The organism is Flavobacterium sp. YO64 (assembly GCF_004119505.1).
Taxonomy (GTDB): domain Bacteria; phylum Bacteroidota; class Bacteroidia; order Flavobacteriales; family Flavobacteriaceae; genus Flavobacterium; species Flavobacterium oncorhynchi.
In genome coordinates this window covers 57672-160392 of sequence record NZ_NRQV01000012.1, presented here as the reverse complement: position 1 = coordinate 160392, position 102721 = coordinate 57672, and the positions used below count along the sequence as shown (strand labels likewise).

General features: G+C 32.9%; 103 protein-coding genes and 1 pseudogene (1 of these 104 running past the window's edge). 73 read left to right on the top strand and 31 right to left on the bottom strand.

The features are described from left to right. Positions 1-46: 46 nt before the first annotated feature. The 3 genes from BOW57_RS10950 to BOW57_RS10940 form a co-directional block, all read right to left on the bottom strand. Complete coding sequence (locus BOW57_RS10950; RefSeq protein ID WP_129054211.1) at positions 47-952, bottom strand: energy transducer TonB; 906 nt, start codon at positions 950-952, stop codon at positions 47-49. 336 nt (positions 953-1288) lie between these two features. Beyond that, a complete protein-coding gene (locus BOW57_RS10945; protein ID WP_089055377.1) occupies positions 1289-2515 on the bottom strand; it encodes a Glu/Leu/Phe/Val dehydrogenase dimerization domain-containing protein in 1227 nt (408 codons plus the stop codon). Between the two features lie 142 nt (positions 2516-2657). Beyond that, positions 2658-3233 (bottom strand): chalcone isomerase family protein, encoded by a 576-nt coding sequence (locus BOW57_RS10940; protein ID WP_129054209.1) that lies wholly within the window; start codon positions 3231-3233, stop codon positions 2658-2660. A 473-nt stretch (positions 3234-3706) separates the two neighbouring features. On the opposite strand from BOW57_RS10940, the gene BOW57_RS10935 reads away from it, so the two are divergent. The 5 genes from BOW57_RS10935 to BOW57_RS10915 all read left to right on the top strand — a co-directional run bounded on the left by BOW57_RS10935 (position 3707) and on the right by BOW57_RS10915 (position 8128). Further along, a complete protein-coding gene (locus tag BOW57_RS10935) occupies positions 3707-4849 on the top strand; it encodes an acyl-CoA dehydrogenase (RefSeq protein ID WP_129054203.1) in 1143 nt (380 codons plus the stop codon). A 97-nt stretch (positions 4850-4946) separates the two neighbouring features. Then, positions 4947-5624, top strand: a complete 678-nt coding sequence (locus tag BOW57_RS10930) for a Crp/Fnr family transcriptional regulator (protein WP_129054200.1) — start codon at positions 4947-4949, stop codon at positions 5622-5624. Positions 5625-5764: 140 nt separating this feature from the next. Continuing rightward, entirely contained in the window at positions 5765-6742 is a 978-nt protein-coding gene (locus BOW57_RS10925; protein ID WP_129054198.1) for a M20/M25/M40 family metallo-hydrolase, read from the top strand. 35 nt (positions 6743-6777) lie between these two features. Next, entirely contained in the window at positions 6778-7455 is a 678-nt protein-coding gene (locus BOW57_RS10920) for an SDR family oxidoreductase (protein WP_129054196.1), read from the top strand. A gap of 76 nt (positions 7456-7531) precedes the next feature. Next, positions 7532-8128, top strand: a complete 597-nt coding sequence (locus BOW57_RS10915; RefSeq protein ID WP_089055365.1) for a SprT-like domain-containing protein — start codon at positions 7532-7534, stop codon at positions 8126-8128. A gap of 118 nt (positions 8129-8246) precedes the next feature. Here BOW57_RS10915 and BOW57_RS10910 read toward each other — a convergent pair whose 3' ends face one another. The 6 genes from BOW57_RS10910 to gcvP all read right to left on the bottom strand — a co-directional run bounded on the left by BOW57_RS10910 (position 8247) and on the right by gcvP (position 15649). Next, the gene (locus tag BOW57_RS10910) at positions 8247-9008 is read right to left on the bottom strand and encodes an ABC transporter ATP-binding protein (protein ID WP_129054193.1); all 762 of its coding nucleotides are present in this window, start codon (positions 9006-9008) and stop codon (positions 8247-8249) included. Further along, a complete protein-coding gene (locus tag BOW57_RS10905; protein WP_055091648.1) occupies positions 9008-9754 on the bottom strand; it encodes an ABC transporter permease in 747 nt (248 codons plus the stop codon). The genes BOW57_RS10910 and BOW57_RS10905 overlap by 1 nt, the downstream gene beginning before the upstream one ends. A gap of 80 nt (positions 9755-9834) precedes the next feature. Next, a complete protein-coding gene (locus tag BOW57_RS10900; protein WP_129054191.1) occupies positions 9835-10683 on the bottom strand; it encodes a glycosyltransferase family 2 protein in 849 nt (282 codons plus the stop codon). A gap of 88 nt (positions 10684-10771) precedes the next feature. Then, on the bottom strand, positions 10772-11296 hold the full coding sequence (locus BOW57_RS10895; RefSeq protein ID WP_089055362.1) for a methyltransferase: 525 nt from the start codon (positions 11294-11296) through the stop codon (positions 10772-10774). A gap of 135 nt (positions 11297-11431) precedes the next feature. Next, positions 11432-12490, bottom strand: a complete 1059-nt coding sequence (locus BOW57_RS10890) for a 3-oxoacyl-ACP synthase III family protein (protein WP_129054189.1) — start codon at positions 12488-12490, stop codon at positions 11432-11434. Positions 12491-12799: 309 nt separating this feature from the next. Beyond that, positions 12800-15649 carry an aminomethyl-transferring glycine dehydrogenase gene (gcvP, locus tag BOW57_RS10885; RefSeq protein ID WP_129054187.1) on the bottom strand — a complete coding sequence of 950 codons (2850 nt, stop codon included), beginning with the start codon at positions 15647-15649 and terminating at the stop codon, positions 12800-12802. A gap of 195 nt (positions 15650-15844) precedes the next feature. Between gcvP and BOW57_RS10880 the strand changes: the two genes are divergently transcribed. Then, positions 15845-16657 (top strand): hypothetical protein, encoded by an 813-nt coding sequence (locus BOW57_RS10880; protein ID WP_129054185.1) that lies wholly within the window; start codon positions 15845-15847, stop codon positions 16655-16657. Positions 16658-16694: 37 nt separating this feature from the next. On the opposite strand, the gene BOW57_RS10875 is transcribed toward BOW57_RS10880, so the two are convergent. The 8 genes from BOW57_RS10875 to BOW57_RS10840 all read right to left on the bottom strand — a co-directional run bounded on the left by BOW57_RS10875 (position 16695) and on the right by BOW57_RS10840 (position 21200). Then, a complete protein-coding gene (locus BOW57_RS10875) occupies positions 16695-17090 on the bottom strand; it encodes a DUF1090 family protein (RefSeq protein WP_129054183.1) in 396 nt (131 codons plus the stop codon). A gap of 57 nt (positions 17091-17147) precedes the next feature. Further along, positions 17148-17603, bottom strand: a complete 456-nt coding sequence (locus BOW57_RS10870) for an SRPBCC family protein (protein ID WP_129054181.1) — start codon at positions 17601-17603, stop codon at positions 17148-17150. Between the two features lie 158 nt (positions 17604-17761). Next, entirely contained in the window at positions 17762-18670 is a 909-nt protein-coding gene (locus tag BOW57_RS10865; protein WP_129054179.1) for a TIGR01777 family oxidoreductase, read from the bottom strand. Between the two features lie 113 nt (positions 18671-18783). Then, positions 18784-19170 (bottom strand): hypothetical protein, encoded by a 387-nt coding sequence (locus tag BOW57_RS10860; RefSeq protein ID WP_089055356.1) that lies wholly within the window; start codon positions 19168-19170, stop codon positions 18784-18786. Between the two features lie 18 nt (positions 19171-19188). Then, positions 19189-19536: a hypothetical protein gene (locus BOW57_RS10855; protein WP_129054177.1), complete on the bottom strand. Its 348-nt coding sequence runs from the start codon at positions 19534-19536 to the stop codon at positions 19189-19191. Positions 19537-19571: 35 nt separating this feature from the next. After that, positions 19572-20309 carry a YqjF family protein gene (locus BOW57_RS10850; RefSeq protein ID WP_129054175.1) on the bottom strand — a complete coding sequence of 246 codons (738 nt, stop codon included), beginning with the start codon at positions 20307-20309 and terminating at the stop codon, positions 19572-19574. Further along, the gene (locus tag BOW57_RS10845; RefSeq protein ID WP_129054173.1) at positions 20306-20641 is read right to left on the bottom strand and encodes a hypothetical protein; all 336 of its coding nucleotides are present in this window, start codon (positions 20639-20641) and stop codon (positions 20306-20308) included. The genes BOW57_RS10850 and BOW57_RS10845 overlap by 4 nt, the downstream gene beginning before the upstream one ends. A gap of 55 nt (positions 20642-20696) precedes the next feature. Continuing rightward, positions 20697-21200: a GbsR/MarR family transcriptional regulator gene (locus tag BOW57_RS10840; RefSeq protein WP_129054171.1), complete on the bottom strand. Its 504-nt coding sequence runs from the start codon at positions 21198-21200 to the stop codon at positions 20697-20699. A gap of 137 nt (positions 21201-21337) precedes the next feature. Between BOW57_RS10840 and BOW57_RS10835 the strand changes: the two genes are divergently transcribed. Continuing rightward, positions 21338-22600 (top strand): sodium:proton antiporter, encoded by a 1263-nt coding sequence (locus tag BOW57_RS10835; RefSeq protein ID WP_129054169.1) that lies wholly within the window; start codon positions 21338-21340, stop codon positions 22598-22600. 100 nt (positions 22601-22700) lie between these two features. Here the strand turns inward: BOW57_RS10835 and BOW57_RS10830 are convergent, their stop codons facing one another. The 5 genes from BOW57_RS10830 to BOW57_RS10810 form a co-directional block, all read right to left on the bottom strand. After that, complete coding sequence (locus BOW57_RS10830) at positions 22701-23360, bottom strand: vancomycin high temperature exclusion protein (RefSeq protein WP_129054167.1); 660 nt, start codon at positions 23358-23360, stop codon at positions 22701-22703. A gap of 112 nt (positions 23361-23472) precedes the next feature. Beyond that, complete coding sequence (locus tag BOW57_RS10825) at positions 23473-25500, bottom strand: M3 family metallopeptidase (protein WP_129054165.1); 2028 nt, start codon at positions 25498-25500, stop codon at positions 23473-23475. A 101-nt stretch (positions 25501-25601) separates the two neighbouring features. After that, positions 25602-26087, bottom strand: a complete 486-nt coding sequence (purE, locus tag BOW57_RS10820; protein ID WP_068843754.1) for a 5-(carboxyamino)imidazole ribonucleotide mutase — start codon at positions 26085-26087, stop codon at positions 25602-25604. A gap of 80 nt (positions 26088-26167) precedes the next feature. Continuing rightward, positions 26168-27322 (bottom strand): 5-(carboxyamino)imidazole ribonucleotide synthase, encoded by a 1155-nt coding sequence (locus BOW57_RS10815; RefSeq protein ID WP_129054163.1) that lies wholly within the window; start codon positions 27320-27322, stop codon positions 26168-26170. 188 nt (positions 27323-27510) lie between these two features. Beyond that, positions 27511-28062 (bottom strand): hypothetical protein, encoded by a 552-nt coding sequence (locus BOW57_RS10810; RefSeq protein ID WP_089055346.1) that lies wholly within the window; start codon positions 28060-28062, stop codon positions 27511-27513. 97 nt (positions 28063-28159) lie between these two features. Between BOW57_RS10810 and hpt the strand changes: the two genes are divergently transcribed. The 5 genes from hpt to BOW57_RS10785 all read left to right on the top strand — a co-directional run bounded on the left by hpt (position 28160) and on the right by BOW57_RS10785 (position 34259). Beyond that, positions 28160-28690, top strand: coding sequence for a hypoxanthine phosphoribosyltransferase (gene hpt / locus BOW57_RS10805; RefSeq protein WP_089055345.1), 531 nt, complete (start codon positions 28160-28162; stop codon positions 28688-28690). A 74-nt stretch (positions 28691-28764) separates the two neighbouring features. Next, positions 28765-29337 carry an adenylate kinase gene (locus tag BOW57_RS10800; RefSeq protein ID WP_089055344.1) on the top strand — a complete coding sequence of 191 codons (573 nt, stop codon included), beginning with the start codon at positions 28765-28767 and terminating at the stop codon, positions 29335-29337. Between the two features lie 219 nt (positions 29338-29556). After that, positions 29557-30831 (top strand): hemolysin family protein, encoded by a 1275-nt coding sequence (locus BOW57_RS10795; RefSeq protein WP_089055343.1) that lies wholly within the window; start codon positions 29557-29559, stop codon positions 30829-30831. 106 nt (positions 30832-30937) lie between these two features. Next, positions 30938-31939, top strand: coding sequence for a GTPase ObgE (gene obgE, locus BOW57_RS10790; RefSeq protein WP_089055342.1), 1002 nt, complete (start codon positions 30938-30940; stop codon positions 31937-31939). A 175-nt stretch (positions 31940-32114) separates the two neighbouring features. Continuing rightward, entirely contained in the window at positions 32115-34259 is a 2145-nt protein-coding gene (locus tag BOW57_RS10785) for a S46 family peptidase (RefSeq protein ID WP_089055341.1), read from the top strand. Between the two features lie 154 nt (positions 34260-34413). Here BOW57_RS10785 and BOW57_RS10780 read toward each other — a convergent pair whose 3' ends face one another. After that, positions 34414-40899, bottom strand: a complete 6486-nt coding sequence (locus tag BOW57_RS10780) for an MG2 domain-containing protein (RefSeq protein WP_129054161.1) — start codon at positions 40897-40899, stop codon at positions 34414-34416. A 214-nt stretch (positions 40900-41113) separates the two neighbouring features. Here BOW57_RS10780 and murC point away from each other — a divergent pair, with 214 nt between their 5' ends. After that, the gene (gene murC / locus BOW57_RS10775; RefSeq protein WP_129054159.1) at positions 41114-42469 is read left to right on the top strand and encodes a UDP-N-acetylmuramate--L-alanine ligase; all 1356 of its coding nucleotides are present in this window, start codon (positions 41114-41116) and stop codon (positions 42467-42469) included. Between the two features lie 80 nt (positions 42470-42549). Here murC and BOW57_RS10770 read toward each other — a convergent pair whose 3' ends face one another. After that, positions 42550-43182 (bottom strand): DUF1287 domain-containing protein, encoded by a 633-nt coding sequence (locus BOW57_RS10770; RefSeq protein ID WP_129054157.1) that lies wholly within the window; start codon positions 43180-43182, stop codon positions 42550-42552. A gap of 155 nt (positions 43183-43337) precedes the next feature. On the opposite strand from BOW57_RS10770, the gene radC reads away from it, so the two are divergent. From radC to BOW57_RS10755, 3 genes are read left to right on the top strand one after another with little or no spacing between them, the layout of a single operon-like run. Beyond that, positions 43338-44027, top strand: a complete 690-nt coding sequence (gene radC, locus BOW57_RS10765) for a DNA repair protein RadC (protein ID WP_129054155.1) — start codon at positions 43338-43340, stop codon at positions 44025-44027. 3 nt (positions 44028-44030) lie between these two features. Next, positions 44031-44717: a YjjG family noncanonical pyrimidine nucleotidase gene (locus BOW57_RS10760; protein ID WP_129054153.1), complete on the top strand. Its 687-nt coding sequence runs from the start codon at positions 44031-44033 to the stop codon at positions 44715-44717. Between the two features lie 2 nt (positions 44718-44719). Continuing rightward, positions 44720-45466 (top strand): hypothetical protein, encoded by a 747-nt coding sequence (locus tag BOW57_RS10755; protein ID WP_129054150.1) that lies wholly within the window; start codon positions 44720-44722, stop codon positions 45464-45466. 13 nt (positions 45467-45479) lie between these two features. On the opposite strand, the gene BOW57_RS10750 is transcribed toward BOW57_RS10755, so the two are convergent. Continuing rightward, positions 45480-46757 (bottom strand): replication-associated recombination protein A, encoded by a 1278-nt coding sequence (locus BOW57_RS10750; protein ID WP_129054148.1) that lies wholly within the window; start codon positions 46755-46757, stop codon positions 45480-45482. A 160-nt stretch (positions 46758-46917) separates the two neighbouring features. On the opposite strand from BOW57_RS10750, the gene BOW57_RS10745 reads away from it, so the two are divergent. Both BOW57_RS10745 and BOW57_RS10740 read left to right on the top strand, forming a co-directional pair. Beyond that, complete coding sequence (locus tag BOW57_RS10745) at positions 46918-47694, top strand: rhomboid family intramembrane serine protease (protein WP_129054146.1); 777 nt, start codon at positions 46918-46920, stop codon at positions 47692-47694. A gap of 51 nt (positions 47695-47745) precedes the next feature. Continuing rightward, the gene (locus BOW57_RS10740; protein ID WP_129054144.1) at positions 47746-48249 is read left to right on the top strand and encodes a hypothetical protein; all 504 of its coding nucleotides are present in this window, start codon (positions 47746-47748) and stop codon (positions 48247-48249) included. Between the two features lie 2 nt (positions 48250-48251). Here the strand turns inward: BOW57_RS10740 and BOW57_RS10735 are convergent, their stop codons facing one another. The 5 genes from BOW57_RS10735 to BOW57_RS10715 form a co-directional block, all read right to left on the bottom strand. After that, positions 48252-49052 (bottom strand): DUF2490 domain-containing protein, encoded by an 801-nt coding sequence (locus tag BOW57_RS10735; protein WP_129054142.1) that lies wholly within the window; start codon positions 49050-49052, stop codon positions 48252-48254. A 41-nt stretch (positions 49053-49093) separates the two neighbouring features. Beyond that, positions 49094-49828, bottom strand: a complete 735-nt coding sequence (rlmB, locus tag BOW57_RS10730) for a 23S rRNA (guanosine(2251)-2'-O)-methyltransferase RlmB (RefSeq protein WP_129054140.1) — start codon at positions 49826-49828, stop codon at positions 49094-49096. Between the two features lie 84 nt (positions 49829-49912). Further along, positions 49913-51286, bottom strand: a complete 1374-nt coding sequence (locus tag BOW57_RS10725; RefSeq protein WP_129054138.1) for a SusD/RagB family nutrient-binding outer membrane lipoprotein — start codon at positions 51284-51286, stop codon at positions 49913-49915. Between the two features lie 17 nt (positions 51287-51303). Next, complete coding sequence (locus BOW57_RS10720; protein ID WP_129054136.1) at positions 51304-54369, bottom strand: SusC/RagA family TonB-linked outer membrane protein; 3066 nt, start codon at positions 54367-54369, stop codon at positions 51304-51306. Positions 54370-54812: 443 nt separating this feature from the next. After that, positions 54813-56513 carry a ShlB/FhaC/HecB family hemolysin secretion/activation protein gene (locus BOW57_RS10715; RefSeq protein ID WP_241687433.1) on the bottom strand — a complete coding sequence of 567 codons (1701 nt, stop codon included), beginning with the start codon at positions 56511-56513 and terminating at the stop codon, positions 54813-54815. Positions 56514-56695: 182 nt separating this feature from the next. On the opposite strand from BOW57_RS10715, the gene rpsL reads away from it, so the two are divergent. The 37 genes from rpsL (at position 56696) to ctlX (ending at position 80301) form a co-directional block, all read left to right on the top strand. Then, entirely contained in the window at positions 56696-57079 is a 384-nt protein-coding gene (gene rpsL, locus BOW57_RS10710) for a 30S ribosomal protein S12 (RefSeq protein WP_007136570.1), read from the top strand. Positions 57080-57103: 24 nt separating this feature from the next. Further along, a complete protein-coding gene (gene rpsG / locus BOW57_RS10705; RefSeq protein ID WP_017495022.1) occupies positions 57104-57580 on the top strand; it encodes a 30S ribosomal protein S7 in 477 nt (158 codons plus the stop codon). A gap of 10 nt (positions 57581-57590) precedes the next feature. Beyond that, a complete protein-coding gene (gene fusA / locus BOW57_RS10700; protein WP_089055328.1) occupies positions 57591-59747 on the top strand; it encodes an elongation factor G in 2157 nt (718 codons plus the stop codon). Between the two features lie 10 nt (positions 59748-59757). Next, on the top strand, positions 59758-60063 hold the full coding sequence (gene rpsJ / locus BOW57_RS10695; protein WP_007803605.1) for a 30S ribosomal protein S10: 306 nt from the start codon (positions 59758-59760) through the stop codon (positions 60061-60063). 406 nt (positions 60064-60469) lie between these two features. Further along, complete coding sequence (gene rplC, locus BOW57_RS10690; RefSeq protein WP_057124294.1) at positions 60470-61087, top strand: 50S ribosomal protein L3; 618 nt, start codon at positions 60470-60472, stop codon at positions 61085-61087. Further along, positions 61087-61716 (top strand): 50S ribosomal protein L4, encoded by a 630-nt coding sequence (gene rplD, locus BOW57_RS10685; RefSeq protein ID WP_089055327.1) that lies wholly within the window; start codon positions 61087-61089, stop codon positions 61714-61716. Before rplC ends, rplD begins: the two co-directional genes overlap by 1 nt. A 7-nt stretch (positions 61717-61723) precedes the next feature. Further along, on the top strand, positions 61724-62014 hold the full coding sequence (gene rplW / locus BOW57_RS10680; protein ID WP_012022489.1) for a 50S ribosomal protein L23: 291 nt from the start codon (positions 61724-61726) through the stop codon (positions 62012-62014). Between the two features lie 9 nt (positions 62015-62023). After that, a complete protein-coding gene (gene rplB / locus BOW57_RS10675; protein WP_035650459.1) occupies positions 62024-62848 on the top strand; it encodes a 50S ribosomal protein L2 in 825 nt (274 codons plus the stop codon). A gap of 6 nt (positions 62849-62854) precedes the next feature. Further along, complete coding sequence (rpsS, locus tag BOW57_RS10670) at positions 62855-63133, top strand: 30S ribosomal protein S19 (protein ID WP_008464288.1); 279 nt, start codon at positions 62855-62857, stop codon at positions 63131-63133. Positions 63134-63139: 6 nt separating this feature from the next. Further along, the gene (gene rplV / locus BOW57_RS10665; protein WP_007803631.1) at positions 63140-63553 is read left to right on the top strand and encodes a 50S ribosomal protein L22; all 414 of its coding nucleotides are present in this window, start codon (positions 63140-63142) and stop codon (positions 63551-63553) included. 5 nt (positions 63554-63558) lie between these two features. Next, positions 63559-64320 (top strand): 30S ribosomal protein S3, encoded by a 762-nt coding sequence (rpsC, locus tag BOW57_RS10660; RefSeq protein WP_007803635.1) that lies wholly within the window; start codon positions 63559-63561, stop codon positions 64318-64320. A gap of 19 nt (positions 64321-64339) precedes the next feature. After that, the gene (gene rplP, locus BOW57_RS10655) at positions 64340-64765 is read left to right on the top strand and encodes a 50S ribosomal protein L16 (protein WP_017495016.1); all 426 of its coding nucleotides are present in this window, start codon (positions 64340-64342) and stop codon (positions 64763-64765) included. A gap of 12 nt (positions 64766-64777) precedes the next feature. Further along, positions 64778-64969, top strand: a complete 192-nt coding sequence (gene rpmC, locus BOW57_RS10650; RefSeq protein WP_008464297.1) for a 50S ribosomal protein L29 — start codon at positions 64778-64780, stop codon at positions 64967-64969. 17 nt (positions 64970-64986) lie between these two features. Next, complete coding sequence (gene rpsQ, locus BOW57_RS10645; protein ID WP_089055326.1) at positions 64987-65247, top strand: 30S ribosomal protein S17; 261 nt, start codon at positions 64987-64989, stop codon at positions 65245-65247. A 2-nt stretch (positions 65248-65249) separates the two neighbouring features. Further along, positions 65250-65618: a 50S ribosomal protein L14 gene (gene rplN, locus BOW57_RS10640; RefSeq protein WP_007803649.1), complete on the top strand. Its 369-nt coding sequence runs from the start codon at positions 65250-65252 to the stop codon at positions 65616-65618. An 11-nt stretch (positions 65619-65629) separates the two neighbouring features. Continuing rightward, entirely contained in the window at positions 65630-65944 is a 315-nt protein-coding gene (gene rplX, locus BOW57_RS10635) for a 50S ribosomal protein L24 (RefSeq protein ID WP_007803650.1), read from the top strand. Between the two features lie 2 nt (positions 65945-65946). Then, complete coding sequence (gene rplE / locus BOW57_RS10630) at positions 65947-66498, top strand: 50S ribosomal protein L5 (protein WP_017495015.1); 552 nt, start codon at positions 65947-65949, stop codon at positions 66496-66498. A 3-nt stretch (positions 66499-66501) separates the two neighbouring features. After that, on the top strand, positions 66502-66771 hold the full coding sequence (rpsN, locus tag BOW57_RS10625; RefSeq protein ID WP_031456037.1) for a 30S ribosomal protein S14: 270 nt from the start codon (positions 66502-66504) through the stop codon (positions 66769-66771). A 104-nt stretch (positions 66772-66875) separates the two neighbouring features. After that, positions 66876-67274, top strand: a complete 399-nt coding sequence (gene rpsH / locus BOW57_RS10620) for a 30S ribosomal protein S8 (protein WP_029272051.1) — start codon at positions 66876-66878, stop codon at positions 67272-67274. A gap of 18 nt (positions 67275-67292) precedes the next feature. Next, entirely contained in the window at positions 67293-67835 is a 543-nt protein-coding gene (gene rplF, locus BOW57_RS10615) for a 50S ribosomal protein L6 (RefSeq protein WP_129023596.1), read from the top strand. Positions 67836-67846: 11 nt separating this feature from the next. Then, positions 67847-68197 carry a 50S ribosomal protein L18 gene (gene rplR, locus BOW57_RS10610; protein WP_068843789.1) on the top strand — a complete coding sequence of 117 codons (351 nt, stop codon included), beginning with the start codon at positions 67847-67849 and terminating at the stop codon, positions 68195-68197. A gap of 3 nt (positions 68198-68200) precedes the next feature. Beyond that, positions 68201-68725, top strand: coding sequence for a 30S ribosomal protein S5 (gene rpsE, locus BOW57_RS10605; RefSeq protein WP_085950926.1), 525 nt, complete (start codon positions 68201-68203; stop codon positions 68723-68725). Positions 68726-68736: 11 nt separating this feature from the next. After that, complete coding sequence (gene rpmD, locus BOW57_RS10600; RefSeq protein ID WP_056068811.1) at positions 68737-68919, top strand: 50S ribosomal protein L30; 183 nt, start codon at positions 68737-68739, stop codon at positions 68917-68919. Positions 68920-68930: 11 nt separating this feature from the next. Beyond that, a complete protein-coding gene (rplO, locus tag BOW57_RS10595; protein WP_026982954.1) occupies positions 68931-69383 on the top strand; it encodes a 50S ribosomal protein L15 in 453 nt (150 codons plus the stop codon). A 13-nt stretch (positions 69384-69396) separates the two neighbouring features. Beyond that, a complete protein-coding gene (gene secY, locus BOW57_RS10590; RefSeq protein ID WP_089055323.1) occupies positions 69397-70743 on the top strand; it encodes a preprotein translocase subunit SecY in 1347 nt (448 codons plus the stop codon). A gap of 7 nt (positions 70744-70750) precedes the next feature. Continuing rightward, positions 70751-70966: a translation initiation factor IF-1 gene (gene infA, locus BOW57_RS10585; protein ID WP_007136545.1), complete on the top strand. Its 216-nt coding sequence runs from the start codon at positions 70751-70753 to the stop codon at positions 70964-70966. Positions 70967-70978: 12 nt separating this feature from the next. Further along, complete coding sequence (ykgO, locus tag BOW57_RS10580; protein WP_002987490.1) at positions 70979-71095, top strand: type B 50S ribosomal protein L36; 117 nt, start codon at positions 70979-70981, stop codon at positions 71093-71095. A gap of 2 nt (positions 71096-71097) precedes the next feature. Beyond that, a complete protein-coding gene (gene rpsM / locus BOW57_RS10575; protein WP_089055322.1) occupies positions 71098-71472 on the top strand; it encodes a 30S ribosomal protein S13 in 375 nt (124 codons plus the stop codon). Positions 71473-71480: 8 nt separating this feature from the next. Next, positions 71481-71864 (top strand): 30S ribosomal protein S11, encoded by a 384-nt coding sequence (rpsK, locus tag BOW57_RS10570; RefSeq protein WP_053470832.1) that lies wholly within the window; start codon positions 71481-71483, stop codon positions 71862-71864. Positions 71865-71953: 89 nt separating this feature from the next. Further along, positions 71954-72559 carry a 30S ribosomal protein S4 gene (rpsD, locus tag BOW57_RS10565; protein ID WP_029272055.1) on the top strand — a complete coding sequence of 202 codons (606 nt, stop codon included), beginning with the start codon at positions 71954-71956 and terminating at the stop codon, positions 72557-72559. Positions 72560-72580: 21 nt separating this feature from the next. Continuing rightward, entirely contained in the window at positions 72581-73573 is a 993-nt protein-coding gene (locus tag BOW57_RS10560; RefSeq protein ID WP_008464329.1) for a DNA-directed RNA polymerase subunit alpha, read from the top strand. A 62-nt stretch (positions 73574-73635) separates the two neighbouring features. Next, a complete protein-coding gene (gene rplQ, locus BOW57_RS10555) occupies positions 73636-74127 on the top strand; it encodes a 50S ribosomal protein L17 (protein ID WP_031456031.1) in 492 nt (163 codons plus the stop codon). Between the two features lie 243 nt (positions 74128-74370). Continuing rightward, positions 74371-75489 carry a glutamine-hydrolyzing carbamoyl-phosphate synthase small subunit gene (gene carA / locus BOW57_RS10550; RefSeq protein WP_129054134.1) on the top strand — a complete coding sequence of 373 codons (1119 nt, stop codon included), beginning with the start codon at positions 74371-74373 and terminating at the stop codon, positions 75487-75489. 102 nt (positions 75490-75591) lie between these two features. Beyond that, entirely contained in the window at positions 75592-76884 is a 1293-nt protein-coding gene (gene eno / locus BOW57_RS10545) for a phosphopyruvate hydratase (protein ID WP_089055320.1), read from the top strand. A gap of 156 nt (positions 76885-77040) precedes the next feature. Further along, entirely contained in the window at positions 77041-78318 is a 1278-nt protein-coding gene (locus tag BOW57_RS10540; protein WP_089055319.1) for a citrate synthase, read from the top strand. A 63-nt stretch (positions 78319-78381) separates the two neighbouring features. Beyond that, complete coding sequence (locus tag BOW57_RS10535; protein WP_129054132.1) at positions 78382-79296, top strand: dimethylarginine dimethylaminohydrolase family protein; 915 nt, start codon at positions 78382-78384, stop codon at positions 79294-79296. A gap of 69 nt (positions 79297-79365) precedes the next feature. After that, positions 79366-80301, top strand: a complete 936-nt coding sequence (ctlX, locus tag BOW57_RS10530) for a citrulline utilization hydrolase CtlX (RefSeq protein WP_129054129.1) — start codon at positions 79366-79368, stop codon at positions 80299-80301. Between the two features lie 78 nt (positions 80302-80379). Here the strand turns inward: ctlX and BOW57_RS10525 are convergent, their stop codons facing one another. Then, positions 80380-81009 carry a MarC family NAAT transporter gene (locus BOW57_RS10525; RefSeq protein WP_089055316.1) on the bottom strand — a complete coding sequence of 210 codons (630 nt, stop codon included), beginning with the start codon at positions 81007-81009 and terminating at the stop codon, positions 80380-80382. A 153-nt stretch (positions 81010-81162) separates the two neighbouring features. Here BOW57_RS10525 and BOW57_RS10520 point away from each other — a divergent pair, with 153 nt between their 5' ends. The 18 genes and pseudogenes from BOW57_RS10520 to BOW57_RS10435 form a co-directional block, all read left to right on the top strand. Next, on the top strand, positions 81163-81528 hold the full coding sequence (locus tag BOW57_RS10520; RefSeq protein WP_089055315.1) for a CoA-binding protein: 366 nt from the start codon (positions 81163-81165) through the stop codon (positions 81526-81528). Positions 81529-81687: 159 nt separating this feature from the next. Further along, positions 81688-82308: a recombination mediator RecR gene (gene recR, locus BOW57_RS10515; RefSeq protein WP_129054127.1), complete on the top strand. Its 621-nt coding sequence runs from the start codon at positions 81688-81690 to the stop codon at positions 82306-82308. A gap of 65 nt (positions 82309-82373) precedes the next feature. After that, entirely contained in the window at positions 82374-83165 is a 792-nt protein-coding gene (locus BOW57_RS10510) for a polysaccharide biosynthesis/export family protein (RefSeq protein ID WP_129054126.1), read from the top strand. A 15-nt stretch (positions 83166-83180) separates the two neighbouring features. Further along, positions 83181-85631: a polysaccharide biosynthesis tyrosine autokinase gene (locus BOW57_RS10505; protein ID WP_129054124.1), complete on the top strand. Its 2451-nt coding sequence runs from the start codon at positions 83181-83183 to the stop codon at positions 85629-85631. Between the two features lie 8 nt (positions 85632-85639). Then, a pseudogene (locus tag BOW57_RS10500) lies at positions 85640-86604 on the top strand (NAD-dependent epimerase/dehydratase family protein). A 22-nt stretch (positions 86605-86626) separates the two neighbouring features. Beyond that, positions 86627-88018 (top strand): nucleotide sugar dehydrogenase, encoded by a 1392-nt coding sequence (locus tag BOW57_RS10495; RefSeq protein ID WP_129054121.1) that lies wholly within the window; start codon positions 86627-86629, stop codon positions 88016-88018. Positions 88019-88103: 85 nt separating this feature from the next. Next, on the top strand, positions 88104-88568 hold the full coding sequence (locus BOW57_RS10490) for a UpxY family transcription antiterminator (protein ID WP_129054118.1): 465 nt from the start codon (positions 88104-88106) through the stop codon (positions 88566-88568). Positions 88569-88837: 269 nt separating this feature from the next. Further along, positions 88838-90151: a nucleotide sugar dehydrogenase gene (locus tag BOW57_RS10485; protein WP_164973692.1), complete on the top strand. Its 1314-nt coding sequence runs from the start codon at positions 88838-88840 to the stop codon at positions 90149-90151. Between the two features lie 30 nt (positions 90152-90181). Then, the gene (locus tag BOW57_RS10480) at positions 90182-91189 is read left to right on the top strand and encodes a mannose-1-phosphate guanylyltransferase (RefSeq protein ID WP_129054116.1); all 1008 of its coding nucleotides are present in this window, start codon (positions 90182-90184) and stop codon (positions 91187-91189) included. Positions 91190-91200: 11 nt separating this feature from the next. After that, positions 91201-92247 carry a dTDP-glucose 4,6-dehydratase gene (gene rfbB / locus BOW57_RS10475; RefSeq protein ID WP_129054114.1) on the top strand — a complete coding sequence of 349 codons (1047 nt, stop codon included), beginning with the start codon at positions 91201-91203 and terminating at the stop codon, positions 92245-92247. A gap of 51 nt (positions 92248-92298) precedes the next feature. Beyond that, positions 92299-94737 carry an SLBB domain-containing protein gene (locus BOW57_RS10470; RefSeq protein WP_129054112.1) on the top strand — a complete coding sequence of 813 codons (2439 nt, stop codon included), beginning with the start codon at positions 92299-92301 and terminating at the stop codon, positions 94735-94737. 8 nt (positions 94738-94745) lie between these two features. Next, positions 94746-95819 carry a Wzz/FepE/Etk N-terminal domain-containing protein gene (locus BOW57_RS10465; protein ID WP_129054109.1) on the top strand — a complete coding sequence of 358 codons (1074 nt, stop codon included), beginning with the start codon at positions 94746-94748 and terminating at the stop codon, positions 95817-95819. Between the two features lie 125 nt (positions 95820-95944). Beyond that, positions 95945-97240, top strand: coding sequence for a nucleotide sugar dehydrogenase (locus tag BOW57_RS10460; RefSeq protein ID WP_129054107.1), 1296 nt, complete (start codon positions 95945-95947; stop codon positions 97238-97240). Positions 97241-97382: 142 nt separating this feature from the next. Next, positions 97383-97952, top strand: a complete 570-nt coding sequence (locus BOW57_RS10455) for a DapH/DapD/GlmU-related protein (protein WP_129054105.1) — start codon at positions 97383-97385, stop codon at positions 97950-97952. Further along, the gene (locus tag BOW57_RS10450; RefSeq protein WP_129054103.1) at positions 97949-99256 is read left to right on the top strand and encodes a flippase; all 1308 of its coding nucleotides are present in this window, start codon (positions 97949-97951) and stop codon (positions 99254-99256) included. The genes BOW57_RS10455 and BOW57_RS10450 overlap by 4 nt, the downstream gene beginning before the upstream one ends. A 1-nt stretch (position 99257) precedes the next feature. Further along, a complete protein-coding gene (gene asnB, locus BOW57_RS10445) occupies positions 99258-101084 on the top strand; it encodes an asparagine synthase (glutamine-hydrolyzing) (RefSeq protein WP_129054101.1) in 1827 nt (608 codons plus the stop codon). A 2-nt stretch (positions 101085-101086) separates the two neighbouring features. After that, entirely contained in the window at positions 101087-102358 is a 1272-nt protein-coding gene (locus tag BOW57_RS10440) for a glycosyltransferase (RefSeq protein WP_129054099.1), read from the top strand. Between the two features lie 143 nt (positions 102359-102501). Further along, positions 102502-102721: the 5' portion of an acyltransferase gene (locus BOW57_RS10435; protein ID WP_241687432.1), read on the top strand. Its footprint extends 164 nt past the window's final position; the window shows 220 of its 384 coding nt (coding positions 1-220); it begins with the start codon at positions 102502-102504; its stop codon lies beyond the right edge, outside the window.

The following is a 102721-nucleotide window of genomic DNA, read 5'->3' as shown; positions in this document are numbered from 1 at the left end:
TTTTTTTATATAAAAGTTTCGTGTAAATTAGTGCAATTTGTGTTTTTTAATTCAAACTGAAATTATAAATAATTTTTCCAACCTGCTTTACAGGTGCATCATTATCAGATTCCCATTTGGTATTCATTGCAGCAATTCGTGCTTGATCAAGTAAACATTTCGCTGTGTTCGTTGTACCCTTAATTCCTGCAGTTGCGCTTATTGTTTTTCCGTTTTGATCCACACTTACTTCAACAACAACTTTTCCTTCTTCGTTGCAAGTATATTTTGGTGCAGGTTTAGATAAAGCTTTTCTGTTTCCAAGAGAATAACCTGATCCTCCTCCAGAGCCGCCGCCGCTTCCTGCTCCGTAACCGCTTCCGGTACCAATACCATTTCCGGTTCCGTTTCCTCCGCCTGTTCCTCCACCAGAACCACCAGTTCCGTAATATCCATTAGAACCCAAACTTCCGCCTGCTTTTCCTTTGTTTCCTGCAACTTTATCATCACCGTCACCACCTTTATTAGATCCTTTTAAAATACTTGATAAAGCATCATTTGTAGAATTTGAAACTTTTGGTTTTTCAGGTGCTGGTTTTTGTATTGGTTTTTCAACAGGAACAGGTTTCTTAGGTTTTTCTTTTGTCGGAATAATAACATCTGCTTTGTCAGATACCGAGTTTTCCTGAGTAATAATAGCTTCTTCTTCTGGAGTTGCTTTTACAGGCGCCTGCTTTACATTGTTTTTTACCTCAAGAACTTCACTTTTGTAATTAGCGCCAGAACCCAAATCGCTGTCGCCAAAATTTACAGTAACACCGCCTCCGCCACCTCCGCTGGCAAGAGCAACATTGTTATCTGGATTGTAAGGAGGCCAAAAACGTATGAAAAACAGTAATATTAATATTACCGCATATATAGCTGTCGTGAAGAGTAAGGATTTCTTTTGATCTGAAGAAATAGTGAAACTCATTTTAATTCTGAATTTTGAAATGTATAATTTTAAAAACGTTTAAAAGTAGTAAAAATTGTTTAGAATGAAATGTTGAAATGATTTTACTAATTAATGTTTTTTGCACGCAGATCTTGCAGATTTAAGCAGATTTTTTCTTCTGATTTTTTGAATCAAATAATTACAAAATTTAGATCTGTTCGAATTTGCTTAAATCTGTATAAAATCTGCGTGAAACTTTATTCTCAATTTTAAAAGAATCTTTTTTAGTCAAATTATCTGATCGTTATCGAGAGTGTCAAAAAAAAAGCGAGCTAAGTAATTTAGCCCGCTTTAGAAATAAAGTATAAAATGAGATTATACTAATTGTTTCAATGCAATTTCAAAAGCAGTTGCACTAATATTTGTTTTAGATGAATTTAAAGCGTGAGCTTTTACAATCGCATTTTTTATAGTTTCAGAAGTATCGTTAAAGATAGCTTCATCTGTCATTTGAACTTTTTTCTCCATGAAATAAGCAAAAACTCTTGCCATTCCGCAGTTTGAGATAAAGTCAGGGATCAAACTTACTTTATGATCCACTTGTTCCATAATTGATCCGAAGAAAATTTCTTTGTCGGCAAAAGGAACGTTTGCACCGCATGAAATAACTTCAAGTCCGTTTGAAATTAAACTGTCAATTTGATTTTGAGTAACCAATCTTGAAGCCGCACAAGGTGTAAAAATTTCAGCACCAATTGTCCATATTTTAGAGTTGATTTCCTCAAACGGAATCATATTGTCGGCAACTAATTTATTCCCGTCTTTATTTAAAAATAAAGTTCTGATTTCTTCAAAAGAAAAACCATCTTCTTTGATTAGTCCGCCGTCGCGATCAATAATTCCAATTACTTTAGCACCCATTTCGGCTAAATAAAAAGCAGCTGCAGAACCAACATTTCCAAAACCTTGTACAATTGCTTTTTTACCTTTTATTTCTCCGCCATAAGTTGCATAAAAATGACGAACAGCTTCAGCAACGCCAAAACCAGTAATCATATCGGCAACAGTATATTTTCTAGTTACGTCTGGCGAGAATTTTGGGTTTTCGATAACCTTGATAACACCTTGACGTAATTGCCCGATTCTATTAATTTTATCTGCTTCTGTTGGTTTAAAATGACCATTGAAAACACCTTCTTGTGGATGCCAAACACCACATTCTTCTGTCATCGGAATTACTTCATGAATTTCATCAACATTTAAATCGCCTCCAGTTCCATAATAACTTTTTAATAAAGGAGAAACCGCTTTATACCAGCGTTGTAAAACTCCTTTTTTGCGAGGATCATTTGGATCAAAATTTATTCCAGATTTTGCACCTCCAATAGCAGGGCCAGAAACAGAGAATTTTACTTCCATTGTTTTAGCCAATGACAAAACTTCGTTCATATCTAAGCCTTTTCTCATTCTAGTTCCTCCGCCGGCAGCTCCGCCTCGCAGTGAGTTAATCACGGTCCATCCTTCAGCTTCTGTTTCAGAATCTTTCCAGTTAAAAACAATTTCAGGTGCTTTATTTTCAAATTGCTGTAATAAATCTTTCATTTTGTTGAGATATGTTTAGTTTGCGTAAAAGTATAAAATAGAATAATGCGAATAATGTATTTTGCTTCAAATTTATTAAAACAAAAAAGAAAGCCGAAAACTATAAGGTTTTCGGCTTTCGAATATGGTAAAGAATTAAGAATTATATTCCTAATAAGTGCTTTTTTAAAGTTTCGTCAACCGGCTTGTCTGAAAGCCAAATGCCAAATAATGCTTTTTTGAAATCAAATCCTTGAACTTTTCCTTTTAAAACTTCATTTTTATAAACATTGACAGTTTGGTCAAGCGGATTATAAAACAAAATGAATACATCTTTCTCTGTAATTGCATCGCTTAAGTATGTTTTAAACTGCTCAATTCGCGGACGCAGCTGCTCAAGATTGCTTCCTGCAGATTTTTCAAATCCAGTATTCATTGCTTTTGTTAATTTATTAGAAGAAACCATCGATGAGGTAATTTCAATTCTAATAGCCATTTCAGTATCACTGTCAATAATAAATTGTGGATCTTGGCTTAATTGCGATAAGTACAAAGCCTGCACATAAACTTCCAACCACATTTTTGATCTTCCGCCGGCACCATTAAGCTGCAAAGATTTGCTTTGAAATTCTATTTTTCTTGGAACAGTAACACCATTTACCTCTAATTGAGTTTGTGCAGAAACTGTAGAAAATTGCAGACTTAAAAGGAGTGTAAGCAATAGTAAAATCTTTTTCATATTCTATCAATTATATATTTTTTGAGCAAAAATAATGTTAATTTATCAAAATTTTACGTTCTGTTAAGATCTTTTTTTCTTAGATTTTTTGCGTATTGTTTTAGAAATCAAATTAGTAGGACTAATTTTACGTGAGTTTGCATCTTTTATAAGTAATAGGTCTTTTTTAGAGTAAGAATTGTGCTTAGAATTTAAATTTGCTTATTTTTTATCTGCATTTTTAATCTTAAAATTTAGAAAAAAAGCTGCATGATTATTGTTACTTGGTCGAAAAAGCTAAATATTAACGAAAACGTTATCGTAAATATTGCTGATCTCTCAATTTTATATGCGCGCATTGTAAATTTCACATTTAAAATTTATCTTTGAAAGCCTTTTTGTGTAAAAAATAAGGACTTCAAGAAAAACAAAAAAAACAAACCAGCCACAATGCATTGTCATTTGATGGTAAAAAAACAATAATTAAAAAAACTATGGATTTTAATCTTACCGAAGAACATTTAATGATTCAGCAAGCAGCAAGAGATTTCGCTCAGAATGAATTGTTACCAGGAGTTATTGAACGTGATGAAAAACAAATTTTTCCAACTGAACAAGTTAAGAAAATGGGTGAACTTGGATTCATGGGAATGATGGTTGATCCTAAATACGGCGGAAGCGGACTTGATGCGATTTCGTACGTACTTGCAATGGAAGAAATTTCGAAAGTTGATGCTTCAGCTTCTGTAGTAATGTCGGTAAATAATTCTTTAGTTTGCTGGGGATTACAAGAATTTGGAACAGAAGAACAAAAACAAAAATATTTACCAGGTTTAGCTTCAGGTCAAATTCACGGTGCTTTTTGTTTAAGTGAACCAGAAGCTGGAAGTGATGCAACTTCGCAAAAAACTACAGCTGTTGATATGGGCGACCATTATTTGGTAAACGGAACAAAAAACTGGATTACAAACGGAAATACTGCATCTGTATATTTAGTTATTGCTCAAACACATCCAGAATTAAAGCATAAAGGAATTAATGCTTTAATTATGACTAAAGATATGCCAGGTTTTTCAATTGGACCAAAAGAACAAAAAATGGGAATTCGTGGTTCAGATACACACTCTTTAATGTTTAGTGATGTAAAAGTTCCAAAAGAAAATAGAATTGGTGAAGATGGTTTTGGATTTAAATTTGCAATGAAAACACTTGCTGGAGGACGTATTGGTATTGCTTCGCAAGCATTAGGTATTGCTTCTGGAGCTTACGAATTGGCTTTGAAATATTCTAAAGAGCGTAAAGCTTTTGGAACAGAAATTTGCAATCATCAGGCAATTGCTTTCAAATTGGCAGATATGGTAGTTAATATCGAAGCAGCGCGTCATTTATGTATGAAAGCAGCTTGGGATAAAGATCAGCATAAAAATTATGATGTAAGCGGTGCAATGGCAAAATTATTTGCTTCGCAGGTTGCAATGGATACTGCGGTTGAAGCTGTTCAAATTCACGGTGGAAATGGTTATGTAAAAGAATACCATGTTGAACGTTTTATGCGTGATGCAAAAATCACTCAAATCTATGAAGGAACTTCTGAAATTCAGAAAATTGTAATTTCAAGATCAGTTATTGCAGGATAAGAGATTTATAATATTTTCAGTAAAACCCTTTCAGGCTTCTTGGTCTGAAAGGGTTTTCTTTTTTTAATTGGTTATCTTTACTAAAAGAAAGTTTTTTATGTACGAAGATTTAAAATATTGGTATTTGCGAGATCATAAACTGTTTCGAACTTTGAGTTATGCTCAAATCAAACAGTTGTGCATTATTACTGGTTTTAAAAAAGCATCAAAAGGGGAAATTATTTATTTCTCGACTTCAGATCTGCCGCGTATATTTTTACTTAAAAAAGGCAATATTAAAATTGTTGCTGTTGATGATGAAGGTAATGAAACCATAAAAGATATTATCCAGAAAGGTGATTTGTTTGGCGAATTGACTTTGGAATCGGATGATAAAAATGAAGAATATGCAAAAGTTCTTTCAGATGATGTGACGATTTGCAGTTTTTTAATGTCTGACTTTGAGGACTTATTACTTAAAAATCCCACGCTGGCACTTTCGTATACAAAATTCGTAGGCTTGAAAATGAAACGGATAAAAAACAGCTACGCCAATTTAATTTCTAAAGATGCTAAAACAAGATTGTATCAGTTTCTAAAAAACTGGGCAGAACAAGAAGGCCGTAAAAACGGGAATGTTGTTACAATCGAAAATTATCTGACACAAAATGATATTGCTCAAATTATTTGTACTTCTAGGCAGACCGCTACACATTTATTGAATGAAATGGAGTCTAATAATTTATTAAGTTATAACAGAAAAGAAATTGTCATACAGGATATTACTAAAATATAATTGTTTAAGACCTTTTTTTATTGCCAATTCAATTGAAGCAGCAGATAGTAGATTGCAATAGAAAAAAGTTAAAATAGTATTATATTGCAGAAACAAAAATGTATTTTAACCAGCTGTTTATAAAAATCTAAATCATTATTATGAAAAAACTATACTTTCTTTTGCCATTTATTTTTTTTGCCTGTAAAACAAACCCTACTGCAGTAAGCGAAAAAAAATCAAAATCAAATTCTAGACCTATTGAAGTTACTTATAAAGTCAACCAAAACGAAGTTTCGAATTTTTTAGAATATCTTTCTTCAGATGAAATGGAAGGGCGAGAAACTGGGACAAAAGGAATCGAAAAAGCGGCTGTTTTTTTAGAAGATTTTCTTAAAAAGAACAATGTCAAACCGTATTTTAAAACATATCGAGATACATTAACAAATTTTAAATCTCCAGCTTTTAATATTGTCGGCGTTCTTGAAGGAACAGATCCAGCGTTAAAAAATGAATATGTTGTTCTAAGTGCACATTACGATCATATTGGGATCGAGAAAAAACAACAAGCAGACGTTATAAATAATGGTGCAAATGATGATGCTTCTGGTGTAACTGCTGTTGCTCAAATGGCTAAATATTTTGCCGAAACAAAATCGAATAAACGAAGTATTTTAATTGTGTTTTTTGCCGGCGAAGAAAAGGGATTGCTTGGTTCAAAAAGTTTAGTTCAAAAACTGAAAAAGCAAAATTTTAATCTCTACACACAATTAAATATAGAAATGATCGGAGTTCCTATGAAACGGGATTATTTGGCTTATGTTACAGGTTTTGATAAATCGAATATGGCGGAGAAAATCAATCAATATACTGGTAAAAAAACAATTGGATTTCTGCCAAAAGAAGCGGAATACGAATTATTCTATAGATCAGATAACTATTCGTTTTATGAAGTGTTCAAGAAACCATGTCAATCTATAAGTACTTTTGATTTTGAAAATTTTGAGTTTTATCACCATGTTTCTGATGAGTTCAAAGTAATGGATGTTCCTCATATTACTTCATTTATTCAAGAGTTTTTACCTGCTGTAACAAAAATTGCAGTAACTCCAACTGAAGAAATTACAATGAATAAATAGTCTTTCTTTCTATTGTATTTGTTTATTTTTGCTTTATGAAAAATATTATTGTTACAGGAACGAGTAGAGGAATTGGTTATGAACTGGCTTTGCAGTTTGCAAACGCTGGAAATCAGGTTTTAGCTATTTCTAGAAAAACACCAAAAACACTTTTAGAACATAAAAATGTAACCTGCTTATCAATCGACTTAGCAGATGAAACCGCTTTGCAGGAAGTAGAGCATTTTATTGCTTCGACATGGAAAAAAGTCGACGCTTTAGTTCATAATGCAGGAGCTTTATTATTGAAGCCTTTTGCAGAAACTACTCAAGCCGATTTTGAAAGTATTTATAAAGTAAATGTTTTTGCAGTTGCAAACCTTACGAGAGTTTGTCTGCCTTATTTACAAAAAGGAAGTCATGTTGTAACCATCAGTTCAATTGGCGGCGTTAGAGGAAGTCTTAAGTTTGCCGGTTTGGCAGCTTATAGTTCCAGTAAAGGTGCCGTAATTACTTTAAGCGAATTGCTGGCTGAAGAATATAAAGAACGCGGTATTTCATTCAATGTGCTGGCTTTAGGTTCTGTTCAAACAGAAATGCTGAACGAGGCTTTTCCAGGTTATCAAGCGCCAATTTCTGCCGAAGGAATGGCGACATACATTTATGATTTTACACTCAACGGAAATAAGTATTTTAACGGAAAGGTATTGGAGGTTTCTTCAACTAATCCATAAGAAAATTACAATAGTTAAATTCCAGATTCAAATAGAAATGAACTTTTGACGTTTAACAAATAACATTTAACCTAAATTGAGCGAAACTTTAGCAAAATATATTCCAGAACATGCTGTAAAGCCTGTTTTTGATTTGATTGTATCCAATCAGGTTCATTTGAAAATTGTAAATGAACGTCAAACGCGGCATGGAGATTACAGGCGCGGACCAAGTGGTAAACATGAAATTACGGTTAATGCAAGCTTAAACAAATACAGGTTTTTGATTACCTTAATTCATGAGATTTCACATTTGGTTGCATTCGAAAAATTTGGGCGAAATATAAAACCGCACGGCAACGAATGGAAATACACCTTTCAAAGAACGATGGTTCCATTTATCAGACCAGAGATATTTCCAAGTCAATTGCTGCCGTTATTAGCCAGACATTTTAAAAATCCATCGGCAAGCAGTGATACAGATACGACTTTGTCTTTGGCTTTAAAGCAATATGATTCTGCAAGTGATAAAAATTATGTTTTCGAAATACCGTACGGAAGCGTTTTTCGAATAAAAAATGGTAAAATCTTTAAGAAACTTGCCGTTAGAACCAAACGATTCGAATGCATAGAAATAAGCTCTGGAAAGACTTATCTTTTTAATCCAAATGCCGAAGTAGAGCTGATAGATTAAGAATTTAGATGAATAAAGAAATCCCAAATTCCAATTTTAAATAGTTAGGAATTTGGGATCTTTTATTTAGTCTTCCAGCAAAATTGGAATTTGGATTTTTTTTATTGGAATTTAAAAGTTAGCCTTTCAAATAAGCTTCTCTTACTTTTTTAAATAGGTTAGAAGAGTACACAAATTTGACAATATCTTTATTGTCTGTTCTAAAAATCTCTTCTTTAGTTCCCTGCCACGCTTTTAATCCTTTTTTTAAGAAAACAATATTCTCGCCAATTTCCATTACCGAGTTCATGTCGTGCGTATTAATTACAGTTGTAATATTATACTCTTCTGTAATTTCCTTAATCAAATTATCAATCAAGGTTGAGGTATTTGGATCTAAACCTGAATTGGGTTCATCACAAAATAAATATTTCGGATTGTTTACAATAGCGCGTGCAATAGCTACACGTTTCTGCATTCCTCCAGAAATCTCAGAAGGTAATTTTTTATGAGCATCGACTAAGTTTACCCTTTCCAAAACAAAATCAACACGTTCTTGTATTTGCGTTTTGTTGTTGTTAGTGAACATTTTTAGCGGGAAAGCAACGTTTTCCTCAACAGTCATCGAGTCAAATAAGGCACTTCCTTGAAAAACCATTCCTATTTCAGTTCTTAGTTCTCTTTTTTCATCTGGATTTAATTCAGAATAAACACGTCCATCAAACTCAATTGCGCCTGAATCTGGGGTATGAATTCCTAGTAAAGTTTTTAATAAAACCGTTTTTCCAGAACCACTTTGTCCGATAATCAAGTTTGTCTTTCCAGTTTCAAAAACCGTCGAAACGCCTTTTAAAACTTTACTGTCACCAAATGATTTTTCTATGTTTTTTACTTCGATCATTATCCTAATAATAATTGAGTTAATATATAATTAAAAAGAATAATACAAACAGATGTCCAAACAAATGATACTGTACTTGCTTTACCAACTTCTAATGCGCCGCCTTTCATATAATATCCATGAAAAGATGGAATTGTAGCCAATAGCATTGCGAAAATTAAAGTTTTAATAAAAGCATATGTGATATGAAACGGAATAAATTCCATTTGAGCTCCTTGAATAAAGTCTTGACTTGTTGAAAAACCGCCGTATGCGCAAGCAAGCCATCCGCCAAAAATCCCTAAAAACATACTAATTCCAATTACAAAAGGGTACATTAATAAAGCTACTATTTTTGGAAAAACGAGATAGTTTAATGAATTAACTCCCATAACTTCTAATGCATCAATTTGTTCTGTAACGCGCATTGTTCCAATACTTGAAGTAATGTAAGATCCCATTTTTCCAGCCATAATTACCGAGATAAAAGTTGGTGCAAACTCCAAAATCACAGATTGACGAGTTGCAAAACCAATTAAATATTTTGGAATTAAAGGATTAGTTAAGTTTAATGCCGTTTGAATGGCAACAACTCCACCGATAAAAAATGAGATAAAGCAAACGATACCTAGAGAGTCTATTATTAAATCATCGATTTCTTTGAAAATTAATTTTTTCATAACAGGCCATTTGGTCTGTTTATTAAAAATTTCTTTCAGCATTAAAAAATATCTTCCTATTTGAGATATATAACGAATTAGCATCATAAGTTTTACAAATATTGGCTAAATTAAGGATTAGTTTACAGTTTACCGTTTCAGTTTGCAGTTTTTAATTTTTTTTAAGATTAAAAAAGCTTCTGTTTCATTTTTTGAAAACGATAATTTCTAATAAATTTAGCTTGTTCAGGGGTAACTAATAAAGGAGTTTTGGCACTTTTGGCTTTCCAGAATCCTCTGATATAATCTAAAAAAAGAAATGGCTTTTTCTTCATCATAGCCAATTTTGCTGATGCGATTGCTGTGATCCAAAAACCATAACCTAAAGTATAAAAAGCTTCTCCTTGTTTATAGCGAGCAGTTTTGTTGTAGTTTGCGCCAGTTGGTTTTAAGTGTTTTACATGTAAAGATTCGTCGGTAACAATTTTCCAATCGTAATATTTACACAATAATTCGTCAACCGTGTCCCAGCCCATTGCAGGTTTTAAACCTCCAATTTGCTGATAAGTTTCCTTGCGATAGGCTTTTAGTGCACCGCGAATATGATCTTTATCGGTTAAGTTTTCTAAAACCCATTCGCCATTTTTATCGATATAGCAAAATCCGCCCGCCATTCCTATTTTAGGATCAGATTCGAAATGTTTGATTACAGTTTCAAAATAATTGGGAGGAAAGATTAAATCGCCGTCTATTTTTACAATAATATCATAATTAGAATCCAAAGTTTCAAAACCTTTTTGAAACGCCTGAATTACTTTACTTCCGGGCAAATGAATTGCATCTGAAGTTTTATTTACAACAGAAATATACGGGTTTTCTTTTGCAAAACTCAATACAACTTCTTCTGTTTTATCTGTAGAATTGTCGTTTACAACCACAACTTTTGAAGGCAGAACGGTTTGAGAAGCCAAAGACTGTAAAGTTAAGCCAATTAAGTCTTGCTCGTTGTGCGCGGGAATGACGATGTAGTATTTCATAAATTTTCAATTTTAAATGCCAATTCATTAAATTTCAAATTCCAATCAAAGCGGGTTCAATTGGAATTTGGAATTTTAGTTTTGGAATTTATTTAATTTTTTCCGCTGCAACAATATAATATCTTGGAGTGAAATATCTTAATAATGGTCTAAATCCAAACTTTTTTACCGGATGTGTAAATTGCAGACGATCTGTTATTTTCCATCCCGTTTTTTCTAAAAGCCAGTCTAACTGCCAATCTTCAAATTCGTGATAATGTCTGTCCCACATATCAGTTTTAGAACGATATGCTGGAGAAAACCATAAACGCAGCGGAATTGAAATTAACAATTTGTCGCATTTTACATTTTCTAGAATTGTGTATGGATTTAGTAAATGTTCGAAAATTTCAAAAGCAGTAAAAACAGTGTATTCTTCAGTTTGTAACGCCGTTTGATCGTTGTCTAAATCTTCGCCTTTTGTATTTTTTACAGTATAACCATTCTCTTCCATTATTTTAGAAAACGGATTTGGTACACCAAAATCAAAAATGGTTTCTGATGTGTTAACGTGTTTTTGTAAAAACTCTAAGGTAAGTTTGAATCTTTTATTCGGAAATGTTTTTTCGTACATTATATATGTTTTAAACAACAAAGGCGCAAATATACTAAAAAAGTCCGCATCTTATAGTGCGGACTTTTTTAGTTTTGCAGTGTTCAGTTATAGTTTTGAGTCTAAAAACTAATTACTGCGAGTGTAAACGAAATACTAATATCTGTATACAAAAGCATTTACGTTCATTCCTGCTCCAACTGAAGCAAAAATTACAACATCGCCTTTATTAATAGTATGATTTTCGATTTTACCTTGAAGGATTAAATCGTATAAAGTAGGAACAGTTGCAACACTGCTGTTTCCTAAATCGTGAATACTCATTGGCATAATGTCTTTAGGAGCGGTTTTGTCGTATAGTTTATAAAAACGTTCGATAATTGCCTCGTCCATTTTTTCATTTGCTTGATGAATCAGGATTTTTTTTACTTCATCAATTGAAATGCCGCTCTTGTCTAAACAGCTTTTCATTGCACAAGGAACGTTGCTTAAAGCAAATTCGTAAATTTTGCGGCCGTACATTTTAATGTACTTAATATCTGGATCTAAATCAGGATTATATGATTTTCCGAAAAAAAGGAAATTAGCTTCATCATTAGCAAAAGTGGCGCTTTCGTAAGATAAAAGCCCGGCTTCGTCTGTTGAAGCTTCTAAGATTGAAGCACCAGCTCCATCAGAATAAATCATCGAATCACGATCATGATCATCGACAACTCTTGAAAGCGTTTCGGCACCAATTACTAAAACTCTTTTTGCCATTCCAGATTTGATAAAAGCATTCGCTTGAAGAACTCCTTCAATCCAGCCAGGACATCCAAAAAGAATATCGTAAGCAACACATTTAGGGTTTTTAATGCCTAATTTATGTTTAACACGTGTTGCTAAACTTGGTAAAATATCAGATTGTGAAGTACCTGATTTTACATCACCAAAATTATGGGCGAAAATGATATAGTCTAAAGTTTCAGCATCGATTCCTGCATTTGCAATTGCTTTTTCAGCTGCGAAAAAGGCTAAGTCTGAAGCAGTATGGTTTTTTTCGGCATAACGGCGATTTTCGATTCCGGTAATACCTTTAAATTTTTTAATAACGACTTCATTCGGGTAACCAAAAGGAGTTCCATCTTCATTTAAAAAAATATGCTTGTCAAAGTCCGTGTTTTTTACTTCTAAATTAGGAATATAACTCCCGATGCCAATTATTTTTATTTTCATTTTTCCTTTAATTATCCGATAAATTTATTGCTAAAGTATAAATAAAATCATGATAACTATCATAAAAAATACTATGCATGCATATAATTATGGAATAATTGTTTTTTGAGTGATATATTGATTATTTTTTAATGATTTTTTAATTTTACAGAGATTTCAAACGTTTGAGATCGCTTTTGGAATCTATTTTTATTTTATCTCAATATTTTAAAGTGTTATAAAAAGCAACAAACTTTTTAAGAATGTTATAAAAAAATAAAACCCGATAACTGTAATGTTATCGGGTTTGTTTTATGAAATAATCTATGATTAGTTTTCCATATAAGCTTCAATAGGAGCACAGCTGCAAACTAAATTTCTATCACCGTAAGCGTCATCTACACGACGAACTGATGGCCAGAATTTATTATCAGCAATATACTCTAATGGGTAAGCTGCTTTTTCTCTAGTATAAGGAAAATCCCAATTGTCTGTAGTTAACATTGCCAATGTGTGCGGTGCATTTTTCAATACATTGTTTTTGTCATCAGCACTTGATGCTTCAATTTCTTTTCTAATTGAAATAAGAGCATCACAAAAACGATCTAACTCAGCTAAATCTTCAGATTCAGTTGGTTCAATCATTAAAGTTCCAGCTACTGGGAAAGAAACCGTTGGAGCGTGGAAACCGTAATCCATTAAACGTTTTGCGATATCACCAACTTCGATTCCGTTTTCTTTAAATGAACGGCAATCTAAAATCATTTCGTGAGCCGCTCTTCCGCATTCTCCTGTGTAAAGAATTGGGTAGTGACCTTCGAAACGAGCTTTCATATAGTTAGCATTCAAGATTGCATGTTCAGTAGCGCTTTTTAATCCGTCAGCGCCCATCATTGTGATGTAACCGTAAGAGATTAAACATACTAAAGCTGATCCGTAAGGTGCAGATGAAATTGCTGTAATAGCTTGTTCACCGCCTACTTTTAAGATTGGGTTTGTTGGTAAAAATGGAACCAGTTTTTCATTTACACAAATTGGTCCAACTCCAGGTCCACCGCCGCCGTGAGGAATAGCGAATGTTTTGTGTAAGTTTAAGTGACAAACGTCAGCACCAATTGTAGCAGGATTTGTTAATCCAACTTGCGCGTTCATATTTGCACCATCCATATAAACTAATCCGCCGTTTTCGTGGATTAATTTTGTGATTTCAATAATTGAAGATTCGTAAACTCCGTGAGTAGAAGGATACGTTACCATTAAACAAGATAAATCATCTTTGTGTTCAATAGCTTTTTCTCTTAAATCTTCTACGTCGATATTTCCTTCTGGAGTCGTTTTCGTAACAATAATTTTCATTCCGGCCATCGCTGCAGAAGCAGGATTTGTTCCGTGAGCTGATGAAGGAATCAAACATACATTACGGTGACCTTCGTTTCTTGATAAATGGTAAGCACGAATCGCCATTAAACCTGCATATTCTCCTTGCGCTCCAGAGTTTGGTTGCAATGTTGTTCCAGCAAATCCAGTAATTACATTTAATTGCTGCTCTAATTTTTTAAGCATTGTGATGTAACCTTCCGCTTGTTCAACTGGTGCAAACGGGTGAATGCTGTTCCAGTTTGGCATTGATAAAGGCAGCATTTCTGAAGCTGCGTTTAATTTCATCGTACAAGAACCTAATGAAATCATTGAGTGATTCAATGATAAATCTTTACGCTCTAATTTTTTGATGTAACGCATTAACTGACTTTCTGAATGATGATTGTTGAACACATCATGCGTTAAGAAAGAAGATGTTCTTTCTAATGAAGCTGGTAATTGACTAGCTTCTGTTAATTCAGAAACTGTAACAGTTTCTTTTCCTAAAGCTTCAGCAAAAATTGCAATAATTTGGTTGATGTCCGCAATTGACGTCGTTTCGTTGAACGAGATAGAAATTGTATCGGCATCAGGATAGAAGAAGTTTACTTCGTTTTTCTCAGCAATAGCTTTTACTTTTTGAGCGTCTGCTTTTACCAAAATAGTGTCAAAGTAAGCAGTGTTAGTTTGGTAAACTCCTAATTTATTTAAAGCTTCAGCAGTAGTAACCGCAGAGGCGTGAACTTTGTTTGCAATATATTGTAATCCTTTTGGTCCGTGGTAAACGGCATACATTCCAGCCATAACTGCCAATAAAACCTGAGCAGTACAGATGTTAGAAGTAGCTTTTTCACGTTTAATGTGCTGCTCGCGAGTTCCTAAAGCCATACGTAAAGCACGGTTTCCATTTGTATCAACAGAAACTCCAATGATACGACCCGGCATAGAACGTTTGTATTCGTCTTTAGTTGCAAAAAATGCAGCGTGAGGACCACCGTAACCCATTGGAACACCAAAACGCTGAGTTGTTCCAACAACTACTGCAGCTCCCATTTCTCCTGGAGAAGTTAAGGCAGCAAGTGATAAAATATCAGCAGCAAAGGCAACTTTAATTTCATTTTCTTTTGCTTTAGCAACAAAAGCGCTGTAATCATTTACTTGACCATATTTTCCTGGGTACTGTAAAATAGCTCCAAAGAATTCATTTGAAAAATCAAAAGTTTCGTGGTTTCCAACAACTAATTCAATTCCAATTGGAGTTGAACGTGTTTGTAATACTGATAAAGTTTGTGGTAAAATTTCTTCAGAAACGAAGAATTTATTTGTATTGTTTTTCTTTTGATCACGAGTACGAACGTCAAATAATAACGCCATAGCTTCAGCGGCAGCAGTTCCTTCATCAAGTAAAGAAGCGTTTGCAATTTCCATTCCTGTTAATTCGATTACAGTAGTTTGGAAATTTAAAATTGCTTCAAGACGACCTTGTGCAATTTCTGCCTGATAAGGTGTATAGGCAGTATACCATCCCGGATTTTCGAAAATATTTCTCTGAATCGGTGCTGGAACAATAGTTGGGTGATAACCCAAACCGATATACGATTTGAATACTTTATTTTTCTTTCCTAATTCCTGAATATGATTTGCAAATTCATATTCTGTCATTGCAGGATCTAAATTCAAAGGTGCTTTTAAACGAATATCATCCGGAAGGGTTTCGTAAATAAGTTGCTCAATTGAGTCAACTCCAATTGTTTTCAGCATATGCTGAAGATCGGTTTCTCTTGGACCAATGTGTCTTAAAGCAAAAGCATCTGTTTTCATGTAGCTATCTAATGTTTTTAATTGATGTGTTCGTGCACCATTTTGCTGTACGAATCACATTTAAAAGTAAATGTGTTGTTTTTTTGTCGCGCAAAATTAAGTATTATTAATAATTTAATAGGTATTTTTAACTTCATTTTTTATCAAATTTCTAATCAAAGACTTGGTTTGTTAATAAAATATTAGATTTGAGGTATGATAGTATCAAAACGCTTCTTAGATTTTTACCTGAATAGCAGTATTCATGTGGCTTTGTCATGTTATGCACTTGTACGAATAACGTTTCATGTGTTTCATATTCAATACGATGAGCCGATGGCGCTTTTTGTTTTTTTTGGAACAATTGTAGGATATAATTTCGTAAAATATGATGCGCTGGTTCGAGTAAAGAAAAATCCAATTGGAAATCAATTAAAGATTATTGCTTTTTTGAGTCTCGTTTCGGTAGTTTTAGTAGGCTATTATTTTTTCCATTTACAGCGAATTACACAAATTGTTTCGGTAGGAATTTTTGCGATAACGGCCCTTTATACCTTGCCTTTTTTTCCAAATAGAAAAAATGCCCGAAATTGGGCAGGAGTAAAAATTTATATTGTGGCACTTTGCTGGGTTGGCGCGACTTTGGTTTTACCGCTAATTAATGCCGGAATTCCGTTTACAACAGATTTCTTTATAAAATGCATACAGCGTTTTATTTTAGTTTTTGTTTTGATTTTGGTTTTCGAAATAATTGATCTGGCAAATGACGATCCGCATCTTCAAACTGTACCGCAGACTATTGGAGTGAAATGGACAAAATATTTAGGATTACTTCTTTTAGTGCCATTTTGTTCTTTGGAGTTTCTTATTTCAACATTTAATGTTCATGATCTTTTCATTAGTTTGGTAATGGTAATTACCTTGATGTTGTTTATTGTTTTTGCTAATCCAAATCGATCTAAATATTATACCTCTTTTTGGGTCGAAAGCGTGCCGATTTTCTGGTGGCTGATGGTGATTTTTCTATAAAAAAAAACCGAAGCAGCAGCATCGGTTTAGATTGAATTTATTTTGTTTTCTGTTCCGCTAAGGCCTTGTTTAATTCGGCTTTTGCTTCATTTAATTTTTTTCTTTTCTTGTCGATCTTTTCTTTGCTTTCTTTGTCTTTTATGGCTTCATTTAAATCAGCAGTTCTTTCATTAACTTTTTGCTGTTTTTCCTTTACTTTTTTGTCAAGATCATTATTGACTGTTTTGGTGGTGCAATTTTTCTTGGTTTGAGAGATTGCATCTTGAACGCCTTTGATTTGATTTTGATTTCCAGCTTTTTTAGCTGCAGCTAATTTTATGTTCAATTCGCATAATTTTCTTTCACATCCTTTTAAATCTTTACAATTGCTTTGCGCAAATCCTATAAAAGAAAAAGTAAATAGGAGGGTTGATAGTATAATTTTTAATTTCATATTTTAATTTTTTAGTTCTCTTTAAGATTTATTTTATTTAAAAGTAGGAAATTTATTTTAAATAGATTTTTCTGAAACTTCTTTTAAAACTTTATTTCGTTCCAAAAGAAAATTAGTAAGATGCTTTTTGAGAAGTAAAACATCGAATAGGTTTCCCAGAATTCCAAACGGCGTTTCATACTGTAATTTATCTTTCATGATTGTAATGCCGTTTTCTTCCTCAAAAAAATGTTCGTGTTTAAAAAACTTGAAATTACCTTCTTCCATTTCATTTACAAAATAATCGTAGAGATTCATTGCCGTAATTCGGCTTTTGTGTGTAAGATAAAAACCAAAATGTCTGCCTCGCCAAGTTACCGTTTCATTTAGGTTTATTAATCCTGATGTTAGGCCGGCAATTGCTTTTTCTTTTGATGCACTTGCCGATTGCTGATGAATATCGATATTTCGTGAAGCATCAAAAACGATTTGTTTTGGCGCTTTTATTTTAGTTGTTAGGTTTATTGTTGTCATTATTTGGGAATGTTTTTTACACAATCTTGTCATTTCGACAAAGGAGAAATCTTCGTAAGAAGCTCGACAAAGATTAGCTTATTGGAACGGAGTTACTTGTGAAGATTTCTCCTTTGTGGAAATGACAATATCATGAGGATTGTGTTTTGTCAAAGTTGTTAGCTTAGTAAATCTTGAAACGCATTATCAATATCTCCAAACTTAAATCGAAATCCATTTTCTAAAAGACGTTTCGGAATTACGTTTCTACTTTTCAAAATGAACTCGGGTTCTGTTCGAATAAAAAATGCTCCAATTTCAAGAAAGAATTTATTCAATGGAATTCCAAAAGGAAAACGAACTGCCTTTCTCAATTTTTGCATAAATAGTGCATTTCGAATTGGCTCTGGAGAAACGATATTTATAATTCCAGAAATTTCTTTTTCAATAATAAAATCAATTGCATTGGCAAAATCGTCTTCGTGAATCCAGCTTACAAATTGATTGCCGCTTCCTTGTTTCCCTCCAAAACCAGTTTTAGCCAAATTCTTTAACGGAATAAAAGCTCCGCTATTTTTTCCTAAAACGATAGAAGTTCTTAAAGCTGTTTTCATCGTCTTTGGTGTTTCAGTTTTAAAGAAGGCTTTTTCCCAAGAAAGCGCCACATTTATAGAAAAATCATTTCCAATTTCACTGTCAACTTCATCCATTTGTTTGTCAAGAGAAAAACGATAAATAGTTGCCGTTGATGAATTAAGCCAATGTTTCGGCGGATTTTTACAATTTAAAACAGCTTCATTAAGTATTTTAGTGCTTTCTATTCTAGATAATAGAATCTCTTTTTTATTTTCCTTAGTATAACGACAATCAACCGATTTTCCGGCAAGATTAATTAAAACTACCGCATTTTCTAATTCGCTTTCCCAACTTGAAAAAGTTCTGGCATTCCAGTTTACATATTTTATTCCGTCAAGTGTCTGAGATTTTCCTCGAGTTAGAATTACAATTTCTTCAAATTTATTTTTGAAATGATTGACTAAAACTTGTCCAAGAAAACCTGTTCCAGCTGCAATTATGAGTTTTTTCATTTGAGTTTTTTTTTTATAGCCACGAATCACACGAATTTTTACGAATTTAAAAATGAATAAAGGCATTTTGAGAATTAATTCTTGAAAATTCGTGTGATTCGTGGCAAACTATTTTAAGCTTTAAAAACCAATCTTTCTTCTCTTTGAGCTTCTTTTGCTTTTCTTTTTCCTCTAAAAAAGAAATATAAATTGAAGAATAACATGATGCCAAGGTAAATAGAAAATCCGCCGATTTTATAACTTAAATTTTCAATTAATTCTTGATAACTGTTGCTGTACAATTGCAATTTTAAAATCATTAATGCAAAACCAATGTTTAAAAGATAAAAACCAGTTTCAAAAAGCTTGTTGGTTGCCTGTGCAATATCTTCACGACCTTTAAATATATCCAGCATAAAGATTTTTCCGTTTTTGAAAAGAGTTTTAGAAACATAATAGGTAAGAAATAAAGCAACTGGTAAATAAATTCCGTAACCGATTAAGATTTTTGTAGTTTCCATGATATTTGAATTTAGTTGTTATTTGATTAATTTATGAATGTACTTCGTTAGAATTATAATGTTGAGATAATGTAAAGCCGATATGATAAATATGATAACGGCTGTTTTTATGCCAATAATTTCTATTAATTGAGTTGATGATGTAATTTTAATCCAGGAAATTAATGTCATGGCACAATAACCAATATTTAAAAGGTAATATCCTAAAAGTAAAATCTGATTGATTTTTTGACAAATGGCTGCATGGTTTGGAATTAGCTCTAAAACAAAAACATTTCCGTTTTTGTAGCAGATTTTTCCCACTTTTAGAATAATGAAAATCGTAATGCTGAGATAAATAAAATATCCTGTAATATTAAAGTTCATAATTGCCGATTTAAAAATTATTAGTCGAGAAACTATTATGTCATTTTTTCTAAAACATCTACTGATTCTAATTTTCTTTTATTCATAACAGTAATTTTTGATCCTTTAGCTAAGAAAATTGATGATGGTTTTATGTTTTGAAGAAATCCAAAATCACTTCCATAAGTTTTTTTAAAATCAATTTCAATGTTATAATCTAAAACTTCAAATTGTTCCCATCTTGGATGTTGAACCTCATATTCAAAAGTGGTTTTAGTATTGATTTTTGTGTAACCGAAATAATGTTCTGTAATGAATTCTCCTTCAGAATCAATCTCAATTTCTATTGGATTCTTTTTAGTTTCTATTTGAATTGTATTCCATTTTTTGGCGTTTTTCCATTGATAAATAAAAGTATTGGTGTTTTTATTTTCAATAACTTTATGTCTCATTTTTTGAGTTTCATAATGTTCTTGATACAATGTATTGGCAATAAAAGTGATCGCTTTTTTAGGAACAATTTCTTTAATAAAAACTACGCCGCGTTTCCATTCGCCATTTTCAAATCGTTTTACATAGAATCTCAAATTCACTTCTTCGAAATTGATGTGAAAGGGAATTTTAAATCCTAGAACTTTCGTGTTTTTAAACATAAACCCCACTAAGCTTACATAACATTTGTTGTTCCAAATATCAATCTCAGTTCCTGCGGGAAGATATTTTTCTAGTATTTGAGCATCAACTTCATAATTGAAAAGAGCTAGGTTTTTCCATTCTGCTTTTAAGAAGTTCATTTGTTTGCTTTTTTATAGATTAATATTGAAAGATAAAATGCCAGTATAATTGGTATTCCGATTCCAAAATAAGTTTTGAAATCATCAGATGAAAAGGGATCGATGTAAATCATAACAAAATAGAAAACGACTCCTGCGATGTACAATTGAAGATATTTGTTTTGAGGTTCGTGAAATAATAAATAACCACTAATAATAATTTGAAATAATCCCAAAAGTATAATGGACAATAAACCGAACACTGTTAAATCTATAATTTTTAAGAAAGCCAATAGAAAAAGGATTGTAGGTATTCCAAGAAGAAAAGAATTGATGTAGTTTATTGTTTTCATACTTATTGATTTTTTTAAACTTTCAGAAAAAAATGAAAGTTATGGTTAAATTTTTTTACTTCATCATTTTTATAACCAATTTACCCAACCAGTTATCATTAAACTCAGTCATTTTGTCTAACATATTGTCTGCTTTTAAAACGAAATCGTACAATTTGGTAGTCTGATCTACAAAATGTTTTTCTTCTGCCGAATCTTTAGCTTCGATTGTCGAAACTTCTTTTAAGATTTTCAGCGTTGGCTTAATTTCTCTTTTGCTTCTTTCTCTGGAAATTTTTACTGCTAATTCGTCTAAATCTTTTTCTGCAGTGAAAAATTCTTTTCTTTCGCCGGCTTTGTATTCTTTATAGACAATTCCCCAATCCATTAAACCTCTAAGGTTCATGCTGGCATTTCCTCTAGAAATTTGCAATTCTTCCATAATGTCTTCCATAGAAACTGGTTCGTTCGAAACCATTAATAAAGCGTGGATTTGTGCCATCGTTTTATTAATTCCCCATTGAGAACCTAATGCTCCCCAGGTTTGTACAAACTTATTTTTTGCTTCTTTGAATTCCATAGATCAAATGTAAGTAAAAGTTTTTAAACTTTCAAAAATAATTGAAAGATATTTAACGAATTATAAAGTTATGTTAATTCAAGCCTCGAAATTTTCGATTAAATAATGATGCAGCTATTTTTGTAAAAATCATATTTATGGAATTATACTACACTTTTTCAGTACTTATTGTACTAGCTTCTTTCTTCGCCTATTTAAATTTAAGATTTTTAAAGCTTCCGGGAACGATCGGAATCATGATTATTGCTATGTTAGTTTCGGTAGGAATTCGTCTTTTAGGAGATTCTTATTTTCCTGCTACGACAAAGCATTTTTTTGAGTTAATAAAGGAATTTGATTTCAACGAAATCCTAATGGGAGCGATGTTGAATTTTCTGTTGTTTGCGGGTGCACTTCACGTAAACATGTCAGATCTGAAAGAGCAAAAAGTTCCTATTATGATTTATTCTACCGTAAGTGTAGTATTGTCTGCACTAATTATTTCTACGCTTCTTTATTACATAGCGCCATTTTTAGGAATAAATATTCCGTATATATTTTGTTTAGTTTTTGGAACATTAATCTCTCCTACAGATCCAATCGTAGTTTTAGGAGTTTTAAAAGAGGCTAAAGTTCCTAAAAGGATCGAGACTAAGATTGTTGGAGAGTCATTGTTTAACGATGGTGTTGCGGTGGTAATGTTTGCTGTTGTTTTAAAAATGGCAACTGATCCTACATTTGATGCTACTTTTGGCTCAATTTCATGGTTATTTATTAAAGAAGGAATAGGCGGACTTTTATTAGGAGCAGTTTTCGGATTTACCGCATCTAAGGTTATGAAGAGGATTGATGATTATAAAGTTTCGGTTTTGATTACACTTTCTATCGTAATGGGAGGTTTTTTGATTGCGCAAAGTTTACACGTTTCAAGTCCTTTGGCAATGGTAGTTGCGGGATTAATTATTGGTAATTACGGAAAAAAAGTCGCAATGAGTGAAGAAACCAAAGATTATTTGGAGAAGTTTTGGGAGCTTATTGATGAAATCCTGAATGCTATTTTGTTTTTATTTATTGGTTTTGAATTGTTATTACTGCCAGATTTAAACAAACAATTGCTGACTGGTTTTGTGGCTATTTTTATAGTGCTTTTTTCAAGATTAACAGCGATAGTTCTGCCTTGGAAATTCTTTGATATATTTAAGTTCTTCGGAATTAAGTCAGCTTACAACAAAGGCTCTTTAATGGTTTTGGTTTGGGGAGGAATTCGTGGAGGAGTTTCAATCGCGCTGGTACTTTCTATGCCTGAAGGCGAATATAAAAACCTGCTTTTGGAAGTAACTTATATTGTAGTATTATTTTCTATTGTTGTTCAAGGGCTGACTGTTGGAAAATTAGCAAAGAGAGTTTTGGAGAAAGAGTAGAGATTTAGAAATAGATAAAGAGTAAAGAAATAAGATTTGTGCTCTTTGTCTTTAAAATTTATAACTAAAAACCCGAAATAGAAATATTTCGGGTTTTTCGCTATCGTTTATCTTCTTTAGAATAATTAGATTCTCCGTTAATATTAATTTCTCCGCCTAAAAAACGAGGTTCTCTATTTCTGAAAACATCAAAAAAGGATTTAAAAATTGAACCATATTCTCTAAAGCAAACATATTTATACCCAAGATATTCTCCTTTATTTGCAGAATATCCAACTGATTTAATTCCTAGTTTTTCTCCGATGTAAATCGCACGATTTAAATGATATTCCTGAGAAATTAAAGTAGCTTTTTTGATTTTGAAAATGTGTTTGGCGCGATACATTGTAGAATACGTATCGAAACCGGCATAATCAATAAATATTTTTGTTGTGTCAACTCCGTGATTAAAACAGTAGTTTTTCATTACCGTTAATTCGTCATATTCGTCACGGCCATTGTCTCCAGAAAGTAAAATTTTATTAATACGCTTGGCTTTCCAAAGCATAATTCCCGCATCCAAACGATCTTTTAAATATTTGCTTGGCTGATCTCCATTAATTCCTGCTCCAAAAATAATTCCAACATCATTTTTAGGAAACCTTTTAATCGAATAATAAATATTTTTTTTGGTTGAAGATTTTACATAATAATTTACAGAGATAATTGCTATTAGTCCGATAACTGCAAGATAAAGTGCTATTTTAAAATATTTTTTCACGGCTTGTATTTGTAAGATTAAGATTTAAAAATACGAAGATACTTAAAGTAAAACCAAATAAAAAACCGAAGTATTTCTACTTCGGTTTCAAAATTTAATTTTCTAACAAGCTTTATAACAATCCTGCTCTTTTTAGTAAAGCTTCAGGTTTTGGTTCTTGTCCTCTAAAGCGTTTGTATAAAATCATCGGATGTTCTGTTCCTCCTTTTGAAAGAACATTGTCTTTAAATTTCTTTGCAATTTCTTCGTTGAAGATTCCATTTTCATGGAAATATTCAAAAGCATCAGCATCTAAAACTTCTGCCCACTTGTAGCTGTAATATCCAGAAGAATATCCGCCTTGAAAAATATGAGAAAAAGCTGTACTCATTGCATTTTCTTTTACATCAGGATACAATTGTGTATTTGCAAATTGTTCCGTTTCGAAAGCTTTTAAGTCAGTAATATTAGTTGGATCTTGTCCGTGCCAAGCCATATCTAATAATCCAAAACTTAATTGACGCAATGTTGCCAAACCTTCTTGGAAACTTGCACTTTCTTTAATTTTCTGCACATATTCAATCGGAATGATTTCTCCAGTTTCATAATGATTCGCGAACAAAGCCAAAGCTTCCGGTTCGTAACACCAGTTTTCCATAATCTGACTTGGTAATTCTACGAAATCCCAAAAAACAGAAGTTCCGGATAAACTTGGATAAACTGTGTTTGCCAACATTCCGTGTAAACCGTGACCAAATTCATGGAATAAAGTCGTTACTTCATTAAAAGTTAATAATGAAGGTTTTGTTTCCGTTGGTTTTGTAAAGTTGCAAACGTTCGAAATATGTGGTCTTTCGTTTACGCTGTCTTTTACATATTGTGATTTAAATGAAGTCATCCACGCACCGTTTCTTTTTCCTTTTCTAGGGAAGAAATCAGCATAGAAAATCGAAACCAAATTGTTTTCTGCATCTTTTACTTCATAAGTAGTAACTTCTTCGTGGTATTTGTCTATGTCAAAAACTTCGGTGAAAGTTAAACCGTATAATTTTTTGGCAACTGTAAATGCACCGTCTAAAACTTTTTCTAATTGAAAATAAGGTTTCAGTTTTTCATCGTCTAAATTAAAAAGCTGTTGTTTTAATTTCTCAGAATAATATGCACCGTCCCATTTCTCTAACTGCTCAATTCCGTCTAATTCTTTCGCGAAAGCAGTTAATTCAGCAAATTCTTTTTGAGCTGCCGGTTTTGCTTTTGCTAATAAATCATTCAAGAAAGAAAAAACTTTCTCTGGGCTTTCTGCCATTCTTTCTTCTAGAACAAAATGTGCGTGCGTTTTGTAACCTAATAAATTAGCTCTTTCAAAACGTAATTTTGCAATTTTTAAAACATTTTCCTGATTGTCGAATTCGTTATTTTGAAATGCTTTTGCTCCAAACGCAATTGCCATTTTTTTACGTAATTCGCGATTATCAGCATAAGTCAAAAACGGAATATAGCTTGGATGATCTAATGTGAAAATCCAACCTTCTTTTTCTTGATTTTTGGCTAATAATCTTGCTGCTTCAATTGTTCCTTCGGGTAAACCAGATAAATCTTTTTCGTTTGTCAAATGTAATTCGAAAGCATTCGTTTCTGCCAAAACATTTTCGCCAAACTGTAAACTCAATTTCGATAATTCTTTGTCGATTTCTCTCAATTGGTCTTTTTTGTCTTCAGGCAAATTGGCTCCGTTTCTGGAGAAGCCTTTGTATTTTTTATCTAAAAGCGTAGTTTGTTCTGGATTTAGATTCAGACTTTCTTTTTGATCGTAAACGGCTTTTATTTTAGCAAATAAAGCAGCGTTTAGCGTAATGTCATTTCCAAATTCAGATAGTAAAGGCGAAACTTCCTGAGCAATTTTCTGCATTTCATCATTCGTTTCAGCTGAATTTAAGTTGAAGAAAATACTAGAAAGACGGTCTAAAATATCGCCCGAAAAGTCCATAGCAACAACAGTATTTTCAAAAGTCGGCGCATCTGGATTATTTACGATTGCATCAATTTCGGCTTTAGCCAAAGCAATTCCTTCATTGAAAGCAGGAACATAATCTTCGATTTTAATTTGCGAAAAAGGTGCAGTATTATGTTTGGTATTGAAATATTGGGTTAAGACGCTCATAAGTAGAGTTTTTTTTAAGTAGTCAGTGGTCAGTTTTTTAGTGTTCAGTAGTTGTCTTTATGAGAACTGAACACTAAAAAACTGACCACTGATCACTAAGTTTATTTATTAAGACCTTCAGCCGCTTTATTAACCGCAGCTTTCAATTCTTCTTTATAAGAAATAATAGTGTCAAGGACTTTTTTATCATGGCTTCCGATGATTTGTGCTGCTAAGATTCCCGCATTTTTTGCTCCGTTTAGCGCTACAGTTGCAACTGGAACACCGCCTGGCATTTGCAGAATCGATAAAACTGAATCCCATCCATCAATCGAATTGCTTGATTTTACAGGAACTCCAATTACTGGAAGCGGAGACATTGAAGCCACCATTCCAGGTAAATGTGCCGCACCGCCAGCACCGGCAATAATTACCGAAATTCCGCGAGTATGTGCATTTTTACTGAAATCGAACAATTTTTCCGGCGTTCTGTGCGCCGAAACGATATCTACTTCAACTTCTACATTAAATTGTTTTAATATATCGATTGCATCCTGCATAACTGGCATGTCTGAGATGCTTCCCATTATAATAGCTACTTTGCTCATGTGTTTATTTTTGTTGTGTTTTGTTTCAGGTTTAAAGTTTCAAGTTGCCAGATCTGAAAACTGCGACTAAGGACTAATTACTATGCACTGATTACTCTAATAGTGTTCTTAACTTCTTGCGCAATTCGTCTTGCTTCCGCCATATCTTCATTTACAATAGTAACGTGACCCATTTTTCTGAATGGGCGAGTTTGTTTTTTTCCGTAAATATGTGGAGTAACACCATCCCATCCTAAAATGGTTTCGATGTTTTGATATACTACATTTCCAGAAAATCCTTCGGCACCTACTAGATTTACCATAATTCCGGCAACTTTACTGTCTGTGTTTCCTAACGGAAGATCTAAAATAGCACGTAAATGATTTTCGAATTGTGAAGTATAGCTTGCTTCGATAGAATAATGTCCAGAATTATGCGGGCGAGGAGCGACTTCGTTTACTAAAATCTCATCGTCTTGAGTCTGGAACATCTCAACAGCCAAAAGTCCAACGTGGTTGAAGTTTTTAGACACATTCAAAGCAATTGCTCTTGCTTTTTCGGCTACTTTATCATCAATTCTTGCTGGGCAGATTACGTATTCAACTTGGTTTGCTTCTGGATGAAATTCCATTTCTACAACCGGATATGTTTTTATTTCTCCTGATGGATTTCTTACCACAATTACCGCTAATTCATTTTTAAACGGAACCATAGTTTCTGCAATACATTCGACATTTGGAAGATTATCTAAATCAGAAACCTGACGAATAACTTTTACACCATTTCCGTCATAACCAAATTCAGTACATTTCCATACGAAAGGCATCTCGACTCCGCTCGATGTGACAGCAGATTTTAATTTGTCTAGATTTTCAAATCTTTCGAAAGGTGCAGTAGGGATATTATTTTTAGCGTAAAATTCTTTTTGAACGCCTTTATTCTGAATTCCTTTTAGAGTTTTTGGAGAAGGATATATTTTTAAACCTTCATTCTCTAATTGTGTTAATGCTTCAAGATTTACTAATTCGATTTCAAAAGTAAGAACGTCGACTTGTTTTCCGAAGTTGTAAACGGTTTCATAATCCATTAAATCGCCTTGAAAGAATTTGTTGCAGGCAATTTTACTCGGCGCTTCGTCGCTTGGATCAAGAACGTAAGTTTGTATGTCAAATTTTCTGGTGTCAAACAAAAGCATTTTGCCCAATTGTCCTCCGCCTAAGATTCCTAATTTAAAATCAGAAGAAAAATAATTCATTTTGTGTTGTGTTTTTGCAAAGATACCTTTTAATCTTTTTTTAGCCAAAATTTAGTTTTTTGCCACAAATTAAAAAGATTAGAATGATTTTTTTGTTTGCCACGAATTACACCAATTTTCACGAATTTGTTTATAACTCAGTTTTAGAATTAATTAGTGAAAATTGGTGTAATTCGTGGCAACTTAAACTATTCAATTTTTTTCAAGACTTCGCGGGCAACGGCTTTGTAAGCTGCGGAATGATCTCCGTAATCTTTGTTTAAAATAATTTGAAGTTCGGGATGAATCCAATCGTAATGATTTCCCAAAACATATAAAGTTCGAATTGAATATGCTTTTGCAGCCACTTTTACATCATTTATAAGCCAGTCGAAACTCGCCTCGATACAATCCTGAAGATTTTCTTCGGACATAAGAATGCTGTTTTCATCTTTTTTATAATGTGATTTTACCAAAAGTTGTGTCACTTTTGCAATTGGCCGAATGGAACTTTCATCTTTAAGTACTTTTAAATTTGAACAGAAAAAATCAAGATGAGGCTGTAGCCAAAGTAACTCTTCATAAGACACAAATTCGAGGATCCAACAGGCTTTGTGATTGTTTTTGTCTTCGGGCGTAAAACAAATAGAAACTAATTCGTTAAAAAATTGTGGGCTTTCAAGAATGAACTGAGCGCACTTTAAGCGATTTTCTCTATGAGCCGTAACATAATCCAGTTTTTCTTGCAGTTCAGAAAGCATTTTTTTGAATTTGATTTAAAAATACAAATTTAGGCTCAATTTTCGGTTCTCAAATTCGAAATCTGTATCTTTGTCCATTATTTTAAATTTAAAAATAATGATACAACTTCACGATAAACAATTTGTTCCGTTTATTTCGGCTAAAGAAATTGATTTTGCTTTGACTAAATTAGCTGCACAGGTAGAAGATGATTTTGGAGATGATACTCCAATTTTTATTGGAGTTTTGAATGGCGCTTTTATGGTCGTAGCGGATTTTTTGAAAAAATATAAAAAACCTTGCGAGGTTTCGTTTATTAAAATGGCCTCTTATGAAGGTACTGAAACAACAAATTCGGTTAAAGAATTAATCGGAATCAATCAGGATTTGACTGGCAGAAGTGTTGTTGTTATTGAGGATATTATCGATACAGGAAATACTCTGGAAGAATTAAAACATTTGTTTAAAGCACAAAATGTAAAACACTTTAAGGTGGCAACATTGTTCTTTAAGCCTGAAGCTTATAAAAAAGATATAAAAATAGATTACATCGGAATCAGAATTCCGAATAAATTTATTGTAGGTTACGGATTGGACTATGATGGTTTAGGACGAAATCTTGGCGAAGTATACAAATTAGCAGAATAATTTTAAAGACACACAACTATATATTCATTTTAAACTTCTTCGAAAATTAAGAAGTCACACAACTCACACGTATTATGATTAACATTGTTTTATTTGGAAAGCCGGGAGCAGGAAAAGGAACTCAGGCAGAATTTTTAAAAGAAAAATACAATTTAACACATCTTTCGACTGGAGATATTTTTCGTTTTAATTTAAAAAATGATACAGACCTAGGTAAAAAAGCAAGAGTATTTATGGACAATGGAGAATTGGTTCCTTGCGAAGTTACTACTGCAATGTTAATAGATGAAGTAAACAAACATCCTAATACAGCAGGATTTTTGTTCGACGGTTACCCAAGAACAATTGATCAAGCTGAGGCTTTAGATAAATTTTTACCAACAATTGGTTCAAGCGTAACGGCGACAATTGCTTTAGAGGCTGATGACGAGATTTTGGTAGCACGTTTACTTGAAAGAGGAAAAACAAGCGGAAGAGCAGATGATCAGGACGAAGAGAAAATTCGTGTAAGATACCAAGAGTACAATGAAAAAACGGCTCCATTGATTGGTTATTATAAAGAACAAAATAAATTCCATGCCGTAAATGGTATCGGAACTATTGAAGAAATTACAGAGCGCTTAACGTCAGTTATAGATAATTTGTAGAAGCTACCCGAAATTTCGGGACTAGCTGGCGATTTATCCCAACAGTGATTGGGACACTAAAAAAACTATTTTTCTTTTTCATAAAACGAGCTTCTCCCGACGCTTTGGGAGTCGATTGTTTTCTGGCGGGAAAAATTAGTTTTTTTAGCTTCGAGCTAAAAGAATACTAAGATTACAGTAAAATTTAAATAACCAAACAAGTAACGAATCTACTAAACATTGGAAATACTAATAATATTTTTTCTAATACTATTAAACGGAGTTTTCTCGATGTCAGAAATTGCATTGATTTCGGCTAGAAAAAACAGACTGGAAACGGCAGCGAAAAAAGGGAACAATAGTGCCAAAATTGCGTTGGATCTGGCTAATTCTCCAAATAAGTTTTTATCAACTGTACAAATCGGAATTACCTTAATTGGAATTTTGACGGGTATTTACAGCGGTGATAAAATCACAATGGATGTAGAAGTATTTGTAAGCGGATTTGAAGTTTTAAAACCTTATGCACATTCTATAGCAGTTGGAATTGTAGTTGTTGTTTTAACTTTTTTCTCTCTTGTTTTGGGTGAGTTATTGCCAAAACGTATTGGATTAAATTATCCAGAGGCGATTGCAAAAATGGTTGCAATGCCAATGAAAATAGTTTCGATTATAACAGCACCTTTTATTTGGCTCTTAACAACGTCTACTGATTTTTTACTGAATGTTTTACAGATAAAACCAACAGCTGACGGAAAAGTTACGGAAGAAGAAATTAAGGCAATTATAAAAGAAGGAACTGAGGTTGGAGAGGTTCAGGAGATTGAACAAGATATTGTGGAGCGTGTTTTTCATATTGGAGACAGAAAAGTAAGCTCTTTAATGACACACCGAAAATCTGTTGATATGCTGCCGCTGAATGCAGATAAAATCAAAGTTAAAGAGTTGGTAGTTCAGGATTTACATGCTGTTTATCCAGTGTACAATGAGAATTATGATGATATTGCTGGAGTTGTTACTTTGAAAAATATTTTTGCCAATATTGAAAAGGATAATTTCGATTTGCGAGCTATAATGACAGATGCGCCATATTTAATGGAACAAACTACTGCTTACAAAGCATTAGAAAATTTTAAAAAGACGGGAGTTCACTACGCTTTAGTTTCAGATGAATACGGAGTTTTTCAAGGATTGATTACTTTAAATGATATTTTGGAAGCTTTAGTTGGTGATGCATCAGAGTTTTATAAAGATGAGTTTCAGCTTATAGAGAGAGAAGATGGTTCATGGCTGGTTGACGGACATTATTCACTGCATGATTTTTTAACTTATTTTGAATTGGATGAGTTGACAAATGATTACGAAGTAAATACGGTAAGCGGGATGATTATGACGGAACTCTCTCATATTCCAAAAGAAGGAGAAAAACTAATTTGGCAGAAATTTGTCTTAGAAGTTATCGACATGGATGGAGTAAAGATTGATAAAGTGCTTGTAAAAACGCTTAAAGAGTAAAAGAGAATTTGTTTCATGTTTAAAGTTTAAAGTTTCAAGTTGGCGTAGCGCAATGAACCTGAAACTTGAAACCTGAAACTTGAAACTACACATAAACAAACAAAAAATGACAGAAGGGAATTTTGTAGATTACGTTAAGATATATGTTTCTTCCGGAAAGGGAGGAAAGGGATCTACGCATTTACATAGAGAGAAATTTATTGAAAAAGGAGGTCCTGACGGTGGTGATGGAGGCCGTGGCGGACACGTATATTTAGTTGGAAATAAAGGTCTTTGGACACTTTTTCATTTAAAGTTTGCGCGTCATATTAAAGCTGGACATGGTGGAGACGGTGGAGGAGACCGCAGTACAGGAGCAGATGGTGAAGATAAATTTATCGAAGTGCCGTTAGGAACTGTTGTAAAAGACAAAGAAACTGGAGAAACTCTTTTTGAAGTTACTGAACACGGAGAAAAAAGAATTCTTTCTAAAGGAGGAAAAGGTGGTTTAGGAAACTGGCATTTTAGAAGTTCTACAAATCAAACGCCAAGATATGCTCAACCGGGTTTACCAGGTGTTGAGATGGATGTTATTCTAGAACTTAAAGTTTTGGCTGATGTTGGTTTAGTTGGTTTTCCTAATGCTGGAAAATCAACATTGTTGTCTGTTTTGACTTCGGCTAAACCAAAAATTGCGGATTACCCTTTTACAACTTTAAAACCAAATTTAGGTATTGTGGCTTACAGGGATTTTCAATCTTTTGTAATTGCTGATATTCCTGGAATTATTGAAGGTGCAGCAGAAGGTAAAGGTCTAGGACATTATTTCCTGCGTCACATTGAACGTAATTCGACATTGTTGTTTTTAGTTCCAGTTGATACGCCAGACATTAAAGCAGAATACGATATTTTGGTAAATGAATTAACAAAATACAATCCTGAAATGTTAGATAAAGAACGTCTTTTAGTAATTTCAAAATGTGATATGCTGGATGATGAGCTTAAAGCAGAATTAAAAGCAGAACTAGATGTGTCTTTTAAAGACGTTCCATATATGTTTATTTCATCTGTTGCACAACAAGGTTTAACTGATTTAAAGGATAAACTTTGGAAAATGCTTAATGAGTAATTTATATTCTTAAAATAATAAAAAAGGCATTCTAGAAATAGAATGCCTTTTTGTTTTTATAATGTTAAATTCGTAATAAATGAGTGCAAAATTGATATCATGTTCAATTTTGGTATTCTTTAAGATGAAATAATTGTCGAAATGAATTATATTCGCAGAACTTAAACAAAATAACATGAAAAAAGTAGTTTTATTCTTGACCATGTGCCTAATGGCTTTTCCTGTAAGAGCTGATGAAGGAATGTGGTTTTTGATGTTTATCGAAAGATTGAACCATAGAGATATGGAAAAAATGGGCTTGCAATTAACAGCCGAAGAAATTTACAGCATTAATCACCATAGTTTAAAAGATGCTATTGTACAATTTAATGGAGGTTGTACAGCTGAAATCGTTTCAAACAGCGGTTTGGTACTTACTAATCACCACTGTGGATATAGTGCGATTGCAGAACTTTCGACTGCAGAACAAAATCATTTGAAAAATGGATTTTGGGCAAAGCAAAGAAGTGCCGAATTGAAACCAAAATCATTGTACGTTCGTTTCTTTGTTCGTATGGACGATGTTTCAAAAAGGATCTTGTCAAAAGTAAATGATCAAATGACTGAGGCTGAAAGAAACAAAATTATTCAGCAAGAAATCGCTTTGATTGAAAAGGAAAATAACGAAGGCGGAAAATATACTGTTTCTGTTCGTCCTTTCTTTCAAGGAAATGAATATTACTATTTCGTTTACCAAGATTATACAGATGTTCGTTTAGTTGGTACACCGCCAGAAAGTGTTGGTAAATTTGGTGGAGATACAGACAACTGGGAATGGCCTCGTCAAACAGGAGATTTCTCTATGTTTAGAGTTTACGCTGATAAAAACGGAAATCCTGCTGCATATTCTAAAGACAATGTGCCATTACAGCCAAAACATTACTTACCTGTAAGTATTAAAGGTGTAAAAGAGGATGATTTTGCTATGATTTTAGGTTATCCTGGGCGTACAAACCGTTGGATGCCAGCTGGCGGAATCGAGCAAAATATCAAGTTTGCTTATCCTGCATGGGTTGAAGGTGCTAAAACTGGAATGGATGTAATGAAAAAATATATGGACAAAGATGCAACAGTTCGTTTGCAATATGCGTCTAAATATGCTTCTACTGCCAACTATTGGAAAAACCGTCAAGGTATGATTGATGCTTTAACAAAAGCGGGAACTGTAGCAACAAAAACAGAACAGGAAGATAAGTTCTATGAGTGGGCAACAAAACCTGCTAACAAAGAAAAGTATGAAAACGTAATTCCTACTATCAATGATTATTACAGAGAAACAAATTTAAAAGCGACTCATGATAATTATCTTACACAACTTCTGCGTACTTCAAGTTATGCAACTGGACCAGCTAATTTAGGAAATGCTTTAATTGCATATTATAATGAAAATGATGCAAAAAAAGCTGAAATGCTGCCTAAGATCAATGCAATGATTGATAACATTTATGGCGAATTTTATGCTCCATTAGAAAAAGATGTGTTAACAGCTCAATTGAATTTATATTCTTCTAAAGCTGTTGGATATGGTTTAGCTCCGCAAATCGCTAAAATGAAATCTGAAAATAACGGAGACTTTACTAATGATGTTGCAAAAGCAACCGAAATCAGTTATTTTACAACTAAAGAAAAAGTATTAGCATTTATGGCTAATCCAAAACCATTAGCAATTGTACATGATCCTTTGTATATCATCTCTAATGATTTATTGACTAAATACCGTGCTAAAACAGACGATCAAGCTAAAGCTGATGATGGTTTTGCAATTGCTTTCCGTAAATTAGTAGAAGGTCTAAGAGAATCAAAATTAAATGCGATTCAATATCCTGATGCAAACTCTACTTTGAGATTGACTTACGGAAAAGTTCGTGCTTTACCTGCAGATCCTCGTAACGATGCTAAAATCAACAACTATACTACAATGGAAAGTATGGTGAAAAAGTACAAAGCAGGAGATCAAGAATTTGATTTACCAGCTCGTTTGTTAGAGTTAAACAAGAAAAAAGATTTTGGGCAATATGCAGATAAAGCAGGTTACATGCCGGTAAACTTTTTGACGGATAATGATATTACAGGAGGAAACTCTGGTTCGCCAGTTCTTAACGGAAAAGGCGAATTAATTGGAATTGCTTTTGACGGAAACATTGAAGCTATGGCTGGAGATGTTATTTTTGATTCGAAATTACAAAGAACTATCAATGTTGATATTCGTTATGTACTTTGGATTATTGATAAATACGCTGGAGCTAAAAACATTATTGACGAATTGACGATTGTGAAATAATCTCAATTTAGTTGTAAAAAATAAACCCGATAGTTTTTAAAGCTATCGGGTTTTTATTTTAAAAGGTTGTCATCCTGAGCGAAGTCGAAGGCTAGCCAATTGGAACGGGTCTTCGACTTCGCTCAGACTGACAAACTTCATTTAGTTCGAATACTTATTGAACTTTTACGCGAATTCCTTTGGTATGACTTGCAAATTCTGGGGCATACATACTTTGAATTGTTGTAATTCCGTTTGAGAATTCTCCGCTGTTATTTACGCGAATATCATATTCTACAACATAAGTTCCTTTGTTGATTTGATCAAAGAAGAAATGTGTTGCAGTATCTTTTGTACTTGTGTAATATCCTAAGCGATCTTTGTACTGATATTTAGAAAGCACATTTACAGGCTCAAAGCAAGAAGCACGCATATCTTTTAAGTGAATATATTCTGTGTCTTCCTTTGAAGTAATGATTAATCGAACGGTAACTAAGTCGCCAACTTTTAAACGATTTTTTGAAGTGATTTTTTCTAATTGATCTCCTTTTAAGGTGTTTTTCTTTAAATACAGTTCTTTCGAAACTGATAGAACAGATCCTGAATTGTTTTTAATTTTATCCAAATCTTCAAAATACTGCCAGTAAACACCTCCAAATCCGGGAACTTTAGATTTGTTTTGAATGCTTATCGAAGCCATTTCTTTTTTTATTTCTTCGGCTTTCCAATTTAATTTGATATAACCCGTTTCGGCCTCTTTTTCATTTTCTGCCAGTTTTTTAGTTACGATTTTTTCGTCTCCTAATTTTATAACCGTGTTGTCTTTTACAGAAAGCCAGTCAGTACCTTGTGTTAATAAAGCATAAACAGCTTCGGTCGTCGATTTAGTTGTTGGCCAGTTTTTGGTTTGTTTGTTTTTTAACAGCCATACTTTCATTGCGTCGACAGATTTCTTATCGTTATTTACTTCTGCGAAAGCCTCTATTAATAATGCCTGAGTTTCTATTGGAGCCTGATACCAATACCAGCCCGATTTATTAGAAATCCAGTACATTCCCCAATCTTCATTGTTTGATGCTGTTTCTTTTAAACTTTCAATGATTTTTTTGGCGGTTTCTTTTTCTCCAAAACGATTCAAAGTTAATGCAGTTAATCCTTTCTCGTAAATAGAATAATTTAACCAATCATTTTTAGCGGTTTCCAAATAAAGTTTGACTGCCTTTTTCAAAGTATCTGAAAGAGGATATTTTTCTAAATAAAAACTTCTGGTATACAAATAATGAAGATCAGAATATGGGTTGGGCAAAATTAGTTTCTCAGAAGGTTTTAGATCTTTGATTCTGTTTTTATAGTAATCTAAAAATTTAGTATCTAGAAATGGAATTCCTGCTTTTGCAATTTGGTCCGTTTTATTGTTAATGTCGCTGGTTTTAGTCAGTTTTGATAAGTGACCTAAACCTGCCAGAATATGTCTGGTAATATATTCGCTTTCTTCGCTTCCGTCAAACCAAGAAAATCCACCTGAAGCTTTTTGTTTTTGTTTTAATTTTTCGAAAATTGTTTCTTGTGAAGTTTTCATCTTTTCCAAATCAAATAAAAGAGCCAGATTTTTTTTCTTTTGATCTTCGGTTTGAGCATCATTCAGCCAAGGTGTTTCGGCAAGAAGGGTTGACTTTAGTTCTTCGTTTTCTTCTAATTTAGAAATTGGTGTTCCATTTTTTTTCCAATTTTCAAAAACAGCTGCAACCTTTGGATTGCTTGAAATGATTTCTGAAGCTAAAGCATTAGCATAAAAGCGAGCGAAAGTCTGTTCAGAACATTCGTGTTCGTACTCCATTAAATACGGTAAAGACTGAACTGCAATCCAAGTTGGGTTAGAAGTATATTCTAAAGTAAGTTGATGATTTTTTAGAGTTGAAGAAGTATTGTTTTTTAAATTCTCGAACGTATATTGTTTTGTGGAGTTTTCACGTACCCAAATTGGAATACTTTCTGTAACGAGCATATTGTTTGTGAGAACTGGAATAATATTTTCTTCTCCGTCAGAAAAACGGCCTGATTTGGCTACTATTTTATATTGAATGCCTTGCAGATTTTCTGGAATAGAAATTTTCCAAGTTACTGTTGTGTTTCCAAAAGCACCAGCAGTGAAGTTTTTGATGTTTTTTACATTGCCCATCTTAACGTCAATTGGTGTCATGGTAACGGCATCAAAAAATTGTAAACTGGCAATTCCTGTTTTTGCTTCGGCAGTAACATTCGAAATTTTGGCGCTGATTACAATAGTGTCTTTTTCTCTAAAAAAGCGAGGGAAATTTGGCAGAATCATGAGCTCTTTTTGCGTAATTACATTTTTCTCCAAATAAGCAGAAACGGCTTCTTTATTATGAGCCAATAAACGAAGTTTCCAAGCTGTTAAAGCCTCTGGCGAAGTAAAATTTAAGCTTACTTTTCCTTTAGAATCTGTTTTTAGATTTGGCAGAAAAAACGCAGTTTCAGATAGGTTTTTTCTAGCTTTTACTTGATTTAAAGCTTCAATAGCTTTTTTGGTAGTAATAAGGATTACTCCATTTGCACCTTTGGTACCGTATTGCGCTCTGACATCTTTATCTTTTACAATTTCAATTTCAACAATATCATTTGAATCGAGATTTTGGATATCATTTTGTGTTGCTGCTTCTCCATCAAGAATGTATAGAGGTGCCGGGGTATTTGCAGATGTATAGCCTTTAATTTTGTTGTCTTTTGTTTTATCAAATTCTAAAGCAATATCAATTCCTGCAGTATTGTAAACGCTGTTATCTTCTTCTACAATAGTCTCATAAGGTAATGGTTTTTTTGATCGTAGTGCTCCATATCCAACTTCTACAATTTCGTTTAGATTATTTATGTCTTCAATAAGTTTGATGTTTATGTTTTTTTTATCTTCAGGAAAGATTGATTGTTCTTTGAAACCAATCCTGTTAAAGACTAGTTCTTCATTTGATCCAGCTTCTATTTCATAATAACCATCATTATCTGAGATTTGAATTCGCTGCGTTCCTTTTACTTGAACTGATACTTTTGGGATTGGTGAATTCTGAGCGTCAGTAATTACTCCAAAAATCAGTTTAGCATTAGATGGTTTCTTTATTTTTTTATTCAATTCCTTTTGATATTCCCTTTGTTGGTAAGCTGTAAACGAGTCATTAAAGTTAAAACCAAACCACATTAATTTAGGGTTGCTTTCGTTGTTCAATTCAATTTTAGCGTCAATTGGATTTAAGTTTTGTAAAATATTTGTTGTGATGCCAGAAGCGATGTCACTTTTAAAAGTACCGCTGCTGTAGTTTAAGGGGTAAAATTGTAAAAGCGTCCATTTCTGTTCACTAAATTGATCTAAAGAACTGTCGTACATCGAAGCTAAAACTTCAGCTTCATTTGAAGTATTAATAGCATTTAATTTAAATGACCAATTTTCATTTTTTCCTGGATCTATTTTGCTTCTAAAAGTTTCAATATCTAGCTCTAATTTTTTTTCTTCTGTTTTTAAAGGAATATCTATTTGACCGCTGTGCTGTTGATTGTCATAAACACTTTGAAAACTTATGTTCATTGCGTTTTCAAAATAATTTTTTATAGGAACTTTAATAGTGTATTGATTGTTTTGTAAATTGATATTGTCTTCATAATAAGGGATATTATGGTAACTGCCATATATATTAATGAAAAGATTTGGTACTGTCGAGGTTAATTTTACAATTGCAAAACCATCTTTTTTGGCATCTTTATTAATTTGCTCTGCAGTAATCAGTATCCAAGGATTAGGTTTGTCTTTACTTTGAGAAAGTGAGAATTTGGTTTTAGATACGATTTTGTTTTTTAGAGTGTCGAAGGATTCTAGTACAACAACATAATCTCCGGATTTATATTCGGACATAAAATCTAAAGCAATTTCTTTGTCCTTTTCTGTATTGAATTCCGTGTTGTAAACTAAAGTCCCAAGTTCATCTGTTTTTATATTTTCATTTCTTTCAAACGGAAATAATCTTTCAAATTCTTCTTTTGAAATTGTTTCTATTTCTGGTTGTTGAAATATTCTTTCTTTGAATTTATTTGAAAATGGGTTGGTTAAATATATTTTAAGATTTCCTTTAGCAGGAATAAACTCGCCGTTTAAATAGGTACTTGTTATCTTAATTTTATTCTCGTTTTTTGTTACTATGTGATGAGATATCAAAGCGTTTAAGGCTAGCTCATGATAACCTACTTTGATCGTTGTTTTAGCCGTTTGAGTTTCGCCATTAATATCAGTTACAGTAGTTTTAATAATATACTCTAAAATTGGTAAATCTTCTTTAGAAAGAACTTCAACAGTTTTAGCAATAAAAATTATTTCAAATTTTCCCGATGAATCTGTTTGTGTTTTTCCTTCAGAAATTGGTTCAATTCTTCCGTTTTTGTGATAATAGCGGCCATGATCAAAAACATAAGACTTTGCGCTTATTTGGTATTCAACTTTGGCATTAGAAACAGGGCTTCCTGCAAATGCTTTTGCTAAGCCTGTTAGTTTGACTTCTTTTTCAATTTGATAGGTTTCTTTTACAGGATCAAATTTAATTTCGAATTTAGGTCGTTTATATTCTTCAACCTTAAAATCAATTTGAGAATATTCAAAATCAGCATTGTTCCAAAATGCATATTCTTGCTTTTTTATATCATATTTAAAACCATATTGATAATCTTGAGGAGAAGCAATTTTTAGGGTAAAATTACCCGTTCTTCCATTTTTTGGTAAAAGAAATTCACCCGAAAATGAACCAAATTCATTGCTTGTAACCTCAAATTCTTTGATTTTTTTATAGTTTGGGTCAATAATTACAATTTTAAAAAACGTGTTTTTTACAACAGAAGTTATGTTTTTGTCTTTTTGAAAAGCAATCCCTTTAAAATAAATTGTTTGTCCTGGTCTATAGATAGCTCTGTCTAAATATAGTTTTACATTTCCTTTGGGTTTTTCCTCTAGATTATTATTTGAACCATAGAGATCATTTAACGATCTTTTGCTAATTGAAAGCGTATCGTTTGAGGTTGCAAATTGTATATAATCATCATTATAATAATTTTGTGCCGTTTTGTCCGCAAATGCTAAACCATTTTTGTCGGTTTTAATAGTTTGGGTTGGCAGTTTTATCGTTACATTTTCTAGAGGCATTCCTGTTTTTCTATCGAGAGTTTGTAACAAGTCCTTAGAAGCTCCTTTCTTGGCTGCAACAGTAATATTAGTGATGTTTATGAAATCAGCAGAGAAAGCTTTTTGTGTTTTTGTGTCAGAATCACTTTCGATAAATGCTACATAAGAGCCTTTTTCTAATGCTGGTAAAAGGACTTCTGTTGAATACTGAAAATAATCTTTTTTCTGAGGAAGTATATAATCTTGCGTAACAACTGGTTTTTTATTTTCGAGTATTTTATGCGAACGAATATCTACGTTATAAGGGAAGCTTTTTAATTCTGATAATTGATTTTGATTGATTTTATAAAAGGATATTTTTAATTTATTGATATTGTTGTAATAAATAAGCGTTCTGATGTTTTCGCCTATGTAGCTGTTTTTTTGGAGTTGAACTAATAAATACTTAGCTTGTATTTCTGCTTTTTGTTGCAAGGCAAGTTTGTATGTATTCGAATGAATATTTGATGATAAAATACTGTCAAGTAAAGCGACAGCCTTAATTTTATAATCTGGGTGGCTTTTTTTAGAAGCAAACTGTGCATAAAACAAGGCTTTTTCTAATTGGATTTTTTCAATTAAGTTTTGATTGTCAGTGTTTTTTTGAAAATTAGTTAAAAAAGAGAGATAATTACTGTCGTAAGCAATCATGTATTTTTTACAAAACTGTATTCTATTCCATTGATTTTCTAGTGTTGGACTTGTTTTTTCTAGTTTTTGATATAGTGCTAATACATTTTTCAGTTTTGTGTTTTTTATAAAATCGAAATTTAGATTTACAAAATCGCTTGTACTGCCTAATAATTCTTTTGTATGGGTATAATATTCTCTCTTTGAAATTTCCCATTCATAAATTTTAGCTGAAAAATAATTTATATTTTCAGTTAAAGCATAGTCATATAAAGTTTGATTTTTAAAATCATTTATAGTTGAATAATCAAAAATAGTTTCATAATCGGTAAGTGGAGTACTTTTTAAAGCGGTTTCATTTTCTAATGACTCCTTGTAGCTGGTTTCAACTTGTTTGATAAGAATAGCATCAGTCCAAGTTTTAAAATTGTCTTCTTCAAAAACAGTATCGGTTCTATTGTATGAAAAGTAGGGGTCTTTTTTGTGAAAATCACTAAGACATTTTGCATATACCAAATTTAGAATTGCTTTTGATGGTATTGAAACACGATTAATATCCGTTTTTAGATTGTTTAGAATTTTGGTTTGTGCATTTTCATCAACAACTTGTAAAAATTTAGATTGATAGAAAAAGCATTTTATCATTTGAACTTCATCTTTTTCGGCAACTGATTTTTTGTAAATTTTGTTAACGATTGAGTTGGCAGATTTTACTTTACCTTCTTTTTCAAGAACAATAACCTTATTCCATTTTTTGTCATTTTGCTGTCCAAAAAGAATAGAAGAGACTAATAAGAATACAAATAATATGTTTTTCATGGAGGCGTTTTAATCAATAAATGTTCAAATTTCGATTAAGCTTGTTAAGGAGTCAAATTATTTAAAGATAATTTTCGCACAAATTAGCAATTTATCTTCAAAACCAAATTATACAATCTATATTTCCTTATTTTTGAAGAATAATAATTGAGTTTTATTAGTTATTTGCTATTTCGATTAACCAATGAAACAGTTTAACGATTAAACATTTTAAATGAAAACACATTTCATCGCTATTGGCGGGAGCGCTATGCATAATCTTGCATTGGCATTACATAATAAAGGATATCAGGTTACTGGAAGTGACGATGCTATTTTTGAACCTTCAAAATCAAGATTAGAAAAGAAAGGAATTCTTCCTGCAGAAATGGGCTGGTTTCCTGAGAAAATAAGTTCTGATATTGATGCCATCATTTTAGGAATGCATGCAAAAGCGGATAACCCTGAATTGTTGAAAGCGCAGGAATTAGGGCTTAAAATCTATTCGTATCCTGAATTTTTATATGAGCAGTCTAAAAACAAAACTCGTGTTGTTATTGGTGGTTCACACGGAAAAACGACAATTACTTCGATGATTTTGCATGTAATGCATTATCATAATATTGAGGTAGATTATATGGTGGGAGCACAGTTAGAAGGTTTTGATACTATGGTTCATTTAACTGAAGAGAACGATTTTATGGTTTTAGAAGGAGATGAGTATTTGTCTTCTCCAATAGATCGTCGTCCGAAGTTTCACTTATATCAGCCAAATATTGCTTTAATTTCTGGAATTGCTTGGGATCATATTAATGTTTTTCCAACATATGAAAACTATGTAGAACAGTTTGAGATTTTTATTTCGAAGATTACAAATGGCGGGATTTTAGTATATAACGAAAATGACCCTGAAGTAAAAAGAGTTTCAGAAGCTGCGACAAACCCAATTCGTAAAATGGCTTACCATACTCCAGAATATTCTGTTGCTGATGGCGTAACGCTTTTAAAAACACCGGAAGGCGATATGCCAATTGAAGTTTTTGGAGCGCACAATTTAAATAATTTGGCTGGAGCAAAATGGATCTGCCAAAATATGGGCGTTGATGAAGCTGATTTCTACGAAGCAATTGCAAGTTTTAAAGGTGCCTCTAAACGTTTAGAGAAAATTGCTGAAGGAAAAGGAAAAGTGGCTTATAAAGATTTTGCGCATTCGCCAAGTAAAGTTGCCGCAACTACAAAAGCAGTAAAAGAACAATATCCAAATAGAACTTTGGTTGCTTGTTTAGAATTGCACACTTACAGCAGTCTTAATGCGGAGTTCCTAAAAGAATATGAAGGAGCACTTGAGTATGCTGATGTTGCAGTTGTTTTTTATTCGCCAGATGCGGTGAAAATTAAACAATTAGAAGAAGTAACTTACGAGCAGATTGCTACAGCATTCAACAGAAAAGATTTAATTATTTATACTAATCCAGCTGAATTTAAAGAGTATTTATTTAACTTAAATCTTGATAATTCTGCGCTTTTACTGATGAGCTCTGGAAATTATGGAGGTTTGAATTTTGATGAAGTAAAAGGATTGATTAATTAGTCAATTTGATAATGAGATATTTTGCCGATTGTTTTACAATCGGCATTTTTTTTGAATTTAATTTTTAATTATCAAATTGACTAATTTTCTAATTGAAATTTATAATGTCCCACAATTTTGTATTCAAATAAACAGTCTTCTAGAACTTGTCCGCCGCCAACGTTGTGAACGATTAAATGTCGTTTCCCGTCTTTTGATTTTTTATTGATTATGATTCCAATATGCGGCAGTTTATCATTGATCATCCATGTTACAATTTCGCCTGTTTTGTAATCTGAAGGATTTTGAGTTACTGGCAGTTTTATTCCTTTTCTTTCAAAAAACACTTCAAGGTTGGGCACTCTTCTATGATCGATATTAGTATCAGTTTTGGTCATTCCCCATCTTTTTAAATTGGGATATAGTTTAAAATTTTCAATCATATCTTCGTGCACTTCTTTTTGAAGGTCAATTCCTAATTTTCTATACGAACGTATTACCACATCAGTGCAAACTCCTTTGTCTGCCGGAATATCTCCATTTGGATATTGAATCGCAAAGTAGGCGGGATCATAATCTATTGATGAATCAATGATAGATAGCGCAGCACTTGATAATCTTTGATCGAAAGTTTTCGCTGTTTCTTGTAAATTTTCTGATGTTAGAGAGTTTATTTGCTTTTGGTTGCATGATAAAAAAGCAAATATGATTATGATGGTATATAATGATTTCATTTTGAAAAGTTGATTTAATTTAAAGCGATTTAAAAATAAGCAATAAATAAATAGAACAATTATTTATGAATGATTTTTCTTATTTTTTAATATATTCGTCCTCCTGAAAAATAAGCTGATTTAGTTTTTCAGTTAATTGATAAATAATGCTTTTTATGAAATCAAATCATTTTCCTATTAAAGATTGGTCAGATGATGATAAGCCGCGCGAAAAATTAATGCTCAAAGGGAAAGATGCTTTGAGTGATGCTGAGTTGTTGGCCATTTTAATTGGTTCTGGAAGTCGTAATGAATCTGCGGTTGCTTTGAGTAAACGTATTTTAGCAAGTGTTGACAATCTTAATTCATTAGGAAAGTTGGATATTTCTCAATTAATAAACTTTCGTGGTATTGGAGAAGCAAAAGCAATTACCATTATTGCGGCTTTAGAGTTAGGACGCAGGCGCAGGGCAGAGGATACTGTTGAGTTAAAAAAGATTACATCAAGTAAAATTGCTTTCGAAATTATGCGGCCTATTATTGGAGAATTACCTCACGAGGAGTTTTGGGTGCTTTTTCTGAATAATTCAAATAAAGTAATTTCTAAAACACAATTAAGTAAAGGCGGGATTTCTGGAACAATTGTCGATACTCGATTAGTTTTTAGACTGGCATTAGAAAATAGAGCTACTGGCTTGATTTTGTGTCATAATCATCCTTCGGGTAATCTGATCCCAAGTGATGCTGATAAAGATATAACGCGACGAATAAAAACTGCTGGCGCGATTTTAGATGTTAAAATTTTGGACCATTTGATTATTACTGAAACAAAATATTATAGTTTTGTAGATGAAGGAATATTTTAATTTATGAATACCACTATTACAGACATTTTTTTTGACTTAGACCATACGCTTTGGGATTTTGATAAAAACTCAGAAATGGCTTTTGACCGAATTTTTAGCGAGAAGTATTCTGAAGTTAGAGTCGAAGATTTTATTGAAAAATATGCTCCTATTAATCAGGCTTGTTGGAAATTATATCAAGAAGATAAAATTACACATCAAGAATTGCGTTATAATAGATTGAAGCTTTCTTTTGAAGCGCTAGATTATACAATTTCTGATGATAACATTAATCAGATTGCTAATGATTATATAGCGTTTTTGCCAGATAATAATCATCTTTTTGATGGAACTATTGAGGTTCTAGAATATCTAAAACCAAAGTATAAGCTTCATATCATAACAAATGGTTTTGCAAACGTACAAGATAGAAAGATTAGTAATGCAGCCTTAGGCGGTTACTTTGCTACCATTACAAATTCAGAATCAGCAGGTGTTAAAAAACCAAATAGTATTATCTTTGATTATGCAGTCAATTTGGCACAAACATCAAAGGAGAAAAGTATAATGATTGGTGATGATTTTGATGCTGATGTAAATGGTGCACTGAACGCTGGTCTAGATGCTATTTTTTTTAATATTAAAAACATTGAAATACCTGAAAAATATAAACAAATTAATCATTTATTAGAACTTAAAAAATATTTATAATTATGAAATTAAAAGTTTTGTTGACTTTGCTTCTTTGTTCAGTCCTTGGATTTTCGCAATCGATTAACGATTATAAGGCTGTTATTATACCGCTTAAATATGATTTTATTAAAACAGATAATCAGTATAGATTAGCTACAATGACTAAGACAAATTTAGTTAAAGCGGGCTTCCAGGCTTTTTATGTAAACGAAGAAATTCCTGCTGGTTTTAGTGATAGATGTGATCTTTTGTATATTGATGTAAAAAGAGATAATGCATTTTTAGTAACTAAACTTTTTATTGAGTTTAAAGATTGTTACGGAAAAGTAATTTACACATCTGAAACAGGAAGAAGCAAAGAAAAAGACTATGAATTGGCATATAAGGAAAGTTTAGAAGATGCTTTTAAATCTGTCAATGCTTTGCACTATAAATATAGCGGTAAATCAGCGGCGCCTGTCTCTAACAAAGCACAAACAGTTGTAGCAGCAACACCTTTAGTTCCTGCTGTGCAAATTGCTGCAACACCAACTGCAGATGTTTCTGATCCTAATTTATTGTACGCACAGCCAATGGAAAACGGATATCAGTTAATAGACAAAACTCCGAAAGTTGTCATGAAACTTTTAAAAACCTCACGCCCAGATTCGTTTATTGCAATTAAAAATGGTGTTCAAGGAAGTTTGAACGCAAAAGACAATCAATGGTATTTTGAATATTATCAAAACGACAAATTAGTTTCTGAAAAAGTTTCAGTAAAATTTTAAATAAATTGATGGTTTAATAACCATATTTATCTTTCCAACGGTTCTTTAAGAATTCACGGTTGCTATTCTCTCTTGAATTGTTTCCTGGATTATAAAGAACCGTTTGTTTTATGGCATCAGGCAGGAATTCTTGTTCAGCAAAGTTATTTGCATAATCGTGTGAATATTTATAATCGTCACCATAGCCTAACTCTTTCATAAGTTTGGTTGGAGCATTTCGCAGATGAATAGGAACAGGTAAATCTCCTGTTTGTTTTACTAATTGTTGTGCGTTTCCTATTGCCATATAAGAGGCATTGCTTTTTGGAGAAGTAGCGAGATAAATAGCACATTGACTAAGGATTATTCGGCTTTCAGGATATCCAATTGTAGTTACTGCCTGAAAGGTGTTGTTTGCCATAATAAATGCAGTTGGATTTGCATTTCCAATGTCTTCACTTGATAGAATCAGCATTCTTCGCGCAATAAATTTTACATCTTCACCACCTTCAATCATTCTTGCCAGCCAGTAAACAGCTCCATTAGGATCGCTTCCTCGAATTGATTTTATAAAGGCAGAAACAATATCATAATGTTGTTCTCCGCTTTTGTCGTACAGAACCGTATTTTGTTGAACTAACTCAAATACGCGGTCATTTGTAATAACAACTTCTTCAGTGGCTGCGGCATTGATTACAAGTTCGAAAATGTTTAACAATTTTCGACCGTCACCACCAGAAAGACGTAATAGTGCTTCTGTTTCTTTTAATACAATATTTTTTGACGCTAAGTATTTGTCACTTTTTAGTGCGCGGTGTAATAGTGCTTCTAAATCTGATTTTGTAAAGGCATTAAGAATATAAACTTGACAACGTGACAGTAATGCAGGTATAACTTCAAAACTTGGATTTTCGGTGGTCGCGCCAACCAAAGTAATCCAGCCTCTTTCAACAGCAGCTAAAAGGGAGTCTTGCTGAGATTTACTAAATCTATGAATCTCATCGATAAACAAGATGGGGTTTTTGGCTGTAAATAAGCCGCCGCTTTGCTTTGCTTTCTCAATTACATCACGAATATCCTTTACGCCAGAATTAATAGCACTTAAGATGTAAAACGGGCGTTTTGATTCTTGAGCTATAATTTGCGCTAAAGTAGTTTTACCAGTTCCCGGCGGTCCCCATAAAATTAGAGAGGGAATTATTCCTTTAGAAATTTGTTGTGTTAATGAACCATTAGGACCTACTAAGTGGCTCTGACTAATGTAATCTTCTAGTTTCTGTGGGCGAATACGCTCGGCTAACGGTGCTTCCATTTTGTAAAATTACTATTTTCAAATGTATTTCTTATTATTTAGAGGTTCGGAACTTAGTTAGGAAGTAAGTTTTAAGAACTTTTTGCTGACTGACAAATTATCAGTAAATTGTAACTGGATAGTTTTTTGATGTAAATTTTTAGACTATAATTTGACATAGATGAATGATAATCACTTTAAGTTTTCTAATGCTGTTATTGGCCTTCCGGTAATTTTTGTCCTCTTGTTGTGGATTGTTTATTGGGTTCAGATTAGATTTGATTTCGATTTTTATAAGAATGGAATTTATCCACGAGATTTTTATGGATTACAGGGCATTTTCTTTAGTCCATTTATTCATGAAAATTTAGAGCATTTATACAATAATTCCATTCCTCTTTTGGTTTTGTTGGCTGCATTACAGTATTTTTATCCCAAACAAACCATTCCTGTTATTGGTTATGGTATTTTGTTTTCGGGATTAATTACATGGATTATAGGTCGTGAAAATTTTCATATCGGTGCAAGCGGTTTAATTTATGTTTTGGTAAGTTTTATTTTCTTTAAAGGAATTCAAACAAAATATTATCGATTGGTTGCACTTTCATTATCGGTGATTCTGCTTTATGGAGGGATGATTTGGTATGTTTTTCCCGATGTTGATGCCAAGGTTTCTTGGGAAGGTCATTTGGCAGGTCTTTTAACGGGATTTGCACTCAGTTTATTTTATAAAACACCTGAATATTCGAAGCCTATTGTTTATGAATGGCAGAAGCCTGATTTTAATCCTCTTGAAGATCCATTTATGAAACATTTTGATGAGAATGGAAATTTTGTAAATATTGAAAAGAATGAAGACGAGATGGATGAGATTCAATCTTATTTTCATTCTGATACTAATGTGTTTTATGTTATAACTAAAACGGAATCATCAGATAATCAGGAAAACGGTAATTAATTTTCGTGAAAATTAGTTATTTTTGTTTAGTGCATTTATTAATTTGAGATTATGAGAAAAGTATTATTTGCTATTTTGATTGTGCTGTTTTGCAGTTCTAATTTTTATGCACAGTGTGATGTTAAAAATAAGGTGCTGGCAGATGGATCTATGGTGTATTATTTTGATCCGGCAGTTTTTTATACGACGAAATCTAAATCTCTAAAAATTAATATTGTTACTGATAAAGAGAGTTATTTTGTGGCGCTTCAGCCAACTCCTTTTCCGTTAAAAAAAGAAGGGAAAAAAATTAAGGATGATCTAGTTATTCAGCTGGCGGATCATAAAGAGTATAAGCTGACTCATTTCGACACGCAGTATTTAGAAAATGATTCGATTATGCAGGTTTTATATTTAATAGACAATAAAGATTTGGAGGCATTTTCCAAATTTGAAGCTGTTGTAGCAGCAATCAATATGAAGGGAACTGAGTTTGTTAGAGATTATAATTTTAAGCTTCATAAAGATGCAATCATGAAGCAGCTTGCTTGTTTTTTGAAAAAAGAGGAGAAGTGAGGTTAGTCTTCGTGTGGAGGCTCAGGCTTATGTAAAATCTTTTTATTTATATTTTTTAGGAGGTTATTGAACGTTAAGGTTAATGATACTGCATTTACAATTTGATTATTGTCGTTTCTTGGCAGGTATTCATTAGCATAAGTTAGTTCAATTTGTGTGTCTTCTGTAAATAGGTATCCTGCTCCTATATTTAATCTGTTTCTGTCAAAAAAACTTTGTCCGGTTACCTTTGTGCCAGATTTTAGAAAAATCTCATCGGATGCAATTGCATAGATGACACCTTCACGTAAAATTTTGCTGTTTATTGGTTTGATATATTTAATTTGCTGTCTATATCGTAACACATTTTCAAAAGTATCATCTTGATTTTTCATATGACGAAGCTCAGTTCTTAAACGTGTACTAAGAGTATATCCGGTTTTATGAAAGTAATAAATACCCTGTAAAGCAAATCTCCATTCAGGTGATTGAAATTGACCTATTTCTGGTACGTCTTTGTTGTTATAAAATGCAACAAATGAAGATAGTTTCCAGCGTGGCGAAAGATAATAATGTGCCCATCCTCGAAGAGATCTTTGTGTGTTTTGGTCAAATATATTGGGAGAAGATTCGGTGCTACTATAACTCGTTCCGATGTTTAATTCCGTAGACCACTTTTCACTGAGCGTTCTGTTAAATTGAACTTCGCCCCAAAATTGATTGTACTTTGTGGTTTGTCCATAATTAATTGTTGCAGTTAGGAATACTGCAACAATTAAGCTGAGTTTGTTAAATATTATTTTATAAACAGGTTTTAAAGACATTCAATATTGTATTAAGTTGCCACCCTATTTCAAAATTTTTTTTAGCTTCTTTGGCGAACGGCTTCATATAAAAAAGCACCGCAGGCAACAGATACATTTAGTGATCCTATTGATCCAAACATTGGTAATTTTGCTTTTTCATCTACAATCTTAAGTACAGATGGATTGATTCCCCTGTCTTCAGATCCCATGATGATCGCCACGGGTTCATTTAATGATAAATCATAAATGTTTTGATCTGTTTTTTCGGTTGCAGCCACAGTTTTGATTCCTGACCCCTGAAGATAGAATATTGCATCTTTAATATGTTCTACTTTGCAGATAGGAACATTAAAAACAGCACCGGCAGATGTTTTAACAGTATCGCCATTTACGGGAGCAGAACCAGCTTTTTGTACTATAATTCCGTTTACACCTGTACATTCAGCTGTTCTAATAATAGCGCCAAAATTTCTTGCATCTGAGATTTGATCCAGTATTAAAAATAATGGTTTAGAACCCGAAGCAATTGTTGATTCTACAAGGTGTTCTATATCTATGAATCCAATAGGTGAAATAGTTGCTACTGCACCTTGGTGATTGTTTGGAGTTAGTCGGTTTAGTTTTTCAACAGGAACATAAGAGAAATTAATGTTGGCACGTTTCATTACTTTCATTAAATCTTTCATTAGTTCGCCAGAAATATCTTTTTGTATAAATACTTTATCTACTTCCTGACCTGCTTGTATTGCTTCTATAATGGCTCTAATGCCAAATATTTGATGTTCTTTTTCCATAGGACAAATATAGGTATATTGTTTATATAAAAAAACCACTCTGAATGAACAGAGTGGTTTAGTGTATATGCTTGTTGAAATAAATTAGTCTTTATCCCACCATACCTTAGTTGTTACATTACTAACAACAGTTGCGTTTGGATTGTAATTTCTTTCGTCCGAAGGAGTTGGGAATCTTACAGGAATAGTTTTAGTATTTGATGATTGGTTTGGAACCAATGCAGGCAATCCTGTTCTTCTGTAATCATTATATGGCTCCATAGTCAAGAAAAGTGCGTTATACTTCTGTTGAATAATGTTTGCTAAAGTTGCTGTACTTACAGTAGCTAAGAAAGCTGGAGTTGCTGCAGTTTTTGTAACTTTTAGGACTGATGCAGCAATAGCAGCTTCTAAAGCTGGTTGAGCATTTTGTCCTAATCTGAATTTAGCTTCAGCTTCAATAAATTTGGCTTCAGCGTAAGTTACCATTCCTACAGGAGAGTCTGCGTCAGCGTAAGCTAAGCCAATATATGAAGACGAAGTTGTGTCTAAATCATTTGCAGCGTTACCAGTATAGTTTCCATTGTCATCTTTTGCAATAGCAAAAGGTAATCTTGGATCAGCTGCAGTTTTTAAACCATCAACAAAGTACTTTCCTGTTTTAAGGTAATTAGCACGGCTGTTATCAAAAGCATACCATTGATTTAGAGCGTTTGCAGTTGCAAAGAAAATTGCATTTGCATCATCAGTATTTGCAGTCATTCCAGCAGCAGTAATATAATCTAATGCTTTTTGAGCAGCACCTGTATCAACTTGCGTTAATCTTAATGCATATCTTGCTTTCAATACATAAGCAACTTTGATCCATTTTGTTGTGTTCCCTGCAAAAATAAAATCGTCAGCTCCTGGTCTAGATTCATTGCTTGCAGCAGGTTTTTTTAAGTTTACAATAGCTTCATCAAGAATTGTTTGTAATCGTTGATAGATTTCTTGCTGTGTATTGTATTTTGGAGCTCTGTTTCCTTCTTCTGCTCTAAAAGCTTCATCGTAAGGAACATCTCCCCATACGTCTGTTGCGTATCCTAGATTTAAGGCAGTTAATACTTGTCCAATACCATTGTAGTAAGGGAATTTGTCAGCAAAATCACGAGATAAAATGTGACCACTAATTAACGTAGTTCCATAAACTGTGTTCCATTCATTGTTTACGTCTTGTTCGCTAAGAATATAACGTTGAATATCTCCTAATTGTCCAACACTAGTACCAGCTAGGTGTTGGTCAAAAATATTCGCAGTTCTGATTAGACCACTTGTGTGTGTTGAAAAGGTCGAAACTTCCATAGCAGACAACAATAAAGTTGGTGTAGTTGTTGTTGGGTTGTTTGGATTTTCATTAAAGGTGTCTAATTCTGTCTGGCAGCTGGTTAGTAAACTAGCACCAACAGCTGTAAGAATTATACTTTTTATATATTTTTTCATTTTTATTTGTTTTAAATTTAAAAGCCAACTTTAAGAGTCATGATAAATGACTTGCTTCCAGGATTATTAAAGTAATCTAATCCGTTGATTCTTGAACCAGCACCAGTTAAACTTGTTTCAGGATCTACACCTTTATAATTAGTGTTTAACCATAAGTTTCTTCCAGTAAATGAAATTTGAGCTGAGTTGATTGCTGTAAATCTTTTTACATCAAAGTCATAGCTTAAAGTCACGTCACGTAATCTGATCCAGTTAACGTCTGTAACAGCTTCTTCAGCGGCTCCACCACCATCACCTAAGTATTTTTGGTAGTAGTTTTTAGCTGTAATAGCAATATCGTTTTTAGAACCGTCAGCTTTAACACCGTCAATGATATATGTGCGCTCTCTGTCTCCAGATGCCTCAGAAACACCAAAGTTATGAAGTCTTGCTAATGTACCATTATAAACTACACCACCATGTCTGAAATCTAGTAAACCTGATAAAGTTACTCTTTTGTATGTGAAAGTGTTTCTTAGACCTCCTGTCCATTTTGGAGCAGAGTTTCCTAAGTTACCAGTTTCTCCGTCAATAATTGCTAAACCATCGCTTCCGATAAGTTTATTTCCGTTTGCATCACGTGCCCATTTAGTTCCGTAGAAACTTCCTAATGGTTGACCTTTAACAGCGTAGTATCCAATTGATCCAAAAGCAGCTTCAATTTGAATTTCGCTTAAGCTTCCTGAAATGTCAGTTACTTCATTTTGGTTTTTAGCCCAGTTTGCATTGATGTTCCATTGGAAAGGATTGCTTTTGCTGAAAATATCGTATCCTAATTCAATTTCTAATCCTTTGTTAACTAACTCAGCAGCATTTTGGTAAACTGATTGGAAACCGCTTGATGCTGGTAAAGGTAAAGTGATTAATAGATCTTTAGATGTTTTGTAGTATGCATTTACGTCAAATGATAAACGGTTGTTTAAGAATTTAGTGCTTAAACCTACCTCATGACCTAATACTCTTTCAGGCTTTAAGTCTTGGTTTCCTAAACCTCCAGAAACTGTCATACCATTAATTCCATTGTAAGGAAAACTTAGACCGTCTGTAAAGCCGTCAGTCATAAATGGTTGAGTGTAAAGAGAGCGTGTTCTGTAAGGGCCAGGAGCAATACCTACTTCACCGTAACCATATGTAAGTTTTGCAAAATTAATTGCCTCTGGTAAATCAAAAGAACTTGTTATAACCCATGATGCAGATGCTGCAGGGAAAATAGCACTGTTAGCGTTTGTTCCGTAAGTAGATGACCATTCTTGTCTAACAGATCCTGTTATGAAAAGTTGGTTTTTAATATCAAATTCTAATTGTCCAAAAACGGCTCTTGACATTATCTTTTCTTCATAGTTTGAAGCGTATAATTGAGTAGCATTTGATAAGTTGTAAAGTCCTCTTACAGCAAGTTCTTTACCTCTCGAGAATACATCGGTATTTTGACTTGAACGTAAGTTAAGACCTGCAGTATAGTTGATTTTTAACCATTCAGTTTGTAATGGAAGTAAACCACTAGCGATGAAGTCAGCGTAAAATTGTTTGTTGTTGATATTGTTAAATGCTACTTCTCCAATACCTGCAAGGTTATCACCATTAGATGAGATTGCAAAAATTTGTTTACGGTAATCAGAGTAAGCATCAACACCACCTTTTGCAGTTAAAGATAACCATTCAGCTGGTGTGTAAGTTAAGAACATATTTCCAAAAACACGGTTAACATCACTTGTTGCTGGGTTTTCGTTTACTGTGAAATATGGGTTATCATAAGATGCGAAATAGTTTTTGTTATTTCCTTCAGCATCCATGTAGTTTCTTAAATCATAGTTTCCTACTGAACGTAATAAACTTAACATAACTCCAGAAACGTTACTTCCATTTTGAGCCAGCGTATTTGTCGTACGTGTGTATTGTAAGCTACCTCCAGTTTTCCATTTATCGCTAAGCTTTAAATCTCCAACAAGTCTTAAGGTATTTCTTTTTAATCCTGTTTCAGGAACCATACCAGTTTGTGTAGTGTTTCCGTAAGAAGCTCTATAAGTAGCTTTGTTGTCTCCTCCGTAAAAAGAGATGTTGTTCGTGTAAGTTAATCCTTCTTGAAAGAAGTTTCCAACGTTATCATACATTGGTACGCCTAAAGCAGATGCAGCAGGCCCCCAGCTTTGTGGTGTGTTTGTTGGGATTGAAGTTGCAGTAGCGCTAGTTCCTTGTACATACTTACCTTGTCTTTTAGGTAATTGACTAACTTTATCAATAGCTAAAGATGTTGAGAAGTCAATTCCTAAACCTCTTCCTGCTCTACCTTTTTTAGTTGTATAAAGGATTACACCATTACCAGCTCTTTCTCCGTATAACGCAGCAGCAGCAGGTCCTTTAAGTACAGATACGCTTTCTACGTCATCTGGATTGATGTCTAATGCTCTGTTAGAGTTGTTGATACCTGATAAGTTTGCATTAAAAGGATTATCTCCAGCAGTAGTTTGACTTGTAGTATTGTCAATTGGCACACCATCAACAACGATTAGAGGATCAGAAGTACCTGTAATTGTGTTTACACCTCTAATGATAATTTTACTTGATGCTCCAGGAGTACCTCCAGTTCCAATAACCTGAACCCCAGCTGCTTTTCCAGCTAAAGCTTGAAGAACGTTTTGTTCACCTGACTTTGTGATTTCATCTGCACTTACTTTTGATACTGCGTATCCAAGTGTTTTTTCAGATCTTTTAATCCCTAATGCAGTTACAACTACACCTTCAAGTTCTACTGAATCATCTTTTAATTTAACATTAATAGAAGTTGAGGTTGCTGCTACTTCCTGAGATTTCATCCCGATGTAGCTAAATACCAAAACTTGGCTTGATGATACTTTGATAGAGAATTTACCATCAAAGTCTGTTTGTGTTCCTGTTTTGGTTCCTTTAACTAATACACTCACACCTGGTAAAGGCATTCCTGCATTGTCAGAAACTGTTCCAGAAACAGCTCTTTCTTGCGCAAAAGAAAGTTGCGCAACTAGTACTAATAAAAGCACTAAGAATCCATTGAACTTTAGTTTCATTTTTAAATATTTTGAATTAGTTCGACAAAAATCTTAATAATTTGTTAATCTACCTAATATAAGGAGCTTTTTTTTTAGTTAAATTATAATTTTGAGGAGGTATATTGTTGTTTTATTCGTAAAAACCGGTCTAAAATTACAAATCCGTATTTTTTTGTGTTAAAATTGAGAATAATTAAAAATATTGACAATGCGCGAAATGTTAAATTTATTCAAGAGGCCTTTTTAATTGTTTTTTTTATAACTTTTATCTTAAAAAAGAGTTTGTTAGCGATGTTGCTTTTTGTTAAAATTGTGATAATCGTTAGATGGTTATGTGTTAAGTTATTTGTAACGCAATAAAAAAGAAGAGGTATTTGGTGTTTGATATCGATTGTTTCTTTTTTGTAATGTAAAATAATGGTTAAGTTTTTTTGTTGTTTTTTTTGATGTAGTGGTGGCTCTTAGAATTTGATGTTGTAATTTATGTTTAGCATGCTGTTGTATAGTTTGATTTCTGTTTTGTTTGTGCTTCCGTTTGCTATTGTGATTTTTAAAAGTCCGTTTTTTGTTAGTAGTCCTAGTCCGAGACCGGCAGAAAATAATGTGTTGATTTTTTTTGGATTTGCTGGGTTGGTTTGGTCTAGGTATATGCCACAGTCAAGTATACTATGTATATATAAGTTTTGGTTTGTTAGATATCTGTATTCTGTCAGGAGTAAATTGATGTTGTTGCCTTGAAGGCTGTTTTCGGCAAATCCGCGAATTGATTTTAGTCCGCCAAATCGAAATAGTTCGTTTGTTATATAGTTTTTGCTTTTTAGGTACTGACTTTGAAGGTTGGTATAGAAGTAGTTTTTCTTGTTAAGTTCAAAGTTGTAAGATAGGTTTAGGTTAAGGAGTAGTTGCGGGGTTGTTTTTGTTGGTGTTGGTGAGCTGGAAGTGTTTCTTTTTCCAAAGCCAATTGTGGAGTAGATGTTTGCTTTTTTGTGAAAAAGATCGTTACTGTTGTTGTTTTTTCTGTAATCGAAGGTTAGTGTTGTGAAAGAATTTTTATAGTCACTAATCATTGAGTTGTTTGTGTTTTGGATGTCGCTTGATTCTGTAGCTTGGTGGCCTAGATAGATTTTGGAATTGTAATTTAGATAATAGCCAAGATCAATCGATGTTTTGGTATTTTGAAAAGTGCTGTCTTGTTTAAATATGTTTAATTGTGCTTTTATTCCAAGAGAGCTTTGGAAGATGTATGGTATTTCGATTTTGGTATTAAAGGATTGTTGCTGGTTGCCGTCGCTTTTCCAGTACAGCGAAAATTGTTCGCCTGAGTGTAATGTGTTTAATAATGTAATATCAAGATATCCGTTGAGTCTTATTTTTTTGTTTTCTTCATTTGAGAAACCTATGTAGCCGTCAAAAGTGTTTGCTTTTCTTTTTTTTATATAGGAGTAAATTTTGGTAGAGTCGCTTGTAAATAGAATTTCAGGATATTTTGTTTGATTAAGGAATTCAAAGTTGTTAATGTCGGTGTAAAGTTCTTTTAATGTCTCTTGATTGAAGGTTTTGTGTGTGTATTTTTTGTTTAGCTGTTTTAGATGTGCTTTTGGAAAGTAATCTGTTTTGGTTGTGTTTTGGTATTTTATAATGATCGAGTTTATGACGCGTTTTTTTTCTGATTCGAATTTTAAATCAGAATATATTGTTTGTTTTTTTCTTCGGATATTTTCAAGTTTAAGTTTGCTTAGTGCGTAACCTTGTTTTTCTGCATCAACTGTTATTTTGTTCAAATAGTTTTCTATTTCATTGTATGGAATGATTATGCTGTCATTTTTTTTTGTTTGTAAATTGAAAATGGAATTAATCGATTTTGTATTTAAGTGTATGTTGGTGATTTGTTTTTTTGGAATTATTAAAGTAGTGTAAGTGCTGTCGTTTATTTTGTTGGTAGTTAATGTTTGGTTGTCTATGTATCCCTTTTTTGATAGCTTTTGTGATGTGATTATTATTTCGTTAAGAAGGGATTTTGTGTTTTTATGGGTTTTTGAATAATTTGTTGAGTCTATGATTTGGGTTTCGGCAGGATTTGATCCGTTAATGGTTAAGTGAAAGTTTTGTGCATAACAAGAAAAACTTAGGCTGAAGAAAAATATAAATATAAATTGTTTCAAGTGTTGTTTTGTGTTGATTAAATGCGTTACAAATATCTATTGTTTGTTCGTAAAAACATAGTGATAAATAATGTTGTTGAAAATTAATGAATTAACGTTTGTATAGTGAAAAATATTTTATACATTTGCAACCCCGTAAAAAGCGGGAATTTAATATACATAAATAATTTTTAGTATTAATTATGCCAACAATTCAACAATTAGTAAGAACAGGAAGAACTCAGATAACTAAGAAGAGTAAATCGGTTGCTTTAGATTCTTGTCCTCAAAGAAGAGGGGTTTGTACGCGTGTTTACACTACTACACCAAAAAAACCAAACTCTGCAATGCGTAAAGTTGCGCGTGTACGTTTGACAAATGGTAATGAGGTGAATGCTTACATTCCTGGAGAAGGACACAATCTACAAGAGCACTCGATAGTATTAGTTAGAGGCGGAAGGGTAAAAGATTTACCAGGTGTTAGATATCATATCGTTCGTGGAGCGCTTGACACGTCAGGAGTTGCAGGAAGAACGCAAAGAAGATCTAAGTACGGTGCTAAACGCCCAAAAGAAGCAAAAAAGTAATTTAAAAACTTTTAAGAAAAAGACATGAGAAAAAGAGCGGCAAAGAAAAGACCACTTTTACCAGATCCGAGGTTTAACGACCAATTAGTAACGCGTTTTGTGAACAACTTAATGTGGGATGGTAAGAAATCTACAGCTTTTAAAGTATTTTATGATGCAATTGATATCATTGAATCTAAAAAGCAAAATGATGAGAAAACTTCATTAGAGATTTGGAAAGATGCTTTAACAAACGTTATGCCTCACGTAGAAGTACGTAGTCGTAGAGTTGGTGGAGCTACATTTCAAATTCCAATGCAGATTCGTCCAGATAGAAAAATTTCTATGGCAATGAAGTGGTTAATACTTTATTCTAGAAGAAGAAATGAAAAGTCTATGGCGCAACGTTTAGCGTCAGAATGTTTAGCTGCTGCTAAAGAAGAAGGTGCTGCAGTTAAGAAAAGAATGGATACTCACAAAATGGCAGAGGCTAACAAAGCATTCTCTCACTTTAGATTTTAATTCGTAAGAAATGGCTAGAGATTTAAAATATACAAGAAATATTGGGATTGCTGCTCACATTGATGCTGGTAAAACAACAACAACAGAGCGTATTCTTTTTTATACTGGAAAGTCACACAAACTTGGTGAGGTGCACGATGGTGCAGCGACAATGGACTGGATGGCACAAGAGCAAGAAAGAGGTATTACAATTACTTCTGCAGCTACAACTTGTACTTGGAATTTTCCAACTGAGCAAGGTAAAGTTCTTCCAGAATCATTACCATACCACTTTAATATTATTGATACTCCTGGGCACGTTGACTTTACTGTAGAGGTAAATCGTTCTTTACGTGTATTAGATGGTTTAGTTTTCTTGTTTAGTGCAGTTGATGGTGTTGAGCCACAATCAGAAACAAACTGGAGGCTTGCTGATCAATATAGAGTTCCTCGTATGGGATTCGTGAATAAAATGGACCGTCAAGGTGCTAACTTTTTAGCAGTTTGTGGACAGGTAAAAGATATGTTGAAATCGAATGCGGTTGCAATTACTTTGCCTATTGGTGATGAGGCTGATTTTAAAGGTATCGTTGATTTAGTTAAAAATCAAGCTATTGTATGGCATGATGAGACTCAAGGAGCTACTTTTGATATCGTTGACATTCCTGCGGACATGATTGATGATGTGAAGCATTATCGTTCAATTCTTATCGAAGAGATTGCTACTTATGATGAGAATCTTTTGGATAAATATATGGAAGATGAAAACTCTATTACAGAGGAAGAAATTAACAATGCATTAAGAGCTGCTACTATTGATATGGCAATTATTCCAATGCTTGCTGGTTCATCTTTTAAAAACAAAGGTGTTCAATTTATGTTGGATGCAGTTTGTAAATATTTGCCATCTCCATTAGATAAAGAAGGTATTGAAGGAATTCACCCTGATGATGCTGATTTATTAGAAGAAGATCAAACTAAAATCTTGCGTAAGCCAGATGTTAAGGAGCCGTTTGCTGCTTTAGCATTTAAAATTGCTACTGACCCGTTTGTTGGTCGTTTAGCTTTCTTCCGTGCTTATTCTGGGCGTTTAGATGCTGGTTCTTATGTTTTAAATACTCGTTCTGGTAACAAAGAAAGAATTTCTCGTATTTACCAAATGCACGCTAATAAGCAAAATCCAATCGAATTTATTGAGGCTGGAGATATTGGTGCTGCTGTTGGATTTAAAGATATTAAAACAGGAGATACTCTTTGTGATGAAAAGAATCCAATTATCTTGGAATCTATGAAATTCCCTGATCCTGTAATTGGTATTGCTATTGAGCCAAAAACAAAAGCTGACGTTGATAAAATGGGTATGGCTTTAGCTAAATTAGCTGAAGAAGATCCTACATTTACAGTTAGAACTGATGAGGCTTCTGGTCAAACTATTATTTCGGGTATGGGTGAGCTTCACTTAGATATCTTGGTAGATCGTATGAAACGTGAATTTAAAGTTGAAGTTAACCAAGGTGAGCCTCAAGTTGAATACAAAGAAGCGTTTACAAGATCTGCAACACATAGAGAGACTTACAAGAAACAATCGGGAGGTCGTGGTAAATTTGGTGATATCGTATTTACAATCGAGCCTGCTGATGAAGTTGATGGTAAGGTTCCAGTTGGATTACAATTTATCAATGCTGTAAAAGGTGGTAACGTTCCTAAAGAATATATCCCTGCTGTTGAAAAAGGATTTAGAGAGGCTATGAAGACTGGTCCATTAGCTGGATATGCTGTGGATAGTTTAAAAGTAACTTTAACTGATGGATCTTTCCACCCTGTGGATTCTGATGCATTATCTTTTGAGTTAGCTGCAAGAATGGGTTATAAAGAGTCTGGACGTGCTGCTGGAGCTGTTATTCTTGAGCCAATCATGAAAATCGAGGTTATTACTCCAGAAGAAAACATGGGTGATATCGTAGGTGACTTGAACCGTCGTAGAGGTCAGGTTAATGATATGGGTGATAGAAATGGTGCTAAAACTATTAAGGCTGATGTGCCTTTGTCAGAAATGTTTGGATACGTAACTACGTTAAGAACTTTATCTTCTGGTAGAGCTACTTCAACAATGGAGTTTTCTCACTATGCAGAAACACCTTCTAATATTTCAGAAGAGGTAATCAAAAAAGCAAAAGGTAACGCTTAATTTTAAGAAAATGAGTCAAAAAATCAGAATAAAACTAAAATCTTACGATCACATGTTGGTAGATAAATCTGCTGAAAAGATCGTAAAAACAGTAAAAACTACTGGAGCAGTTGTAACAGGTCCAATTCCGTTACCAACTCACAAAAAACTTTTCACTGTATTGCGTTCTCCGCACGTTAACAAAAAAGCGAGAGAGCAATTTGAAGTAATGTCATACAAGAGATTGATTGATATTTATTCATCTTCATCTAAAACTATTGATGCTTTAATGAAACTTGAATTGCCAAGTGGTGTTGAAGTAGAAATAAAAGTATAATTTTATTATATTTTATATATAAAAAGCGAGACAGAAATGTCTCGCTTTTTTTGTTGATCTTCTTTTGGTTTTGATGTTGAGTTTTTGTTGTCTAAAGTTTAAATAAATATTATGTTTTTTTTGTTGAAAGGTCTTTTATTTAGGCACTTGCCAAAGTTTTTCTTTTGATTGTGTAGGTTGTTTTTGTTGATAACTTTATTTTGTTTTTTGTGTTTTGAGGTTTATTCCTAGAAGGAAATTATGGTCTCTTATCGGGGAGTTGAGCTCTTGGATTTTGATTATGAGCGATTTAATTTTTCTAACTGTTTGGTATATTCAATTTTAATGTCTACTTTTGCACTCCCTGTTTGGAAATTTCTGTTATTTTCAAATTGAAGGGAATTTTAGTAATTAATAATTAATATTTATGTCTGGGTTAATTGGTAAGAAAATCGGCATGACTAGTATTTTCGACGAAAACGGGAAAAACATTCCTTGTACAGTAATCGAAGCTGGTCCATGTGTTGTTACCCAAGTCAGAACCAAAGGTGTTGACGGGTACGAAGCGTTGCAACTAGGTTTCGATGACAAAAACGAGAAACATTCTACTAAAGCTGCTTTAGGGCACTTTAAAAAAGCTGGAACTGTTGCTAAGAAAAAAGTCGTTGAATTCCAAGATTTTGCAACTGAACAAAAATTAGGAGATCTTATTGATGTTTCTATTTTTGAAGAAGGAGAATTTGTAGATGTACAAGGTGTGTCTAAAGGTAAAGGTTTCCAAGGTGTTGTTAAGCGTCACGGTTTTGGTGGTGTTGGACAAGCTACTCATGGTCAGCACAACCGTTTAAGAGCGCCAGGTTCTGTGGGAGCTTCTTCTTATCCATCTAGAGTATTCAAAGGAATGCGTATGGCTGGAAGAATGGGAGGAGATAATGTAAAAGTTCAAAACCTTAGAGTTTTAAAAGTAGTTGCTGAAAAGAATCTACTTGTTGTTAAAGGGTGTATTCCTGGTCACAAAAACTCTTATGTAATCATTCAGAAGTAATGGAAGTAAAAGTATTAGATTTCAACGGAAAAGATACTGGTAGAAAAGTTCAACTTTCTGATTCAGTATTCGCAATTGAACCAAACAATCACGCTGTATATCTTGATGTTAAGCAATATCTTGCTAATCAAAGACAAGGTACTCATAAGGCTAAAGAAAGAGCTGAAGTAACTGGTAGTACGCGTAAGATTAAAAAACAAAAAGGAACTGGTACTGCTCGTGCGGGAAGTATTAAGAATCCATTGTTTAAAGGTGGTGGAACAATTTTCGGGCCAAGACCAAGAAGTTATTCATTTAAATTGAATAAAGGCTTAAAAAGATTGGCAAGAAAATCAGCTTTCTCAATCAAAGCAAAAGAGTCGAATATTATCGTTCTTGAAGACTTTAATTTTGAAGCGCCAAACACTAAAAATTTCATTAACGTTTTGAAAGCTTTAGGGTTAGAAAATAAAAAATCTCTATTTGTGTTGGGAGAGTCAAATAAAAATGTATATTTGTCGTCACGCAATTTAAAGGCTTCTAATGTCGTAACTAGCTCAGAATTAAGCACTTACGCAATATTAAACACTAATAATTTGGTGCTTTTAGAAGGTTCTTTGGAGTTAATTGAAGAAAATTTAAGTAAATAATAGGAGTATGAGTATCATAATTAGACCTATAGTAACTGAAAAAGTAACCAAAGAAAGTGAAGTTCTAAACCGCTTCGGATTCGTTGTTGACAAAAAAGCAAACAAAGTTCAGATTAAGAAAGCTGTTGAGGCTGCTTATGGAGTAACTATCGTTTCTGTTAACACAATGAATGTGAGACCAGATAGATCTACTAAATACACTAAAAGTGGTTTAATCAGTGGAAAGACAAATGCAATTAAAAAAGCAATTGTTCAAGTACAAGAAGGAGAAACAATTGATTTTTACAACAATATCTAAGATAGAAAAATGTCAGTAAGAAAATTAAAACCTATTACCCCAGGTCAGCGATTTAGAGTTGTGAATGGTTATGACGCCATTACAACTGATAAGCCGGAACGCTCTTTGATAGCGCCGATAAAAAACTCTGGAGGTAGAAATAGTCAAGGAAAGATGACCATGCGTTATACGGGTGGTGGTCACAAGCAGAGATATCGTATTATTGATTTCAAAAGAACTAAAGATGGAATTCCGGCTACAGTGAAATCAATCGAATACGATCCAAATCGTACTGCATTTATCGCTTTGTTAGCTTATGCTGATGGAGAGAAAACTTATGTAATTGCTCAAAACGGATTGAAAGTTGGTCAGAAATTAGTTTCTGGTCCAGAATCTCAACCTGAAATTGGTAATACATTACCTTTAAGCAGAATTCCTCTTGGAACTGTTATATCTTGTATTGAGTTACGTCCAGGGCAAGGAGCTGTTATTGCTCGTTCAGCTGGAACTTTTGCTCAGTTAATGGCAAGAGACGGGAAATATGCAACAATTAAAATGCCATCTGGTGAGACAAGATTAATCTTGTTAACTTGTTCGGCTACAATTGGAGCTGTTTCTAATTCTGATCACCAATTAGTTGTATCTGGAAAAGCAGGTAGAACAAGATGGTTAGGAAGAAGACCTAGAACTAGACCAGTAGCGATGAACCCAGTTGATCACCCTATGGGAGGTGGTGAAGGACGTTCTTCTGGAGGGCACCCACGTTCAAGAAACGGATTGCCAGCTAAAGGTTACAGAACTCGTTCTAAGAAAAACCCGAGTAACAAGTATATCGTAGAACGTAGAAAGAAATAATAAGATATGGCACGTTCATTAAAAAAAGGACCTTTCGTTCATTATAAATTAGACAAGAAAGTTCAAGAAAACGTAGAAAGTGGTAAAAATGCAGTTGTTAAGACTTGGTCTAGAGCTTCAATGATTACTCCAGATTTCGTTGGACAAACTATCGCAGTTCATAACGGTCGTCAATTTGTACCAGTTTACGTAACAGAAAACATGGTAGGTCACAAATTAGGAGAGTTTTCACCAACTAGATCTTTTAGAGGTCATGCTGGAGCAAAAAATAAAGGTAAAAAATAAGAAGCAATGGGAGTTCGTAAAAGAGAAACAGCAGATGCGAGAAAAGAGGCTAATAAGTCTATTGCTTTCGCAAAATTGAATAACTGCCCTACTTCACCTAGAAAAATGCGCTTAGTAGCGGACTTGGTAAGAGGTCAGAAGGTAGAAAGAGCACTTAACATTTTAAGATTCAGTTCTAAAGAAGCTTCAAGAAAATTAGAAAAACTATTATTATCTGCAATCAACAACTGGGAGCAAAAAAATAGTGAAGGTAATTTAGAAGAAGCTGGATTATTTGTTAAAGAGATCAGAGTAGATGGTGGAATGATGTTGAAAAGACTTCGTCCAGCTCCACAAGGTCGTGCACACAGAATCAGAAAACGTTCTAACCACGTTACAATCGTGCTTGGAGCTATCAATAACACACAAAGCAATTCTTAAGCAGCATGGGACAAAAGACAAATCCAATTGGAAATAGACTTGGTATCATCAGAGGGTGGGACTCAAACTGGTATGGTGGAAATGATTACGGTGATAAATTAGCCGAAGATCACAAAATCAGAAAGTATATCCATGCTCGTTTATCAAAAGCTAGTGTATCAAAAGTAATCATCGAGAGAACTTTGAAACTTGTAACCGTTACTATCACTACTGCTAGACCTGGTATCATTATCGGAAAAGGTGGACAAGAGGTAGACAAGTTAAAAGAAGAACTTAAGAAAGTTACTGACAAAGAGGTTCAAATCAACATCTTTGAAATCAAAAGACCTGAGCTAGATGCTTATCTTGTGGCGACAAGCATCGCTCGTCAAATCGAAAGCCGTATTTCTTACAGACGTGCAATCAAAATGGCTATTGCTGCTTCTATGCGTATGAACGCTGAAGGTATCAAAGTTTTGATTTCTGGTCGTTTGAATGGTGCTGAGATGGCGCGTTCAGAAGGTTTCAAAGAAGGTAGAATTCCTCTATCAACTTTCAGAGCTGATATTGACTATGCTTTGGCTGAAGCTCACACTACTTACGGTAGAATGGGTATCAAAGTATGGATCATGAAAGGTGAGGTTTACGGAAAGAGAGATCTTTCTCCACTTGCAGGAATGGATAAAAAACAATCTGGAACTGGTGGTGGTAAAGGTGGAGATTCTCCAAGAGGAGATAGAAAACCTTTTAATAAAGGTGGTAAACCAGACGCTCGTAAAAGAAAGTAAATTTTTAAACTAAAGAAAAATGTTACAGCCTAAAAGAACAAAATACCGTAAGGTACAAAAAGGTAAGATGAAAGGTAACTCTCAAAGAGGGCATGAACTTTCTAATGGAATGTTTGGTATTAAATCTGTACATGAAGATGGAATGTTCTTAACTTCTCGTCAAATCGAAGCTGCGCGTATCGCTGCAACTCGTTACATGAAGAGAGAAGGACAATTATGGATTAAAATATTTCCAGACAAACCTATCACTAAGAAACCTCTTGAAGTACGTATGGGTAAAGGTAAAGGAGCAGTTGAGTATTGGGCTGCTGTTGTTAAACCAGGAAGAATTATGTTTGAAGTTGGAGGAGTTCCGTTATCAGTTGCAAAAGAGGCTTTGCGTCTTGCGGCTCAGAAACTTCCAGTAAAAACTAAATTCGTCGTTGCTAGAGATTTCGAAGCATAATTTATATTTATTATGAAACAATCAGAAATAAAAGATCTTTCTGCAGCGGAGTTGCAAGAAAAGCTTAGTCAAACTAAGAAAGTATATGCTGACCTAAAAATGGCTCATGCTATTTCTCCAATTGCTAACCCACTTCAAATTAGAAGCGTTAGAAGAACAGTTGCAAGATTGGCTACAGAGTTAACTAAAAGAGAGTTACAATAATTGTATTCTGCTGAAAGATGGAAGAAAAAAGAAATTTAAGAAAAGAAAGAATAGGTGTTGTTACTTCAAATAAGATGGATAAATCTATCGTTATTTCGGAAGTAAGAAGAGTAAAACACCCATTATACGGTAAGTTCGTGTTGAAAACTAAGAAATATGTTGCACACGACGAAACAAACGACTGTAACATTGGAGATACTGTAAGAATTAGCGAAACGCGTCCTTTAAGTAAAACAAAATGTTGGAGATTAGTTGAAATCTTAGAAAGAGCTAAATAATTATGGTACAACAGGAATCAAGACTAAAAGTAGCAGATAACACGGGAGCAAAAGAAGTTTTAACTATCCGTGTTTTAGGAGGTACCAAAAGAAGGTATGCCTCTGTTGGTGACAAGATTGTAGTATCTATTAAAGATGCAACTCCAAACGGAAACGTGAAAAAAGGAGCTGTTTCAACTGCAGTTGTTGTACGTACCAAAAAAGAAGTGAGAAGAGCTGATGGTTCTTATATCCGTTTCGATGACAATGCATGTGTTCTTTTGAACGCTGCAGGGGAAATGAGAGGAACTCGTGTTTTTGGTCCGGTAGCAAGAGAACTTCGTGAAAAACAATTCATGAAAATTGTATCATTAGCACCAGAAGTGCTTTAATTCGTTTTAAGATGATAAAGCTAAAAATAAAATCAGGAGATATCGTAAGAGTTATTGCTGGAGACCATAAAGGTGCTGAAGGTAAAGTTTTACGTGTTTACCGTGAGAAAAATAAAGCGATAGTTGAAGGTGTAAACATGGTTTCGAAACATACAAAACCAAGTGCTAAAAACCCTCAAGGTGGTATCGTTAAGAAAGAAGCTTCTATTCAAATTTCTAACATTTCTCTAATTGATCCTAAAACTAAGGAGACAACTAGAGTAGGTATTAGAGTAGAAGGAGATAAGAAAGTAAGATTTTCAAAAAAATCTAATCAAGTACTATAGTAATGGCATATACACCTAGACTAAAAGAAGAATATAAGAGTAGAGTAATCTCTGCTCTTAAAGAAGAGTTCGGATATACAAACGTAATGCAAGTTCCTAAACTTGAGAAAATCGTTTTGAGCCGTGGAGTTGGTGCAGCTGTATCTGATAAAAAACTTATTGACTATGCAGTTGATGAGTTGACAAAGATCACTGGACAAAAAGCAGTATCTACAATTTCAAAGAAAGACGTTGCGTCATTCAAATTGAGAAAAGGGATGCCTATTGGAGCAAAAGTTACTTTGCGTGGTGAAAGAATGTATGAGTTTTTAGATAGACTTATTACTTCTGCTTTACCACGTGTTAGAGATTTTAGTGGTATCAAAGCTACAGGTTTCGACGGAAGAGGTAACTACAATCTTGGAGTTTTAGAGCAAATCATTTTCCCAGAAATTGATATTGACAAAGTAAACAAAATTTCAGGAATGGATATTACATTTGTTACTACTGCAAAAACAGACAAGGAAGCAAAGTCATTATTGGCTGAATTAGGATTACCTTTTAAAAAGAATTAAGACATGGCTAAAGAATCAATGAAAGCCCGTGAGGTTAAAAGAGAGAAAACGGTAGCTAAGTACGCTGAAAAAAGAAAAGCTTTATTAGAAGCTGGAGATTATGAAGGCTTACAAAAATTACCTAAAAATGCTTCACCAGTTCGTTTGCATAATCGTTGTAAATTAACAGGTAGACCAAGAGGTTATATCCGTCAATTCGGTATTTCACGTGTAACTTTCCGTGAGATGGCTAATAATGGGTTAATTCCTGGAGTAAAAAAAGCATCTTGGTAATCTCGCAATAAGTTATTACTTTTGCAAACCAAAAAATAATTTTAATTGATTAAAGGTTCGGGAGACGAGTGTCTCCCGAAAACCATAATCGCAATCAAATACATATGTATACAGATCCTATTGCAGATTATTTGACTAGAGTTCGTAACGCTGTGGCTGCAAACCACAAAGTTGTTGAAATTCCAGCTTCTAATCTTAAAAAAGAAATAACTAAGATCTTATTTGATCAAGGTTATATCTTGAGTTACAAATTTGAAACGAACACTGTTCAAGGTTCTATCAAAATTGCTTTAAAGTATGATAAAGATACTAAAGAGCCTGTAATTAAAGATATCCAAAGAATTAGTAAACCAGGTTTACGTAAGTATGCTGGTGCTGCCAAATTACCTAGAATCCTTAATGGATTAGGAATTGCTATTGTTTCTACATCAAAAGGTTTGATGACTGGAAAACAAGCTAAGCAGTTAAATGTAGGTGGTGAAGTAATTTGTTACGTATACTAATTTTAAACACTAGATAAGATGTCAAGAATAGGTAAAAGCCCAATTGTAATCCCTGCTGGTGTAACTGTTGAAGTTAAAGACGGTATTATTACAGTAAAAGGAAAAAAAGGTCAACTGACTCAGGAGTTTTCGGACGTAACTGTTAAAGTTGAAGGTGATCAAGTTTCAGTTGAAAGATCATCTGATCATAAAGACCAAAGAGCAAAACACGGATTATACAGATCATTGATCAATAACATGATTGTTGGTGTGTCTGAAGGTTTTACTAAAGAACTAGAATTAGTTGGAGTTGGTTATAGAGCTTCAAACCAAGGTCAAAAATTAGATTTAGCTCTTGGATATTCTCACAATATTGTTTTAGAAATTGCTCCAGAAGTAGCTTTAGAGACGATATCTGAAAAAGGTAAGAACCCAATCGTAAAATTAACATCATTTGACAAACAACTTTTAGGTCAAGTTGCTGCGAAAATCAGAGGTTTCCGTAAGCCTGAGCCATACAAAGGAAAAGGTGTTAAATTTGTGGGTGAAGTATTAAGAAGAAAAGCAGGTAAATCAGCTTAAAAAATAAGATTATGTCATTAACAAAATCTGATAGAAGACAGAGAATTAGATTCAGAATTAGAAAATCGATTAGTGGTACTGCTGCTAACCCAAGACTATCTGTATTTAGAAGTAATAAAGAAATTTACGCTCAACTTATTGATGATGTAAATGGAGTTACTATATTAGCTGCATCTTCAAGAGAAAAAGAAATAGGAAAAGGTACTAACGTTGAAATCGCTGCCGCTGTTGGAAAATTAGTTGCAGAGAAAGCGTTAAAAGCTGGGATTGAAACCATCACTTTTGATAGAGGTGGATATTTATATCACGGTCGTATTAAATCATTAGCAGAAGGCGCAAGAGCGGCTGGACTTAAATTCTAATATATTATGTCTAAATACAAAAATGTAGAATTGGTAAAACCAAGTGGTCTTGAACTTAAAGATCGTCTGGTAAGTGTTAATCGTGTTACTAAGGTTACAAAAGGTGGTAGAGCTTTCGGTTTTTCTGCTATTGTAGTTGTAGGTGATGAAAATGGAGTAGTTGGTCATGGATTAGGAAAATCTAAAGACGTTTCTGAAGCAATTGCGAAAGCAGTAGAAGATGCTAAGAAAAATTTAGTAAAAATTCCTTTGAATGGACAATCTGTTCCTCACGAACAAAAAGGAAAATTTGGTGGTGCACGTGTATTCTTAATTCCTGCTTCTCATGGTACAGGAGTTATTGCTGGTGGAGCTGTTCGTTCAGTTCTTGAATCAGTAGGTATTCACGATGTATTATCAAAATCTCAAGGATCATCAAATCCACATAACGTAGTTAAAGCAACTTTTGATGCTTTATTACAAATGAGAAGCGCTCATACTGTTGCAAAACAAAGAGGAGTTTCTTTAGAAAAAGTTTTTAAAGGTTAATCAAGGAAATTATGGCTAAATTATTAGTAAAACAAGTAAGAAGCAAGATCAACTGTCCTCTTTCTCAAAAGAGAGGTTTAGAAGCTTTAGGTCTACGTAAAATGGGACAAGTTGTGGAGCATGAGTCAAATCCTGCTATCCTTGGGATGATAAACAAAGTTAAACACTTAGTTTCTGTAGAAGAAGCTAAATAACAAATACTGTTATGAATTTAAGTAACTTACAACCTGCTGAAGGATCTACACACAATCAAAATAAAAGATTAGGTAGAGGAGAAGGTTCTGGAAAAGGTGGCACTGCTGCAAGAGGTCACAAAGGAGCAAAATCTCGTTCTGGTTATTCTAAAAAGATTGGTTTTGAAGGAGGGCAAATGCCACTTCAAAGACGTGTACCTAAGTTTGGTTTCACAAACATCAATCGTAAAGAATACGAAGGTGTTAATTTAGATACGCTTCAATTGTTAGTAGACAATGGTGTGATTACTGATTCTGTTTCTATGACAGATTTCGTAGCAAATCGTCTAGCTACCAAAAATGAAATCGTTAAGATTTTAGGTAGAGGAGAATTGAAAGCAAAATTAAAAGTAACTGCCCACAAATTTACTGCTACTGCAAAAGCTGCTATTGAAGCTGCTGGTGGAGAAGCTGTAACTATATAACTTATCTATTAAGATGAAGAAATTTATTGAATCAATAAGTAATGTTTGGAAAATCGAAGAACTGAAAAACAGAATCTTAATTACATTAGGGTTGCTTTTAGTATATCGTTTTGGTGCACACGTTACGCTTCCTGGAATTGATGCAACTCAATTAACAGGTTTAGCGGGACAAACTAAAAATGGTTTAGGGTCTATCCTAGACATGTTTACAGGAGGTGCTTTCTCTAAAGCTTCAGTTTTTGCTTTAGGTATTATGCCTTATATTTCTGCATCTATTGTTGTTCAGTTAATGGGAATTGCGATTCCATATTTGCAAAAACTTCAGAACGATGGAGAAAGTGGTAGAAAAAAGATTAATCAAATCACTCGTTGGTTGACTATAGCTATTACACTGGTTCAAGGTCCAACTTATATCTATAATTTATACAGAACATTGCCTAGTAGTGCATTTCTACTAGGCTTTAATTCTCCTGAATTTTTGTTCTCGTCTGTTATCATCTTAGTAACTGGTACTATTTTTGCTATGTGGCTTGGTGAGAAAATTACAGATAAAGGTATTGGAAATGGAATTTCATTATTAATTATGGTTGGTATTCTAGCTCGTTTACCGCAAGCTTTTATACAAGAGTTTACAACGAGAGTTACCAATAACAATGGGGGTCCAATGTTGTTAGTTATTGAAATTATTGTGTGGCTATTGGTAATCATTTCTTGTGTATTGCTTACAATGGCAGTACGTAGAATCCCAGTTCAATACGCTCGTCGTACAACAACTGGTGATTATGAGCAAGATTTAGCAGGAGGTAATAGACAATGGATTCCTTTAAAGCTTAATGCTTCTGGAGTTATGCCAATCATTTTTGCTCAGGCAATTATGTTTATCCCTGCAGCTGTAGCTGGATTGTCTAAATCAGATACATCACAATCAATTGTTGGTGCATTTAGTAATATGTTTGGTTTTTGGTATAATTTTGTTTTTGCAACTTTAATTATTGTATTTACATTCTTTTATACTGCGATTACCGTACCTACTAACAAGATGGCTGATGATTTAAAGAGAAGCGGTGGTTTTATTCCAGGCGTTCGTCCAGGAGCTGAAACTTCTGAGTTTCTTGATAAAGTGATGTCTTTAATAACTTTCCCAGGATCTTTATTCCTTGCTTTGATTGCTGTGTTCCCAGCTATTGTTGTAAGTATTATGGATGTACAACAATCTTGGGCAATGTTTTTTGGAGGTACCTCATTAATAATTATGGTTGGAGTTGCAATAGATACTATTCAACAAATCAATTCATACTTGTTAAACAAGCATTATGATGGTTTAATGAAGACTGGTAAAAATAGAAAAGCAGTAGCTTAATATATTTATGGCAAAACAATCAGCAATAGAACAAGACGGATCAATCATTGAAGCATTATCAAATGCGATGTTCCGTGTGGAGTTAGAAAATGGACATATTGTAATTGCTCATATTTCTGGAAAGATGCGTATGCATTATATCAAGTTATTACCTGGTGATAAAGTGAAACTAGAAATGAGTCCTTACGATTTGTCAAAAGCAAGAATTACTTATCGATATTAAAGGATATTCACTATGAAAGTTAGAGCATCAGTAAAAAAGAGAAGTGCCGAGTGCATTATCGTGCGTAGAAAAGGGAGATTGTACGTAATAAACAAAAAGAATCCTAGATTTAAACAAAGACAAGGATAATTATGGCAAGAATAGCAGGGGTAGATATCCCAAAAAACAAAAGAGGTGTTATTGCACTTACCTATATTTTCGGATTAGGAAAAAGTAGAGCTATTGAGATTTTAGAAAAAGCTCAAGTTAGCCAAGATAAAAAAGTTCAAGATTGGAATGATGACGAGATCGGAGCGATTCGTGAAGCTGTTGGAGCATTCAAAATTGAAGGAGAATTACGTTCTGAAGTTTCTTTGAACATCAAACGTTTAATGGATATTGGTTGTTATAGAGGTATTCGTCATAGATCTGGTCTTCCATTAAGAGGTCAAAGAACTAAAAACAACTCTAGAACTAGAAAAGGAAAAAGAAAAACTGTTGCTAACAAGAAAAAAGCAACTAAATAATAAGTAATATGGCTAAAGCAACTGCAAAAAAACGTAAAGTTATCGTTGAATCAACGGGTGAAGCTCATGTTTCTTCTACTTTTAACAATATTATTATTTCTTTGACAAATAAGAAAGGTGAAGTTATTGCTTGGTCTTCAGCTGGAAAAATGGGTTTCAGAGGTTCTAAAAAGAATACTCCGTACGCAGCTCAAATGGCAGCAGAAGATTGTAGTAAAGTAGCTCTTGAAGCTGGACTTAAAAAAGTAAAAGTTTATGTAAAAGGACCAGGAAACGGGCGTGAGTCTGCTATCCGTTCTATTCATAACGGTGGAATTGAAGTTACTGAGATTATCGATGTTACTCCAATGCCTCACAACGGATGTCGTCCTCCTAAAAGACGTAGAGTTTAATACTCAAAAATTATAGTATAACCTAGATTGAATATAGATTATCGAAGGATAAGACCTGAATTCATAATCTCAATCTTAAACAATTTAAAATGGCAAGATATACTGGTCCTAGTACAAGAATCGCTCGTAAATTTGGCGAAGCAATCTTCGGAGATGATAAATCTTTCGAAAAAAGAAATTACCCACCTGGACAACACGGGATGGCTAAAAAAAGAGGAAAAAAATCTGAGTACGCTGTTCAGTTAATGGAAAAGCAAAAAGCTAAGTATTCTTATGGAATTTTAGAAAAACAATTCAGAAATTTATTCGAAAAAGCATCAGCAACTAAAGGAGTAACTGGTGAAGTTTTATTACAATTATGTGAAGCAAGATTAGATAATGTTGTTTTTAGAATGGGAATTGCTCCATCTAGAAGAGGTGCACGTCAAATCGTATCTCACAGACACATTACTGTTAATGGTGAGGTTGTTAATATTCCTTCTTACCACCTTAAGCCTGGTGATAAAGTTGCAGTTCGTGAAAAATCTAAATCTTTAGAAGCTATCGAACGTTCTTTATCAAATTCAAGTCATGTTTATGAATGGATTACTTGGAACAATGATCTTAAAGAAGGAACTTTTGTTTCTGTACCTGCAAGACTTCAAATTCCAGAAAACATTAAAGAACAATTAATCGTAGAGTTGTACAACAAATAATAATTGACTTAGTCGAAATTTATGGCAATATTTAATTTTCAAAAGCCCGATAAAGTTATCATGATCGATTCAACCGATTTTGAAGGTAAATTCGAATTTAGACCTTTGGAACCTGGTTATGGATTGACAGTTGGTAATGCACTTAGAAGAGTTTTGCTTTCAGCATTAGAAGGTTATGCAATTACATCTGTTCGTATCGAAGGTGTAGATCATGAGTTTTCTACTATTTCAGGTGTTGTTGAAGATGTTACCGAAATTATCCTTAATCTAAAACAAGTACGTTTCAAACGTCAGATCGAAGATATCGATAATGAATCAGTTACTATTTCTGTTTCTGGTAAAGATCAATTAACAGCAGGTGATTTTCAAAAATTTATTTCAGGTTTCCAAGTTTTGAATCCAGACCTTGTTATCTGTAATTTAGATTCTAAAATCAAATTGAACTTCGATTTAACAATCGAAAAAGGTAGAGGATACGTTCCTGCTGAGGAGAACAAAAAACAGAATGCTGCAATTGGAACAATTTTTACTGACTCTATTTTTACTCCGGTAAAAAATGTAAAGTATGCAATTGAAAACTTCCGTGTAGAGCAAAAAACAGATTACGAAAAATTGGTTTTTGAAATTAAAACTGATGGATCTATTAATCCTAAAGATGCTCTTACTGAAGCTGCAAAAGTTTTAATTCACCATTTCATGTTGTTTTCTGACGAAAGAATTACACTTGAGGCTGACGAAATTGCACAAACAGAATCGTATGATGAAGAGTCATTGCATATGAGACAATTGCTTAAAACTAAGCTTGTTGATATGGATTTATCTGTGAGAGCATTAAATTGCTTGAAAGCGGCTGAAGTTGATACACTTGGTGATTTAGTATCGTTCAATAAAAATGACCTAATGAAATTCCGTAATTTTGGTAAAAAATCTTTAACTGAACTTGACGAACTTGTTGCAGTTAAAAATTTAACTTTCGGAATGGACTTAGCTAAATACAAATTAGATAAAGAATAATTTACTTCATATTTTGCTCTCCATAGTGGATTGTAGCAAGATGAAGATAAAAAAAACACGTCATGAGACACGGAAAAAAATTCAACCACTTAAGCAGACAGACTGGACATAGAAAAGCTATGTTGGCTAATATGGCTTGTTCTCTTATTGAGCACAAACGTATTAATACTACTGTTGCTAAGGCTAAAGCGCTTAAACAATTTGTTGAGCCTTTAATCACTAAATCAAAAGAAGATACGACTCACAATCGTCGTATTGTTTTTGCTTACTTACGTAGCAAATATGCTGTAACTGATTTGTTCAGAGACGTAGCTGCTAAAGTTGGTGACCGTCCAGGTGGATACACTCGTATCATTAAAGTTGGAAATCGTTTGGGAGATAATGCTGATATGGCAATGATCGAACTTGTAGATTTCAATGAACTTTACAATGGTGGTAAAAAAGAAGTTAAAAAAGCAAAAAGCCGTCGTGGTGGTAAAGCTAAAAAAGCTGAGGAGACTACTCCAGAAGCTCCTGCTGCTGAATCAGAAACGACTACTGAAGCTTCTGAATAATTATGAAAGTAATGATTCTATAGAAATCAAGGATAAACTAATTTTTAGTTTATCCTTTTTTTTTGATTTTTTTAGAGGAAATTAAAATTTAACTTTTTTAAATGTCTTGGTTTTATTTTTATTAATGAAATTTTTAAAAAATCTTGGCAGCACTCTTTTAAAGAAGTAAATTTGCAAAATATCTAATTACAGGTGAAACTTTAATGGTTTCATAATACGATTAAAAACAATACAAATTAAAGAATGAAATACACAACACGACAAAGCGCCATTTTATTACTTAGTGACGGAACTATTTTTCATGGAAAATCTATCGGTATAAGCGGTAAAACTTTCGGTGAAGTATGTTTTAATACTGGAATGACTGGATATCAAGAAATCTTTACAGATCCGTCCTATTTTGGTCAGATAATGGTGGCTACTAATGCGCATATTGGTAATTATGGTGTAAATGATTTAGAGATAGAGTCTGAAAGCATTAAAATAGCTGGTTTAGTTTGTAAAAACTTTAGCTTTAACTTTTCACGAGAAAGAGCTTCTGAGAGTTTAGAAGATTATTTCGCGAAACAAAATCTGATATGTATTTCTGATGTAGATACTAGAGCTCTTGTTAGTTATATTCGTGATAATGGCGCTATGAATGCTGTTATTTGTACTGATGGAACTTCTTTAGAAGATTTGAAGAAAGAATTAGCTGATGTTCCAAATATGGAAGGGTTAGAGTTGGCTTCTAAAGTGTCAACAACTGAGCCGTATTATTTTGGAGAGGAGAATGCTAAGTATAAAGTTTCGGCTTTAGATCTTGGAATTAAAAGGAATATTTTGAGAAATCTTGCTAAGAGAGACTGTTACATAAAAGTTTTTCCATACAATTCTACTTATGAGGATTTAGCATCATTTAATCCAGATGGATATTTCTTGTCAAACGGACCTGGTGATCCAGATCCACTTTTTGGGGCAATTGAAGTTGCAAAACAAATTCTTGCAAACGATAAGCCTTTATTTGGAATTTGTTTAGGGCATCAAGTAATTGGTCTTGCTAATGGCATTGAAACTTATAAGATGTTTAACGGGCACCGAGGAATTAATCACCCAGTTAAAAATATTTTAACCGGTAAAGGGGAGATTACTTCTCAGAATCATGGATTTGCAGTTAAGAAAGAGCAATTAGAAAATCACCCAGAATTGGAGATTACACATGTACATTTAAATGATGGTACTGTTGCCGGAATGAGAATGAAAAATAAAAATTGTTTTTCAGTACAATATCATCCAGAAGCTAGTCCTGGACCACATGATTCTTCTTATTTGTTCGATCAGTTTGTTGAGAATATAGAATCAGCTTCGTCTAAAACGATGTAGTTAATAAATAAAGGTGTTTATTATTTTAAATCCGTTTTAAGTATTAAATATTTTTATAATTTCGAAAAAAAAATATAATTTATTAATAAAAAAATAAAAATAATGAGTATTATAATTAAAGTTCACGCAAGACAAATTCTTGATTCTAGAGGAAATCCTACTATTGAAGTTGATGTAGTAACTGAAAATGGAGTTTTAGGTAGAGCTGCTGTTCCATCTGGAGCATCAACTGGAGAGCACGAAGCTGTTGAATTACGTGATGGAGGTAAAGCTTATCTTGGAAAAGGAGTTTTGAATGCAGTGAATAATGTAAATACTGTTATTGCTGAAGAATTAGTTGGAACTTCTGTTTTTGAACAAAACACAATTGACCAATTGATGATTGATTTAGATGGAACTCCAAATAAATCAAAATTGGGAGCTAATGCAATTTTAGGAGTTTCTCTTGCTGCTGCAAAAGCTGCTGCTAATGAACTTGGATTGCCATTGTACAGATATGTAGGTGGGGTTTCTGCTAATACATTACCTGTTCCGATGATGAATATTATCAACGGTGGTTCTCACTCAGATGCGCCTATCGCATTTCAAGAGTTTATGATTTTCCCTGTAAAAGCAACTTCTTTTACGCATTCTATGCAAATGGGGACTGAAATTTTCCACAGTTTGAAAAAAGTATTACACGACAGAGGTTTAAGTACAGCTGTTGGTGATGAAGGAGGTTTTGCTCCAAACTTAGCTGGTGGTACTGAAGATGCTTTAGATACTATTAAATTAGCAGTTGAAAAAGCGGGTTATACTTTTGGAGACGAAATTATGATCGCTCTTGACTGTGCAGCTTCTGAATTTTATGTAAACGGAAAATACGATTATACTAAATTTGAAGGTGAAACTGGAAAAATTAGAACTTCTGAAGAGCAAGCTGATTATTTAGCTGAACTTGCTGCTAAATATCCAATTATTTCTATCGAAGATGGTATGTATGAAGATGACTGGAATGGATGGAAATACTTAACTGAAAAAATTGGAGATAAAGTACAATTAGTAGGTGATGATTTATTTGTTACAAACGTTGCTCGTTTGTCTACAGGTATTGAAAAAGGAATTGCAAATTCAATTTTAGTTAAAGTAAACCAAATTGGAACTTTGACAGAAACTATTGCTGCTGTAAATATGGCTAAAAATGCTGGATACACTTCAGTAATGTCACACCGTTCAGGAGAAACTGAAGATAATACAATTGCTGACTTAGCTGTTGCATTAAACTGTGGGCAAATCAAAACGGGTTCTGCTTCACGTTCAGATCGTATGGCAAAATACAACCAATTATTAAGAATTGAGGAAGAATTAGGAAGTACTGCTTATTTCCCTGGCTTAAACGCTTTCAAGATAAAATAATTGTAAGAGTTATATGTTAAGATTAAACCATTCGTTTGTTCGAATGGTTTTTTTTTGGAGTTTTAACAAATTCATAGCAGGATTCTTTTTTTAATTAGTCTTAAATTCCTTAGATTTGATAAATTATTATTTTAAAGAATTATTTCCGATTATATTATGTCAAAAATAGCTACATTAGAAGTAGATGGTAAGAAAATTGAACTTCCTGTAATTACTGGAAGCGAAAATGAATCTGCTATCGATATTAACAAATTACGTGATTTAACTGGTGTTATTACAATTGACCCAGGTTATAAAAACTCTGGATCTTGTACAAGTGAAATCACTTTCTTGGATGGAGAATTAGGGATTTTACGTTACAGAGGATATTCAATCGAAGACTTAGCTGAAAAAGCTAACTTTTTAGAGGTTTCTTATCTTTTGATTTTTGGCGAATTACCAACTGCTCAACAATTGGAGCAGTTTGAAAATGGTATCAAAAAACATACTTTGGTAAACGAAGAAATGAAAAATATCATTGATGGTTTTCCAAAAACAGCTCATCCAATGGGAGTTTTATCTGCTTTGACAAGTGCTTTAACAGCATTTAATCCAAAAGCAGTAAACGTTGAGAATGAGAAAGAAATGTACGAGGCGATTTGCAAAACAATGGGTAAATTCCTTGTAATTGCTACTTGGACTTATAGAAAATCGATGGGTTACCCATTGAATTATTATGATAATACACAGGGTTATGTAGAAAACTTTATGCAATTAATGTTTAAATTGCCTACAGGACCTTATTCAGCAAATCCTGTTGTAGTTGATGCATTAGATAAATTGTTTATTCTTCACGCAGATCACGAGCAAAACTGTTCTACTTCAACGGTAAGAATGGTAGGTTCGTCTCATGCTGGATTATTTGCTTCAATATCTGCAGGAGTTTCTGCATTATGGGGGCCGCTTCATGGTGGTGCAAACCAAGCAGTGCTTGAAATGTTAGAAGAAATTAATAAAGATGGTGGTGATACTGATAAATTCTTAGCTAAAGCAAAAGACAAAAATGATCCTTTCCGTTTAATGGGATTTGGTCATAGAGTTTATAAAAACTTTGATCCAAGAGCAAGAATCATTAAAAAAGCAGCTAAAGAAGTTTTAGAAACTTTAGGTGTTGAAGATCCAATTCTTGAAATTGCTAAAAAATTAGAGGCAGCTGCTCTTGAAGATGAATACTTCAAATCAAGAAACTTATATCCAAACGTAGATTTCTATTCTGGAATTATTTACAGAGCATTAGGGATTCCTACAGATATGTTTACAGTAATGTTTGCAATTGGAAGATTACCAGGATGGATCGCACAATGGAAAGAAATGCGTGAAAACAAAGAACCAATTGGAAGGCCTAGACAAATTTATACTGGACACCCTTTAAGAGACTTCAAGTCTAATAAATAAAAAAACTAAAGCTTTACTTAACTGTAAAGCTTTTTTTATCTTTGTTCAAAATATAATAGAATTATGTTGCAATTAAATATAAAGAACGAAACTTCAAGACTGCGGGCCGTAGTTTTGGGTTCTGCGGTTCATAATGGGCCAACTCCAACTTTAGATGAAGCCTATGACCCTAAATCATTGGAACATATTAAAGCAGGGACATATCCGGTTGAAAAAGATATGGTTGCTGAGATGGAAGCTTTTAATGTTGTTTTTCAAAAGTATGATGTAAAAGTTTATCGTCCAGAAATGATTGAAAATTACAATCAGATTTTTGCGAGAGATATTGGTTTTGTAATTGATGATACTTTTGTTAAATCGAATATTTTACCTGATAGAGAGCGTGAATTAGATGCAATTCAATACATAATTGATCAAATCGATCCATTAAAAGTAGTTCGTCCGCCCGAAGAAGTTCATATCGAAGGTGGTGACGTTATGTTATGGAATGATTATATTTTTATTGGAACTTATAAAGGAAGTGATTATAAGGATTACATTACTGCAAGAACCAATATGCAAGGTGTCAATTTTATTAAAGAGTTGTTTCCTAATAAAATTGTCAAGGAATTTGATTTAGTCAAATCAAAATTAGAAGCACGTGACAATGCACTACATTTAGATTGCTGTTTTCAGCCTGTAGGGAAAGATAAAGGGATTATCTACAAAAGAGGTTTTCGTGAGGAAGCTGATTATACTTATTTGGTGAACCTTTTTGGGAAAGAAAATTTATTTCATATCGAAAGAAATGAAATGTATAATATGTTTTCGAATGTATTTTCAATTGATGAAAATGTAGTGGTTTCCGAGAAAAACTTCACACGATTAAACAATTGGCTTCGAGCAAACGGATTTATTGTTGAAGAAATACCTTATGCTGAAATTGCAAAACAAGAAGGATTGTTAAGATGTTCAACTTTGCCATTAATTAGAGATTAAATATCGTTTTAAATTTCAGGTTTCAAGTTTTTCTTAACCTGACATAAAACCTGAAACAAAATATATAAAATGAAACAAACAACAAATGCAATTGTGATGATTCGGCCGGTTGCTTTCAGAATGAATGAGCAGACTGCTGTAAATAATTATTATCAAAAAGTATTAGATGGACTTTTGCCAAGTACAGTAAACGCAAAAGCACAACAAGAGTTTGATGCTTTTGTAGAAAAACTTAGAGCAGTAGGTGTCGATGTTACGGTTATAGAGGATACTTTAGAAACTGATACTCCAGATAGTATTTTTCCAAACAACTGGGTTTCGTTTCATGAAAATGGCGATGTTGCACTTTATCCTATGTTTGCTGAAAATCGCCGTCAGGAACGTCGCGAAGATATTTTAGATATCCTTGAAGAAAAGGGATTTGAAATTTCTAATATAATGGATTATACTTCTGCAGAAGATGATGGTTATTTTTTAGAAGGAACTGGAAGTTTACTTTTAAATCGTGCCAATGCAAAAGCATATTGTGCTTTATCTCCTCGTGCTGATGAAGAATTGTTTATAGAATTTTGTGAAGATTTTGATTATGCTCCAGTAATTTTTGAAGCTTTTCAAACTGTTGATGGTGAACGCAAGTTGATTTATCACACTAATGTGATGATGTGTTTAGGAGAAACCTTTGCTGTAATTTGTGCAGATTCAATTGATGATAAAAAAGAGCGTAAAATGGTTCTTGAAAATCTAAAAGCTGATAAAAAGGAAATCATTTTAATTACAGAAGCTCAAGTGAATAATTTTGCAGGCAATATGTTGGAAGTTAGAGGTACAAACGATAAGAAATATATCGTAATGAGTGCTTCTGCACATCAGAGTTTAACTCTTAAGCAAATTGAGCAATTAGAGAAGCATGCCGAGATTTTAAGCTCTAGTTTAGATACTATTGAGGCTTGCGGTGGTGGAAGTGCACGATGTATGATGGCTGAAGTTTTTCTACCGAGAAAATAAATTGCTTTAAAGTTTTAAAAAAAGGGATAAAAACAGTTTTTGTTTTTATCCCTTTTTTTGATGTATTTGAACCAAAAGTTACATCAAATTTCCTTTTACAATGTTTATTATAGAGCTTACAATATATTGAATTCCGATCGAGATAACTATAAAACCTACAATTCTTGAGATTGCAACAATTCCTGATGCTCCAAGGATTCGTGCTAGATAATGTGCGCTTTTTAAAATTAAAAAAATGGCAACGGCAATTGCTAGAATAGCTAGACATGAAATGATAATTTCTGTCATTTCATGATGCTCTTGATAAAATGCAATCAATAAAGAGATAGAACCTGGGCCAGCAAGCATTGGGATTGCTAATGGAGTAAGAGCAACATCATTTCTTTGTTGGGCGTCGGTTTCAACTTTTTTGTTGATTCCTCGTTTTTTATTAATTTTTCCAGAAAGTAATGAAAATCCCGAGTTTACAATCACAATACCTCCAGCAATCCGAAGTGCATCAATACTAATTCCAAAAAAGCTTAAGACATATTGGCCAATAAAAAAGGAAACAATTAAAATGATAAAAACATTTATAGCAGTCCATAACGAAATTCGAGAACGCTCCTCTTGAGAATCATGCTGTGTTAGTCCAACAAAAATAGGGACAGTACCAATTGGGTTTAATACAGAAAAAAGGGCGGCAAATAAATAAATGAATAAATCCATATAGTGTGGGTTAGCGAAGTAAAAATAATCAAAATTTAGTATTTTGAAACATATTAACTTTATGATATTGTTTTTAATAGTAGTAATTCTAAATCAATATCATAAAGCGAACCTCGTTCTTTTTAATTACTTTTGTGACATATTTAAAAATCAATGAAAAACAAAAAAACACTAGTTCTGGGAGCAACTACAAAACCAGAACGTTACGCTTTTAAAGCGATAAATATGCTCGTTCAAAAAGGACATACCGTTTTAGCAATTGGTCAAAATACAGGTGAAGTTGCGGGGGTGAAAATTTATACTAAAGCGATACCTGTTAAGAATATTGATACAGTTACACTTTATTTGAATCCAGCTCGTCAGCGCGATTATTACAATTATATTATTGAAGCGCAACCAAAAAGAGTAGTTTTTAATCCGGGAACCGAAAATCCTGAATTGTATCAATTGTTAGAATTAAATAATATAAAAGCAGAAGTTGCTTGTACGTTAGTATTATTAGCTACAAATCAATACTAGTTTCTTATAGTGCTTAATAGAGTTGTTTAAAGTTTTAATTCTGAATATCTTAGGTGTATTGTTTGTCTGAGGCGTAAAGAATATCAGAACAGTTAATAGATAAACATAAATATCGGATTTAGTTTTTCCAAAAATTACTAAACCATTACTTTTGTCATCATGGAATTTTCATCAAAATTAATAGAAAAAGCAGTCAATGAAATGTCGCAATTACCTGGAATAGGTAAGCGAACGGCATTACGATTGGTGCTTCATTTATTAAAACAGCCTAAAGAACAAACAGGCTTTTTGTCTCAAGCATTGATAAATATGCGAGAGGATATTAAGTTTTGTGAAAGTTGTCATAATATTTCTGATACAAAGGTTTGTGAAATTTGTGCAAATCAACTTAGAAACCACCAAACAATTTGTGTAGTCGAAGATATTCGGGATGTAATGGCAATTGAAAATACGGGACAATATAAAGGGATTTATCACGTATTAGGAGGTAAAATTTCTCCAATCGAAGGAGTTGGACCTAGTCAGTTAAATATTTCTAGTTTAGTTGAAAAAGTAAGATCGGGGAAAGTGATCGAGATTATTTTTGCATTAAGTTCAACTATGGAAGGAGATACGACGAATTTTTATATTTATAAACAAATTGCGGATTCAGAAATCGTTTTGTCTACAATTGCAAGAGGAATATCTGTTGGAGATGAATTGGAATACGCCGATGAGATTACACTAGGCAGAAGTATTTTGCATCGAGTTCCGTTCGAAAAAACATTTAAAAACAATTAAGTTAATTCCTATTAATTTTATTGATAAAGCTGTAGGAAAAGCTATATTTGTTGATAAAAAAAATAATGACAAGAATGTTCTTTTATTTATTGTTATCACTGAGCGTGTTATTTACATCCTGTATCCCGGTGAAAGACCTTACTTATCTGCAAGATAAAAATACATCAATTGAGCAAAGTAATATTTCAGTTGTACAATCAAAACCTTATCGACTGCAAGTAAGTGATATTTTAAAAATTAACATAAAAGCAATAGACCCTAAACTGGTGTCGATTTTTAATACAACCGAAAATAATGTGGATGTTGTAAAATCCGAGTCATCATTATATTTTGATGGCTTTACCGTTGATGATCATGGAAATATTCGAGTGCCTGTATTGGGAGAAATTAATGTAATGGGTTATACTCTAGAAGAAGTTCGTATTAAAATTGAAAAACAACTGCTTGAAGAGTATTTTAAAAGTGAAGCCAATATTTTTGTAACCGTAAAATTGGCTGGTTTTAGGTATACTATAAATGGAGAAGTGGGCAGCACGGGAACAAAAACGTTGTTTCAGGATCATGTAAATATTATGGAAGCTATTGCTAATTCAGGAGATATTACAACCGTTGGAAATAGAAAATCAGTAACCGTTATTCGTCAGACTGCAACAGGTGTTGAGATGAATGATATTGATTTGACAGATAAAAACGTAATGAAGTCACCTTACTATTATTTACAGCCAAACGATTATATATATGTCAAGCCGCTTAAACAAAAAACTTGGGGAACTGGTCAAACAGGAATCCAGTCTATTGGAACTATTATTACCTTGCTGTCATTGGCAACTACGGTATATTTAATTATAAAAAATTAAAACTTAATTCAGTAGATGCTAGATATAAAAGATTTTTCCTTTTTCGAGAATCATGCAAGTTTTGATTTTAAAGGTGTTTTATTAAAAATTGCAAGTTATTGGAAATGGTTTCTAGCTAGTTTAATAATTGCTTTCACAATTGCATATCAGGTTAATATTCGAAAAGAAAAAATATACGGATTGCAGACAATGATCTCAATTAAAGAAGAAAGAAATCCCTTTTTTACTTCAAATACAAGTTTGGTGTTTAATTGGGGTGGTATTTCAGATCAGGTAAATGGAATTTCTACAGTCCTGCTGTCAAGATCACATAATGAGCTGGTTGTTGATAAGTTACAATTTTATATCGACTATTTACAACAAGGAAAATACAATTTAATAGATTCTTACGGAGCTGTTCCTTTTTATGTAAGTATTGATAAAACGAAAGGGCAGCTTGCTAATACTTTAATAGGAATTAAATTTTTAAGCGAAACTGAATATCAAATTGAAATTCCTTTTGAAAATAATTCAGGTTCATTAATTAAATACTCTAGTAATTCGTATGAAACTACCTCTGTGGAGCCAGTTACATTTGTAAAAAAATATAAAGTTGGAGAACAGGTAGCTTTGCCTTTTTTAAATTGGAAATTACAAATTAATGACAACCCAGGTTTTTATAAAGGGAAAGAATATTTTGTAAAGTTTAATGACTTTGACAATACAGTATCAAATTATAAAAGAATAAGCATTGATAGTGATAAAGGCGGCGGGTCTATATTGACCTTAGGGATGCAGGGTACAAATAAAGCAAGAATGGTTGAGTATTTAAACTCGACAGTGAAAATGCTGATTAAAATGCAGCTCGATGGTAAAAATCAATTTGCTAACAATACAATAGCTTTTATTGATAGTACGCTTGTCGCAATGGAACATCAATTGAAAGAAACGGGTAATGAATTAAAATCTTTTAGAAAAGATAAAAATATATATAATATTGAAGACGGCGGGGTAAAAGTCTCAAATAAAATAATGGATTTTGATGTTGAAAAAGATCAAGTCACCAGAAAAATCTCTTATTATAATTCTTTAAAAACATATTTGAACAATAGTACAGATTATTCCAAGCTTCCAGCTCCATCAGTTGCTGGAATTGAAGACCAGAATATTGTTACTAATGTATCAAAGCTTATTATGCTTTCGACACAGCGCTCAGAAATGGCGTATGCGGTAAAAAGTGATAAGATTTTTAAAGATTTTGATAACCAAATGCAGGCCGTAAAAAGTGTTTTACTTGAAAATGTATCATCTGCAAATGCTTTATTGTTAAATGATTTGTCGTTAGTAAATACTAAAATAAGTCAGGCTGAAAGTACTGTGAAAAGACTTCCTGAAGAGCAACAGGAACTGTTGAAAATTAAAAGAAAATACGATTTAAATGATAATATTTATACTGAATTTCTTCAAAAAAGAAATGAAGCAGAAATTGTAAAAGCATCAAATTTATCAGATATTCATTTTATTGACCCAGCAAAAGATATTGGCGAGGGATTAATTGGTCCAAAAACTTCTATAAATTATATATTAGCATTGTTTTTAGGTATTTTGATTCCTTTATTATTTGTGTTAGGAATTTTCTTTTTGAATAATTCTATCCAAAATATTGAAGATATTATTAAATTGACTGCTATTCCCATAATTGGGGTTATAGGAGTTAATAAAGATGATGTAAAACTTGCAGTTTTTGATAAGCCAAAATCTGCTCTATCAGAAGCTTTCAGAGGAATTCGTTCTTCTTTGCAGTTTTTGTATAAAAGACAACAAGTAAGTGGTTCGAAAACACTCATGGTTACTTCTTCGATAAGCGGTGAAGGAAAAACATTTTGTTCGATAAATATTGCTACAGTATTTGCATTAAGCGAAAAGAAAACCGTTATTGTTGGTTTAGATTTAAGAAAGCCAAAATTGGCTGATGAATTTAATTTAGGTAATAATCAGTTGGGTGTAGTAAGCTATTTAATAAAACAGAATACACTAGATGAAATTGTAAATAAATCGCAAATCGCAAATTTAGATGTAATTCTTTCAGGGCCTATCCCGCCAAATCCTTCTGAGTTGATTTTAAGTGATTCAATGAGAGAATTGATTGAGGAGTTAAAGAAAAAGTATGATTATATTATTCTAGACACGCCTCCTGTTGGTTTGGTGTCAGATGCGTTAGAATTAGTTCAATATGCTGATGTTACTTTGTATATTGTCAGACAAAACTATACTAAAAAAGATATGATTACGTTGCTGAATAATAGAATCGAAAGAAGAGAGATAAGTAACGCCAGTATTATTTTGAACAGCTATGAAAACAAGGCTAAATATGGTTCAGCATATGGATATGGTTATGGCTATGGTGCTTATGCCAATGGATATCATGATGAAGATAAGAAGAATGGAATTTTGAATGCAATCTCTAATAAAATCAAGAAAAAATAATTATACGTATGAAAACTTCAAGTCAGAATACAATTTTAATAACTGGTGGAGCGGGTTATATTGGCTCAAATTTATCTGAGTATTTTTTAGGATTGGGACATAAGGTGGTTTGTTTAGATAATTTTTCAACAGGTCATCGTCAGAATCTAAAAGATTTTTTAGAGAATCCAAACTTCAGATTAATCGAAGGAGATATTAGAAATATTGAAGATTGTAACTTAGCGGTTGCTGGGGTTGATTATGTTTTGCATCAAGCAGCACTAGGTTCTGTTCCAAGGTATATAAATGATCCAATTACAACAAATGATGTAAATGTTTTTTAAATATGTTAGTTGCTTCTCGTGATGCAAAAGTAAAGTGTTTTATTTATGCGGCAAGCTCTTCTACATATGGAGACTCTGAAGGTCTTCCAAAAGTTGAAGAAGTCATTGGGAAGTCATTATCTCCATATGCAATTACTAAATATGTAAACGAGTTATATGCAGAAATTTTTAGTAAAACATATGGTTTAGAAACTATCGGATTGCGTTATTTTAATGTTTTTGGAAGAAAACAAGATCTAAATGGTGCTTATGCGACTGTTATACCTAAATTTGTGATCCAGTTAATGCATTATGATAGACCAGTAATTAATGGAGATGGTAATTATTCACGAGATTTTACCTATATTGATAATGTAATTTAGATGAATGAATTGGATATGATGATTCAGGATGAAAAGGCCTTAAATACAGTTTATAATACTGCTTTTGGAGAGGGTAATACATTAAATGATTTAAAAGAATATTTATCTGAGTTTGATGCTAAGATTACTGATGTTGAAATTATATATGGAGTAAATAGAGCGGGTGATATACCGCATTCATTAGCCAGTATAGAAAAAGCAAAAAACATATTGGGATATAATCTGAAATTCTCTTTGCAACAAGGATTAAAAGAAGCAGTAAGGTGGTATTGGAATAAATTAAAATAAAATATAGAAAATAAAAAAGTAAATGGAAGTTACAAAAATTTGCTGCATTGGTGCCGGATATGTAGGAGGGCCTACAATGGCTGTAATTGCACAAAAATGTCCACATATTCAAGTTACAGTTGTTGATTTGAACGAACAAAGAATTAAAGATTGGAATGATCCAAATACAGATAATATTCCAATTTATGAACCAGGACTTTCGGCAATTGTTGCCGAAGCCAGAGGGAGAAATCTTTTCTTCTCAACAGAAGTTGAAAAAGCAATTGATGAAGCTCAGGTTATTTTTATATCTGTAAATACGCCAACTAAAACCTATGGTAAAGGTAAAGGAATGGCGGCAGATTTAAAATATATTGAATTATGCGCCAGACAAATTGCAAAAGTGGCTAAACAAAATAAAATAGTTGTAGAAAAGTCTACTTTGCCAGTTCGAACAGCTGAGGCAATAAAAAGTATTTTAGATAATACAGGAAATGGGGTTCAGTTTCAAATATTGTCAAATCCTGAATTTTTAGCTGAAGGGACTGCTGTAACAGATTTGTTAAATCCGGATCGAATTTTAATCGGAGGAGATACGACTGCAGAAGGTCAAGCGGCTATTAATGCCCTTGTAGATGTTTATGCAAATTGGGTAAGTAAAGATAAAATTTTGACAACTAATGTTTGGTCGTCAGAATTATCTAAGTTAACAGCAAATGCATTTTTGGCACAACGTATTTCATCAATAAATGCAATGTCTGAATTATGTGAGAAAACAGGTGCAGATGTTAATGAAGTTGCAAGGGCAATTGGTATGGACAGCCGAATTGGATCAAAATTTCTTAAAGCATCAGTTGGTTTTGGAGGTTCTTGTTTTCAAAAAGATATTTTGAACTTAGTGTATATTGCAAAGTCATATGGCTTAAATGAGGTGGCAGATTATTGGGAGCAGGTAATTATTATGAATGATCATCAAAAAAGAAGATTTTCAAATAAAATTGTTCAAACACTATACAATACAGTTGCAGATAAGAGAATTGCATTTTTAGGCTGGGCATTTAAGAAAGATACTAATGATACTCGTGAATCTGCGGCTATTTATGTGGCAGATGACTTAATTAATGAACAAGCCAAAATTTCAGTTTTTGATCCAAAAGTTTCACAAAGTAAAATGTTGAGCGATTTAAATTATCTAGAAACAAGAACTGCAGAAGAAAATAATACTGCTTTAGCTGTATTTGACGATGCTTACGACGCTTGTAATGGAGCACATGCCATTGCGGTTTTAACCGAATGGGATGAATTTACAGTTTGCAATTGGCAGAGAATTTATGATTCTATGCATAAGCCTGCTTTTGTTTTTGATGGTAGGAATATACTAAACGCAAAAGAATTAGAAGCAATCGGATTTATTTATAAAGGAATTGGTTCTTAATTGAATATTGGAATTGAAGTAAGAATAAAAGAAAATAAATATAAATGTTGGTTTTGAATATTTTGTTTCAGTTTAAAGAAAAAATATGAATTGGTACGTAGTATATACAAAACCTAAGCAGGAAAAAAAGGTAGCAGAAAGGCTCACTCAAATTGGAATTGAGTGTTATTGTCCTATAGTTACTCAAGTGAAACAATGGTCGGACAGAAAGAAAAAGATTGAGGTGCCGCTTTTTAATTCGTATGTTTTTGTGCAATTACAGGAAGGTGATCGCAATTCTGTTTTTCAAATTGCAGGAGTAGTCAGGTATTTGTTTTGGCTGGGTAAACCAGCTATTGTTAGGGATGAGGAAATTAAAAGTATTAAAGATAGTCTTAAGGCTTCTAATATTGCTGAAGTTTCTGTGAGTTCAATTCAAGTTGGAGACCGTATAAAGTTGGAATCTGGGGCTTTTAGTAATCAAAGTGCAATAGTACAAGAAGTATCCAATACCCATTATATTTTGGTTCTTGAATCTTTAGGTTGTGTGTTGAAGATAAAGTATAAGTAAAATAGATTAATTAAGCAATCAAGTACTGAAAAGCGGGAGTTGAAACTTCAAAAATGAAGTTTTATCTTCTGCTTTTTTTGAAATGGAATTTCTTACAGGTTGATTTGTAGGTGTTTGAAAAGTGTCGTGTTTTTTTATTTGTCAGATTTATTAGTATTACGGGAAACCGTATTGAATAAATTGACTTATTATCTTATATTTGCCGAAAATGAAATTAGAGTATCTGTGCCAAAACTATGTGGTTCAGAGTGGCGAAGCCGTGATTTTTGATGAATGAAACTTATAAAAAAGGAGTAGAATTGGAAGAAAACATAAAGATAGCTGTTATCGGGTTAGGTTATGTTGGCTTGCCACTTGCTAGGCTATTTGCTACAAAATACTCAGTTGTTGGGTTTGATATAAACAAATCAAGGGTTGAAAGTTTAAACTCTGGAATTGATTCAATTTTAGAAGTCGATGTTGATACTTTGAAAAAAGTACTGTTAGATTCACCTTCTAATGAAATTGGTCTGTTCTGCACAGACTCACTCAAGGATATTTCAAATTGTAATTATTTCATTGTTACAGTTCCTACTCCAGTCGATAAAAACAATCGTCCAGATTTAACACCATTATATAAATCAAGCGAGTCGATTGGCAAAGTATTAAAAAAGGGAGATATCGTAATCTATGAATCGACAGTTTATCCAAGTGTTACGGAAGAACAATGTGTTCCGGTTTTAGAAAGAGTTTCAGGATTAAAATTTAATGAAGATTTCTTCGCGGGATATTCACCAGAAAGAATTAATCCAGGCGATAAAGAATATACTGTTGAAAAAAAATTAAAAGTAACTTCTGGCTCACCCCCTGAAATTGGTTTAAAAGTCAATGCCCTTTATAAATCTGTAATTATTGCAGGGACTCACTTAGCTCCAACCGTTAAAGTTGCAGAAGCAGCTAAAGTTATCGAAAATTCCCAAAGAGATATAAATATTGCATTTGTTAATGAATTAGCAAAAATATTCAATTTAATGAATATTGATACGCAAGATGTATTGGCTACAGCAGCAACAAAATGGAATTTTTTATCGTTTAAGCCAGGGCTTGTTGGAGGGCACTGTATTGGTGTAGATCCTTATTATTTAGCGCAAAGAGCACAAGAATTTGGATATCATCCTGAAATAATTTTGGCAGGACGACGTTTAAATGACAGTATGGGAGAATATGTTGCTTCACAAATCGTGAAGTTAATGATAAAAAAGAGAATTTCTGTGAATGGAGCAAATCTGTTGATGCTTGGAATTACGTTTAAAGAAAATTGTCCCGATGTTCGGAACACAAAGATTGTTGATGTTGTAAAAGCATTAAAAGAATACGAAATAGTAGTTACAATTTACGATCCTTTAGCAAATGTTGAAGAGGTCGAAAAAGAATATAAATTAGAAACAATAAATTTTGCTCCAGAAGAAAAATTTGATGCAATTGTTTTAGGAGTCGAACATGCTGAATTTTTAAAACTAGAATTTGCAAAATTTCAAAAGGAGAATAGTTTATTATATAATATAAAAGGAGTTTTGGGTACTATAGTTGATAATAGGCTATAGTAGTTGAAATTTTTTTTTATTTAAAGAATAATGAAAACAAATAATTCAATCATACACGTGATTTTGACTGGAGGAGTAGGAAGCAGATTGTGGCCACTTTCTCGTAAAAGTCAACCCAAACAATATTTAGAGATTTTTGAGAATAAATCTTTGTTCGAGATGACAGTTGATCGCAATAGTCATTTGGTAGATAAAGTAATGGTAGTTGGTAACGTAGATAACCATCATTTAAGTAATAAGGTGATGGATAAAACCAATACCTCATATGTTAATATAGTTGAAGCTACACCTCGCAATACTGCCGCAGCTATTGCCTTTGCAGCATTTGCATCTAATCCAGATGAGATATTGATTGTAACTCCTTCTGATCATATTATTGATAAGATGGATGACTATAATAAAGCTATATGCGAAGCAATTGAAAAAGCTAAAGAAGGTTTTATTGTAACTTTTGGAATAATTCCAACCAAACCTGAAACTGGGTATGGCTATATTGAATCAAATGGTGATAAGGTAATTTCTTTTCGGGAGAAACCTAACGAAACCACTGCAAAGGATTTTATCGCTAGAGGGAATTTTTTATGGAATAGCGGAATGTTTTGTTTTAAAGCAGGTGTTTTACTTGAAGAATTAAAACAATTTCAATCAGATGTTTATGATAAATCTAAAGCAGTTTGGGAAGCTAGTAAAGATGGTTTTCTAAATTTAGAGTTATCATTACAGATTCCATCAATCAGTATTGATTATGCTGTAATGGAACGTAGTAAAAAAATTAAAGTTGTACCGGCTTCTTTTTCTTGGTCTGATTTAGGGTCATTCGAGTCAGTTTATGATTATTTGATTTCAAAAGGGCATCCAGTTGATGGAAATGGAAACCTTGTTATTGGTTGCGATAAACATACTATTTTTTTAGGATTAAAGAATGTTATTTTTGTTCATACAAATACAGCCAATTTAATTTTACAAAAAGAGAATTCACAAGATGTAAAGGATATATACAGTGAATTAGAAAAACAAAAATCAGAATTATTAAATTAATTGAAATAAAGATGAAAAAAATTCTTATAACAGGAGGTGCTGGTTTTATTGGATCACATGTAGTAAGACGTTTTGTTAATAAATATCCAGATTATCAAATTTTTAATTTAGATGCATTAACTTATGCTGGAAATCTTGAAAATATAAAAGATATTGAAAAAAAAGCCAATTATACTTTTGTAAAGGGTGATATTGTTGATGAAGTTTTTATAAATGAACTTTTTTCGTTATATGATTTTGATGGCGTTTTGCATTTAGCAGCAGAATCTCATGTTGATCGTTCAATCGAAGATCCTTTAGTATTTGTGAAGACAAATGTAATTGGAACAATGAATTTATTAAATGCAGCTAAGAATCAATGGAAAAATAATTTTGAAGGTAAAAGATTTTATCATATTAGCACCGATGAAGTTTACGGTTCATTAGGAGCTGAAGGTCTTTTTACTGAGACAACTTCTTATGATCCTAATTCACCATATTCTGCTTCAAAAGCAAGTTCAGATCATTTTGTTAGAGCTTACGGAGAAACATATAGCTTACCTTATGTTTTGACAAACTGTTCCAATAACTATGGATCATATCATTTTCCTGAAAAATTAATTCCGCTTTTTATAAATAACATTATAAATAATAAGTCTTTGCCAGTTTATGGTGATGGAAACTATACCCGCGATTGGCTTTTTGTTGAAGATCATGCTATTGCTATAGATTTGGTTTTTCATGAAGGAAAAAATCATGAAACTTATAACATAGGAGGTTTTAATGAATGGAAAAATATTGATCTGGTTAAGTTATTATGCCAGATTATGGATAAAAAATTAGGAAGAGAAGAAGGTAATTCTCAAGAATTGATTACTTATGTAAAAGATCGTCCGGGTCATGATTTACGTTATGCAATTGATGCTTCTAAAATTAATAAAGAATTAGGATGGAAACCGTCTGTAACTTTTGAAGAAGGTTTAGAAAAAACAATTGATTGGTATTTGAATAATGAAGAATGGCTCAAAAATATCACTTCAGGATTGTACAAGGATTATTATCAAAAACAATACTCATAAATAAAAAAATTTGGCGTAAGGCCTAATTTTAAGGTTAAAATTATAGGTAATATGAAAAAAATAACAAACGTTCTTATTCTATTTTTTATTTTATTAATGTCTTTGAATATAAATGCTCAGGACATTTTAAAATCTAAGGATTTAAGTACAATAAAAGTAGATTATTTGTCAGATGATGACATGGCTAATATTAGTGCTCAACTAAAAAGTAACAATGCTACAATTGATCAAGTAGAATCAATGGTATTGTCTAAGGGTATGAGTCAGTCTGAGTTTAATAAACTTAGAATTAAACTTAATGAGTTTGAAAAGAAAAGTGTCACTGCAAACGGTAAAGATAAGGGTAAAAAGTCAAATTCGACGGATAAAAATGCTGAAGGAGGAAGAAAACAAGAAACAATTAAAAATGATAAAGTAAAAGACACTGTTAATACATTGATTTTTGGTTCGGAGTTATTTGATAATCCAAGTTTAACTTTTGAACCAGACTTAAAGCTGGCGACGCCTATGAACTATGTTTTAGGGCCTGGAGATGAGTTACAAGTAAGTGTGTATGGAGTTCAAGAGTACAGTTCTAATCTTGAAGTTAGCGTTGAAGGTAGAATAGTAATTGATAATATAGGACAAATCTCTGTTTCAGGTATGTCAATTGAAGCGGCTACTCAGAAAATTAGAGCAGCAATTGCTAAGGTATATAGTACGGTTCGATCTGGACAATCTAAGGTTAGTGTCAGTTTAAGTCAAATACGAACTATGAAAATTACTATTGTTGGCGGAAAACAACCTGGAAATTATTCAATTTCATCATTAGCGACGGTTTACAATGCATTGCATTTAGCAGGTGGTCCTGGAAAAAACGGTAGTTATAGAAATATAGAATTAATACGTAACAATAAGGTTTATCGAAATATTGATATTTATAGATTTTTGGTAAAAGGAGATCAATCTGATAATGTTGGTTTGAAAGATAATGACGTGATCAGAATTCCGGCTTATAATCAAAGAGTTGTAGTTGAAGGAGAAGTAAAGAGACCTGGTATTTTTGAGATGAAAAATAGAGAGAAGTTTTCTGACTTATTAAATTTCGCCTCTGGATTTAATGAATTTGCTTATACAGCATCTGTAAAGGTCTTACAAAAAACAGGAAAAGAATTTAAGGTTCACGATGTAAACGAAAGTGATTTTGGTACCTATGTACCACAATCTGGAGATGTTTTTAAAATTACTAGAATTTTAAACCGCTTCGAAAACCGTATTAAAGTTGAAGGAGCAGTTTTTAGACCAGATTATTATTCTTTTACTGAAGGAATGAGGGTTTCAGATCTGATTACCCGATCTGAAGGACTTAAAGAAGATGCTTATATTAAACGAGCAAGAATTATTCGCTTAAAGAATGATTTAACTACTGAAATTGTTAATGTGAATTTAGCAAGTGCTTTAGCTGGAGATTTAAATGCTGATATTGAGCTAAGAAGAGAAGATATAGTAACAGTTTATTCTATTTTAGATTTCAGAGAAGAATACAAGGTGACTATTGATGGTGAAGTAAAAAATCCTGGTGAGTATGAATATTTTGAAAATTTGACACTAAATGATTTAGTAGTTCAGGTTGGTGGTTTAACAGGTTCTGCATCTAAAAGAGTTGAGGTCGCTAGGATGATGAAGTCAGATGAAATTGACGACGCTGATCCAAAACGTATTGAATTAGTTGAACTCGAAATTACAGCAGATAACAATGAACAAGTCAAAAATTTTATTTTAAAACCTTTTGATGTTATTAATATTCGTAAAATGGCAGTTTACGAAAAACCTGAAATGGTCAAAGTAAGCGGTGCAGTAAGTTATCCAGGGAAATATGTTTTGGCTAATAAAAAGGAAACCGTTTATAATGTTGTTATGAGAGCAGGAGGATTAACATCTATTGCTAATTTAGACGGAATGAAAATTAAAAGACCAATTAAACAAGAACAAATTGATAAAATAAAAAGTATCGATTTGAATTTGTCTAAAAATGATACTTTAAAAGAAAAATTGACTAAAAAGCTTAGAGAAGATTTAAAATATGCCACAATTCCTGTGGATTGGGAAAAAATTGTAAAAGATAAAAATCATTATTCGAATGTTACTTTATTCCCGGGTGATGAAATTGAAATTGCAGTTTATAATGAAGGAGTAAAAGTTACCGGAAATGTGTTGCTTACTTCTGAAATTCCATATAGAAAAGGAAAAGGATTTAAATATTATTTAAACTCGGTTGGAGGTGTTGATAATAAAGGCTGGAAGAAAAAAGCATATATTATTTATCCTAACGGCAAAGCAGCAGTTACTACTTCGTTCTTGTTTTTTAAATCATATCCTAGCGTTGAGCCAGACTCACAAATTGTAGTTCCAGAAAAACCCGAATCTAAAAAAATGTCTGCAGGCGAGTGGGTTGGTATAGGAGGTGTAGTATCTAGTTTAGCCTTACTTATTGTTACAGCTTTTAAATAAAAAAATAGATGGATAATAATAGAACTAATGAATCGGACGAAATTTCGTTAAAAGAATTATTTCAAAAGGTTAAAGAATGGCGTGTTTATTTGCTTTCAAAATGGAAAATTATTTTACTAGGAGGAATACTTGGAGCCATTTTGGGTTTAACCTATTCATATATAAATAAACCAATATATACTGCTACACTTTCTTTTGCGTTGGAAGACGACAAATCTGGTGGAGGAGGATTGGGAGGAGCATTAGGCTTAGCAAGTTCTTTTGGTTTGGATTTAGGAGCTAGTGGGGGTGGTGTGTTTACAGGTTCTAATTTAACAGAGTTATTTAAGTCTCGCAATATGGTGGAGAAAACCTTATTAACTTCTGTAATGATGAATGAAAAAAAAGTTTCCTTAGCTGAAATGTACATACAAAATAATAATTTGAGAGAAAACTGGAACCAACAGCCAGAACTCAAAAACATATATTTTTTGCCAGATACAAATCGCAAAGGATTTACGAGAGTGCATGATAGTATTTTAGGGATAATTTATAAGAATATATCAACAGGTAATTTGAGTGTTGCACAAAAAGACAAAAAAATTAACATTATTAATATTGATGTATCTTCTACAGATGAGATCTTTTCAGAACTTTTTTGTGAAGCTTTAGCCAGACAAGTTGGAGATTTTTATGTTGAAACTAAAAGTAAGAAGGCCAGGTTAAATATGGCCATTTTAGAACATCAGGTTGATTCAATACGTGGTGAATTAAATGGGGCTATTACTGGAGTAGCTGTTGCAAATGATAACACATTTAATTTGAATCCGGCTTTGAATGTTCGTCGTGCGCCTTCTGCTAGAAGACAAGTAGATGTTCAGGCGAATACAGCTATATTGACAGAATTAGTAAAACAAGCTGAACTAGCAAAAGTTACCTTAAGAAGAGAGACACCATTAATTCAAGTGATTGACAAACCAATATTACCTTTGCCAAAAGAGCGTTTTAGTAAGGCTAAGGGATTGATCTTAGGTGGTTTTTTTGGTGGATTCCTGATAATGTTGGGATTGACTATAAGAAAATTGCTTCGCGAGTTGATGTAGAATTTTTTTTTAATACACAGTAAATAGATAAGTAGAGTTGGAGTAAATTTCAGCAAAAAAGGATTATCTGTAATGTACTGTAAAAGCTAATAAAATAATAATTAAGATTTAAAATATAAGGATCTATGCCAAAATTATTCAATTCATTTATAAAAAAAGAAAAAATTATTTCTGTTACGGGGTTAGGTTATGTAGGCTTGCCACTTGCTTTAGAATTTGCTAAACATTTTAAAGTTATTGGGTTTGATATCAATGTAGCTCGTGTGGAATTGATGAAAAGAGGAATTGATCCTTCAAAAGAATTAGATTCTAATGCTTTTGAAGATTGTGATATTACTTTTACTTCTGATGTAGAAGATTTAAAAAGAGCTCATTTTCATATAATTGGTGTCCCAACAGATATTGATGAGAATAAAGTGCCAAATTTAAATCCATTGTTAGGGGCTTCACGAAGTGTTGGCTCAGCTTTAAAAAAAGGAGATTATGTTGTTTATGAGTCAACAGTTTATCCTGGTTGTACAGAAGAAGATTGTGTACCAATACTTGAAAATATTTCGGGATTAAAAGCGGGCAATGATTTCAAATTTGGTTATAGCCCTGAACGAATTGTACCGGGCGATAAAGTAAAGACATTAACGAATATTTTAAAAATAGTTTCAGGTAATGATGAAGAGGCTTTAGAAGTTATCTCAGAGATATATGGAAAAATAATTAAAGCTGGATTACACAAAGCGGAATCAATAAAAGTAGCTGAAGCGGCAAAAGTCATTGAAAATACACAGCGCGATATCAATATTTCCTTGATGAATGAATTGGCTATTATTTTTGACAAAATGGGCATTGATACAAAAGCAGTAATTGAGGCAGCTGGTACAAAATGGAATTTTCATAAGTATCAACCTGGATTAGTTGGAGGACATTGTATTAGTGTTGACCCTTTTTATTTAATGCATAAAGCGAAGCAATTAGGTATTGATCCGCAGGTTATTGCGGCGGGAAGACGTGTAAATGATTTTATACCTAGTTTTATTGCGAAGAGAATTGTACAGGCGTTAATAGAACAAGATAAAAATCCTGGAAAATCTAAGGTCTTAGTAATGGGGATTACATTCAAAGAGGATGTATCCGATATCCGAAATTCAAAAGTCGTAGATCTAGTTAAAGAATTAATGGATTATTCGATTCATGTTCATGTTATAGATCCACACGGATGTCCAAATGAACTGGCTCATGAGTATGGAGTTACATTGATTGAAAAGCCGGTCGGATTATATGATATTATTGTACTGGCTGTAGGACATAATGAATACATTCAGATGACAGTAGAAGATTTTCAGAAGTTATCTAAAGATGAAATTTTTATGTTTGATATAAAAGGGATAAAAAATCCAAAGGAATTTAAAAATTATTGGAGGTTGTAAGTGACCTATAATTTTAAAAAAAAATATTCTTGTTTTAGTAGGAGCCAGCAAAAGAATAAAACATAACCGATAAATGTATGTAATTACTATATCTATATGTAGTTTAATTAGATTAGAAATATTGGGATAACCATTTTAAAGTATGTTAAAATTATTATATATAAAAATTATTAACCCTCTACTTAAGTTCTTTTTTTCATTTTTCTTTGATAAGAATCTATTAAAAGGAAAGTATTTTGATAGTTCACATATTGGCTGGAAATGGGTTATAAGATCTTTTATTACTCAACGTATTTTTGGTATTAATAAAAACGTTAGGTGGCCTGTAAGTTCAAATATAGCAATTGATAACCCGGCAGGAATTCATTTTCATCCAGATGACTTAAATAACTTTCAACATTTTGGGTGTTATTTTTCTAATTGTAATAATGGTAATATATTTATAGGTAAAGGTACTTGGATCGCACCTAATGTTGGTATTATAACAACTAATCACAACGTTAATAATTTGAATACACATGATGCTCCGAAAGATGTTATATTAGGAGAGTCTTGTTGGATAGGAATGAACGCCATTATTCTTCCTGGAGTTACATTAGGTAATAATACAATAGTTGGCGCAGGAAGCGTTGTAACAAAATCATTTCCAGATGGGAATTGTGTAGTAGTTGGAAATCCGGCAAAACAAATTAAAAAACAAACCGAAAATTGAAGGAATTAATTAAAAACAGTACGTTCTCACTATTAAGTAATATTTTTCAATTAATAGTATCTTTAGGTTCGGGAATGATCATTGCAAGATTTTTAGGACCAAGCGGAAAGGGAGAGGTTTTTCTAATAACTCAAATTTTTGGATTTATTCAGGTTATTTTTTCTTTTGGCTTTGGACCGGCAATTATTTACTTCCTTAAAAAAAATGAAGTTAGTCTAGAAAAAGTAAATTTATTTATTTGGGCTCATTGTTTATTACTAGCTATTCTTTTTACAATTGGTGTACTTTTTTTTAGTAGCACAGTAAATACATTGATTGGCGGTAACTTAAGTTTACAATTACTAGCCCTTACTTTTTTAATTGGACTGATAAATATCTTATCTGCACTTATTGGTTATAAAATTCAAATGAATGATGATGGAATTAAGTATCAATCTGTTGCAGGATTAGTTAGCAATGGTTTTTATGTTTTATTTCTAGTACTGACACTAATAATATTAAATATAGGAGTTATTGGTGTTGCCTATTCTTTAGTAGGTAGTGCCTTGATTAAATTGATTATGCTTTTTTTAAAGAAAGACTCCAATTTAATTAGTTTTGAAAAAGTAAGTGCCTCTGACTTAAATAAATTATTAAAGTATGGGGCGCATATTTTTTTAACCAATTTTTTCTTGACCAGTGTCTTTAGAATAGATACTTTTTTTCTGAACAAAATGGTTAGTACTGCTGATCTTGGTCTTTATTCTGTTTCTGTTAATATTAGCGAATTACTTTTATTAATTCCCAGTGCTATAGGAATTGCATTATTTCCGCATTTGTCAGGGCTTAATAGAGATGAACAATTATCAACAATGTGTTTGGTTGGAAGAGTCAGTTTTATAATTGGTTTAGTTGGTATAATAGGTTTATCTATTATTGGTTATCCATTTATTTGGGTGGTTTTTGGTGAAAGTTTTTTACCTGCTTACGTCCCGTTTATATTTTTACTACCTGGTTTAATGGCTATGACAGTTAATTATTCCTATAGTAATTATTTTAGTTCAATTGGACGTCCGTTGATTGGAGCTTATGTTTTTATTGCTGGACTTATTATAAATGTTATTTTAAATTTAGTTCTAATACCTCAATTAGGTATTTCTGGAGCGGCAATAAGTTCATCAATAACCTATATTTTTATAACAATTGCTTTTGTAATGCAAATTAAGAGAATAGATAATTTGTCAATTTGGGAAATCATGATTCCAAAAGTTTCGGATTATTTATATATTAAAGAAAAAGTAACGAATTTTTTAAGAAAGAAATAGTATGTGCGGAATTACCGGTTTTTGGAATATTAAATATACGGATTGTGATAGTCAGACAATTTTAAAAAAAATGGCTAATACTATTTCACATCGTGGACCTGATGATGAAGGATATTATTTTGATGAAAAGGGGATTGCATTAGCACATAAACGGTTAAGTATAATTGATCTGTCAATGGCAGGGCACCAACCTATGCATAGTGATGACGGCAGATACGTTATGGTTTATAACGGAGAAATTTATAATTATTTAGAGATTTCAGATAATCTTAAAAAAGAAGGGATAAGATTTAGAGGAAATTCAGATTCTGAAGTTTTGCTAGAAGCTTTTAAATTTTACGGAGAAGATTGTGTAAAGCATTTTAACGGAATGTTTGCTTTCGTAATTTGGGATAAAGTAGAAGCAACTATTTTTGCAGCTCGTGATAGAATTGGTATTAAACCATTATATTATTATTTAACACAAAACCTTTTTGTATTTGGTTCTGAGATAAAAGCGGTAAAAGCACATCCTGCAATTCAGAATGTTGCAAATGATGAAGCTATATTCAATTATTTAAATTTTTCGCATCAACTAGATAATCAAACGTGGATTAATAATATTTTTCAACTTGATCCCGGTCATACACTATCTATATCTAGAAATGGATCAATCAAAAAATGCTACTGGAAACCTACGGTAGCAATTGATTATTCAAGATCTTATGAGAGTTTTAAAGAGGAATTAGCGTGGAGGATCGAAGAAGCAATAAGCTTGCATCAACGAAGCGATGTTCCAATTGGTGCCCATCTAAGTGGAGGTATAGATTCAAGTGCTATCGTTTCAATAGCAAGTAAATTGCATAGTGGTGAATTTCATACCTTTTCATCAGCGTTTGCAGGCATGGGAATTCAATATGATGAAAATAAGGAAATCAATGAGGTAAAAAATAGATTTAATACAATTCATCATCAGGTTAGTGCAAATCCGCAGAAAGTGCAGGATGTTTTACCACAATTAATTGGTATGCTTGATGAACCTGTTGCTGGACCTGCGATATTACCCATGTATTTTGTTAATGAATTAATCAATCAAAATAATATTAGGGTTGTTAATGGTGGACAAGGTGTTGATGAATTATTTGGCGGTTATAGACCATTTAATACTTTAGCCGCACACAACCTGATAAGTCTTGTGAAACAAGGAATTCATGTACCTTTTTCTGAGCTAGCTATGATTCCTGCTTATTTTTATAGAGGAGGTAGTTTTAATAGATTGTTCAATAAGACAGTACCTTCTAAATTGTCAATATTCAATGATCCATCAGTTTCTCAAAATGCACATTTAAGATATCAAAATGCTGAATTAGCGTTAGGTAGCGGTCTGTTAAAGTTCGAACAAAGTATGTTAATGAATCTAAAGCATTATTTACCAGCATTATTACATCAAGAAGATAGAATGAGTATGAATTGGTCCATAGAATCTCGTGTGCCTTTTTTAGATCATCGATTGGTAGAACTAAGTTTAACTATTCCTAGTTTTTATAAAGTCAAACAAGGTTCGTTAAAATCTGTTTTTAGAGAAACATTGCGTGGTAAAGTACCTAATTTAATTTTAGATAATAAAGTCAAACGAGGTTACCCTACTCCTATTAGTGCGTGGTCAAGGAATGAAATGTCTGGTTTTTTTACTAAAACATTAGCAAAAGATAATTCTCCAATTAATAATTTTATAAACATGGATAATGTACAATTAATGCTAAAAGATCATATTAGTGGTAAAATAGATTATACTTCAGCTTTGTGGTCGGTATTATGTACTAAAATTTGGTTTAATAATAATTTTTAATTGTGAAAAAAGTATTATTTATACTTGGCGATTTTTGGCCTACACATTCTGGAGGCACTATAAGAATAGCTAAGTTAATCAAATATCTTCCTGAATATAATTGGGAAGGAGTTGTATTATCAAGAAAGCTTGATGATATGAAAGATTTTGAAATAATCAATGGCACTACAATATATAGAACAAATGCTTTTGATCTACCAAAATATTATCAAAAATTAAAGAAAAATAGAAAAACTACGGTTAAGAAAATTACTGTTGAAGTCGGACAAACGATAGAAAGCACCAATAACCGTTTGGCGGATAATTTTTTTGTTCCTGATGTAAATATATTTTGGGCAATAGGCGCTTTTTTTCGATTAAGAAAAATAATTAAAAAAGAGAATATTAATGTATTGTATTCAAGTTCTCCATTAGCAAGCAGTCACATTGTTGTATTGTTATATAGAAAGTTTTTTTCTAAATCAGTTAAATGGATTGTAGAGTTTAGAGATCCTTGGACGTTTAATCCGTTTATAAGTAAAAAACCATATCTATTGAATAAATTAGATCATTTCCTTGAAAAAATGGTGATTAAAAGTTCTGATTCAATAATTGTAACTTCTGAAGAATATAAAGAAGAATTTTTAAAAAAATATAGCTTTTTAGATACTAATAAAATACGTTATATACCTAATGGTTTTGATGCAGAAGATTTTGAAGGATTACATAAAAGTAGTAATAACGAAAAAATAACAATTGTTCACACAGGAAATTTCTATGGTAAAAGATCTCTGAAACCATTTTTAGAAGCTTTGACAATTATAAAGGAGGAATATCCCCAATATAAAAAGAGCTTGAAATTTGTACAATATGGAACTATCGATCCAGAAGGTGCATTATATAACTTAAATTTTCCGAATTCTTTTGTAGAAATTATTGATAATATTCCACATCGTGAGAGTCTACAACAAACGATAAATGCAGATTGGCTTTTACTGGTTCCAGGTCCGGGTAATGGTACAATGCCCGGTAAGCTTTATGAGTATTTGGCAACTGGAAATCCAATAATAGCATTGGCTGATGAAGGACCGGCAAAAAAAATAATTAATGATTTGAATATTGGATATGTCACTAACACATTTGATATTACAAAAATTAAAAATATTTTGGTGGAAATAATATTAGCTAAATCCAATTTCAAGACAGAAAGTTTGATTAATGCAAAAATTAGTAAGTTTGAAAGAAAAAACATTGCAAATCAAGTAAGTGAGGTATTAAATTCTAATTTATCATAAAAGTGCATAGATATTTTTTTTTATTTTTCTATTTAACAATATTTAGATATTTACCGGCGTCAAGTGCTCCTTATATCGGACCGTTTTTTAGATGGTTGAGATATTTATGTTGTAAACCTATTTTTAAATCATGCGGTAAGAATGTGAATATTGAAAGAATGGCTTTTTTTGGTAGTGGATTAAATTTGGTCATTGATGATAATTCAGGGTTAGGCATTAACTGCGTAGTTCCTTCAGATATAATAATTGGCAAGAATGTAATGATGGGGCCAAACGTTCATATCTTTTCGACAAATCATCAGTTTGATAATATTGATATTCCTATGATAGAGCAGGGTAATACCTCTAAAAAACAATGTATCA

Bases quoted from the DNA above. Each gene is read 5' to 3' on its own strand.
- rplE (WP_017495015.1), top strand. From the start codon at position 65,947: ATGGCATATACACCTAGACTAAAAGAAGAATATAAGAGTAGAGTAATC.
- BOW57_RS10935 (WP_129054203.1), top strand. From the start codon at position 3,707: ATGGATTTTAATCTTACCGAAGAACATTTAATGATTCAGCAAGCAGCA.
- murC (WP_129054159.1), top strand. From the start codon at position 41,114: ATGAAAACACATTTCATCGCTATTGGCGGGAGCGCTATGCATAATCTT.
- BOW57_RS10755 (WP_129054150.1), top strand. From the start codon at position 44,720: ATGAAATTAAAAGTTTTGTTGACTTTGCTTCTTTGTTCAGTCCTTGGA.
- rpsC (WP_007803635.1), top strand. From the start codon at position 63,559: ATGGGACAAAAGACAAATCCAATTGGAAATAGACTTGGTATCATCAGA.
- rplW (WP_012022489.1), top strand. From the start codon at position 61,724: ATGAGTATCATAATTAGACCTATAGTAACTGAAAAAGTAACCAAAGAA.
- BOW57_RS10465 (WP_129054109.1), top strand. From the start codon at position 94,746: ATGGATAATAATAGAACTAATGAATCGGACGAAATTTCGTTAAAAGAA.
- BOW57_RS10815 (WP_129054163.1), bottom strand. From the start codon at position 27,322: ATGAATTATTTTTCTTCTGATTTTAAATTAGGAATCTTAGGCGGAGGA.
- BOW57_RS10850 (WP_129054175.1), bottom strand. From the start codon at position 20,309: ATGAACTTCTTAAAAGCAGAATGGAAAAACCTAGCTCTTTTCAATTAT.
- rplR (WP_068843789.1), top strand. From the start codon at position 67,847: ATGTCATTAACAAAATCTGATAGAAGACAGAGAATTAGATTCAGAATT.
- BOW57_RS10800 (WP_089055344.1), top strand. From the start codon at position 28,765: ATGATTAACATTGTTTTATTTGGAAAGCCGGGAGCAGGAAAAGGAACT.
- asnB (WP_129054101.1), top strand. From the start codon at position 99,258: ATGTGCGGAATTACCGGTTTTTGGAATATTAAATATACGGATTGTGAT.
- BOW57_RS10810 (WP_089055346.1), bottom strand. From the start codon at position 28,062: ATGCTTTCTGAACTGCAAGAAAAACTGGATTATGTTACGGCTCATAGA.
- rpsL (WP_007136570.1), top strand. From the start codon at position 56,696: ATGCCAACAATTCAACAATTAGTAAGAACAGGAAGAACTCAGATAACT.
- BOW57_RS10780 (WP_129054161.1), bottom strand. From the start codon at position 40,899: ATGAAAAACATATTATTTGTATTCTTATTAGTCTCTTCTATTCTTTTT.
- BOW57_RS10900 (WP_129054191.1), bottom strand. From the start codon at position 10,683: ATGAAATACTACATCGTCATTCCCGCGCACAACGAGCAAGACTTAATT.
- rplC (WP_057124294.1), top strand. From the start codon at position 60,470: ATGTCTGGGTTAATTGGTAAGAAAATCGGCATGACTAGTATTTTCGAC.
- BOW57_RS10485 (WP_164973692.1), top strand. From the start codon at position 88,838: ATGAATGAAACTTATAAAAAAGGAGTAGAATTGGAAGAAAACATAAAG.
- ykgO (WP_002987490.1), top strand. From the start codon at position 70,979: ATGAAAGTTAGAGCATCAGTAAAAAAGAGAAGTGCCGAGTGCATTATC.
- BOW57_RS10725 (WP_129054138.1), bottom strand. From the start codon at position 51,286: ATGAAAAAATATATAAAAAGTATAATTCTTACAGCTGTTGGTGCTAGT.
- BOW57_RS10540 (WP_089055319.1), top strand. From the start codon at position 77,041: ATGTCAAAAATAGCTACATTAGAAGTAGATGGTAAGAAAATTGAACTT.
- BOW57_RS10855 (WP_129054177.1), bottom strand. From the start codon at position 19,536: ATGAACTTTAATATTACAGGATATTTTATTTATCTCAGCATTACGATT.
- rpsQ (WP_089055326.1), top strand. From the start codon at position 64,987: ATGGAAGAAAAAAGAAATTTAAGAAAAGAAAGAATAGGTGTTGTTACT.
- radC (WP_129054155.1), top strand. From the start codon at position 43,338: ATGAAATCAAATCATTTTCCTATTAAAGATTGGTCAGATGATGATAAG.
- BOW57_RS10895 (WP_089055362.1), bottom strand. From the start codon at position 11,296: ATGTACGAAAAAACATTTCCGAATAAAAGATTCAAACTTACCTTAGAG.
- BOW57_RS10735 (WP_129054142.1), bottom strand. From the start codon at position 49,052: ATGTCTTTAAAACCTGTTTATAAAATAATATTTAACAAACTCAGCTTA.
- BOW57_RS10865 (WP_129054179.1), bottom strand. From the start codon at position 18,670: ATGAAAAAACTCATAATTGCAGCTGGAACAGGTTTTCTTGGACAAGTT.
- BOW57_RS10470 (WP_129054112.1), top strand. From the start codon at position 92,299: ATGAAAAAAATAACAAACGTTCTTATTCTATTTTTTATTTTATTAATG.
- BOW57_RS10940 (WP_129054209.1), bottom strand. From the start codon at position 3,233: ATGAAAAAGATTTTACTATTGCTTACACTCCTTTTAAGTCTGCAATTT.
- BOW57_RS10950 (WP_129054211.1), bottom strand. From the start codon at position 952: ATGAGTTTCACTATTTCTTCAGATCAAAAGAAATCCTTACTCTTCACG.
- rplF (WP_129023596.1), top strand. From the start codon at position 67,293: ATGTCAAGAATAGGTAAAAGCCCAATTGTAATCCCTGCTGGTGTAACT.
- rplV (WP_007803631.1), top strand. From the start codon at position 63,140: ATGGGAGTTCGTAAAAGAGAAACAGCAGATGCGAGAAAAGAGGCTAAT.
- rlmB (WP_129054140.1), bottom strand. From the start codon at position 49,828: ATGGAAAAAGAACATCAAATATTTGGCATTAGAGCCATTATAGAAGCA.
- BOW57_RS10875 (WP_129054183.1), bottom strand. From the start codon at position 17,090: ATGAAATTAAAAATTATACTATCAACCCTCCTATTTACTTTTTCTTTT.
- BOW57_RS10840 (WP_129054171.1), bottom strand. From the start codon at position 21,200: ATGGAATTCAAAGAAGCAAAAAATAAGTTTGTACAAACCTGGGGAGCA.
- BOW57_RS10520 (WP_089055315.1), top strand. From the start codon at position 81,163: ATGAAAAACAAAAAAACACTAGTTCTGGGAGCAACTACAAAACCAGAA.
- secY (WP_089055323.1), top strand. From the start codon at position 69,397: ATGAAGAAATTTATTGAATCAATAAGTAATGTTTGGAAAATCGAAGAA.
- BOW57_RS10505 (WP_129054124.1), top strand. From the start codon at position 83,181: ATGCTAGATATAAAAGATTTTTCCTTTTTCGAGAATCATGCAAGTTTT.
- BOW57_RS10495 (WP_129054121.1), top strand. From the start codon at position 86,627: ATGGAAGTTACAAAAATTTGCTGCATTGGTGCCGGATATGTAGGAGGG.
- BOW57_RS10880 (WP_129054185.1), top strand. From the start codon at position 15,845: ATGATAGTATCAAAACGCTTCTTAGATTTTTACCTGAATAGCAGTATT.
- BOW57_RS10460 (WP_129054107.1), top strand. From the start codon at position 95,945: ATGCCAAAATTATTCAATTCATTTATAAAAAAAGAAAAAATTATTTCT.
- BOW57_RS10835 (WP_129054169.1), top strand. From the start codon at position 21,338: ATGGAATTATACTACACTTTTTCAGTACTTATTGTACTAGCTTCTTTC.
- BOW57_RS10490 (WP_129054118.1), top strand. From the start codon at position 88,104: ATGAATTGGTACGTAGTATATACAAAACCTAAGCAGGAAAAAAAGGTA.
- BOW57_RS10770 (WP_129054157.1), bottom strand. From the start codon at position 43,182: ATGAAATCATTATATACCATCATAATCATATTTGCTTTTTTATCATGC.
- BOW57_RS10745 (WP_129054146.1), top strand. From the start codon at position 46,918: ATGAATGATAATCACTTTAAGTTTTCTAATGCTGTTATTGGCCTTCCG.
- rplD (WP_089055327.1), top strand. From the start codon at position 61,087: ATGGAAGTAAAAGTATTAGATTTCAACGGAAAAGATACTGGTAGAAAA.
- eno (WP_089055320.1), top strand. From the start codon at position 75,592: ATGAGTATTATAATTAAAGTTCACGCAAGACAAATTCTTGATTCTAGA.
- rfbB (WP_129054114.1), top strand. From the start codon at position 91,201: ATGAAAAAAATTCTTATAACAGGAGGTGCTGGTTTTATTGGATCACAT.
- hpt (WP_089055345.1), top strand. From the start codon at position 28,160: ATGATACAACTTCACGATAAACAATTTGTTCCGTTTATTTCGGCTAAA.
- rpsJ (WP_007803605.1), top strand. From the start codon at position 59,758: ATGAGTCAAAAAATCAGAATAAAACTAAAATCTTACGATCACATGTTG.
- rplX (WP_007803650.1), top strand. From the start codon at position 65,630: ATGATAAAGCTAAAAATAAAATCAGGAGATATCGTAAGAGTTATTGCT.
- BOW57_RS10870 (WP_129054181.1), bottom strand. From the start codon at position 17,603: ATGACAACAATAAACCTAACAACTAAAATAAAAGCGCCAAAACAAATC.
- BOW57_RS10785 (WP_089055341.1), top strand. From the start codon at position 32,115: ATGAAAAAAGTAGTTTTATTCTTGACCATGTGCCTAATGGCTTTTCCT.
- rplP (WP_017495016.1), top strand. From the start codon at position 64,340: ATGTTACAGCCTAAAAGAACAAAATACCGTAAGGTACAAAAAGGTAAG.
- rpmD (WP_056068811.1), top strand. From the start codon at position 68,737: ATGGCTAAATTATTAGTAAAACAAGTAAGAAGCAAGATCAACTGTCCT.
- BOW57_RS10455 (WP_129054105.1), top strand. From the start codon at position 97,383: ATGTTAAAATTATTATATATAAAAATTATTAACCCTCTACTTAAGTTC.
- infA (WP_007136545.1), top strand. From the start codon at position 70,751: ATGGCAAAACAATCAGCAATAGAACAAGACGGATCAATCATTGAAGCA.
- BOW57_RS10925 (WP_129054198.1), top strand. From the start codon at position 5,765: ATGAAAAAACTATACTTTCTTTTGCCATTTATTTTTTTTGCCTGTAAA.
- fusA (WP_089055328.1), top strand. From the start codon at position 57,591: ATGGCTAGAGATTTAAAATATACAAGAAATATTGGGATTGCTGCTCAC.
- rpmC (WP_008464297.1), top strand. From the start codon at position 64,778: ATGAAACAATCAGAAATAAAAGATCTTTCTGCAGCGGAGTTGCAAGAA.
- obgE (WP_089055342.1), top strand. From the start codon at position 30,938: ATGACAGAAGGGAATTTTGTAGATTACGTTAAGATATATGTTTCTTCC.
- BOW57_RS10535 (WP_129054132.1), top strand. From the start codon at position 78,382: ATGTTGCAATTAAATATAAAGAACGAAACTTCAAGACTGCGGGCCGTA.
- BOW57_RS10760 (WP_129054153.1), top strand. From the start codon at position 44,031: ATGAATACCACTATTACAGACATTTTTTTTGACTTAGACCATACGCTT.
- BOW57_RS10510 (WP_129054126.1), top strand. From the start codon at position 82,374: ATGACAAGAATGTTCTTTTATTTATTGTTATCACTGAGCGTGTTATTT.
- rplQ (WP_031456031.1), top strand. From the start codon at position 73,636: ATGAGACACGGAAAAAAATTCAACCACTTAAGCAGACAGACTGGACAT.
- ctlX (WP_129054129.1), top strand. From the start codon at position 79,366: ATGAAACAAACAACAAATGCAATTGTGATGATTCGGCCGGTTGCTTTC.
- BOW57_RS10825 (WP_129054165.1), bottom strand. From the start codon at position 25,500: ATGAGCGTCTTAACCCAATATTTCAATACCAAACATAATACTGCACCT.
- gcvP (WP_129054187.1), bottom strand. From the start codon at position 15,649: ATGAAAACAGATGCTTTTGCTTTAAGACACATTGGTCCAAGAGAAACC.
- rpsM (WP_089055322.1), top strand. From the start codon at position 71,098: ATGGCAAGAATAGCAGGGGTAGATATCCCAAAAAACAAAAGAGGTGTT.
- recR (WP_129054127.1), top strand. From the start codon at position 81,688: ATGGAATTTTCATCAAAATTAATAGAAAAAGCAGTCAATGAAATGTCG.
- rplO (WP_026982954.1), top strand. From the start codon at position 68,931: ATGAATTTAAGTAACTTACAACCTGCTGAAGGATCTACACACAATCAA.
- rpsK (WP_053470832.1), top strand. From the start codon at position 71,481: ATGGCTAAAGCAACTGCAAAAAAACGTAAAGTTATCGTTGAATCAACG.
- BOW57_RS10945 (WP_089055377.1), bottom strand. From the start codon at position 2,515: ATGAAAGATTTATTACAGCAATTTGAAAATAAAGCACCTGAAATTGTT.
- BOW57_RS10845 (WP_129054173.1), bottom strand. From the start codon at position 20,641: ATGAAAACAATAAACTACATCAATTCTTTTCTTCTTGGAATACCTACA.
- BOW57_RS10910 (WP_129054193.1), bottom strand. From the start codon at position 9,008: ATGATCGAAGTAAAAAACATAGAAAAATCATTTGGTGACAGTAAAGTT.
- rplB (WP_035650459.1), top strand. From the start codon at position 62,024: ATGTCAGTAAGAAAATTAAAACCTATTACCCCAGGTCAGCGATTTAGA.
- purE (WP_068843754.1), bottom strand. From the start codon at position 26,087: ATGAGCAAAGTAGCTATTATAATGGGAAGCATCTCAGACATGCCAGTT.
- BOW57_RS10860 (WP_089055356.1), bottom strand. From the start codon at position 19,170: ATGGAAACTACAAAAATCTTAATCGGTTACGGAATTTATTTACCAGTT.
- rpsG (WP_017495022.1), top strand. From the start codon at position 57,104: ATGAGAAAAAGAGCGGCAAAGAAAAGACCACTTTTACCAGATCCGAGG.
- BOW57_RS10920 (WP_129054196.1), top strand. From the start codon at position 6,778: ATGAAAAATATTATTGTTACAGGAACGAGTAGAGGAATTGGTTATGAA.
- rpsN (WP_031456037.1), top strand. From the start codon at position 66,502: ATGGCTAAAGAATCAATGAAAGCCCGTGAGGTTAAAAGAGAGAAAACG.
- BOW57_RS10740 (WP_129054144.1), top strand. From the start codon at position 47,746: ATGAGAAAAGTATTATTTGCTATTTTGATTGTGCTGTTTTGCAGTTCT.
- BOW57_RS10560 (WP_008464329.1), top strand. From the start codon at position 72,581: ATGGCAATATTTAATTTTCAAAAGCCCGATAAAGTTATCATGATCGAT.
- rpsS (WP_008464288.1), top strand. From the start codon at position 62,855: ATGGCACGTTCATTAAAAAAAGGACCTTTCGTTCATTATAAATTAGAC.
- BOW57_RS10720 (WP_129054136.1), bottom strand. From the start codon at position 54,369: ATGAAACTAAAGTTCAATGGATTCTTAGTGCTTTTATTAGTACTAGTT.
- BOW57_RS10480 (WP_129054116.1), top strand. From the start codon at position 90,182: ATGAAAACAAATAATTCAATCATACACGTGATTTTGACTGGAGGAGTA.
- BOW57_RS10905 (WP_055091648.1), bottom strand. From the start codon at position 9,754: ATGATGCTAATTCGTTATATATCTCAAATAGGAAGATATTTTTTAATG.
- rpsH (WP_029272051.1), top strand. From the start codon at position 66,876: ATGTATACAGATCCTATTGCAGATTATTTGACTAGAGTTCGTAACGCT.
- BOW57_RS10890 (WP_129054189.1), bottom strand. From the start codon at position 12,490: ATGAAAATAAAAATAATTGGCATCGGGAGTTATATTCCTAATTTAGAA.
- BOW57_RS10750 (WP_129054148.1), bottom strand. From the start codon at position 46,757: ATGGAAGCACCGTTAGCCGAGCGTATTCGCCCACAGAAACTAGAAGAT.
- rplN (WP_007803649.1), top strand. From the start codon at position 65,250: ATGGTACAACAGGAATCAAGACTAAAAGTAGCAGATAACACGGGAGCA.
- rpsD (WP_029272055.1), top strand. From the start codon at position 71,954: ATGGCAAGATATACTGGTCCTAGTACAAGAATCGCTCGTAAATTTGGC.
- BOW57_RS10525 (WP_089055316.1), bottom strand. From the start codon at position 81,009: ATGGATTTATTCATTTATTTATTTGCCGCCCTTTTTTCTGTATTAAAC.
- BOW57_RS10930 (WP_129054200.1), top strand. From the start codon at position 4,947: ATGTACGAAGATTTAAAATATTGGTATTTGCGAGATCATAAACTGTTT.
- carA (WP_129054134.1), top strand. From the start codon at position 74,371: ATGAAATACACAACACGACAAAGCGCCATTTTATTACTTAGTGACGGA.